The sequence below is a fragment of the Novosphingobium sp. MBES04 genome (genome assembly GCF_000813185.1).
Taxonomy (GTDB): Bacteria; Pseudomonadota; Alphaproteobacteria; order Sphingomonadales; family Sphingomonadaceae; genus Novosphingobium; species Novosphingobium decolorationis.
The window spans coordinates 2,887,998-3,000,845 of record NZ_DF850488.1 but is presented as its reverse complement, the minus strand read 5'-3'; the positions used below and the strand labels follow the sequence as shown (position 1 = coordinate 3,000,845).

91 protein-coding genes, 1 tRNA gene and 10 pseudogenes (1 of these 102 cut by a window edge) are annotated in these 112,848 nt (G+C 67.6%); 47 read left to right on the top strand and 55 right to left on the bottom strand.

The window, feature by feature from the left end; genetic code table 11:
* Both MBENS4_RS24180 and MBENS4_RS24175 read right to left on the bottom strand, forming a co-directional pair.
* Positions 1–106 carry the beginning of a GGDEF domain-containing protein gene (locus MBENS4_RS24180; protein WP_052322274.1) on the bottom strand. Its footprint begins 956 nt before the window's first position, so only the first 106 of its 1,062 coding nucleotides appear in the window; the start codon lies at positions 104–106; the stop codon falls past the left edge of the window.
* The gene (locus MBENS4_RS24175; protein ID WP_052322273.1) at positions 70–813 is read right to left on the bottom strand and encodes a hypothetical protein; all 744 of its coding nucleotides are present in this window, start codon (positions 811–813) and stop codon (positions 70–72) included. Before MBENS4_RS24175 ends, MBENS4_RS24180 begins: the two co-directional genes overlap by 37 nt.
* 312 nt (positions 814–1,125) lie before the next feature.
* On the opposite strand from MBENS4_RS24175, the gene MBENS4_RS13365 reads away from it, so the two are divergent.
* Positions 1,126–1,593, top strand: a complete 468-nt coding sequence (locus MBENS4_RS13365) for a hypothetical protein (protein ID WP_199904419.1) — start codon at positions 1,126–1,128, stop codon at positions 1,591–1,593.
* 122 nt (positions 1,594–1,715) lie between these two features.
* A complete protein-coding gene (locus MBENS4_RS13360) occupies positions 1,716–2,867 on the top strand; it encodes a glycosyltransferase family 4 protein (protein ID WP_039391312.1) in 1,152 nt (383 codons plus the stop codon).
* A gap of 80 nt (positions 2,868–2,947) precedes the next feature.
* Here the strand turns inward: MBENS4_RS13360 and MBENS4_RS13355 are convergent, their stop codons facing one another.
* Entirely contained in the window at positions 2,948–3,316 is a 369-nt protein-coding gene (locus tag MBENS4_RS13355) for a hypothetical protein (protein WP_242404895.1), read from the bottom strand.
* Between the two features lie 163 nt (positions 3,317–3,479).
* Between MBENS4_RS13355 and MBENS4_RS13350 the strand changes: the two genes are divergently transcribed.
* The 4 genes from MBENS4_RS13350 (at position 3,480) to MBENS4_RS13335 (ending at position 6,593) form a co-directional block, all read left to right on the top strand.
* Positions 3,480–4,802, top strand: a complete 1,323-nt coding sequence (locus MBENS4_RS13350; RefSeq protein ID WP_039391310.1) for a replication-associated recombination protein A — start codon at positions 3,480–3,482, stop codon at positions 4,800–4,802.
* Positions 4,763–5,707, top strand: a complete 945-nt coding sequence (locus MBENS4_RS13345) for a hypothetical protein (RefSeq protein WP_242404894.1) — start codon at positions 4,763–4,765, stop codon at positions 5,705–5,707. The genes MBENS4_RS13350 and MBENS4_RS13345 overlap by 40 nt, the downstream gene beginning before the upstream one ends.
* A gap of 77 nt (positions 5,708–5,784) precedes the next feature.
* Positions 5,785–6,429, top strand: a complete 645-nt coding sequence (locus tag MBENS4_RS13340; protein ID WP_039391308.1) for a flavin reductase family protein — start codon at positions 5,785–5,787, stop codon at positions 6,427–6,429.
* Between the two features lie 88 nt (positions 6,430–6,517).
* Positions 6,518–6,593 (top strand) — tRNA-Thr (locus MBENS4_RS13335).
* A 28-nt stretch (positions 6,594–6,621) separates the two neighbouring features.
* Here MBENS4_RS13335 and MBENS4_RS24170 read toward each other — a convergent pair.
* Together MBENS4_RS24170 and MBENS4_RS13325 are read right to left on the bottom strand one after the other, a co-directional pair.
* Positions 6,622–7,716 carry an acyltransferase family protein gene (locus MBENS4_RS24170; protein ID WP_052322271.1) on the bottom strand — a complete coding sequence of 365 codons (1,095 nt, stop codon included), beginning with the start codon at positions 7,714–7,716 and terminating at the stop codon, positions 6,622–6,624.
* Positions 7,717–8,143: 427 nt separating this feature from the next.
* Positions 8,144–8,968, bottom strand: a complete 825-nt coding sequence (locus MBENS4_RS13325) for a hypothetical protein (protein WP_144400911.1) — start codon at positions 8,966–8,968, stop codon at positions 8,144–8,146.
* Positions 8,969–9,326: 358 nt separating this feature from the next.
* Between MBENS4_RS13325 and MBENS4_RS13320 the strand changes: the two genes are divergently transcribed.
* From MBENS4_RS13320 to MBENS4_RS13295, 6 genes and pseudogenes are all read left to right on the top strand, one after another.
* Positions 9,327–9,743, top strand: coding sequence for a hypothetical protein (locus MBENS4_RS13320; RefSeq protein ID WP_039391304.1), 417 nt, complete (start codon positions 9,327–9,329; stop codon positions 9,741–9,743).
* A complete protein-coding gene (locus tag MBENS4_RS13315) occupies positions 9,743–10,480 on the top strand; it encodes a cellulose synthase operon protein YhjQ/BcsQ (protein ID WP_052322270.1) in 738 nt (245 codons plus the stop codon). Before MBENS4_RS13320 ends, MBENS4_RS13315 begins: the two co-directional genes overlap by 1 nt.
* Positions 10,477–14,939 (top strand): annotated as a pseudogene (bcsA, locus tag MBENS4_RS13310) (UDP-forming cellulose synthase catalytic subunit). The gene MBENS4_RS13315 and the pseudogene bcsA overlap by 4 nt, the downstream one beginning before the upstream one ends.
* A complete protein-coding gene (locus MBENS4_RS13305) occupies positions 14,936–18,532 on the top strand; it encodes a cellulose biosynthesis protein BcsC (protein ID WP_039391303.1) in 3,597 nt (1,198 codons plus the stop codon). The pseudogene bcsA and the gene MBENS4_RS13305 overlap by 4 nt, the downstream one beginning before the upstream one ends.
* Before the next feature lies 1 nt (position 18,533).
* The gene (gene bcsD, locus MBENS4_RS13300; protein WP_039391301.1) at positions 18,534–18,995 is read left to right on the top strand and encodes a cellulose biosynthesis protein BcsD; all 462 of its coding nucleotides are present in this window, start codon (positions 18,534–18,536) and stop codon (positions 18,993–18,995) included.
* Positions 18,985–20,046, top strand: coding sequence for a glycosyl hydrolase family 8 (locus MBENS4_RS13295; protein WP_039391299.1), 1,062 nt, complete (start codon positions 18,985–18,987; stop codon positions 20,044–20,046). Before bcsD ends, MBENS4_RS13295 begins: the two co-directional genes overlap by 11 nt.
* A gap of 31 nt (positions 20,047–20,077) precedes the next feature.
* On the opposite strand, the gene MBENS4_RS13290 is transcribed toward MBENS4_RS13295, so the two are convergent.
* From MBENS4_RS13290 to MBENS4_RS13270, 5 genes are all read right to left on the bottom strand, one after another.
* Entirely contained in the window at positions 20,078–21,097 is a 1,020-nt protein-coding gene (locus tag MBENS4_RS13290; RefSeq protein ID WP_199904379.1) for a homoserine dehydrogenase, read from the bottom strand.
* Complete coding sequence (locus MBENS4_RS13285; protein WP_039391297.1) at positions 21,087–21,509, bottom strand: VOC family protein; 423 nt, start codon at positions 21,507–21,509, stop codon at positions 21,087–21,089. The genes MBENS4_RS13290 and MBENS4_RS13285 overlap by 11 nt, the downstream gene beginning before the upstream one ends.
* 208 nt (positions 21,510–21,717) lie before the next feature.
* Positions 21,718–23,184, bottom strand: a complete 1,467-nt coding sequence (locus MBENS4_RS13280) for an efflux transporter outer membrane subunit (protein WP_039391295.1) — start codon at positions 23,182–23,184, stop codon at positions 21,718–21,720.
* Entirely contained in the window at positions 23,184–24,755 is a 1,572-nt protein-coding gene (locus tag MBENS4_RS13275; protein WP_039391293.1) for an MDR family MFS transporter, read from the bottom strand. The genes MBENS4_RS13280 and MBENS4_RS13275 overlap by 1 nt, the downstream gene beginning before the upstream one ends.
* Before the next feature lies 1 nt (position 24,756).
* Positions 24,757–25,968: an HlyD family secretion protein gene (locus tag MBENS4_RS13270; RefSeq protein ID WP_039391291.1), complete on the bottom strand. Its 1,212-nt coding sequence runs from the start codon at positions 25,966–25,968 to the stop codon at positions 24,757–24,759.
* 654 nt (positions 25,969–26,622) lie between these two features.
* Here MBENS4_RS13270 and MBENS4_RS13265 point away from each other — a divergent pair.
* A complete protein-coding gene (locus MBENS4_RS13265; protein WP_039391290.1) occupies positions 26,623–28,233 on the top strand; it encodes an inorganic phosphate transporter in 1,611 nt (536 codons plus the stop codon).
* A gap of 111 nt (positions 28,234–28,344) precedes the next feature.
* Here the strand turns inward: MBENS4_RS13265 and MBENS4_RS13260 are convergent, their stop codons facing one another.
* The 10 genes and pseudogenes from MBENS4_RS13260 to MBENS4_RS13215 all read right to left on the bottom strand — a co-directional run bounded on the left by MBENS4_RS13260 (position 28,345) and on the right by MBENS4_RS13215 (position 42,802).
* Entirely contained in the window at positions 28,345–30,321 is a 1,977-nt protein-coding gene (locus tag MBENS4_RS13260) for an MGH1-like glycoside hydrolase domain-containing protein (protein WP_242404893.1), read from the bottom strand.
* A gap of 179 nt (positions 30,322–30,500) precedes the next feature.
* Positions 30,501–33,365, bottom strand: a complete 2,865-nt coding sequence (locus tag MBENS4_RS13255) for a TonB-dependent receptor (protein WP_039391288.1) — start codon at positions 33,363–33,365, stop codon at positions 30,501–30,503.
* 221 nt (positions 33,366–33,586) lie between these two features.
* Positions 33,587–35,026 (bottom strand): glycoside hydrolase family 43 protein, encoded by a 1,440-nt coding sequence (locus MBENS4_RS13250; protein WP_039391287.1) that lies wholly within the window; start codon positions 35,024–35,026, stop codon positions 33,587–33,589.
* 120 nt (positions 35,027–35,146) lie between these two features.
* Positions 35,147–36,169 carry an arabinan endo-1,5-alpha-L-arabinosidase gene (locus MBENS4_RS13245; RefSeq protein WP_039391284.1) on the bottom strand — a complete coding sequence of 341 codons (1,023 nt, stop codon included), beginning with the start codon at positions 36,167–36,169 and terminating at the stop codon, positions 35,147–35,149.
* Positions 36,170–36,174: 5 nt separating this feature from the next.
* Positions 36,175–36,807 (bottom strand): 2-dehydro-3-deoxy-6-phosphogalactonate aldolase, encoded by a 633-nt coding sequence (locus tag MBENS4_RS13240; RefSeq protein WP_039391282.1) that lies wholly within the window; start codon positions 36,805–36,807, stop codon positions 36,175–36,177.
* Complete coding sequence (locus MBENS4_RS13235; protein WP_039391281.1) at positions 36,804–37,688, bottom strand: 2-dehydro-3-deoxygalactonokinase; 885 nt, start codon at positions 37,686–37,688, stop codon at positions 36,804–36,806. The genes MBENS4_RS13240 and MBENS4_RS13235 overlap by 4 nt, the downstream gene beginning before the upstream one ends.
* Positions 37,685–39,252 (bottom strand): annotated as a pseudogene (locus MBENS4_RS13230) (alpha-N-arabinofuranosidase). The gene MBENS4_RS13235 and the pseudogene MBENS4_RS13230 overlap by 4 nt, the downstream one beginning before the upstream one ends.
* A 26-nt stretch (positions 39,253–39,278) precedes the next feature.
* Positions 39,279–40,205, bottom strand: a complete 927-nt coding sequence (locus MBENS4_RS13225) for a Gfo/Idh/MocA family protein (RefSeq protein WP_039391280.1) — start codon at positions 40,203–40,205, stop codon at positions 39,279–39,281.
* Positions 40,206–40,208: 3 nt separating this feature from the next.
* A complete protein-coding gene (araD1, locus tag MBENS4_RS13220; protein ID WP_039391278.1) occupies positions 40,209–41,204 on the bottom strand; it encodes an AraD1 family protein in 996 nt (331 codons plus the stop codon).
* A gap of 71 nt (positions 41,205–41,275) precedes the next feature.
* Entirely contained in the window at positions 41,276–42,802 is a 1,527-nt protein-coding gene (locus MBENS4_RS13215; protein ID WP_039391273.1) for an aldehyde dehydrogenase (NADP(+)), read from the bottom strand.
* A gap of 131 nt (positions 42,803–42,933) precedes the next feature.
* Between MBENS4_RS13215 and MBENS4_RS13210 the strand changes: the two genes are divergently transcribed.
* A complete protein-coding gene (locus MBENS4_RS13210) occupies positions 42,934–43,713 on the top strand; it encodes a FadR/GntR family transcriptional regulator (protein WP_052322269.1) in 780 nt (259 codons plus the stop codon).
* A 135-nt stretch (positions 43,714–43,848) separates the two neighbouring features.
* Here the strand turns inward: MBENS4_RS13210 and MBENS4_RS13205 are convergent, their stop codons facing one another.
* Complete coding sequence (locus tag MBENS4_RS13205) at positions 43,849–45,183, bottom strand: sugar MFS transporter (protein WP_039391271.1); 1,335 nt, start codon at positions 45,181–45,183, stop codon at positions 43,849–43,851.
* A gap of 182 nt (positions 45,184–45,365) precedes the next feature.
* On the opposite strand from MBENS4_RS13205, the gene MBENS4_RS13200 reads away from it, so the two are divergent.
* Complete coding sequence (locus tag MBENS4_RS13200) at positions 45,366–46,490, top strand: aldose epimerase family protein (RefSeq protein ID WP_039391269.1); 1,125 nt, start codon at positions 45,366–45,368, stop codon at positions 46,488–46,490.
* A gap of 17 nt (positions 46,491–46,507) precedes the next feature.
* Positions 46,508–48,303: pseudogene (locus tag MBENS4_RS13195) on the top strand (IlvD/Edd family dehydratase).
* Between the two features lie 95 nt (positions 48,304–48,398).
* Here MBENS4_RS13195 and MBENS4_RS13190 read toward each other — a convergent pair.
* Complete coding sequence (locus tag MBENS4_RS13190; protein WP_052322268.1) at positions 48,399–48,698, bottom strand: hypothetical protein; 300 nt, start codon at positions 48,696–48,698, stop codon at positions 48,399–48,401.
* A 121-nt stretch (positions 48,699–48,819) separates the two neighbouring features.
* A complete protein-coding gene (locus MBENS4_RS13185) occupies positions 48,820–49,851 on the bottom strand; it encodes a patatin-like phospholipase family protein (RefSeq protein WP_039391267.1) in 1,032 nt (343 codons plus the stop codon).
* Positions 49,852–50,071: 220 nt separating this feature from the next.
* Between MBENS4_RS13185 and MBENS4_RS13180 the strand changes: the two genes are divergently transcribed.
* On the top strand, positions 50,072–51,874 hold the full coding sequence (locus tag MBENS4_RS13180) for a sensor domain-containing diguanylate cyclase (RefSeq protein WP_052322267.1): 1,803 nt from the start codon (positions 50,072–50,074) through the stop codon (positions 51,872–51,874).
* Positions 51,875–51,876: 2 nt separating this feature from the next.
* Here MBENS4_RS13180 and MBENS4_RS13175 read toward each other — a convergent pair whose 3' ends face one another.
* Complete coding sequence (locus tag MBENS4_RS13175) at positions 51,877–52,929, bottom strand: Leu/Phe/Val dehydrogenase (RefSeq protein WP_039391265.1); 1,053 nt, start codon at positions 52,927–52,929, stop codon at positions 51,877–51,879.
* Between the two features lie 125 nt (positions 52,930–53,054).
* Here MBENS4_RS13175 and MBENS4_RS13170 point away from each other — a divergent pair, with 125 nt between their 5' ends.
* Entirely contained in the window at positions 53,055–53,516 is a 462-nt protein-coding gene (locus MBENS4_RS13170) for an Lrp/AsnC family transcriptional regulator (protein WP_039391263.1), read from the top strand.
* 138 nt (positions 53,517–53,654) lie between these two features.
* Here the strand turns inward: MBENS4_RS13170 and MBENS4_RS13165 are convergent, their stop codons facing one another.
* From MBENS4_RS13165 to MBENS4_RS13155, 3 genes are all read right to left on the bottom strand, one after another.
* Entirely contained in the window at positions 53,655–54,872 is a 1,218-nt protein-coding gene (locus tag MBENS4_RS13165; protein WP_239026604.1) for a spinster family MFS transporter, read from the bottom strand.
* 97 nt (positions 54,873–54,969) lie between these two features.
* A complete protein-coding gene (locus MBENS4_RS13160) occupies positions 54,970–55,839 on the bottom strand; it encodes an alpha/beta fold hydrolase (protein WP_039391262.1) in 870 nt (289 codons plus the stop codon).
* A 128-nt stretch (positions 55,840–55,967) separates the two neighbouring features.
* Entirely contained in the window at positions 55,968–58,334 is a 2,367-nt protein-coding gene (locus tag MBENS4_RS13155) for a TonB-dependent receptor (protein WP_039391260.1), read from the bottom strand.
* Between the two features lie 133 nt (positions 58,335–58,467).
* On the opposite strand from MBENS4_RS13155, the gene MBENS4_RS13150 reads away from it, so the two are divergent.
* A complete protein-coding gene (locus MBENS4_RS13150; RefSeq protein WP_039392401.1) occupies positions 58,468–59,127 on the top strand; it encodes a TetR/AcrR family transcriptional regulator in 660 nt (219 codons plus the stop codon).
* 107 nt (positions 59,128–59,234) lie between these two features.
* Positions 59,235–59,876: a L,D-transpeptidase family protein gene (locus tag MBENS4_RS13145; RefSeq protein WP_039391258.1), complete on the top strand. Its 642-nt coding sequence runs from the start codon at positions 59,235–59,237 to the stop codon at positions 59,874–59,876.
* 133 nt (positions 59,877–60,009) lie between these two features.
* On the opposite strand, the gene tilS is transcribed toward MBENS4_RS13145, so the two are convergent.
* From tilS to MBENS4_RS24805, 5 genes are all read right to left on the bottom strand, one after another.
* Positions 60,010–61,005 carry a tRNA lysidine(34) synthetase TilS gene (tilS, locus tag MBENS4_RS13140; protein ID WP_039391256.1) on the bottom strand — a complete coding sequence of 332 codons (996 nt, stop codon included), beginning with the start codon at positions 61,003–61,005 and terminating at the stop codon, positions 60,010–60,012.
* Positions 60,986–61,981, bottom strand: coding sequence for a tetratricopeptide repeat protein (locus MBENS4_RS13135; RefSeq protein WP_052322265.1), 996 nt, complete (start codon positions 61,979–61,981; stop codon positions 60,986–60,988). The genes tilS and MBENS4_RS13135 overlap by 20 nt, the downstream gene beginning before the upstream one ends.
* Positions 61,982–62,117: 136 nt before the next feature.
* Complete coding sequence (locus MBENS4_RS13130; RefSeq protein WP_039391254.1) at positions 62,118–63,242, bottom strand: helix-turn-helix domain-containing protein; 1,125 nt, start codon at positions 63,240–63,242, stop codon at positions 62,118–62,120.
* Positions 63,243–63,466: 224 nt separating this feature from the next.
* Positions 63,467–65,743, bottom strand: coding sequence for a phosphoenolpyruvate--protein phosphotransferase (gene ptsP, locus MBENS4_RS13125; protein ID WP_039391252.1), 2,277 nt, complete (start codon positions 65,741–65,743; stop codon positions 63,467–63,469).
* Positions 65,744–65,901: 158 nt separating this feature from the next.
* Entirely contained in the window at positions 65,902–66,057 is a 156-nt protein-coding gene (locus tag MBENS4_RS24805) for a YdcH family protein (protein ID WP_084592079.1), read from the bottom strand.
* A 222-nt stretch (positions 66,058–66,279) separates the two neighbouring features.
* Here MBENS4_RS24805 and MBENS4_RS13120 point away from each other — a divergent pair, with 222 nt between their 5' ends.
* The 6 genes and pseudogenes from MBENS4_RS13120 (at position 66,280) to MBENS4_RS13095 (ending at position 71,319) form a co-directional block, all read left to right on the top strand.
* On the top strand, positions 66,280–66,477 hold the full coding sequence (locus tag MBENS4_RS13120; protein ID WP_039391250.1) for a YdcH family protein: 198 nt from the start codon (positions 66,280–66,282) through the stop codon (positions 66,475–66,477).
* Between the two features lie 199 nt (positions 66,478–66,676).
* The gene (locus MBENS4_RS13115) at positions 66,677–67,198 is read left to right on the top strand and encodes a DUF1465 family protein (RefSeq protein WP_039391248.1); all 522 of its coding nucleotides are present in this window, start codon (positions 66,677–66,679) and stop codon (positions 67,196–67,198) included.
* Positions 67,199–67,269: 71 nt separating this feature from the next.
* Positions 67,270–68,156, top strand: a pseudogene (locus MBENS4_RS13110) (MBL fold metallo-hydrolase).
* 103 nt (positions 68,157–68,259) lie between these two features.
* On the top strand, positions 68,260–68,976 hold the full coding sequence (locus MBENS4_RS13105; protein WP_039391246.1) for a hypothetical protein: 717 nt from the start codon (positions 68,260–68,262) through the stop codon (positions 68,974–68,976).
* Between the two features lie 174 nt (positions 68,977–69,150).
* Positions 69,151–70,143, top strand: a complete 993-nt coding sequence (gene nadA, locus MBENS4_RS13100) for a quinolinate synthase NadA (protein ID WP_039391245.1) — start codon at positions 69,151–69,153, stop codon at positions 70,141–70,143.
* A gap of 3 nt (positions 70,144–70,146) precedes the next feature.
* Positions 70,147–71,319 carry a nitrilase-related carbon-nitrogen hydrolase gene (locus MBENS4_RS13095; RefSeq protein WP_039391244.1) on the top strand — a complete coding sequence of 391 codons (1,173 nt, stop codon included), beginning with the start codon at positions 70,147–70,149 and terminating at the stop codon, positions 71,317–71,319.
* On the opposite strand, the gene MBENS4_RS13090 is transcribed toward MBENS4_RS13095, so the two are convergent.
* Both MBENS4_RS13090 and MBENS4_RS13085 read right to left on the bottom strand, forming a co-directional pair.
* Positions 71,305–72,183: an MBL fold metallo-hydrolase gene (locus tag MBENS4_RS13090; RefSeq protein WP_039391243.1), complete on the bottom strand. Its 879-nt coding sequence runs from the start codon at positions 72,181–72,183 to the stop codon at positions 71,305–71,307. The two genes, MBENS4_RS13095 and MBENS4_RS13090, sit on opposite strands and share 15 nt — an antisense overlap.
* A 5-nt stretch (positions 72,184–72,188) precedes the next feature.
* Positions 72,189–72,731: a pseudouridine synthase gene (locus MBENS4_RS13085; RefSeq protein ID WP_039391238.1), complete on the bottom strand. Its 543-nt coding sequence runs from the start codon at positions 72,729–72,731 to the stop codon at positions 72,189–72,191.
* Positions 72,732–72,812: 81 nt separating this feature from the next.
* On the opposite strand from MBENS4_RS13085, the gene MBENS4_RS13080 reads away from it, so the two are divergent.
* Positions 72,813–74,096: a DUF2254 domain-containing protein gene (locus tag MBENS4_RS13080; RefSeq protein WP_039391236.1), complete on the top strand. Its 1,284-nt coding sequence runs from the start codon at positions 72,813–72,815 to the stop codon at positions 74,094–74,096.
* Between the two features lie 113 nt (positions 74,097–74,209).
* On the opposite strand, the gene MBENS4_RS13075 is transcribed toward MBENS4_RS13080, so the two are convergent.
* Both MBENS4_RS13075 and MBENS4_RS25830 read right to left on the bottom strand, forming a co-directional pair.
* Positions 74,210–75,214, bottom strand: a complete 1,005-nt coding sequence (locus MBENS4_RS13075; protein WP_039391234.1) for a TerC family protein — start codon at positions 75,212–75,214, stop codon at positions 74,210–74,212.
* A gap of 86 nt (positions 75,215–75,300) precedes the next feature.
* The gene (locus MBENS4_RS25830; protein WP_159108061.1) at positions 75,301–75,474 is read right to left on the bottom strand and encodes a hypothetical protein; all 174 of its coding nucleotides are present in this window, start codon (positions 75,472–75,474) and stop codon (positions 75,301–75,303) included.
* A 350-nt stretch (positions 75,475–75,824) separates the two neighbouring features.
* On the opposite strand from MBENS4_RS25830, the gene MBENS4_RS13070 reads away from it, so the two are divergent.
* The 5 genes from MBENS4_RS13070 to MBENS4_RS13045 all read left to right on the top strand — a co-directional run bounded on the left by MBENS4_RS13070 (position 75,825) and on the right by MBENS4_RS13045 (position 79,233).
* Complete coding sequence (locus tag MBENS4_RS13070) at positions 75,825–76,718, top strand: SPFH domain-containing protein (RefSeq protein ID WP_039391232.1); 894 nt, start codon at positions 75,825–75,827, stop codon at positions 76,716–76,718.
* Positions 76,719–76,740: 22 nt separating this feature from the next.
* Positions 76,741–76,968: a toxin-antitoxin system HicB family antitoxin gene (locus MBENS4_RS13065; RefSeq protein ID WP_039391231.1), complete on the top strand. Its 228-nt coding sequence runs from the start codon at positions 76,741–76,743 to the stop codon at positions 76,966–76,968.
* Positions 76,965–77,282 (top strand): hypothetical protein, encoded by a 318-nt coding sequence (locus tag MBENS4_RS13060; protein ID WP_242404892.1) that lies wholly within the window; start codon positions 76,965–76,967, stop codon positions 77,280–77,282. Before MBENS4_RS13065 ends, MBENS4_RS13060 begins: the two co-directional genes overlap by 4 nt.
* Positions 77,283–77,357: 75 nt before the next feature.
* Positions 77,358–78,308, top strand: coding sequence for a hypothetical protein (locus MBENS4_RS13055; protein WP_039391229.1), 951 nt, complete (start codon positions 77,358–77,360; stop codon positions 78,306–78,308).
* Between the two features lie 619 nt (positions 78,309–78,927).
* The gene (locus MBENS4_RS13045) at positions 78,928–79,233 is read left to right on the top strand and encodes a hypothetical protein (protein ID WP_052322264.1); all 306 of its coding nucleotides are present in this window, start codon (positions 78,928–78,930) and stop codon (positions 79,231–79,233) included.
* Between the two features lie 212 nt (positions 79,234–79,445).
* Here the strand turns inward: MBENS4_RS13045 and ribA are convergent, their stop codons facing one another.
* The 8 genes and pseudogenes from ribA to MBENS4_RS13005 form a co-directional block, all read right to left on the bottom strand.
* Positions 79,446–80,507, bottom strand: coding sequence for a GTP cyclohydrolase II (gene ribA / locus MBENS4_RS13040; RefSeq protein WP_242404891.1), 1,062 nt, complete (start codon positions 80,505–80,507; stop codon positions 79,446–79,448).
* 35 nt (positions 80,508–80,542) lie between these two features.
* A complete protein-coding gene (gene xth, locus MBENS4_RS13035; protein WP_039392394.1) occupies positions 80,543–81,331 on the bottom strand; it encodes an exodeoxyribonuclease III in 789 nt (262 codons plus the stop codon).
* A 465-nt stretch (positions 81,332–81,796) separates the two neighbouring features.
* A complete protein-coding gene (locus MBENS4_RS13030; protein WP_039391225.1) occupies positions 81,797–82,474 on the bottom strand; it encodes a LolA family protein in 678 nt (225 codons plus the stop codon).
* Positions 82,475–82,517: 43 nt separating this feature from the next.
* Positions 82,518–82,685 (bottom strand): 50S ribosomal protein L33, encoded by a 168-nt coding sequence (rpmG, locus tag MBENS4_RS13025; RefSeq protein WP_039391223.1) that lies wholly within the window; start codon positions 82,683–82,685, stop codon positions 82,518–82,520.
* Between the two features lie 144 nt (positions 82,686–82,829).
* Positions 82,830–83,618: a polyphosphate kinase 2 gene (gene ppk2 / locus MBENS4_RS13020; RefSeq protein WP_039392392.1), complete on the bottom strand. Its 789-nt coding sequence runs from the start codon at positions 83,616–83,618 to the stop codon at positions 82,830–82,832.
* A 28-nt stretch (positions 83,619–83,646) separates the two neighbouring features.
* Positions 83,647–84,426, bottom strand: a pseudogene (locus MBENS4_RS24795) (undecaprenyl-diphosphate phosphatase); the annotation flags it as partial.
* Positions 84,427–84,515: 89 nt separating this feature from the next.
* Positions 84,516–86,663 carry a M13 family metallopeptidase gene (locus MBENS4_RS13010; protein WP_039391221.1) on the bottom strand — a complete coding sequence of 716 codons (2,148 nt, stop codon included), beginning with the start codon at positions 86,661–86,663 and terminating at the stop codon, positions 84,516–84,518.
* A 117-nt stretch (positions 86,664–86,780) separates the two neighbouring features.
* The gene (locus MBENS4_RS13005; RefSeq protein WP_084592076.1) at positions 86,781–88,637 is read right to left on the bottom strand and encodes an ABC transporter transmembrane domain-containing protein; all 1,857 of its coding nucleotides are present in this window, start codon (positions 88,635–88,637) and stop codon (positions 86,781–86,783) included.
* A gap of 248 nt (positions 88,638–88,885) precedes the next feature.
* Between MBENS4_RS13005 and MBENS4_RS13000 the strand changes: the two are divergent.
* The 5 genes and pseudogenes from MBENS4_RS13000 (at position 88,886) to MBENS4_RS12980 (ending at position 93,328) form a co-directional block, all read left to right on the top strand.
* Positions 88,886–90,144, top strand: a pseudogene (locus MBENS4_RS13000) (polyhydroxyalkanoate depolymerase).
* 132 nt (positions 90,145–90,276) lie between these two features.
* A complete protein-coding gene (locus tag MBENS4_RS12995) occupies positions 90,277–90,915 on the top strand; it encodes a murein L,D-transpeptidase catalytic domain-containing protein (RefSeq protein ID WP_039391220.1) in 639 nt (212 codons plus the stop codon).
* A 135-nt stretch (positions 90,916–91,050) separates the two neighbouring features.
* Complete coding sequence (locus tag MBENS4_RS12990; protein WP_039391218.1) at positions 91,051–91,665, top strand: TetR/AcrR family transcriptional regulator; 615 nt, start codon at positions 91,051–91,053, stop codon at positions 91,663–91,665.
* Positions 91,666–91,706: 41 nt separating this feature from the next.
* A complete protein-coding gene (locus tag MBENS4_RS12985) occupies positions 91,707–92,729 on the top strand; it encodes an XdhC family protein (RefSeq protein ID WP_039391216.1) in 1,023 nt (340 codons plus the stop codon).
* On the top strand, positions 92,660–93,328 hold the full coding sequence (locus MBENS4_RS12980; protein ID WP_340140837.1) for a nucleotidyltransferase family protein: 669 nt from the start codon (positions 92,660–92,662) through the stop codon (positions 93,326–93,328). Before MBENS4_RS12985 ends, MBENS4_RS12980 begins: the two co-directional genes overlap by 70 nt.
* Positions 93,329–93,331: 3 nt before the next feature.
* On the opposite strand, the pseudogene MBENS4_RS12975 reads toward MBENS4_RS12980, so the two are convergent.
* Positions 93,332–93,900: pseudogene (locus MBENS4_RS12975) on the bottom strand (YqgE/AlgH family protein).
* Between the two features lie 130 nt (positions 93,901–94,030).
* Between MBENS4_RS12975 and MBENS4_RS12970 the strand changes: the two are divergent.
* The 4 genes from MBENS4_RS12970 to MBENS4_RS12955 all read left to right on the top strand — a co-directional run bounded on the left by MBENS4_RS12970 (position 94,031) and on the right by MBENS4_RS12955 (position 97,828).
* A complete protein-coding gene (locus MBENS4_RS12970; protein WP_052322263.1) occupies positions 94,031–96,082 on the top strand; it encodes a TonB-dependent receptor in 2,052 nt (683 codons plus the stop codon).
* A gap of 48 nt (positions 96,083–96,130) precedes the next feature.
* On the top strand, positions 96,131–96,727 hold the full coding sequence (locus MBENS4_RS12965) for a (2Fe-2S)-binding protein (RefSeq protein WP_052322262.1): 597 nt from the start codon (positions 96,131–96,133) through the stop codon (positions 96,725–96,727).
* A gap of 10 nt (positions 96,728–96,737) precedes the next feature.
* On the top strand, positions 96,738–97,082 hold the full coding sequence (arsC, locus tag MBENS4_RS12960) for an arsenate reductase (glutaredoxin) (RefSeq protein WP_039391213.1): 345 nt from the start codon (positions 96,738–96,740) through the stop codon (positions 97,080–97,082).
* 113 nt (positions 97,083–97,195) lie between these two features.
* Positions 97,196–97,828, top strand: coding sequence for a class I SAM-dependent methyltransferase (locus tag MBENS4_RS12955; protein WP_039391211.1), 633 nt, complete (start codon positions 97,196–97,198; stop codon positions 97,826–97,828).
* A gap of 91 nt (positions 97,829–97,919) precedes the next feature.
* On the opposite strand, the gene MBENS4_RS12950 is transcribed toward MBENS4_RS12955, so the two are convergent.
* Both MBENS4_RS12950 and MBENS4_RS12945 read right to left on the bottom strand, forming a co-directional pair.
* Positions 97,920–98,537: a hypothetical protein gene (locus MBENS4_RS12950; RefSeq protein WP_039391209.1), complete on the bottom strand. Its 618-nt coding sequence runs from the start codon at positions 98,535–98,537 to the stop codon at positions 97,920–97,922.
* The gene (locus tag MBENS4_RS12945) at positions 98,498–98,767 is read right to left on the bottom strand and encodes a hypothetical protein (protein WP_039391207.1); all 270 of its coding nucleotides are present in this window, start codon (positions 98,765–98,767) and stop codon (positions 98,498–98,500) included. The genes MBENS4_RS12950 and MBENS4_RS12945 overlap by 40 nt, the downstream gene beginning before the upstream one ends.
* Before the next feature lie 121 nt (positions 98,768–98,888).
* On the opposite strand from MBENS4_RS12945, the pseudogene lipB reads away from it, so the two are divergent.
* Positions 98,889–99,571 (top strand): annotated as a pseudogene (lipB, locus tag MBENS4_RS12940) (lipoyl(octanoyl) transferase LipB).
* Positions 99,568–99,903 (top strand): hypothetical protein, encoded by a 336-nt coding sequence (locus MBENS4_RS24165; protein ID WP_052322261.1) that lies wholly within the window; start codon positions 99,568–99,570, stop codon positions 99,901–99,903. Before lipB ends, MBENS4_RS24165 begins: the two are co-directional and overlap by 4 nt.
* Here MBENS4_RS24165 and MBENS4_RS12930 read toward each other — a convergent pair.
* Positions 99,900–100,838 (bottom strand): HpcH/HpaI aldolase/citrate lyase family protein, encoded by a 939-nt coding sequence (locus MBENS4_RS12930; protein WP_084592153.1) that lies wholly within the window; start codon positions 100,836–100,838, stop codon positions 99,900–99,902. The two genes, MBENS4_RS24165 and MBENS4_RS12930, sit on opposite strands and share 4 nt — an antisense overlap.
* Positions 100,839–101,017: 179 nt before the next feature.
* Positions 101,018–102,183 (bottom strand): annotated as a pseudogene (locus MBENS4_RS12925) (N-acetyltransferase).
* A 176-nt stretch (positions 102,184–102,359) separates the two neighbouring features.
* Here MBENS4_RS12925 and MBENS4_RS12920 point away from each other — a divergent pair.
* Complete coding sequence (locus MBENS4_RS12920) at positions 102,360–103,496, top strand: fatty acid desaturase family protein (RefSeq protein WP_039391205.1); 1,137 nt, start codon at positions 102,360–102,362, stop codon at positions 103,494–103,496.
* A 187-nt stretch (positions 103,497–103,683) separates the two neighbouring features.
* On the opposite strand, the gene lptG is transcribed toward MBENS4_RS12920, so the two are convergent.
* From lptG to MBENS4_RS26690, 4 genes and pseudogenes are all read right to left on the bottom strand, one after another.
* Positions 103,684–104,781, bottom strand: a complete 1,098-nt coding sequence (gene lptG / locus MBENS4_RS12915; RefSeq protein ID WP_039391203.1) for an LPS export ABC transporter permease LptG — start codon at positions 104,779–104,781, stop codon at positions 103,684–103,686.
* A 1-nt stretch (position 104,782) separates the two neighbouring features.
* Positions 104,783–106,020 (bottom strand): annotated as a pseudogene (gene lptF / locus MBENS4_RS12910) (LPS export ABC transporter permease LptF).
* Positions 106,021–106,257: 237 nt separating this feature from the next.
* Complete coding sequence (gene clpS, locus MBENS4_RS12905; protein WP_039391201.1) at positions 106,258–106,644, bottom strand: ATP-dependent Clp protease adapter ClpS; 387 nt, start codon at positions 106,642–106,644, stop codon at positions 106,258–106,260.
* A 133-nt stretch (positions 106,645–106,777) separates the two neighbouring features.
* A complete protein-coding gene (locus tag MBENS4_RS26690) occupies positions 106,778–107,209 on the bottom strand; it encodes a phasin family protein (protein WP_226634106.1) in 432 nt (143 codons plus the stop codon).
* Here MBENS4_RS26690 and MBENS4_RS26685 point away from each other — a divergent pair.
* Positions 107,208–107,753: a hypothetical protein gene (locus tag MBENS4_RS26685; RefSeq protein ID WP_242404890.1), complete on the top strand. Its 546-nt coding sequence runs from the start codon at positions 107,208–107,210 to the stop codon at positions 107,751–107,753. The genes MBENS4_RS26690 and MBENS4_RS26685 overlap by 2 nt on opposite strands.
* 185 nt (positions 107,754–107,938) lie before the next feature.
* Here the strand turns inward: MBENS4_RS26685 and MBENS4_RS12895 are convergent, their stop codons facing one another.
* Positions 107,939–109,816, bottom strand: a complete 1,878-nt coding sequence (locus MBENS4_RS12895) for a PHA/PHB synthase family protein (RefSeq protein ID WP_039391196.1) — start codon at positions 109,814–109,816, stop codon at positions 107,939–107,941.
* Positions 109,817–110,051: 235 nt separating this feature from the next.
* Here MBENS4_RS12895 and MBENS4_RS12890 point away from each other — a divergent pair, with 235 nt between their 5' ends.
* Both MBENS4_RS12890 and MBENS4_RS12885 read left to right on the top strand, forming a co-directional pair.
* Positions 110,052–111,254, top strand: a complete 1,203-nt coding sequence (locus MBENS4_RS12890; RefSeq protein ID WP_039391195.1) for an LL-diaminopimelate aminotransferase — start codon at positions 110,052–110,054, stop codon at positions 111,252–111,254.
* A gap of 128 nt (positions 111,255–111,382) precedes the next feature.
* On the top strand, positions 111,383–112,147 hold the full coding sequence (locus MBENS4_RS12885) for a winged helix-turn-helix domain-containing protein (protein ID WP_084592075.1): 765 nt from the start codon (positions 111,383–111,385) through the stop codon (positions 112,145–112,147).
* Between the two features lie 95 nt (positions 112,148–112,242).
* Here MBENS4_RS12885 and mobA read toward each other — a convergent pair whose 3' ends face one another.
* Entirely contained in the window at positions 112,243–112,764 is a 522-nt protein-coding gene (gene mobA / locus MBENS4_RS12880) for a molybdenum cofactor guanylyltransferase (RefSeq protein WP_039391194.1), read from the bottom strand.
* Positions 112,765–112,848: the final 84 nt, after the last annotated feature.

Genomic DNA, 112,848 nt, shown 5'->3' with positions numbered 1-112,848 from the left:
CTGCCAGGAGCAGTACGGCCCGGCGCAAGCCCCGGGGCAGCTTGCCCTCTTCCAGCGCCGTGACCGCGCTCAGGGTTGCCAGCGCCACGGCGAAACAGGACAGCATGGTGCACACCTGCGCCGCCGGAGCCCCGGCCATTCCCGGCCAGATGAACAGCGCCAGCTGCGACCACAGGCACCCCAGACGAACATCACGCCCGCCCAGCCACTCTGCCACAGCGCGAACTGGCGGTGCGCGGTCAGCGCCAGCGTCAAGTTGTAGATTGCCCCCACCGCGAGCAGGACCAACGCGCCCCCCACTGCAACGGCGAGCGCCGTCGCCTGCCAGTTCAGATCCTCGACATCGACCAGCCGCAGCCGCAGCAGGCGGGCGCTGGCGAGCCGATCGAAACGCACCACGATATCGGCAAGCGGCTGGTCGCGCACCGGCGGCTCGAAGGCGATCTGCCCCCCGGCGCGCCAGTGCCCACCAAAGTCACCCTGCACCACCGACTGGCGCCGGACTTCGCCATCGGCGTAGCGGAAATAGACCTCGAGGCGATCGAAACGCGAGGTTCCCACCATCAGCACCGGGCCGCCCTCTGCGGCATGGTTGGCGCGGTCCCACTGGGCCAGGCCGATGCGGTACCACAGGCTGGAACGCTGGTAACGGCTGCGCTCGGGCGCCCCGTCCGCACAGGTGAAGTGCGGGAAACCCGCTTCCGGCGCCCCGGGATGGGCCAGAGGCGTCACGGCATGGCACGTCGGGGCGAGTACATGTGACGTCGCGGCCGAAGCAGCGACCGGAAGCGCGAAGATGAGAAGGACAAGCAACAGCAGCAGTCCAGAAACATGCGTAGTTCTTTCAAAACGACGCAAAAAAGACATGCTGAGGCGAATCATTGCGCGTCCACTAATGCGATACTTTTACCTACGAAAGTCTTACCTGCACGGTTCTTGAGAGAACGTGGCGCGCAACAGCCCGCCTCACCCCTGCCTCGCCCCACCCCCGCACGCGCTGAATTCAGTCGGCATTCAGTCCCGCCCCGCTAGCCCCAGCGGCATCACGGCCCGCCGAACCCGCCGTATTTGGCCGGCACAGGAAGGGAGCTGAATTTGATGAAATCTGCGTTTCGAAACATTGGCTTGAAGCTGGGAATTGGCGCCGCGGCGGCGGCCGGTGCCCTGCTCGCCGCCACCCCGGCCATGGCCCGCGACCGGTACCGCGACGGCGGCAACGACGCCGCCATTGCCATCGGAGCGGGCGTTCTGGGGCTTGCCGTGGGCGCGGCTCTCGCGGACCGCGACGACCGCTATTACTATGATCGTGACTGGTACCCCTCGCGCCGTTACGTCACCGTTCGCGGACGCCCCGGCTACTATTACTACTACGCCGACCGCCCCAACCGGTATTACCGCGACCGCTACTACAGCCGCTACTACGCGCCTTATTACCGCAGCCATCGCCGTGACTGGCGTGCGCCCCGTCACCATGCCCGCCGCGACTGGCGCCGGGGTGGGCGCGACTGGCGTGGCGGGCGGCACCATTCGCGCCGTCATGGCCGGCACCACGATCGCGGCCGGCACGGCCATCACCGGCGCGGCCGGCGCTGAGCCAGGCAGGCGGCGGGCGCGGTTGCCACGCCTCGAGATGAGAGGGCGGCAACCGCGTACGCGCGCAAAGCGCGCCGCAGCCCCTCGCCAAGTCCGCCTGCGGGCGCTATGGGCCGCCCACCATGGATATTTCCGACCTTCGCATCGCCCTGTTCTCGGGCAACTACAATTACGTTCGTGATGGCGCCAACCAGGCGCTCAACCGCCTCGTCGACTACCTGCTCCGCCAGGGTGCGAAGGTACGTGTCTATGCCCCCGTCGTGGAGGAGCCCGCCTTCCCGGCGACCGGCGACCTTGTCGGCGTGGGCGCCCTGCCGATCCCGGGCCGCGCCGAATACCGCGTGCCGCTCGCCATTGCCGGCAAGGCGCGCCGCGATCTCAAGGCCTTCGCTCCCAACGTAGTGCATGTCTCCTCCCCCGACCCGGTCGGCCACCGGGCCGTGACCTGGGCGCGCAAGCGCGACCTGCCCGTGCTGGCCTCGGTGCACACCCGGTTCGAGACGTACCTGCGCTATTACAACATGGCCTGGGGCGAGCCGGTGATCGAGGCGATCCTGCGCCGCTTCTACCGCCGCTGCGACGCGCTGGTAGCCCCGTCCGAATCGATGGCCCAGCTCCTGCGCGAACAGCGCATGAACTACGACGTCACGATCTGGTCGCGCGGGGTTGATCGCACGACCTTCAATCCCGAACGCCGCGACATGGAATGGCGCCGCAGCCTGGGCATCGCCGACCACGAGGTCGCGATCGGCTTCCTAGGCCGCCTCGTCATGGAAAAGGGGCTCGACGTCTACGCCGACACCCTCGATGACCTGCGCCGCCGGGGCGTCCCCTTCAAGGTCATCGTCATCGGCGAGGGGCCCGCGCGCGAATGGTTCGAAAGCCGCCTGCCGGACGGCGCCTTCGTCGGCTTCCAGCAGGGCGCGGACCTTGGCCGCGCGGTGGCCTCGATGGACGTCCTGTTCAACCCGTCTGTCACCGAGACTTTCGGCAACGTCACGCTCGAGGTCATGGCCTGCGGCCTGCCCGTCGTCGCAGCGGCCGCTACCGGCAGCCAGAGCCTGGTCGCCGACGGAATCTCGGGACGGCTGGTGCCGCCGGGCGCGGTCAGCCAGTTCTCCGAGGCCATCCGCGCCTACATCGAGGACCCGGCCCTGCGCCGCGCCCACGGCCAGGCCGGGGCCCTGCGCGCCAACGATTTCGACTGGGACAAGATCAACCAGGCCGTCGCCGACACCTACCTGCGCCTCATCCGCCAGCGCGCGAGGGGCTAGGGCACGGAGGCCTGGCCTGTATCAGCGCAGCACGCCCGCCCGCAGCATCCGCAGCGAGAAGACCAGCAGGGCAAGTGCGATCAGCCAGATCGCGCCGCTGATCGGACGTCCGCGATGCTGCTCGCGGGTGCCTCGGCATCGCTCCACTGGTAGACACTTGTCACCGCAAGGCCCAGGAGCGAGATCCCGAAGGCCGACGCGGCCAGCCGCGCCCGGCGCAGGAGCAGCAGCGCCCCCGCCAGCCCGCCGCCCACGCCCAGCGCCCAGAACCCCACCAGCCACAGCGGCAAGGTGTCGAGGTAGGCCACATATTCGCGCGGGAACGCGGACAGGTACCCCGCGTTGCGGGTGACCGTCATGAGATAGTCCAAACAGCCAAAGCCGTTCCAGATGACGGCGAGGACCGCCACGGTCCAATACCAGGCCGGAACCCGTGCCTTATTCATCATACGCACCTCGCTCGCGGCCCTGACTTGCGCAGTTGACCAAATTCTGACGCAGCCGCCCCGTCTTGGCAACCCGCGGCGCGCTCACGCACTTTTTCGGGGTAAGGCGCTGTTTCGCCGCGCCGGGACCGATGCAATCGCGCGCGCAACGCGCTAGGGAACCGCCATGGCTGACCTGTTCGGAGATGATCTGCCCCCGCCCGAGAGCGAGGAACCGCTGGCCGAGGACGCCCCGCTGGCCGACCGCCTGCGCCCGCGCACGCTGGACGACGTGGTGGGCCAGGAGCACCTGACCGGGCCCGAAGGCGCGATCGGGCGCATGGTGGCCGCGGGCAAGCTCTCCTCGATGATCCTGTGGGGCCCGCCCGGCACCGGCAAGACCAGCACCTCGCGCCTCTTGGCCAAGGCGGTGGGCATGCGCTTTGCCGCGGTCTCGGCCGTGTTCTCGGGCGTCGCGGACTTGCGCAAGGCCTTTGCCGAAGCGGAAACGGCGGCCAGGGCGGGGCAGCGCACGCTGCTTTTCGTGGACGAAATCCACCGCTTCAACCGCGCCCAGCAGGACGGCTTCCTGCCTTTTGTCGAACGCGGCACGGTCACGCTGGTGGGCGCGACCACCGAAAACCCCAGTTTTGCCCTCAACGCAGCGCTTCTCAGCCGCGCGCAGGTGCTTGTTCTCAACCGCCTCGACGAGATGGCGCTCTCCACGCTGCTCGCCAAGGCCGAAGCGCTGGAAGGCCCGCTCCCCCTCACCGACGAGGCGCGCGCGGCCCTTATTGCCACGGCCGATGGCGACGGGCGCTTCCTGCTCAACCAGGCCGAAACGCTCTACGCCGCGCACATTGAGGAACCGCTGGGCCCGGGCCCGCTCGGCAAGTTCCTGCAGCGGCGCATGGCGGTCTACGACAAGGACCGCGACGGGCACTACAACCTCATCTCGGCCTTTCACAAGTCGGTGCGCGGTTCCGACCCGCAGGCCGCGCTCTACTACATGGCGCGCATGCTGGTGGCGGGCGAGGAGCCGCTCTACATCCTGCGCCGCCTCGCCGCGATCGCGAGCGAGGACATCGGCCTCGCCGATCCGCAGGCGATGGTCCAGGTCATGGCCGCCAAGCAGTCCTTCGAGTTTCTCGGCTCGCCCGAAGGCGAACTCCCGCTCGCCCAGGCGGTGATCTATTGCGCCAGCGCACCCAAGTCGAACGCGGCCTGCCTGGCCAAGGGCATCGCCATGGAGGTCGCGCGCGAGACCGGCTCGATCGCCCCGCCCATGAATATCCTGAACGCCCCCACCAAGATGATGAAGGACATGGGCTACGGCGCGGCCTACCATTACGACCACGACCAGCCCGACGCCTTTTCGGGCGACAACTACTGGCCCGACGGCATGCCCGCGCAGGAGTTCTACAAGCCCAACGAACGCGGCTTCGAGCGCGAACTGAAGAAGCGTCTCGAATGGTGGCAGAAGAAGCGCGTCGAGCGGCGCGGCGGCTGATCGCGGTGGTCCTCGCGCCCCCCGCCTTCGACCATTTCCTGGCCATCGACTGGTCGGGCGCGCGCGGGCGCCATCACAAGGGCATTGCCCTGGGCCTGTGCGGGCAAGGGACAGGCGCGCCCGCGCTGCTCTCCCCGCCCTCCCCGCGCGGCTGGTCGCGCGAGGCGGTGCTGCGCTACCTGCGCGAGGACCTGCCCGCGCGCACGCTGGTCGGCCTCGACCTTGGCATCGCGCTTCCCTTTGCCGATGCAGGCGCCTTCTTCCCCGGCCTTGCGCAAAGCCCGGAGACGGCCCGCGCGTTGTGGGCACGGATTGACCGCATCTGCGAGGGCGAGGAGGACCTGGGCGCCAATGCCTTCGTCGACCACCCCGATTTCGCGCCCTATTTCCGCCGCCATGGCGGCCGCGAGGGCGCGCGCTTCCATCTGCCCGGCAGCGACCACCGCCGCGGTCGCCTGCGCGTCACCGAGGCGGCGCAGGCACGCCTGGGCTGCAAGCCCTACTCCAACTTCAACCTCGTGGGCGCGGCGCAGGTCGGCAAGTCCAGCCTGACGGGCATGCGCCTGCTCCACCGCCTCACCGGAACCCTCCCGGTCTGGCCAATCGACCCGTTGCCTCCCTCGGGCAGTGTCGTCTGCGAAATCTACACCACACTCGCCGCCGTCGAGGCCGGGCGCCGCGCTGGCCGCGCCAAGATCACCGAGCGCGGCGAACTCGATACCGCGCTCGACGCACTGGGATCGCAGCCACGCGGCGAGACCGGCCCGATCGACGACCACAGCGCCGATGCGCTTGTGACCAGCGCCTGGCTGCGCGGAGCCGCGGCGCGGCGGGAACTGTGGCAGCCGCCCGAACTTACCCCTGAACTGGCCTCGCGCGAGGGCTGGACCTTCGGCGCCCTGTAATCCAGACGCACCTGTAGAGACAGCGGATGCGCCAGGCGGGACCACACCGCACCCGCGCCCCAAGGAGAGACGACCCCATGGATTTCGATTTCGCGACGCTGACCCCGCAGGAACGCTACAAGCTGCTCGGCTCCAGCATCACCCCGCGCCCGATCGCCTGGGTCGCCTCGCAATCGGCCGCGGGCGTCGGCAACCTTGCCCCCTTCAGCTTCTTCAACGCGATGGGCGCAAACCCACCGCTGATCGCGCTCGGCCTCATCACCCGCGCCGACGGCCAGCTCAAGGACACCGCGTCCAACATCCTGGAAACCGGAGAATTCGTCGTCCATCTCGTCAGCGAGGCGCTGGCACCGGCCATGAACATCACGTGCATGGACGCGCCCGCCGATGTGGACGAGGCCACGCTGGCGGAGCTGAAGACAGTGCCCTCCAGCGCGGTCGCCGTGCCGCGCCTGGCCGATGCGCCGGTCGCCATGGAATGCCGTCTCTACCAGGCGATCCCGGCGGGCAGCACCACCATCGTCCTTGGCGAAGTGCTCCACTTCCACATCCAGGATGACTACATCGACGCCGAGAAGCTCTACGTCGACACGGTTGGTCTCGACCTTGTCGCGCGCATGCACGGGGGCGGCTGGTACGCACGTCAGAGCGACCTGTTCGACATGCCCCGCCCCGTCTACGAGGACTGGCAGGCGCAGCGCGGGAAAACCTCCCAGGGTTAGGAAATCCGGCTTTTCCCCACCTTGGCGAAAATCCCGCTGGACCAAGTGGCCTTGAGCTTGGTAAGGGCCCCGTCTCTTGAGAGCGTGTGCCGGTTTAGCTCAGCTGGTAGAGCAGTTGATTTGTAATCATCAGGCCGCGGGTTCGACTCCTGCAACCGGCACCACCTTCTCCTTCCCCAGCCATTCCAGCGATCACGCGAACCGGCGGCTGAGCCGCGCGCCATGGCCGTTCAGGATCATCTGGACCGGGCGCTCGAAACCGTAGGTCGAGACCGCAGCCATCAGGACGCTCAGCGCCACGATGGCAAGGCCCAGCGCAAGGTCCGGGACCCGCCCCGAGAGCCAGGGCTCCAGCGTCCACATCACCGGCTTGTGCAGCAGGTAGATGGCGTAGGACACCGCGCCCAGCTGCGTGAACACGGGCCAGGCGAGATACCGGAATGGCCCGAGGCCGCCCAGTGCGGCCAGGAAGACGAGAACCGGCAAGCCGAAGGTGACGGGATCGATGAAGTTGGGCAGCATGGGAAAACCGGCCATGCGCCGCAATTCGGGCAGCGACAGCGGCACCAGCAGCAGAATGATCCAGCCAAGGCCCTGCAAGCCAGGTGCCCGTGTGGCCTTGAGAAAAGCCCGTGCATGGCGGTGCAGCAGATAGCCCGCGATCGTCCCCAGGAAGAAGGCGTGAAACCAGTAGGGAAGGAACTGGTTGCCGCGAACGGAGAGGCGCAGCGCAAGCAAGACAAGGAGTTGCGCGGCAAACCCCGCCGTGATCCAGACCCCGGCCGGAAAGCGCTTCGCCGCCGCCCAGATCAGCACGAAAACGAGATAATACTGCACCTCGACGGGAATGGTCCAAAGGACACTCGTGCCTGTCACGAGAGCCACCGGCCACACCCATTCCCCGCCGGACAGATCGAAGAACCGAATGGGGCCGCCCGCCCCCACGACCAGCGAAAGGGCAATGACGAGGTAGAAGAGCGGGAACACGCGGGCGATCCGATGGGTCGCGTAGCGCAGCACCTGCTCGCGGGTGAAGGCGCGCGGACCATAGAGGAAGGCCATGAGAAAGCCGCTCAGGAGGAAGAAGAGAAGCACGCCCATCTGTCCGGTTCCCTCTCCCAGGACATGGGGAAAGTACCCGGCGTTCGCGCAGTGCGACACCACCACGGCCATCGCCGCGACACCGCGCGCGCCATCAAGCGCGGGAAAATGGCGCGGGAGCTGGTGATCGGAAGCAGGGCTGGCGTCAGCGACCCGCTCCTCAACAAGGGACTGGCCTGCCGTCATCCGCCCTCCCCGACTGGTCACGCCATTCGCGAAACCTTCGCGAACAGGTGCCCTTGCAAAGCAGCGCAGCCCCGTGGCGGCAAGTTCGGCAAAGGGACTACAACCAATAGGCCCGACGTCTCTCGGCCGGGGCGCGGCACCTGTTAGCCAACGCCTTAACCTCTTGCGAAATCAGGCTAGGGGCTACTCCGCGTATTCGGACACGCGCGAAAGCGGGAAAAAGGATAAAAAGGGGTCCGAGGGCCATCGCCCTCGGGCTCCCAAAACTGTCGAGCGCACCTCTCGCACCGAGAAAGGTGAGGCCGCCCATTCAGGGGTCCAAGGGGCAATGGCCCCTTGAAAGGCATTTCACTTCTTACTCAGCCTTGCTGAATTGCACAGACAGGCAGGCGTTTACGATTCGCCTGCCATGTCTCGCACCGGCGCGTCAGCGGCGCAGCAGGCTGCCCAGCCAGGCGAAGAAACGGCCGATTCGCGCCAGAAGCGATTCGCTTTCGGGGGCGGAGACCTCTTCAGCCTGCATGCGCGCGCGCAGGGCATGGCCCGAGGCCGAACGCACCGGAGCCGGCTCGGATTCGACCTGCGGTGCAAAAACGGCTTCGACCTGCGGCGCGAAAACGGGCGCGGGCTCGGCCTCGACAAGTGCCGGGGCCAGCGGGGCGGGAGCAGGCTCGGGCATGGGAGCCGGACGCGCCGCAACCGGCTCGGGGGCAGGAGCGGGCGTCGGGACGGGCGTCGGGGCGGGCTGGGCGCTCGGCGCAGCCTTTCCGAACAGCGAACCGTAAGCGGCTTCGTCCAGGCCCTGCTCGTCCTCATCCTCGCCCTCGTCCTCGAAGGCCGCGTCCTCGAAGGCCGCCGGGAACGGATCGCGACCGAGGACCGAACCCTCGCCGCCCAGCGCACCGAAGCGCGGCGTCGGGCTGGCGGATGCCGGGGCATCCATGAATTCCGAGGGCATCGATTCCGAAGCCATCGGCTCTGCGGGGATCGGAGCCGCAGGCATATAGGCCGCGGGCTCGGGGGCCTGCGGGGCCGGAGCCTCGGGAACAGGGGTGTTCAGGCTGGCCGAATCGACCGCCTCGGCGGGTGTGAGGCCCTGCATGCGGACCGGACGTTCCATGGGAATCGCCTCGCCGAAGTCCTGGACCGCGACCATGTCGAGTTCGCGCAGCGCGTCGCGGCGCTCGCTGTCGTCGAGCATGAGCAACGGCTTCTTGCGCGGCCGCCCGCCGGATCGCTCCGAACGTCCCATCTTCATCAATCCTCCGTAAGAGTACCGATCCGAAGCGACTTCGGACTCGCAATCGTCGGTTTCCTGCGGCCCATCGAGGGGCGGCAGCAAGTCTTCCGGCGTGTAATCATCCACGCCGTCGTCCCAGTCGAACGTTGAAAAGTGCTGGACGTCCATGGTCCTCGTTCACGTAGCTAGCAAGGTGTAGACTCGTCTAGCGCCGAAGGTTTAGGATTTCCTTACAGCCTTAAGGTATTCGTATATAAGTGCCTTCCGAGGGCGGTGAGCCCCCCTCACGGTTGGCACACTTGCGAAAAAGGTTAAGTCATTTGTTAACCATTAAGTGCCAATCCCTAAGAGCACTTACAGGGGGCACCGCATGAGAGTTGACGCTTCAAACCTTCTGAATCGGCTCGGCCGTCAGGACTTCTCGTACAAGGAGTTCGAGGACCGATTCACCGAGCTGGAGCTGTGGCCGATGCTCGAGGCGCTGCTCAAGGACCCACGCCTGCTCGAACTCGACGGCGCGGCGGCCAGCGGCGCAGCTGCCCCTGCCCCGGAAAAGCTGCCGAGCGCGCCGGCCCCGGCAGCCGAGTTCGCCCCCACGCCCCCACGCCCGGCCGTGCCACCGGCTCCCGAGCCCGTGGCCACCGATTCGATCGGCGCCCTGTTCCGCCGCTACGAAGGCCCCAACGCGGCCGCGGCCCCTGCCCCGCCTGCCCCTGCGGGATCGGGCCAGGACGTGCGCGCGATGCTGCGCCACCTGTCCGAGCTGGGTTCGCGAGGAGAAATCTGATGGCCCTCATCGTCTGCCATTCGCCCAAGGGCGGCACCGGCAACACTTTCCTCGCCGCGCACATGGCGCTCGGGCTGGCCGAGGCCGGAGCGGACGTGACCGTGCTCTCCATGGCCGCGCACGACACGCTCCCCTTCCACTTCGCGCTGCCCCCCTCGACCACGCTGTCCGCGCTCCATGCCCCGAGCGAGGATGCGGTGGTGGTCTCGGGGATCGACCTGCGCCATGCGCAGAACGCGCCCAATGACCCCGACTTCATCCCGATGCTCAAGGACCTGGGCTACTTCCAGACCGGCCGCGAGCGCACGCTGATCCTCGATGTGCCCTCGTGCGAGCGCAACCTCGCGCGGCGCCTCGTCAACCACGCCTGCGCCCACCTGTGCGCGCTCGACACCGCGCCCGAGACGCTCGCGCTGCTGCCGCAGATGTTCGACGAGGCGGGCAAGGGTGGCCTGTCGCGCACGTCGTTCGTGATCAACCGGCTCGATGACACCCGCCGCCTCGCGCGCCACAACGCCGCCTTCGTGCGCGAACTGATGGGGCCGCGCCTGATCGGGCGCATCCGGCTGGACGAATCGGTGCCCGAATCGATCGCGATGCTCCAGACTCTGGCGCGCTATGCCCCCTCCAGCGCCGCGCTCGCCGACGTGCGCCGCCTGGTCGACATCGTCCTGCCCGCGCTCGATACCGACATCAGCATCTGGTCCGGCGCAAAGAGCTCGAGCTACGCCGCATGATCAAGGCGCTGACGTCGACGCGCGCGCTGCGCTACCTTGCCCTCATCCCCATCGTCTTCATCGCGGCGGTGGTGATCGCGGTGCCGCTGGACGGGACCGCACAGTGGGTCTGCGCCGGCGTCACGATTGCCGGCGCGGTGGCGCTGCGCCGCTGGAAGAGCCCGCGTGGCGGCCTTGCGCTGGGTCTCCTCGCGATCCTCGTGTCGACCCGCTACATCGTGTGGCGCACCACGCAGACGCTCTCCTTCGGCACGCTTCCCGAATTCGCCTTCGGCGGCGTCCTTTACCTGGCCGAGCTCTACGCCTGGGTCATCCTCATGCTGGGCTTCCTGCAGACCAGCTTCCCGCTCGAGCGCCCGGTGATCGAGCCCGAGGGCGATCCCGAGGACTGGCCGACCGTCGACATCTATATCCCGACCTACAACGAGAGCCTCGAGATCGTGCGCAACACCGTGTTCGCCGCGATGGATCTCGACTACCCGGTCGAGCGCTACCGCGTGTTCATCCTCGACGATGGCAAGCGCGCGGAATTCCGCGCCTTCGCCAAGGAAGCGGGCTGCGGCTACATCACGCGCGACAACAACCTGCACGCCAAGGCGGGCAACCTCAATGCGGCGATGAAGAAGACCGACGGCGAACTGATCGCGATCTTCGACTGCGACCACGTGCCTACCCGCGCCTTCCTCCAGCTGACCATCGGCTGGTTCCAGAAGGACAAGCGCCTCGCCCTGATCCAGACCCCGCACCACATGTACTCGCTCGACCCGGTGCAGCGTAACCTCGCTTCCACGATGGGCGACATGCCCGGCGAGGGCGACCTGTTTTACGGCCCCGTGCAGGGCGGCAACGACCTGTGGAACGCGACCTTCTTCTGCGGCTCCTGCGCGATCATCCGCCGCGAAGCGCTGGAAGAGACCAACGGCTTTGCCGGCGAGACGGTGACCGAGGACGCGCACACCGCGCTCAAGCTCCAGCGTACCGGCTGGAACACCGCCTATATCAGCGCGCGCCTGTCCGCAGGGCTCGCCACCGAGCGCCTTGTCCTCCACGTCGGCCAGCGCATCCGCTGGGCGCGCGGCATGACCCAGATCCTGCGCATCGACTGCCCGCTCTTCGGCAAGGGCCTCACCTGGCAGCAGCGCCTGTGCTACCTCAACGCCATGCTGCACTTCCAGTACCCGATCCCCCGGATCGTGTTCCTGACCAGCCCGCTCGCCTATCTCATGTTCGGCCAGAACATCATCCAGGCCTCGGCCTCGCTGATCTTCGCCTACGCCATGCCCCACCTCTACTGCTCCTCGGTCGCCAACGAGCGCACGCAAGGCTCGGACCGCCGTCCGTTCTGGGGCGAGGTCTACGAGACGATCCTGGCCTTCCACCTCGTCAAGCCCACGGTGATGACTGGTTCCAGCCGCGCAAGGGCAAGTTCAACGTGACCGACAAGGGCTCGCTGCTCGACAAGACCTACTTCGACTGGGCCATCGTCAAGCCGCACCTGATCTGCGTCGGGATCATCGTCGCAGGCATGCTCATGGCCATCAGCAAATGGGCCTTCTTCCCCTACATGTTCAACATCCAAACCGATACGCTGGTGCTGAACCTGGCCTGGGCGATGTTCAGCCTGATCATCCTCATCGCCGCCATCGCGGTCGCGCGCGAGACGCGCCAGGCGCGCCAGGACATCCGCATCCCAGTCAAGCTCCCGGTCAGCGCCTACCTCCAAAGCGGGCACGTGGTACCCGCCACCACCCTCGACATCTCGATGGGCGGCGCGGCGCTGGCCTTGCCCGAAGAATTGCCGGTGAAGGACCGTTCGGTGCGCCACATCACCATGTCGATGGGCAACGAAGTGCTGTGCATCCCCGTCGAGACGATGCGTACCCAGGGCGCGAACACCTATGTGCGCTTTGAAAAACTCGATATCTTGGCCGGTCGCCACCTCGTGCGCGCCGTCATGGGCCGGGCCGACGCCTGGCAGCCTGTTGCTCCCCGCGAATCCGTTACCGGACTTCGCTCACTTGCGGATATCATCTTGGTCGACCTGGTTACCCTAAAGCGCATGCTGCGCCTCAACTTCGCCGAACGCCGCGCGATGCGCCAGGCCGAGGCGGACAACGACAACCCTGCGTCGAGCGCCGCCGACGCGGAAAAGGACAGCGCGAGCAAGGCCGAGACAAAGGGCAAGGAAAAGGGCAAGGCAGCCCGGATCGCCAAGGCCGCCGCCATCACCGGGGCCCTGCTCCTGGGCACGGCGGGCATCTTCTTCGGCGCCAGCCAGAGCCATGCCGCCACGGCCAGCGCGCGCGAGGCCACCCCGGCCGCGCTTGAAGGCGATGGCCTCACCGACCGCCTCACCTTCGAGGACCTGCGCGTCACCACCCCGATCCGCCTGCTGGGCACCCAGGGCGAGATGGGCATTCCCTTCGGCATGCGCCAGGACCGCGTCGTCACCAAGGCCACGCTCGTCCTGCAGATGGCCTGGTCGCCCTCGATGCTCGACGACCTGAGCCAGCTGGTGGTGATGCTGAACGGCGAGGTGGTGGACACGCTGCGCCTCACCCGCGCCAACGCCCAGGGCCGGATCGTGCGCGTCGCGGTCAACCCGGCGCTGTTCCTGCCCGGCGACAACCAGCTCAACCTGCGCCTCATCGGCCACTACGCGCGCGACTGCGAGGACCCGTTCCACTCCGCGCTCTGGGCCAATATCTCGAACACCCGCTCGTGGCTCGATGTCGAATACGCGCGCCTGCCCTACAAGCCCGACCTTGCCCGCCTGCCGCTGCCCTTCTTCGACAAGGGCCAGAACATGCCGCTCGACATGCCCTTCGTCTTTGCCGGCGCGCCCGGCCGCGGCGAACTGGAGGCGGCCGCCGCCTCGGCGTCCTGGCTCGGCTCGCTTGCGAGCTACCGCGGCTTCACCTTCAAGCCGGTCATCGGCGCGCTGCCCAGGGGCAATGCGATCGTCTTCCTCAAGAGCGGCCAGTCGCTCCCCGGACTCGAGATTGCGCCCGCCCAGGGGCCGAGCGCGGCGGTCGTGCGCAACCCGGCCGATGCGGGCGGAACCCTGCTCGTCCTGATGGGCCGCAACAACGGCGAACTGCGCCTTGCCGCCTCCGCCGTGGCCATCGGCAAGGGCGTCTTTGGCGGCGCGCGCATGAGCTTCGAGGGCGTGCGCATCCCGGTCTGGGACCGCTACAGCGCGCTGCGCTGGGTCTCGACCGAGAAGCCGGTCAAGCTGGGTGAGATCATGGAGCCCTACGCGCTCCAGGGCATGGGCATTCGCCCCGGCCCCATCTCGGCCCGCTTCCGCGTGGCGCCCGACCTGTTCTTCTGGCCGCGCCAGGGGGGCCGCCTGAACCTGGGCTACCGCTACCCGGTCGCCAAGTGGATGGACCGCCGTGCCTCGCGCCTCGATGTCTCGCTCAATGGCCAGTATCTGAAGACGCTGGGCCTGGGCGGTGACTGGTGGGATGGCCTCCTGGGCCACGCCAGCGCCAAGAGCCACGATTCCGAGGCCACGCTGACCCTGCCGCGCTACACCATGTTCGGGCAGAACCAGGTCACCTTCGACTACAACATGATCATCGCCGACAAGAAGAAGTGCACCGGCACCCTGCCCGAGAACGTGCACGTCTCGGTCGATCCCAACAGCACGATCGACCTCACCTCGGCCTACCACGCGATCCAGATGCCCGACCTTGCGACCTTTGCCAGCGCGGGCTTCCCCTTCACCGTCAGCCCCGACCTGTCGCAGACGACCGTGATCATGGGCGAGAAGCCGAGCACGGCCGCGATCCGGGCCTTCCTCGAGCTGATGGGCCGCTTCGGGGATTCCACCGGCGTTCCCGCCACCTCCGTCACGGTGGCCACCGACGTCGATGCCGATGCCCTCTCCGCGCAGGACGTGCTGGTCGTGGGCGGCACCGCGCTTGCGGGCCACGAGGAGCTCTTCGAAGGCTCGCCGCTGCGCTTTGCAGGCGGCCGCCTCTCGGTCTCCGAGCGCTCGATGCTGCAGAACGTCGCCGCGCTCTTCGGTGGCACCGAACGCGACGATCCGATGGCCGCCGAACCCGTGATCTACAACGCGCGCGGCTTTTCCGGGATCGTCAGCTTCCGTTCGCCCTTTGCCTCGGACCGCACTGTCGTCGCGCTTCTGGCCGACAGCGGCCCGGCCCTGCCCCAGCTCGTCGAGGGCATGGCCGATGCCAAGATCAACGCCATGATCCAGGGCGACCTCTCGGTCACCGAGGGCGATGGCATGGCCAGCTTCGCGCTGGGCGAGCGGTACTGGAGCGGCTCGCTGCCGTTCTGGATGAAGATCGCCTACTGGATCAGCCAGCGCCCGCTGCTGCTCGGCGTCTTTGCCCTCGCGCTGGCCGTCGTGCTCGCCAGCCCCGCCTATCTCTACTTCCGCCGACAGGCCCAGCGCCGCCTCGGCGCCGAGGACGACAACGCATGATCGAGCCCCGTGTCCCCTTCCCGACGCGCAGTCGCGCCCTGCGCACGGCGGCCCTGGCCGCGCTGCTGGGGGGCTGCGCCGTGGGCTCGGTCCTCCCCGTCGCCGCCCTCGCGCAGGACGATGGGGTTGCCGCGCTGATCGAGCAGGCGAAGTACTGGCGCTCCAAGGGGCGCGAGGACCTTGCCCAGCAGGCCCTGCGCCGCGCGCGCGCCATCGATCCCGACAATCCCGCGATTACCGCCGCCTCCCGCGCCGCGCCCGCACCCGCGCCTGCCCCGCAGGCCGAGAAGCCTTCGCGCCAGAGCCAGTCCCCCGCCCGCACGAGCACGCCAGGCCCCGCGCGCAGCGCCGCACCGGCCCGCCGCGCGGCCCCGGCCCGGCCCAGCGCGGCCGACCGCGCAGGCCGTGCCCGTGTGGCCGGTTTCGAGGCTCTGGAAGCCGAACGCCTCGAAACCGCCGCCACCGAGTTCGAGAAGGCGCTTGCCGTCAATTCCCGCGATCCAGATGCGCTGGGCGGACTTGGCATCGTACGCCTGCGCCAGCAAAGGTTCGCCGAGGCGGCTGACCTGCTTGAACGCGCCTCGCGCGCCGGGAAAGCCAGCCAGTGGGCCGAAGGGCTTGCCTCGGCGCGCTACTTCGCGGGCGTCGCGGACGCGCAGGACCTGCTCGACCGGGGCCAGCTGGGCGCCGCCCAGGCCCGCGCCGAGGAACTGGTGCGGTCAAACTACTCCGAACCGGCCCCCGCGCTGGAGATCCTGGCCCAGGTCTACGAGCAGCAGGGCCGCTACGCCGACGCTGCCGACCTCTACCGCCAGGCCGCCGAGGGCGCCAATGCCGACGAGAACCGCCTGCAGATGCGCGCCGCGCGGGGCCGCGCCCTTGCCGCGGCCGAACGCGGCGATGACACCGGCGCCGTCCAGGAATTCCAGGCCGGGCTCATGGCCGATCCCGAGGACCCGTGGATCCGCTACGAGTTCGCCCAATACATGATCAAGCGCGGGCGCATGCCCGAGGCGGAATCGCTGCTGCGCGCGCTTGTCAGCATCGGCGCGCCCGACGCGCTCTATGCCGCCGCCCTCCTCAACGAGGACCTGGGCCGTCCTGCCGAGGCCGAGCGCCTGCTTTCGATGATCCCCGAGACCCAGCGCACCGCGCCGATGCGCACCTTCGCGATCGGGGTGAAGACCGACGCGGCGATCGCGCGGGCCCGGGCGCTTGCCCAGAACGGCCAGCGCGAGCAGGCGCTGGGCTCGCTGCGCCAGCTGGGCGAGATGCGCGCCATTCCCGTGGGCAAGCAGGCCGCCATCGCCAGCGCCCTGTTCGACCTGGGCGATCAGGCCGGTGCCGCCGAGGTCGCCCAGCGCGCGCTCAACGGCGAAGTGACCGACCTTGGCGAATACGAAGGGCTGATCGGCGTCCTCGTCCAGACCGGCCGCGACGACCTTGCCCAGACCGCCCTCCAGCGCGCCGGGCAGATGGCCGGCTCCTCGCCGCAGGGCCAGCAGGCGTATGGCCGGATGCAGGCGACGCTGATGATCGGGCAGGCCGACCGCGCGCGCCTTGCCGGGAGCTACGCCGAAGCCTTCGACATCCTCCAGAGCGCGTACAGTTCCGCGCCCGACAACGTCGAGATCCTCGCCGGGCTCGCGCGCCTGTACGAGAACGGCAACATGGCGCCGCGCGCCGCGCAGACCTGGCAGCTGTACCTGGCCAAGAAGCCGGGCGACAAGGACGGCCTGATCGGCCTTGCCCAGAGCGCCCAGCGCGCGGGCGACGGCAGGCTCTCCGACGAAGCGGCCGACGCGCTGCTGCGCTCCTACCCGCAGGACTACCAGGTCTACATGGCGCTCGCCGATGTCGAGCGCGTCGCGGGCAACGAGAGGAAGGCGGTGCGCTACCTCAAGCAGGCGCGCGAACTCTACGCCCGCCAGCACAACGCGACCAGCGTCGTGGCGCTGGGCGGCAATCCCTTTGCCGGGATGCAGGGCCAGGCCGGAGCCAACCCGTTCCGCAACCAGGGCCCGGCCATGGCCCAGCCCCAGCCGGTCAACCCCTTCGCGCTGGGCGGCGGCACACGCCTTCCCGCCCCCTCCTACGCCCCGCAGGCCCAGCCGATGGGCGGCTATGGTGCCTCTGCAAGCTATGCCGCGGCGAACGAGAGCTACACGGGCCAAGGGTATGGTGCCCAGGGCTACGCAGCCCAGGCCTCCAGTGCGCCGAGCTACGATGCGGGCCCCGATTATAGCCAGGGCCGCGCCGCCCCCGCCTACGCCAGCCGCAGCGCCTCCGCGCCCGCCGCCTTCGCAGGCAGCGCCACCGCGACGCAGAGCGCGGCCGGATACGGCGCAGGCGCTGCCCCCGCCCCCGCCTACGCCCCTGCAGGAGCCCCGCAGAGGGCAGGGACGAGCATGCCGACCCGCTACGGCGGCGACCCGATGCTCGCCCGGATCCAGTCGGAGATCGCCGAACTGGCGCAGGACACCGGCCCGCGCGGCGAAGTCCAGACCGCCTACCGGCGCCGTTCGGGCGAAACCGGCCTCAGCCAGCTTGACGAGATCAAGGGCTCGGCCGAACTCTCGACCGGCCTTGCGGGCGGGCGCGTCTACGCCAAAGCGGAAGCCAGCGTCATCGACGCAGGCCGTCCCACCGGCTCGGGCCTCGCCCGCTTCGGCGCGAACGGCGTGATCGAGGCGGCCGCGATTGTCGCCGAACAGCCCTCGCCGCTCGTCAATGCGGACAGCCAGCACGCCTCGGGCGTCGCGTTCTCGGCCGGGTACACCAACGACTTCGCGCAGGTCGAAGTGGGTACGACGCCCATCGGCATGGGCGAAACGAAGGTCACCTACCGCGCCGCGGCGACCCCCAAGATCGGGCGCGACGTGCGCGCCAGCGCCTGGGTCGAACGCAAGCCCGTCACCGATTCGGTGGTCTCCTATGCAGGCACCCGCGATCCCGTCACCGGGGTGCGCTGGGGCCAGGTCATGCGCTTTGGCGCAGGCGGCGGGCTGTCCTACGACCGCAACGGCAACGGCGTGTACGGCGAGGGCCGCTACTACCGCTTCACCGGCACCAATGTCGCGAAGAACTCCGGCTTCGAGGCCAACGCGGGCGGATACCTGCGCGCCTACCAGGGCCGCACGGACTCGGTCACGGTCGGCCTCAACGTGAACTACCAGGGCTACGACAAGAGCCAGAACTACTTCACCTTCGGCAATGGCGGCTATTTCAGCCCGCAGAGCTTCATCTCGGTCGGCTTCCCGGTGAACTACGCGATCGAGGACGAACGCTTTGTCGGCCGTGCCTCGTTCACGCCCGGTTTTCAAAGCTACAGCCAGGATCGCAGCTTGCTCTATCCGACCGAACCTCTCCTCCAGGGCCTGCTCGATGGCCTCAAGCTCGAGAACGACGACGTGCGGTCCTATTATGACGGGATCAGCGAGACGGGTTTCGCGTTATCGGCAGAGGGCGAACTTTACTACAAGCTGAGCAACTCCACCCGCATCGGGGGCGAGGCCAGCTACAACACGTTCGGTTCCTACGATGAATTCCGCGGCATGCTCGGCGTGCGCCAAAGCTTCGGGAGTACGAAGTAACATGAACTACCAGGCGTTTCCCTCCCGCAGCCGGTCCAGCGACGACACCGGGCTGGGCGGCCTTGCCCTGCTCGCGATCGCGAGCGCGACCGAGATCTGCGAGGCGGTACCCGAGCTCCAGGCCCGCGGCTTCTTCGCCGCGATCGGCCGGCGCATGGCCGCACTCGAAAGCCTCGATGATCTCTCCGATGCGGCCCTGCTCTCGATGCGCATCAACGATTTCTGGCGCGCGCTGGACTGGGGGGAAGCCAAGCTCGAACTGACCGATGAGGGAATTATCGTCCAGCACACCAATCTTCCGCGCGGCATCGCTCCCGATCCGCGCGGCCACTGGGCCACGATGCTCGCAGGCGTTCTCGAAGGCGCCTACGACAGCTGGTTCCGCACGCTGGGCAGCGGCCCGGCGCTCACCACCACTGCCGAATGGAAAGGGGATACGCTCGAGCTTCGCCATGGTCGATGATTACAGACGTATCGACAGGCGCACCTTCGCGATCGGCCTGATGGCCGCGCTTGCCGCCTGCAACAAGAGCCAGAAGAGCGAGGCCGCCATGCCCGGTATGCACACCGCGCCCCGTCCCACGCTTCCCGCCCCCAGCCCTGTCGCCACCTCGTTCTGGAACGCGTGGCGCACCCACTTCCTCGCGCCCGAGGGCCGCGTCGTGGACACCGGCAATGGCGACATCAGTCACAGCGAAGGCCAGAGCTACGGCCTGCTGCTGGCCTACCAGGCGGGCGAGCGCGACACCTTCACGCGCATCGCCGAATGGACAGAGGCCAACCTCGCGCGCCGCGACATGGCGCTCTACGGCTGGCGCTGGGAGCCCGCGGCGCGCGCGATGACCGACACCAACAACGCGACCGACGGCGACATCGTGATCGCCTGGGCGCTGGCGCTGGCCGGGGAACGCTGGAACGAGCCGCGCTGGACCGAACGCGCCCGTGAGGTCCGCGCCGCCATCCGCAAGCACTGCGTCATCACGCGCTACAACCGCCAGCTGCTGATCCCGGGCCTGCAGGGCTTCGTCGAGGACGCCGGCGTCACGCTCAACCCCAGCTACTTCGTGTGGCCCGCGCTCGACCAGTTCGCGAAAACCGACGGGATGGCGACCTGGGGCCGTGTGATCCGCGACAGCGAGGACCTCCTGCGCCTCTCGCGCTTCGGACGCCACGACCTTCCCTGCGACTGGATCCGGGTGACCGGCACGCGCAGTGTTGCCCCGGCCCCCGACAAGCCGCCGCGCTTCGGCTACGATGCGATCCGCGTCGCGCTGTGGGGCGCGCAGGGCAACCGCACCGATCTCACCGCGCCGGTTGCCAGCTACTGGCGCTCGTGCCTGGCCCAGCACCGCCCGATTCCCGCCTGGATCGACGTGGTGAGCGGCCAGGAAGCGGACTACGCCCTCTCCAACGGCGGCGCGGCAATTGCCGGGCGCCTGCTGGGAACGGCCTATCCCACCCAGCTTTCGAACGACTACTTCGCCGCCTCGCAGCAGATGCTCGCGCAGGTGTGAGGACGCGCGCGCCGGGGCTGTGACCTTCGCGTCAGCCCCGGCCCGCCTGCGCCTCCAGCACCAGCTCGAAGTCCTTGAGCGCGGCGCACGAGGTCGCGAGCGGTTCGGGTCCACCGCCCATTGTCAGGATCTCGCCCATGCAATCGGTCTCGACACGCAGGGCCTTGGTCTTGCCGGGAATATGCGCAAAGGCATGGTCGAGCGGATAGGTCCGCACCGCAACCGAGGCGACCGGCGCATCGCCTGTGCAGTCCAGCCGCCCGACAAGGCGCGGCACCTGCCCCTGCGCCTTCCAGAGCGCGACCCGCTCCGGCGTCACATCGCCAATCCCGGACACCGCGACATCCTCCAACGCCAGCCCGGCGTCGAGCCCGAAATTGGCAAGGATGGTGAGCTTGCAGGCGGTATCCCAACCCTCGATGTCGCGGCTCGGATCGCGCTCGGCAAAGCCGCCCGCCTGCGCCTCGCCCAGGGCCTCGGCAAAGGTGCAGCCACGCGCCATCATCGCGTTGAGAAGGAAGTTGGTGGTCGCGTTGAACACGCCCTCGAGCGCCAGCACTTTCGCCCCGCGCAGCCCCGTCTCGATCAGGTCGATGGTGGGAAGCGCGGCGGCCGTCGCCCCGCTGATGCGCAGCGCCGCGCCGCTCGCGCGCGCCAGCTCGCGCAGCCGTGCGCCCGAATGAACAAGCGCCCCCTTGGAGACCACCACCGCGTCGCGCCCTGCCCCCAACTGCATCGTCAGGTAGCCCAGCGCAGGCCCTCCGGTCGCAAAGTCGGTCGGCCCGGCCTCGATCAGCACATCGGGCGCGATTTCCGCCAGGAACTCGGGCCCCGTCCGCCCGTCCTCCAGCGCGATCCCGGACGCCTCGGCAAAACCCTGCGCGCTCGCGGCCCCCGTACGCGAGCCACACACCGCCACGAGACGCACATCGCAGCCATGGACCTGCGCGTAGCGCACGCGCCGCTCCAACAGCGTCACGGCCACCTGCCGCCCGATATTACCGTAGCCCGCAATCGCGACCGTGACGGGCCGCAGGGCCTCACTTGGCAAAGAGCTGCTCCATGTCGGCAAAAGCCTTGATCTCGATGGCGTTGCCCGCCGGATCGGCGAAGAACATCGTCGCCTGCTCGCCCGGCTCGCCCTTGAAGCGGATGTAGGGCGCGATGATGAAGTCGATCCCCGCAGCCTCCAGCGTATCGGCCAGCGCCTGCCACTTGGCCATGGAGAGGACAATGCCGAAATGGCGCACCGGGACCCCGTGGCCATCGACCGCGTTGGCCTTCACCGCACCCGTTTCCTCAGGCGCCAGATGCGCGACGATCTGGTGGCCGAAGAAGTCGAAGTCGACCCACTCGTCGCTCGAACGCCCCTCGTTGCAGCCCAGCACGCCCAGGTAGAAGGCGCGCGCGGCCTCCAGGTCATCGACCGGAAAGGCGAGGTGGAAAGGATGGGTGACGGCCATGGCAAGCTCCCGCTGGATTGTTGGTTCGGGTCTGGCCTCCCCTGTGCCGCAGGCATCAGGCAGGGGCAAGGAGAAGGAAAGGATTTGCCGAGGGCCATCGCCCTCGGGCTCCCCAAACTGTCGAGCTCACCTTACGCGCGCACCGGCGGCTGAGGAGGGTGAGATCGCCCATTTTGGGGGCCAAGGGGCGATGGCCCCTTGAAAAATCCTACTCGCTCCAGCCCAGCCCCAGCGCCTTGTTCACAGCGATATAGTCGATAGTGAGCTGCGCCTTGGCCTGCGCGACGTTGGAGGCGGCGGTCAGCGCCTGGCGTTCGATATCGAGCTGGTCGATCAGCGAGCTGGTCCCCGCGGCAAAGCGCAGGCGGTTGAGGTGCGCGGCGCGCTCGGCGCTCTGCTGCGAGGCGACCAGCCGGGCCAGCTGGCGCCGGGTCGCACCGAAGCGGGCGAGGCTGTCCTCGGCGTCCTGCAGGCCTTCGAGCACGCTCTGGCGGTACTGCGCCTCGGCCTGGTCGGCCTGCGCACGGGCCTGGCGCACCTGCGCGCCCGTGCGCCCGAAGTCGAGGAGCGGCCAGCTGATCTGCGGCATGAGGAGGGCGGCAAGGTTGCCCGGATCGAGCACGTCGCCCGGCTCCGTCCCGCCGATCCCCAGAATCCCCATGAACGAGATGCCGGGCAGGCGCTGCGCTTCCTTGACCCCGATCTGCGCGGTGCTGGCGGCCAGCGCGCGCTCGGCCGCGCGAATGTCCGGGCGGCGCGCAAGAAGCCCCGCCGGATCGCCCACCGCGACTTCGGCCGGAGGCAGCGGCAGCGCGCCTTCGTCCTCCAGCTCGCCATCGAGCGCGCCGGGTGCCTGTCCGGTCAGGACGGCAAGCGCATTCTTGTAGAGGAGAACCTGTGTATCCAGTGGCACGGTCTGCGCTTCGTTGGCGGCGAGTTCGCCCTGCAGGCGCTCCACTTCCAGATCGGACGCCGTACCCGCGCCCTGCCGCTGGCGGGTGAGTTCGAGCGCACGGCGCTGCTTGGCGACCGCCTCGCGGGTAAGCGCCAGGCGCGCCTGCGCATCGCGCAGGTTGACGTAGGTCTGCGCGACCTGTGCGCTCAGCGACACCTGCGCATCGGCGAGTTCGGCGTAGCGCTGGCCGACCTGCGCGCGCGAGGCCTCGATCCCCCGGCGCCGCGCGCCCCACAGGTCCGGCTCCCACGAGACGTTGGCGCCCACGTTGTAGAAGTCGAGCGAGGAGCTGCCGCCTGAACTTTCGCCCTCCGCGCCGTCCTCACCCTCTCCACTTCCCCCGATGGCCGAGCCCGGCAGGCGCGCGTGGACGTACATCGCATTGGGCGACACGCTGGGCATGAGCCCGGCCTTGCCTTCCGCGAGGCTGCCTTGCGCCTCGGCGATGCGCGCTGCGGCCAGGTCCATCGTGGGGCTGTGTGCGAGCGCGTCGTCGATGAGGCGGGTGAGCAGCGGATCGCTGAGGCTCTCCCACCAGCGGGCGAGCTGCGGCGCGTCGGCGCGCACGCTGTCGTCCGCGCGCACGAAGGCCCCGCCGTTGGTGCCGGGCGCGATCACTTCGGGCGGGCCTGCGTAGTCCGGGCCCATGGTGCAGGCAGTGGCGAGCGAGAGAATGGCGAGCGCGCCGACGGACGCGAGAGGGGTACGGGGGACAAACATCAGTGCATGGCTCCTGCGGAGGCATCCTTGGGCAGTGGCTTGAGCAGGAAGACCAGCGGAAACACCAGCACGGTCACCACGCTCATCGCGAAGAAGATATCGTTGTAGGTCATCGTCAGCGCCTGGCCCTGGATGGTCTGGCCGATGGCGCGAAGCCCGGCCTCGGGGCTGCCGAGCATCCGGCCCATGCTGGAGACGTAGTCCTGCACGGCCGGGTCATTGGCGTGCAGGCTCTCCTCGATCCGGCGCGAATGCAGCCAGACGCGGTTCTGCTGAAGGATCGAGATACCCGCCAGCGCAAAACTGCCGCCGAGGTTCCGCATCGCGTTGAACAGGCCCGAAGCATCGCCCGCGTCCTCAGGGGGAACCGACTGGACGCAGGCCTGGCTCAGGAACAGCATGCCCAGGATCGTGCCGAGCCCGCGCATCAGCTGGGACTCGGTGAAGTCCCCGCCCGTCGACTGGATCGTGAGGCTCGTCTCCAGGTAGGCCGAAAGCCCCATGATGAGCATTCCGAAGCCGACCGCGAGGCGGATGTCGACCTTGCGGATGAGGAAGGGCACGAAGGGCATCATCAGGATCGAGGGGATGCCCGAAAGCAGCACCACCTTGCCCGATTGCAGCGCGTTGTAGTCAGCAATCGCGGCGAGGAACTGCGGGATCGCGTAGGACGTGCCGTAGAGCACGACGCCCAGCGCAATGCCCATCGTCGCGACCGCCCCGAACTGGCGGTCGAGCAGCAGGCTGAGCTTGATCACGGGCCGCCGCGCGGTCGCCTGCCCCCAGAACAGGAAGCCGAAGCCGACCACGGTGACCAGCGCCATGTACCGGATCAGCTCGGAGGCGAACCACTCCTCGCGCGCGCCTTCCTCCAGGAACACGGTGAGCCCGCCAAGGCCGAGCGCGAGCCCGGCGATGCCGAACCAGTCGGCCTCGCGGATGAGGTGGAGGCGCGACTTCTCGGCCGGCAGCCCCACGAAAAGCAGCGTGAGCAGGACCGCCGAAATCGGCACGTTGAGGAAGAAGGCGTAGTGCCAGGAGACACTCTCGGTCAGCCAGCCGCCCACAAGAGGGCCAAGCAGCGGGCCGAGGATCGCGACAATGCCGAAGGCCGCCGTGCCGATCGACTGCTGGTGGCGCGGCAGGCGCTGGGCGATGATCGTCTGCGCGGTCGGGATCAGCGCCCCGCCGGTAAAGCCTTGCCCCACGCGCCCGAAAACCATCATCGAAAGCGAGGTGGAAAGTCCGCAGATCACCGAGAAGATGGTGAAAAGCGTGACCGCGATCAGGAGAAACCTGCGCAGCCCCAGCATCCGCTCCAGCCAGGCCGAAAGCGGGATGATGACGATTTCCGCGACAAGATAGGCCGTGGCGACCCAGGCCCCTTCGGTGCCGGTCGCGCCCAGTTCACCCTGGATCGTGGGAAGCGCCGAATTGACGATCGAGATGTCGAGCGTCGCCATGAGCGCGCCCATCGTGCCGGCCGCCACCGCCAGCCAGGCGCCCAGGTCCGCGTTGCGGCGCGGCTGTGCGCTGCCACCTGCGTTTGCATCGAGAGCCGCGCTCGCCATGTCAGCGCGTCCCGCGGGCCTTCGGCTGCGCGCGGCGGGCGACCTGTTCGTCGCTCGCCTCTTCGATCTGGTCCAGTTCGCCCTCGGCGCTGCGGGTGTCGACCGTGACCGTCACCGAGAGGCCGGGGACGAGCAGCTTGCGCGCGCTGGCGGGCGCCTCGATGGCGATGCGCACGGGCACGCGCTGGACGATCTTGGTGAAGTTGCCGGTCGCGTTCTCGGGCGGGAGCAGCGAGAACTGCGCGCCGGTGCCGGGCGAGACGCTGGCAACGCGCCCATTGATCTCGGTGCCTTCCAGAGCGTCGACCGAGATGCGCGCGGGCTGGCCCGGACGCATGAGGGCGAGCTGCGTTTCCTTGAAGTTGGCCGTCACGTAGAGCTTGTCGAGCGGCACCACCGACATGAGCCGCGTGCCCGCCTGCACGAACTGGCCGGTGCGCACGGTGCGGTCACCGATGCGGCCCGCGATGGGCGCACGGATGAGCGTGGCTTTCAGATCCACGTCGGCGGCATCGAGCTGCGCCTGCGCGCCTTCGCCTTGCGCGCGGGCCTGTGCGACTTGGGTTTCAAGCGTCGCGATGCGGCGCTGCTGCGCGGTGAGCGCGGCTTCGAGCTGGCGCACCTGCTCGGCCGACTGGGTGGCGGCAAGTTTCAGCTGGTCGAGCGTCTCGCGCCGTTCCGCGCCCGAGGCGACGAGCGGGGCGTAGCGGGCGACCTCGCCAGCATCGTGGCGGGCCTTGGCGCGCGCGGCGGCGAGCTGCGCGCGGGCCTGCGCGACGGCGGCCTGCTGCTCGGCAATTCCCGCACGCGCGTTCTCGACCGAAGCCTCGGCCTGCGCGATCTGGGCGCGGGCCTGCGCCGCGCGGGCATCATAGTCGCTCGCATCGATGCGCACGAGCGGCGCGTTTTTCGCCACGTCCTGGTTGTCCTCGACGAGGACCTCGGAGACATAGCCGCTGACCTTGGGAGCGATCGCCACCATGTCGACGTCGATCTGCGCGTCGTTGGTTTCCTGGAAGTACTGCCCGTAGGTTTCGTAGCGCATGAACCAGAGCCCGCCGCCGATCGCGATCAGGATCGCGGCGATGAGGAGGTTGCGCTTGGTCTTGCCGCTCAGGCCCTTGCGGCCCGTGTCCTTGGCCTCATCCCCGGCCCCGGCATCGCTGTTGCCTGCCGCCTGTTCAGATGCGTTCGCGGCGCTTTCACTCACCATTGCCAGTCTCAACTCCGTGTTGCGGGGCGCAGGTACGCCGCGCGTTGCAGGCCCTTCACGAAACCGCCCTCGCGATGGAGGACGCGGCCCACGCAGGTCCCGCGATTATCTTTTGCCTTGCCGCGAAAAGAGGCGCAAAATCGCATCAGAAAGAACAAGAACCGGGAGAGGTTCCCATGGAACGGTACGATCCTGCGATCAGCCAGTGTCCCTTCATGCTGCTGTGCGGCGCAAGTGCCAGTGCCTTGCTGGTGTTTGTCGGCGCCCTCCACGTGCTGGGCTGAACGGTTGCGGCGTGGCCGGACGGCCCGCCCAAGGCGAACGGCAAGTCATCGCCAATCAGTGACTTGCCCGTATCGGCATACGATTGCGTCCCTGTGAAGGCGCAAAGCCCGAACGCGTGCCCCGCCGATATACTTAGCTAGGTTATCTTGCAAGGGGCGTGAACGGATCGGCCGCCCGGCCCCGCTTTGCCGCGCCTGCGAAGTCGGTCCCGGAGCTGTACGAGCCCCGGTTCGCCGCGTTGCGCTCCACTCCGATCCCTCCGAGTCGCGCCCTGTCCAGCGCAGCACGCTCGACACACGACGGTCATTTACCCCGGTTAAGTCCCTATGGTTGAACCCTGTTAACGACCACGGACCACCCGCGCACACGATGGCCACGCTCAATTCCCCCCTGCCCGATCTCACCGCGTCCGGTTCCCGGCCCCGGCTTGCCCTGCCCAACATCGGCTTTGCCCTGCTGCTGGCGCTGAGCGGGGGCGCGTTCCTTGTCTGGGGGGCGGGCTACATCGGTTCGGGCAGCCTGCTGATCTTCGTTCTGGCGACCTTGTTCGGGCTGTTCATGGCCTTCAACATCGGCGGCAACGACGTTGCCAACTCGTTCGGCACCAGCGTGGGCGCGGGCACCCTCACCATCGGGCAGGCGCTGGGGGTTGCCGCGATCTTCGAGGTCAGCGGCGCGGTGATCGCAGGCGGCGATGTCACCGACACGATCCGCAGCGGCATCGTCGATCTCGGCGCCCTTGCGGTCAGCCCGCTCCAGTTCATCCGGGTGATGATGGCCGCGCTCGTCGCCGCCGCGTTCTGGCTGCTGTTCGCCAGCCGCCGGGGCTGGCCGGTCTCGACCACCCATTCGATCATCGGGGGCATCGTCGGCGCCTCGGTGGTGCTGGGCGTGAGCCTGGGGGGCACATCCTCTGCCCTCGCCCTCGTGCAGTGGGACGAGATCGCGCGCATCGCGCTCTCCTGGGTGATCTCGCCGCTGCTGGGCGGGCTGGTTTCCTATGGCCTGTTCCGCCTCATCAAGCACCATGTCCTGTTCTACAACGAACGCGCCGAGGCGCGCGTGCGCGCCATCCGCGCCGAACAGAAGGCGCTGCGCCGCGACCACCGCAGCGCGTTTGAAAGCCTGACCGAACTCCAGCAGGTCAACTACAACACGATGCTGGTGCGCGACATGGACGTGCTGCGCAGCGAGGACTTCCACCCTGAGGAACTGGAGACCGACTACTACCGCAAGTGGTACGCCATCGAGCGCCAGCGCGACGAGGTGGAGACCCACCATGCGCTCCAGCTCTGGGTGCCGCTGGTCGCGGCGCTGGGCGCGGCGGTCATCTCCGCGATGCTGCTCTTCAAGGGCCTCAAGCACATGGAGCTGGGCCTTGCGACGCTGACCAACTACCTCATCATGGCGATGGTCGCCGCCATTGCCTGGGCGACGACCTTCCTCTTCGTGCGCACCTTGCGCCAGGCCCCGCTCGAGCGCGCCACCTTCCTCCTCTTCAGCTGGATGCAGGTCTTCACCGCCTGCGGCTTTGCCTTCAGCCACGGCGCCAACGACATCGCCAACGCGGTCGGGCCCTTTGCCGCGATCCTCGACGTGCTGCGCACCGGCGTCATCACCTCCTCGGCCGCGGTGCCGCCGATGGTGATGATCTCGTTCGGCATCGCGCTTGTCGTGGGGCTGTGGTTCATCGGCAAGGAGGTCATCGCGACCGTGGGCCATGGCCTCACCGCAATGCACCCGGCTTCGGGCTTCTGCGCCGAGCTGGGCGCGGCCTGCGTGGTCATGCTGGCCTCAAGCCTGGGCATCCCGGTTTCCAGCACGCACATCCTGATCGGCGCGGTGCTGGGCATCGGCATCGTCAACCGCCAGACCAACTGGGGCCTGATGAAGCCCATCGCGCTGGCCTGGGTGGTGACGCTGCCCGCCGCCGGGATCATCGCGGCGGCGGCCTTCCTCGTCTCGGGGTACCTCTTCTAGGTCAGCCTTCCGAGAGCGCCTTCAGCTCGGCAATACGGATCGCCTTGCCCTGCGTGGGCGTCATCACCGCGCGCACCTTGGTGAGTTGGCGTGCGGTGAAGGTGAGCGTCGTCACGCCATTGGCGAGCGGCGTTGCCGAACCCAGTTCACGCCAGGCGCCGTCCTGCCAGCCTCGAGTGTGACCTTGCCCGGCGCGCGGATGTCCGCGCCGTTGTCGAAGAAGGCCAGCTTTACCGAGGAAACCGGCTGGGGCGCGCCAAAGTCGACCGCGTACCACTGCGCAGCCGTTCCCGCCGCGGAGGTCCAGCCGTTGGGAAGCTCAGGGTAGAACCAGAGGCGACCGTCGATCCCGTCGTGCAGGTTCTCCGCCTCGGCCCCGCTCGACGCGCTCGCCTTGGGGAAGTCGCCACGCACCAGTTGCACCGCGTGGTTGGTTTCGCGCACGATGGGCGCAAGCGCCTTACGGGCGAGCGGCACCTCGATCCGGCCCAGATCCGCGCGGTGGGCCAGCACCTTGCCATCGGCCGCGACGGTCAGCCCCGCACCCTTGCCATAGTGCGATCCATCCGCGTCCCAGGTCACCGAGATCATATGGCCGTGGTAGGGCACGCGCTCGACATGGAACCAGGGCAAGGCCTCGGGATCGCCCGCCTGGGGCAGCAGCGGGTTCACCTCCAGCACGTCATCGGCGCGCGGGCGGATGCCGACAACCCCGGTCAGGATCAGGTCGTTGTAGCCCGAGTGGAAATAGTGGTGGCTGCGGTCGAGCCCGACGATGGGCTTGCCCGTCGCCGGATCGTAATCCTCCTCCAGATCCAGTTTGTCGCCCTGGAAATGGAGCTGCGTGTACTGGCGCAGGAGGCGCATGTAGGTGCTGCGCGTGACCGGCCCCGTCTCCTCGTAGTGGTCGAGGAGATTGGCCATGCCGGTCAGCACCTGCGTCGTCTGGTAGGGCCAGATCGGACCGTTCCACTGGCACTCACGCGCATCGCCCAGATAGCGGTACTGGCGCATGTAGTATTCGTAGGACTGTTCGACCGTGCGCATCCCGGCCTCACCTGCCAGCATCTGGGGATCGAGCAGGTGCGCCCAGGCCTGCGCGTACTTGGCCTCGTCGGGCACGGCATCGAACATCCAGGGCAGGAAGCCGACAAGCTCGCGCGCGCGGATGAAGTCCCAGTAGGAGACGTGTTCGTTGTGGGTGCGGTAGCGGTCGGTGAAGTGCGCCAGCTGCGGGTTCCACAGGTCCGCCACCATGCGATCCTGCAGCGCCTTCGCCTTGCCTTCGAACTCCTCGGCCAGCGCTGTGTCGCCGGTCATCTCCGCGATGCGCGCAATCGCGCGGGCGTTGGCGATCATGTAGCTGTTGACCGAGGGACGGAACGCATGTCCGCCGCCAAAGCCGTCCTTGCCGCCCGAGGCGTCGATGGAGGAGACGGTGTACTCGGTCGCATCGAGCAGCGGTTCGACCCAGTAGAGCCCCTTGGACCAGTCCATGTGGTCTTCCCAGAGGCCGTAGATATGGCGCATCACCTTGAGGTGGCGGGTCACCGCCGCGCGGTCACCATCGACGAGGTAGCGCCCCCAGGTCGAGTCCGCCATGTGATCGGTGAAGTGGCGGTCGTTGCCGCCCTCGTACATGAAGTCGATGTAGTCGCTGACAAAGCGCCGGTCGTTGAGCCAGCGCCCCTCGGCGATGTGAAAGCCGCTCGCATCGTTGAGGCTGGCGTAGGGCTCACGCTGCCAGCCCACATCGTCGGCGAACTCGGTGGTGATGAAGCCCTTCGCGCCCAGGTCGCGCTGGTGCGCGCGGTAGATCGACCAGCGGTAGTACCAGACCGCGTCGATCTTGGGGTCCGCGCTTTCGAAGAAGGGGATGCGATCCTCGTACCAGGGCGCATCGTTGCCAAAACGCGCGCGGGCGATGGCCCGGGTGTCGAGCGCGGGGACGGCGGAGGGCGCGACGGTGGCTGCCGCCATGATCGGAGCCATCACCGGAGCCGCAGGCGGCGCGGCGCCCGCCAGAAGCGTTGCCGTTCCGGCCAGCAGCGCGCTGGTCCCAAGTGCCCGTGCCGTTCGTGCGATCATGCTCTGTGCCCCGTCGTCTGGAAGGAATGGTCCCTTGAAAAGGAAGAGGCGACCGTCCCCCCGGGGCGTCGGGAGAGGAGAATGTGCCCCGGGAAAACGGTCGCCTCATGCCGATCCCGGCCCCTCTCCCCTTCGCAGAATGGCAAAAGCGAGGGGCAGGTCCGGGATCGCCAAAGTGCTTACTGGAAGGTGAAGCGCGCGCCGATGGCGAAGGTGCGCGGAACCAGGGTAGTGCCCAGGTTCATCGTCTCCGCGCCGCCGGCCGCGCCGTACTTGTAGAAGCTCTGCTGGTTTTCCTTGGTGAGGTTGCGCGCATCGAAGGTCAGCGCGATGTCGTCCGTCACGTTGGCGGTCAGCTGGAAGTCCATGTAGCCCGAGGACTTGTACCACACGCCAATCGGGTTGGCGAAGAGACGCGCCTCGTTGTTGTGCAGGAAGCCCTTGCGCCACACGTACGACAGACGTGCGCCGATGGGACCGCGCTGGTAGGCGAGCGTCGCGTTGTACGAGAGCTTCGAGACGTTGAAGAAGTCCGACTGCGTGTAGCCCACGACTTCGCCCAGCTGGTTGGTCTCGGGGATCGTCTGGTTGGAGTCGAGCACCGTCAGGCTGCCCTGGAAGCCCAGGCCGTCCAGAACGCTGGGCAGGTAGGTCGGGAAGTAGGTCAGGCCCACTTCGACGCCCTTGAGCACGCCGTCCGAAGCGTTGGCCGGGCGGGTGATCGTGAAGTAGTCGGTCGCGCCCGCCTCGATGTCGTTGTTCGGGATGTACTCGTAGCTCGAGATCGGCACGACAAGCCCTGAGATCTCGCGGCGGAAGCCGGTGACCGTGATCGCGCTGTTGGGCTCGAAGTACCACTCGATCGCAACGTCGATGTTCTTCGAATGCGTCGGGTTGAGCGTGGCCGTACCGGCCGAACCGCTGCCGTAGCCCACGTTGGTGAGGTCACCCGTCAGCTGGTAGGTCGGGTTGACGTCGGTGAAGTTGGGACGGCGCAGGGTCTCACCGTAGTTGAAGCGCAGGCGCAGATCGCGGGTGATCTCGTAGCGCGCGGTGAAGCTGGGCAGGAACTTGGCCGACCCGCGCGAAACCGAGCTGCGCGCGAAGTTGTCGAGGCGGTCGTAGAAGTCGTAATCGGTGTCGATGTTGACGTAGCGCACGCCCGCCTGGAGATCGAGCGGGTTGCCGAAGATCGAGATCTGCGCGTCGGCCATCACGTAGCCCGACATCGTGGTTTCCTCGATGCCGAAGGTCTGGCCGAGCGAAAGCTCGTCGCTGGTGGGACGGCCATAGAGCCCGCGCACCATGTCCGCGTTGTCGTAGAGCCAGTTGCCGTCGATGTTGACCCAGCTGCGCGGCAGGTCGCCCTCGCCCTTGAAGAAGCCTGAGTTGGTGAACAGGGCCTCTTCGGGCAGGTCGGTCAGGTTACCACCCAGCGCCACGGCATCGCCGGTGCGGATGTAGCTGGCCGCCTTGCGACGGTCGACGCGAAGGCCCGCAGCGACGCGGCGCAGGAAGCCCTCGTAGAAGCCGTAGTAGCCATCGAGCTTGCCGGTGAGCGCGCTGCCCTTGTCCTTGTTGGCGTTGTCGTACAGCTCGCCCACGGCCCAGGTCGAGGGCTGCGTCAGCAGGCTGTCGTCCGAGAAGTGGTAGGAAGGAATGCCGCCGCCCGCGTTGAAGTCGGCAGTGATCTCGTCGGCCACGCGGCTCGTGCGCATCGCGATGAACGAGCTTTCGAACGTGCTGGTCTGGTAGGCGAGGTCGCTGGTGATCTTGCCATCGCCGTCGCCGACTTCCCACGCTCCGTTGAGGTGGTAGACGTAGCTGTCGGTCTTCGACTTGTTGAGGTCAGCCGAATTGAAGCCGTAGACATCGCCCACGGTGCGCGACTTGACGATGTTGGTGCCATCGTAAAGCTCGACCGCGCCGGGGTTGCCCCACCAGTCGACGAAGCTGAACTGGAGGCTGTTGAAGGTCTCGGAGCGGTAGCCCGTATAGAACATCTCGGCGGTGTAGACCGAGCTGGAGTTGGGCGCCCACTGCAGCGCGGCGTTGAACGCGGGGCGCTCACGCTTGCCGTAGAGGTCCGAGGAGAACACCGCGTCGCGCGACAGGACATAGGGCACGTCCTGGCCGTTGATGTTGAGCGTGGCGCCCGGATCGGTGGAGAGACCGGCGTTGAGGCCCGGCTGCCAGATGTTGCCGTCGGGATTGCCCGCGGTCACGCTGCGGCAGTCGCTGGGCTGAATCCGCTCGTAGGGGACCCAAGCCGCACCACCCGCGCAGGCGCCCGGCGCCGAGCTGACGGTGGGCAGGTTGCTGTCGGTGAGGAAGGGCACGAGCGCGCCCGCGGTCGCGCTTTCGGTGCGGTACTTGGCGCGGATGTAGCTGGCGTTCACAAGGACACCGATGCGCCCGATGCCCGTGTCCCAGCTGTCCGCGACCAGCAGCGCGCCGCTCGGATTGAAGGTGTCGGCGATCTCGTCATAGGTGCCGCGCGCCTGGCCCGACACGGCAAAGCCGCTGAAGTCGAAGGGACGGCGGGTCTTGACGTCGATCTGGCCGGCAAGGCCGGTTTCCAGCTGGTCGGCCGAACGAGTCTTGAAGACGTTGACCTGCTTCACAAGGTTCGCCGGGATGTCCTGGAGCGAGAAGCTCTGGCCCGATGCGGTGAAGACGTTGATGCCGTTCAGCGTGGTGACGGGGTCGTTCAACCCGCGAATGGTGACGGTCTGCGCCTCACCGCTCGCGCGGTCGGTGATCTGGATGCCGGTGACGCGCTGGAGCGCCTCGACGACGTTGTTGTCGGGCAGCTTGCCGACGTCTTCCGACACGATCGAATCGACGATCTGGACGTTGTTCTTGCGCACGTTGAGCGCGCCCAGGATCGAGGCGCGCACGCCCGTGACGATGATTTCCTCGGCGCTGGGGTCGCTGGCTCCATCGGCCTGCGGGGCGGGGGCGGCCTCCTGCGCGTTCGCCACGCCGGCGATGCCCAGGGCCAGAACAGAAGCTGTGCAGAATGCGAATGGCCGGAATGCCATGATCAACCCTCCCAATTTTAAGCGCGCAGCGGTTCCTGCGCCGTGTTCGTGGGGGCCTGATTATTTGTCGGAGTTATTTTGTGCAAGCGAAAAGTGCAAGCCTGCCTTACAATTCAGCAACTCGTAAGGGAGCGTGGCATCTTCGCATCACTGCGCGCCACACTCCCTCACAAAACCGCGCAAATCCGCGACATTATTGTCCGAGTTTTAGAACGAATGTATCAGTCCACGGTCCACAGCGTGCGCGGGTCCGAGAGCGGTGCCAGGGCGACCTTGCCGTCGATTGCGGCAAGCCCCTTTCCGGCCTGCGCCACCGACTCGAAGCGCACCTTGCCTTCCCCCTCCACCTTGCGGCGGAAGCGGTCGGCCCCGTCCTGCGCGCCGCCTTCGGCGCGCGGCGCCAGCGTGCAGGCGCCATCCTCGCTCACGGTGAGACACAACTCGCGCAGCAGGATCGGGGAGAGCTGGACGGTGCCATCCTTGACGGGAAGCGAACGGATCTGGGTCTGGGGCAGCGCGGGAGCCCCGATCACCAGTGCCTCGTCCTCATGCGCCAGGAACGCGCCGTCGGCGGCCTCGCTGATGAAACGTTCGGGCAGCGGGCCATTGCCCACCGGCACGCCGAAATCGGGGACGCCCTTTTCATCGAAATAGACGCGCTGGACGCGGGTGTGGCGGTCCGGGTTGAACAGCGGATCGCCCTCGATCTCCTTGTAGTCGCGGCCATGGTAGACGAGCATCGGCCGCCCCTTCTCGTCGACCGTGAAGTCGTTGTGGCCCGGGCCATAGACCGAGGTCGCGACGCTGGTCTGGAAGACCGGCTCGGGCGACTTGGTCCAGTTCTCGGCGACAAGGAGATCGGCCTCGGCGTCGATGGAGAGCATGCCCAGGCAGTAACGGTCGTCGGTCGCGCTGGCCGAATAGGTCATGTAGAGCTTGCCCGCGTTCTCCAGCACGGCGGCACCCTCGTTGACCTTGAAGCCCCGGATTTCCCAGTCGTAGGTCGGGACCGAAAGGCGGGTTGCCGGGCCCACCGTCAGCGGGCCGGTCATCTTCGCGATATAGAGGTTGGAATTGGTCTCGATGCCCGGCTCGCGCTGGGCCCAGGTGAAGTAGCGTTCCCCGCGGTGGACGAAGACCTTGGAATCAAGGTTGAAGCTGTCCCAGGGCGCCTTGAATTCGCCCTTCACCGACCACTCGCCCGTCATCGGGTCCTCGCCCGCGCATTCGACCGCGTAGGTGCGGATGCGGAAGACGTCCTCACCGCCGCCCGAAGGGCCTGCGGCGAAGTAGACGTACCAGCGCCCGTCGATCTGGTGCATTTCGGGCGCCCAGATGAATCCGGAGAGCGGCCCCTCCTCCTCGTGGCGCCACAGCACGCGCTCTTCGGCATCGGTGAGGCCCGCCAGCGTCTTCGCACGGCGCAGGACGAGACGGTCGTACTCAGGCACCGAGCCGGTCATGTAGTAGTAGCCGTCGGTGTGGAGGAAGATCTGCGCGTCGGCGCGGTTCTTGACCAGCGGGTTGACCGGAACGGCGGGGGTGGCGGCGCCATCGGCGTCTTCGCCGCCGGCAAGGACCGTGCGGCCCGCTTCGCTGCAGGCGATGGGAAGAAGCGCGGCGCCAAGGGCAAAAGTGCGGCGCGAAAGGGAAAACGGCATAAGTCCTCTCCGGTCTCTGGTCGGGCGCGAGGGGCCTCTCTTGCGGAGGCCGGATCGCGGCAAAAGCATCAAAAAACGGCCCCCCGCCCCGCGTGGATGCGGGGGGCCAGTTGGTGGTGTTCAGTACTGCGCCACGGGCCAGCCGTCCGCGTCCCAGGTCAGGGGCGCGATGCGCAGCGTGGGCGCGCCGTTCGCCTCGCGGTCGTAGGCGTGGTAGACGAGATAGGTGGTGCCATCGGTGTCGGTGAAGGCGCCGACGTGGCCGGGGCCGCGGAAGCGCTCCTTCTCTTCCAGGTCCGCGCGCAGCAGGATCGAGCCGCCGCCCTCCATCAGCTTCGAGCCGTCCTTGCCGAGATAGGGCCCCTTCACGTCGCGCGACCGGCCCATCACGGTGTAGTAGGTGGAGTTCACGCCCTTGCAGCAATAGTCGTAGCTGACGAGGAGGTAGTACCAGCCGCCGTGGTTGAGGATGAACGGCGCCTCGACCGGCGCGGGCGCCCCGGCCGGAGCCGGACGGCGCGCGATGGAAACAGGCCGGGTGCCCGCATCGACCTTGCCGGTCGCAGGGTTCACGGCGAAGAGCTTGATACCCGTCCAGAAGCTGCCGAGCGAGAGCCACTGCCCGCCCTTTTCATCGATCACCAGGTTGGGGTCGATGGCGTTGAAATCGTCGGCGTGGGTCGACTGGACGACAAGGCCCTTGTCGCTCCAGCCATAGTCCTTCGAGGCCGGGTCCAGCGTCTTGGCGGTCGCAAGGCCGATCGCCGAACGGTTCGAGCCGAAGGTCGAGACCGAGTAGTATAGGCGGTATTCGCCATTCACGCGCCGGATGTCAGGCGCCCAGATCCCCTCGGTGCCCGGGACCGCCTTCGTCGCCCACTCGGGAAGCTCAGCGAAGACCGAACCGGCCTCCTGCCAATGGACGAGGTCCTTCGAGGTCTTGATGCCGATGTAGCGGCCTATCGTGTTGAAAACGTAGTAGGTGTCGCCCTCGCGGATCAGGACGGGGTCGTGCGTGGGGGCGAGCGCGCCCGTCAGCCGGTCGTTCAGGACCGGAGCGTCGGCCTCCGGCGCCTTGGCCGAAACGCCCATCGCAAGCGCCAGCGCACCTAGGGCCAGAAATCGGGAGAATGTGCGGACCATCGCCCTCACCCCTCGCTCGCGGCCCAGGCGGCGACGAGCGCGCGCGCCTTTTCGCCCACCTGCGCGGGCGTGTCACCGGGCTTGTAAAGGCTGCCGCCCACACCGATGCCGAAGACCCCGGCCTTGCGGTATTCGGCAATGTTGGCCGGGCCCACGCCCCCCACGGCCCAGACGCGCGTGTCGCGGGGCAGCACGTCCAGAATCGCCTTCACGTAGGACGCGCCCAGGACCGAGCCGGGGAAGAGCTTGAGGTCGTGCGCACCTGCGGACACCGCCGCAAACGCCTCGGTCGGGGTGAGGAAGCCGGGCAGGACATCCATGCCCAGTTGCAGCGAATGGGTGATGACCGCGCGGTCGGTGTTGGGGGAGACCATGAAGGTGCCGCCGGCCCCTGCAAGATCCTCGGCCAGCCCGGTGGAGATGACGGTGCCCCCGCCGATGGCCGCGCGGTCTTCGAGCGCGGCGGACAGCGCGGCGATGGAGCCGGCCGGATCGGGCGAGTTGAACGGCACCTCGATCAGGCGCACGCCCGCGTCCACCAGCGCCTCGCCGATGGCGACGACTTCGTGGGTTTCGACCCCGCGCAGGATGGCCACTACCGGGACGGCGCCCTGCGCCAGAACGTCTGCGATCTTCATGCCTTCACTCCTGTGGCGAGCGCGAGGCCCGCCAGTACGGCCGCCTCGCCATCAATCCGCTGCGCCACGGCGGCGGAAAGGGGAAGCGCCTTTTCGTAGAGATCGACGATCTTGCCATCGCCGATGAGAACCACCGAGGCCCCCGCGTTCGCCTCGGCGACGACTTCGCCGCCGATCAGAAGCGCAGAGAGGTAGCCGTGCGACCACGCCTTGGAGCGGCCATCGAGCAGACGCCCCGCGCGCGCCTCGAAGAGAGCGCCGGTCAGCGGTTCGCCCGCGCGTTCGAGGCCGCGCGCGAAGCCATCCTCGAAACGTCCCTCCCCATCCGTGTCCGGGCCGGTCAGTGTCGAGTGGCCGGTGAGGAGCGCGAAAAGCTCGCCGGTGGGATGGGTGCGAAAGCCGGTCAGCACGCCGTCCGTCACTTCGACCCACTTGCAGTGGGTGCCGGGCAGGACGATCAGGTGACGCCCCTCACCCAGTTCGGGCTGGAGCGCGATGGCGCCGAAGATCTGCGTTTCCTCGCCGCGCATCACATCGGGCACCACGCCGCCCATGTGGCCGCACACGCCCGCCAGCACGGTGACGGGAAGTCCGGCCACGGTGGTGCGGGTGGGTCCGGCCAGCCAGTCGTCGCGACGGGCCGGGCACGTGACGTACCCGGCATCGACGAGCGCGCCCTTCGCGCCCGCCATGCCGCACAGCACCACGTCCTCGAGCGGGCCCTGCTCCTGCCACTGCGCCAGGCGCGCGGCAAGGATACCGGCGGGATCGGCGCTCAGCGCGCCGGGACCGTCGAGCCTGTCGGTGACACGCCCGTCCTCGACCCGGTAGAGCCGAAGGTGGGTCGTGCCCCAATCGCCAAGGACGCGCGCGCCGCTCATTGCAGTTCGAGCACCACGACGGACTTCGCCGGAAGGGTGACGGTGAGCGTGCCGCCCTTCACCCGCGCGCCGTTGAACGCGGCGGGCTTCACCGCCTCGGGGTTCTCGAAGGTGTTGTGCGCGTTGATCGCGCCCGCCGTCAGGATACGACCCGAGACCTTGCCCGCCTTCACGCCGTCGAGCGCGATGGTGACGGTGTTCGCCTCCTTCGCATCGGCGTTGGAGAGGCCGACGTGGATCTTGCCGTCCTTGCCCTTGACCGCCGAACCGCTGACGGCAGGAAGCGTGTAGTCCCCCACCTTGTAGGTCGGCGTCTGGATGTCGATCGGCAGCACGGTCGCGTCCTGCCAGGGCTTGTACATCTCAAAGACGTGGTAGGTGGGCGTCAGCACCATCTGGTCGTCTTTGGTGAAGATCATCGCCTGGAGCACGTTCACCATCTGCGCGATGGCGGTCATGCGCACGCGGTCGGCGTGCTTGGCGAAGATGTCGAGGTTGATCGCGGCGATCAGCGCGTCGCGCATGGTGTTCTGCTGGCGCAGGAAGCCGGGGTGCGTGCCCTCGTCCTGGGCATACCACGAACCCCATTCGTCCACGGCCAGGAACAGGCGCTTCTCGGGATCGTACTTGTCCATGATCGCGCTGTGCTTGGTGATCAGCTCATCCATGCGCCAGGCTTCGTGGAGCGCGTCGGCCCAGCCGCTCTCGTCGAAGTCGACGGCGGGTGCGCGCGGCGGCCAGCCCCTGCGGGGTGGACGTAGTAGTGCAGCGAGAGACCATCGAGCATGTTGCCCGCGATCTTCATCATCTGCTCGGTCCAGTTGTAGTCTTCCACATTGGCGCCCGCCGCGACCTTGAGGATCTTCGTGTCCGCAGGCGGCTTGATGAAGGTGGAGTAACGGCGCGTGACATCGGCCGCGTACTCGGGACGCATGTTGCCCCCGCAGCCCCACAGTTCATTGCCAACCCCGAAGTACTTGACCTTCCAGGGCTCCTTGTGGCCGTTTTCCGCGCGCTCTTGCGCCAACGTGCCCGCAGGCGCGGTCATGTATTCGATCCACTCGGCCATTTCGCGCGGCGAGCCGTTGCCCACGTTGCCCGCGACATAGGCCTCTGCGCCGACCTGGCGGGTCAGCTCGAAGAACTCGTGCGTGCCCACGGTGTTGGGCTCGGTCACGCCGCCCCAGTGGGTGTTGACCTTGGTCGGACGGTCCTTCCTCGGACCCACGCCCTCGCGCCAGTGGTACTCGTCGGCAAAGCAGCCGCCCGGCCAGCGGATGACCGGCACCGAGAGATCGCGCAGCGCGCCGACCACGTCGTTGCGAAACCCGTTGGTGTTGGGGATCGCGCTGTCCTCGCCGACCCACAGGCCGCCGTAGATGCCCTCACCCAGATGCTCGGCAAACTGGGTGAAGATGTCCTTGTCGTAGACCGGGCCCGGCGTATCGGCGTGGATCGTCGCGCGCGTCGGGGTCCCGGCGGTGTCGGCCAGGACGCCCGTGCTTGCAAAGACGCTCGCCCCCAGAAGCAGGGTGGCGGCGGTGTGGCGAAATGCCTTCATCATGTCTTCTATCCCCTCCCAGGGCGTTCTTAGTCGTGGAATTCGTCAACCGTCTCGCGCTTGCCGCGCAGGAAGGCGTCGGCGACCAGCCGCATCGGCGCGACATCGACGTCGCTGCGCCCGCCGCGGATGAGGTTGGCAAAGCGCGCGTAGAGCCCGGCGTATTCCAGGTCCTCGTTACGCTCGGTCCCGCTCGGCAGGGTCAGCACCGCGCCGCCGCTGGAGAGCTTGAGCTCGCCCGCGTCGGTCTCGACGGTGATGTCCCAGGACTGCGGGCCGGTCTGGCGCCAGTCGAGGTCCATGTGGATCGGCGCGCCCGCCGTGTCCTGGAAATCGATGTCGGCGGCAATCGGTGCGGCGCGGTTGGCCGGAAGGCTCAGCGTCGCGTCCTTGAGGAACATCGGGCGCGGCAGGATGTGGGTGATGATCGAGAGCGCGTTGATGCCCGGATCGAAGACGCCAAGGCCGCCCGGCTGCCAGATCCAGTCCTGCCCCGGGTGCCACACGCGCACGTCCTCACGCCAGACGATCTTCGCGCTCGTGACGGTGCGCTCGGCAAGCCAGGCGCGCGCAGGCGCAACACCGGCCGCAAAGCGCGAGTGCCACGAAGCAAAGAGCGTGACGCCGACCTTGTCCGCGCGGTCCTTGAGCGCCTCGACTTCGGCGAGCGTGGCGCCCGGCGGCTTTTCGAGGAAGACGTGCATGCCCGCCTTCAGCGCCGTGACGGCAATGTCGTAGCGCACCTGGGGCGGGGTGCAGAGCGCAACCGCGTCGACCGCAGGGCCCTTTTCCAGCAGCTCCTCGATCGAGGCGAACTGGGGGATGCCCTCCATCGGCGGGGAGTGCGGGCTCACGGTCGCGGCAATGTCGAAGTTGCCGTTGCCGCGAATGGCGGGGATGTGCTGGTCCCGGGCAATCTTGCCCAGGCCCACGATGGCAATGCGGATCGGGTCCATGGCTCAGAGCGCCTTGACGGTGACGGCGCGCTCGGCGGCGCGGGCCAGCGGGTTGGCGAGCGGCAGGGTGAAGGGCGCGGCCGCGATCTCGAAGACGTCGCCTTCCTCCGTCTGCACACCGTCGCTGAACGAAAGCGTCGCGGTGCCGTAGAAGTGGATGTGAATGTCGCCCGGGCGGCAGAACAGATCGTACTTGAAGTGGTGGTGCTCCAGGTTCGCAAAGCTGTGCGACATGTTGCCCTCGCCCGAGAGGAAGGGCTTTTCCCAGATCGTCTCGCCGCCGCGCACGATCTTGCTGGTGCCCTCGATCTTCTCGGGAACTTCGCCCAGCAGCAGCTCGGCGCCCAGTGCGGCCTGGCGCAGCTTGGAGTGGGCAAGCCACAGGTAGTTGTGGCGCTCGGTCACGTGGTCGGAGAACTCGTTGGCCAGCGCGATGCCCAGGCGATAGGGCTGGCCGTCATTGCCGATGATGTAGATGCCCGCCAGTTCGGGCTCCTCGCCGCCATCCTTGGCGAAGGAGGGCATGGTGAGCGCCTCACCGGGGCCGACCAGCTGCGAGCCGTCGCCCTTGTAGAACCATTCCGGCTGCTGGCCTTCCTGGCCCTCAGCGGGCTTGCCGCCTTCGAGGCCTTCCAAGAACATGCGCATGGAATCGGTGACGTTCTCGCCCGAAGCCGCGGCCTGGTGCATCTTGTTGCGACCTTCCGCCGAACCCAAGTGGGTGAGGCCCGTGCCGGTCAGCAGCACGTGGGCTTCGTCGGCATGGTCGATCGGCGCGATGAGGCGGCCCGCCGCCTGCTCGGCCGCGATGTCGATGGCATCGCCAATGCCGCAGGCGCGTGCGGTCGCGGCCAGCGAATTGCCTTCCTCGATGGCGCGCAGCGCGAGTTCGCGCACGGAGGCAACGCCGGTCAGGACGTGTGCGGCATCGCCCTCGGCGAGGATGACGGAACGGGTGCCGTCCTCGGCACGGTGCTGCAGCAGGCGAAGAGTAGTCATGTCAGGGGTCTCTCCCAAGGTCCGCAGCGCGCCTTCTTATGAGGTGGGCGCGCTGCGGGGCATGGATTGGATCAGTTGAGGGTGAGCTTGCCGTCGACGAGACGCGGCGCGCCGTCGCTGAAGGCCGCGTCGCGCAGTTCGGGCGCGAGCAGGCTCTGCGGCATGTTCTGGTAGCTCACCGGACGCAGGTAACGGTCGATGGCAAGGCTGCCGACCGAGGTCGTGCGCGCATCGGTGGTCGACGGGAACGGACCGCCATGGACCATCGCGTGGCACACCTCGACGCCCGTGGGCCAGCCGTTGACGAGAATGCGGCCAACCTTGCGCTCCAGCGTGGGCAGGATCTTGGCAGCCGCGCCTTCGTCGGCATCGTCCATGTGGATCGTGGCGGTAAGCTGGCCTTCGAGACCTTCGAGGAGGGTCTTGAGTTCGGCCTCGTCCTTGCAGCGCACGATCACCGAGGAGGAGCCGAAGACTTCCTCGCCCAGCGCCTTGTCAGCGAGGAACTTCTCGGCCGTGGTCTGGAACAGGACCGCGCCGCCCGTGGTGGCCGAACCGGCTTCGCCGCGCGCGACTTCCTCGATGCCCGGTGCACCTGCCAGCTTCTCGACGCCCTTGGCATAGGCGTCCGCGATGCCGGTGGTGAGCATGGTCTGCGGCTTGGCACCGCTGACGCCCGTGGCCGCTGCCTGAACGAAGTCGTCAAGGCCATCGCCCTCGACCGTCACGACGAGGCCGGGGTTGGTGCAGAACTGGCCTGCGCCCATGCACAGCGAACCGACGAAGGCTTCACCCAGCGCAGCGCCGCGCGCCTTGAGCGCTTCGGGCAGGATCACGACCGGGTTGATTGCCGACATCTCGGCGTAGACCGGGATCGGCACTTCGCGGGCCTGCGCCAGCTTGGTGAGGGCAAGACCGCCCGCACGCGAGCCGGTGAAGCCGACCGCCATGATGTTGGGGTCCTGCACGAGCGCGGCGCCCAGATCGTTCGAGGGGCCGACGAGGTGCTGGAAGACGCCTTCGGGCAGGCCCGAATCGGCGACCGCCTTGCTGATCGCCTGGGCAATCAGGCTGCCGGTGATCGGGTGGGCGGGGTGGCCCTTCACGACAACCGGGCACCCGGCGGCGAGCGCCGAGGCGGTGTCACCGCCTGCGGTCGAGAAGGCGAGCGGGAAGTTGGACGCGCCGAACACGGCGACGGGGCCAACCGGGATCATGCGCAGGCGCAGGTCCGGGCGCGGCGGGGCGCGGTCGGGCAGCGCGGGGTCGATGCGCATCTGCAGGAACTGGCCCTTGCGGACAACGTCGGCGAACATGCGCAGCTGGCCGCAGGTACGGCCACGCTCACCTTCCGAACGCGCGCGCGGAAGCCCGCTTTCGGTAAGGTAGGCTTCGAGCAGCGGTTCGCCGAGCGCCATGATCTCGTCGGCGATTCGCTCGAGGAACTTGGCGCGCGATTCGAGGTCAATCGCCCGGTAGGTGTCGAACGCAGCCGCCGCCTTGGCGCAGGCCGCAGCGACATCGGCGGGCGTGTTGACGGCAAAGGCGTCCCCGTGCGGCTCGCCGGTTGCGGCTGCGATGGAACGGAATTCGGTCATAGAAAAGTCTCCCTATTTACTCCGACATATTATGTGCGATCAGGAAACGCAATGTTTGTCATTCCTTCGGCACGGGATGGCGTGTAGGTTGCACGTGGGAGGTGCGAATTTCTGTGACAACTGGGAAAAATATGAAGGTGGACGAAACGTCCAGGAAGACCGATGAAACGCGCGGACCGGGGCGCCGGCTTCATGGCGCGATTGCGCACCGTTTGGGCACCGACATCTTGTCAGGCAAATATGCCCCCGGCGACGTTCTCTCGGGCGAAGTGGCCTTTGCCGAGGAGCTGAAAGTCTCGCGCAGCGCCTACCGCGAGGCAATCCAGGTGCTGACGGCCAAGGGCCTTGTCGCGAGCCGCCCCAAGGCGGGCACGCGCGTCCTGCCGCGCGAACGCTGGAACCTGCTCGACCCCGACGTGCTGGGCTGGGCCTTCGCGGGCGAACCCGACATCGAATTCGTGCGCTCGCTGTTCGAACTACGCGCCATCGTCGAGCCCGCCGCCGCACGCTTTGCGGCAAGGCGCCGCGACAAGGACGATCTCAAGACGATGAAGGACGCGCTGGCCGCGATGCGCCGTCACACGCTGACGACCGACGCCGGGCGCGCGGCCGACCGCGATTTCCACAACGCCATCCTCACCGCCACGCGCAACGACGCGCTGATGGTGCTGAGCGCCTCGATCGGCGCGGCGGTCAACTGGACGACCCAGTTCAAGCAGCGCGCCCGCGCCCTGCCCCGCAACCCGATCCCCGACCACGTGCGCGTCTACGACGCCATCGCGGCGGGCGACGAGGCCGCGGCGGCCGACGCGATGAACGTGCTCGTCGACCTCGCGCTGGAAGACACCCGCAGCGCCATCGAGGACCGCGACGCCCCGCAGGCCCAGCCGGACGCGCTCACCGGGGAATAGAACCCGCCACCTGTACTCGCGCAAAAGGGGGCCGTGGCGCCCCCTTTTCTTTTGCCCGCACCGCATATGAAAAAGCCCCGCGGAACCTGACGAAGGGTCCCGCGGGGCACTTTGCTCACGGAAGGGAGAGCAAATTTAATCGAACAGCGCGTCCGGTTCCGGCTCCGGTTCCGGCTCGGCGTGCGTGGGCTTGGAGCCCCACAGCGCGTAGAACAGGACGTAAAGCTCGCAGGCCGCGGTCAGCAGGAAGGAGGTCTGGAGGTCATAGGCATCGGCAATCCAGCCCTGCACGAAGACCAGCGCGCCGCCTGCGATCGCCATGACCAGGAGGCCGGAGGCTTCCTCGGTGAGCGGGCCCAGACCCTTGATGCCCAGCGTGAAGATGGTCGGGAACATGATCGAGTGGAACAGGCCCACCAGGATCAGCGACCACATCGCGACATGGCCATCGGCAAAGCTCGTCACCAGCATCGTGAGGAAGGCGCCGACCGAGAAGACGGCCAGAACGTGCGCGGCATCGAAGCGGCTCATGATCGCCGAGCCGACGAAGCGGCCCACCATCATCCCGCCCCACAGGAAAGTCAGGTAGTGACCGGCCTGCTCGAGCGACATGTTGCCGATGTCGGGGCGCGAGACGAAGTTGATGAAGAGGTTGCCCACGCCGATCTCGGCGATGAGGTAGATGAAGATCGCCGGGATGCCGAACACCAGGTTGCGGTGCTTGAACAGTTCCGGGTTGATGATGTGCTTGCGCTTTTCCTTCGCGTCATCGCTTTCCGAGACCATCGCGGGAAGCGGGAACCTTGCGATGATGATCGCAAGGACCACCAGCACGCCTGCCACGAGCGCGTAGGGCAGGATGACCGACTGCGCGTCGGCCAGGCGCTCGGCCTGGGTGAGCGCGACCGCGCCCTCCGCCGCCGTGCCGCCCTTGGTGCGACCCAGGATCAGGTAGGCGCCGAACATCGGGGCCAGCATGGTGCCCATCGAGTTGAGCGCCTGCACCAGGTTGAGGCGCGCCGAGGCGGTCTCGGGCTTGCCGCAGACCGCGACATAGGGATTCGCCGCCACCTGCAGCAGGGTGATGCCGCTGGCGATGATGAAGAGCATCACCAGCGTCACGCCGTAGGAGGGGATCATCGCGGCCAGCATCATGCCCACTGCGCCCGCGGCCATGGTCAGCAGGCCAATGACCAGCGACTTCTTGTAGCCGACCCACTCGATCAGCTTGGCCGAGGGAATCGAGGCCACGAAATAGGCAATGAACCAGACCGATTCGATGAGAGTCGTCTGGGTGTAATTGAGTTCGAACACACTGCGCAGGTGCGGCAGCAGCGTGTTGTTGATGACCGTAATGAAGCCCCACATGAAAAACAGGCTGGCCAGCAGAGCCAGCGCGGGGCCGTACCGCACGCCCGCAGGCTGCGATTGCGCCACCGGGGCGCTGGGTGAAGTTCCAACTGAAGGCATGGTGATCCTCTCGTCACATCGGCCGGGTGCCATCGACGCAATCCGGCTTGCGCTCTATCTATTTGTCGGACTATATGCAGCCAGCGGCCACGTCAATGGCCGACGAAAATCACGCGAAAGTCAAAATTCGACTGCAGAATACTACGGGAGCCAGGATTGTGAGGTTATTGAGCAAGGCATTCATGTCGACCGCGGCGATGGCGCTTGCCGCCACGGGCGCGTTGCCTGCCCTCGCCGCCGAGGCGAGCCAGGACACCGCGGGCACGCTGGACGACGGCACCAAGGTGACTTCGGTCACGCTGACCGGCGCGGACGGCGTCTCGGTCACGATCCTCTCCTTCGGCGCGACCTTGTGGAAGTTCATGGCGCCTGACCGTGACGGCGAACTTGCCGACATCACGCTGGGCTACGACGACCTCCAGCTGTTCAAGGACAATCCCAACTTCTGGGGCGCCACGGTTGGCCGCTATGCGAACCGCATCGACCACGGCCGCTTCACGCTCGACGGCACGGCCTACCAGCTCCCCCAGAACGACGGCGAAAACTCGCTGCACGGCGGCGGCAAGGGCTTCGACGTACAGAACTGGAAGGTCGAGAAGATCTCCTCGGGCAAGGTCGCGCGCGCGATCTTCACCCGCACGAGCCCCGACGGCGAGGCCGGCTATCCCGGAACTGTCCAGGCCCGCGTGACGTACACGCTCGATGACCACGGCACGCTCCAGATCGCGTTCGACGCGACCACCGACAAGCCGACCGTGATCAACATGACCAACCACGCCATCTTCAACATGGCGGGCGAAGGTGCGCCGCAAGGCGCGATGGGCAACGTGCTGACGGTGCCCGCCAGCCACTACACCCCGGTCAGCGAGACCCTGATCCCGACCGGCGAACTCGCCGCGGTCGAGGGCACCCCGTTCGATTTCCGCGCGGGCAAGGCGATGGAAGAGGGTCTGCGCGACGGCACCGACCAGCAGATCGTCTACGGCCGCGGGGTTGACCACAACTTCGCGCTCGACAAGGGCCTCACCAAGACCCCCGAGCTTGCTGCACGCCTGTCGGACCCCGAATCGGGCCGCGTCCTCGAAGTGCTGACGACCGAACCGGGCCTCCAGGTTTACTCCGGCAATTTCCTTGACGGCACGTTCCTTGGCAAGCACGGCCACCTTTACCGCATGGGCGACGGCATTGCGCTTGAACCGCAGAAGTTTCCCGATGCGCCCAACCATTCCAACTTCGTCTCGGCCCGCGTCGATCCCGGCACGCCTTACCGGCATGTCATGGTCTATCGCGTTTCGGTCGAGCGTTGAGCAAGGCAAGACCCACCATGACCGATCAGACCAAACCCAAGCTGCGTTCGCGCGCCTGGTTCGACAACCCCGAGAACATCGACATGACCGCGCTCTACCTGGAGCGCTACCTCAACTTCGGCATCAGCTGGAAGAGCTGCGCTCAGGCAAGCCGATCATCGGCATCGCCCAGTCGGGCAGCGACCTGTCGCCCTGCAACCGCCACCACCTGGTGCTGGCCGAGCGCGTGCGTGAAGGCATCCGCGAGGCGGGCGGCATTCCCATGGAATTCCCGGTCCACCCGATCCAGGAAACCGGCAAGCGTCCGGGCGCCGCGCTCGACCGCAACCTCGCCTACCTCGGCCTCGTCGAACTGCTCTACGGCTACCCGCTCGACGGCGTGGTGCTGACGATCGGCTGCGACAAGACCACGCCCGCCGCCCTCATGGCCGCCGCAACGGTCAACATCCCGGCCATCGCCCTGTCGGTCGGCCCGATGCTGAACGGCTGGCACAAGGGCGAGCGCACCGGCTCCGGCACGATCGTGTGGAAGGCCCGCGAGATGCTGGCCGCGGGCAAGATCGACGATGAGGGCTTCATCAAGCTCGTCTCCTCCTCGGCGCCCTCGACCGGCTACTGCAACACCATGGGCACGGCGACGACGATGAACTCGCTGACCGAGGCGCTGGGCATGTCCCTGCCCGGCTCGGCCGCGATCCCCGCGCCCTACCGCGACCGCCAGGAATGCGCATGGCGCACCGGCAAGCGCATCGTCGACATGGTGCACGAGGACCTCAAGCCCTCCGACATCCTGACGCTCGACGCCTTCCACAACGCGATCCGCGTAAACTCGGCCATCGGCGGCTCGACCAACGCGCCGATCCACCTGGCCGCGCTGGCCCGCCACGTCGGCGTCGACCTGCCCCTCACCGACTGGGAGGAGAAGGGCCACAAGATCCCGCTGCTGGTGAACCTGCAGCCCGCTGGCGAGTACCTGGGCGAAGACTACTACCATGCGGGCGGCGTGCCTGCGGTCGTCGCCCAGCTCATGGGCCAGGGCCTCATCAACGAGGACGCGATCACCGCGAACGGCCAGACCATCGGCGACAACTGCCGCGACGCCACGATCGAGGACGACAAGGTCATCAAGACCTTCGACACCCCGCTCAAGAAGGAAGCGGGCTTCATCGTCATGACCGGCAACCTGTTCGACCAGGCGATCATGAAGACCAGCGTGATCTCGGACGAGTTCCGCGCACGCTACCTCTCGAACCCCGACGATCCGGAAGCCTTCGAGGGCCCGGCCGTGGTGTTCGACGGTCCTGAGGACTACCACGCGCGCATCGACGATCCCTCAGTCGGCATCACCACCGACACGCTGCTGTTCATGCGCGGCGCCGGCCCCATCGGCTATCCGGGTGCGGCCGAGGTCGTGAACATGCGTCCGCCCAGCTACCTCATCACCGAAGGCGTGGGCGCGCTCCCCTGCATCGGCGACGGGCGCCAGTCGGGCACCTCGGGCAGCCCCTCGATCCTCAACGCTTCGCCCGAAGCGGCAGCGATGGGCGGCCTTGCCCTCATCCAGACCGGCGACCGCGTGCGCATGGACCTTCGCAAGGGCCGCGTCGACGTGCTCATTTCGGATGAGGAACTGAGCCAGCGCCGTGCCGACCTCGAAGCGCGCGGTGGCTACCCCTACCCCGCCTCGCAGACTCCCTGGCAGGAAATCCAGCGCGGGATCGTGGGCCAGATGAACACCGGCATGATCCTCGAGGGCACCGAGAAGTTCCAGCGCATCCACCAGACCCGTGGTCTGCCGCGCGACAACCACTGATATCCGGGCCTGATCCAGGGCACGAACCGACACGAAAGGGGCGGCCTTCCACACCGGGAAGGCCGCCCCTTTTCGCGTTCACCGCAAGGGTGCGTTCAGGCCGAGATCACCGCGCTGATGCGGTGAAGGAAGGGATGGTGCGGCGTTGCGCCATGCTCCACCCGGGTAAAGCGCCCGTTGTCGATATGCGCCAGCTGCGCCTCGATGGCCGGGACGAGCTCTCCCTCGCGCACGTCGATATGCGCCTTGAAGGTGCCATCGAACTCCAGCAGAACGCTCTTCGCGCGGGGAAAGGCGGCACACAGACGCTCGCGGATCTCGGCGAGTTGCCCCGCGATCGGCTGGTTGCCCGGGCCCGGCTCGGCGCCCTCGGGTCTGGTGCTGCCTGTGTCCATGCCTGTCCTGCCTGCTCCTATCTGGAAGAGGCAAGAATAGCCGATTTCAGGGCTTTGGAAAGTGTGTTGCCCTGTAGCTCCCCTCAGGAATTCACCTGAGGGCCTGTCGCGCCGCTTGCACTCAGGGCGCGTAGCGGGTCGCCAGGTCGGCCGTGCCGCGCCGTCCCAGATCCTCACCATGCGCCGCCAGCCAGCTGTCCGCCGCGTCGCGTCCGGCATCGTGGAGGTGCTCCAGCACCTCGCGCACGGGCATCATCTTGGAGCCCGCGGGCATCGCGCCCAGCGTCGCCTCGTCGTGGATCTCGTGGACCCGCAGGCGCCGCAGGCGCGCCAGCAGGCCCTTGCCGAACGCCAGCGGGCCGACCTCGTTCTGGATCAGCACGAGCCCGCGCATGTCCTTGATAAGGGTCTGGTTGAACGAGAACTCGGTCAGCCGGTTGGAGATTTCCGCCGCGCTTCGCGGGGTGTCCGCGCGCGACATCGGGTTGATCGTGACCAGCAGCATGTCGTCGTTCGGACTGTTCTGAATCAGCGGAAAGATCGGCGGGTTGGCGCTATAGCCCCCGTCCCAGTAGTCCACGCCGTCGATGGTGACCGGCGGAAAGAGCAGCGGCAGGCAGGCCGAGGCCAGCAGCACGTCGCTTGAAAGCTCCTCGTTCTCGAAGATGCGCGCGTTTCCCGTGCGCACGTCGGTGGCCGAGATGAACAGGCGGGGCGCCTCGGGCCGGCGCAGCGCCGCAAAGTCGATATGCTCGGCAAAGACCTCGCGCAGGAGAGCCTGCGTGCGCGCCCCCATGTCGGGCGAACTGGGCAAGGTGACGTTGCCCAGCATCGTGCTCCACATCTGCGAGAGCGCCTCGAAGGTAGCCGGGAAGGCCTCCATCATCGGCAGCAGCGGCCCTGCGCTGCGTCCCGAGCGGTGGATCGCCTCCCAGAAACGCGCAAGCGCCGCCGCCGCGCCCTCACGCCCGCCGGTGACGAGCCCACTGGCAAAGACCGCGGCGTTGGCCGCGCCTGCGCTCGCTCCGCTCAGGGCCGAGATCCAGATGCGCTCCTCGGCCAGCAGGCGGTCGAGCACCCCCCAGGTAAAGGCGCCGTGCGCGCCTCCGCCCTGCAAGGCCAGATCCAATCCAAGCGCCCGCGCTGCGACCATTTCCTAACTCCTTCTTGCGGGCCCGTCGGTTTGGCGGCGAAGCTAACCTGTGCACCGCCCCCCCGGCAATCGAATGCACACGTGCATCCTGGCCAGGACCCTGCCAATTATGGAACTTTCCGGGGCCTTATCGGCTTTCCCCGAGGGGAACGCACGGGACTTTCCAACGCTCCGCAAATCTGTTTAGTGGGAATTAACTGCCCCAATGCGAAACGCCCTTATGCAAAACGGCCAACGTCTTTCGACTCATGTGGGCATCTGGCCTGCCCTGGTCGGCGTTGCCTATTTTGCCTGTGCGGCCATCGCGCTCAAGCTGACCGAAGGCACCGATGGGATCGCGACCGTCTGGCCCGCGAGCGGCATTTCGATTTCCGGACTGCTCCTGTGCCGCAATGCCCAGCGGCCGGCCATGTTCCTCGCCATCGCCCTCGCCAGCTTCGCGGCCAATCTCTATGCCCAGATCCCGGTCGTGGAGATCGCGGCCTTCACCACCGCGAACACGCTGGAAGCGGCCATCGGCTATTTCTGCATCCGGGAAATCAATCGCGAGCGCGAAACGATCTACAGACCCTTGAGCGTCGTGCAGTTCTGCATCGCCGCGCTCCTGACCGGCACGCTCAGCGGTGCCATTGCCTCGGCGCTGACGGGCGCGGGCCTGTCGATCATGTTCGTCTCCTGGGCGACCACGGTGAGCCTGGGCATCATGATCGTGGTGCCCCTCATCCTCAACATCGCCCACGGATATTCCGCGAGCCTGCTGCGCCATCCGCGGCTTCTCCTCACGCCGGTCCTGATCCTCGCGACCGTTGCCATCGTCAGCTATGTGGTGTTCCACCAGAGCACCTTCCCGCTGCTGTTCGTTCCGCTCATGGCGGTCATCATCGCGACCTACCTGATCGGCCCGAACGGCGCGATGACGAGCATCCTCATCATTGCCGTCATCGGCTCGAGCCTGACCCTGACCGATAGCGGGCCGATCCACCTGATGCGCGACCGCAGCCCCTTTGCGGCTACCTTGTTCATGCAGTTCTACCTGCTCGTACTGCTGCTTTCGGCGCTTCCGCTGGCCGCGCTCCTGGGCGCGCGCGACCGGGTCATCACCGAGGTCAGCCGCGCCAACCGCTGGCTGGAGATGTCCGAGCACTTTGCCCATGTCGGCCACTGGCGGCTCGATCTGGCCAAGCAGAAAGTGTTCTGGTCGGACGAGGTGTTTCACATCCACGGGCTGGAGCCGGGTCCCAACCCGCCGCTTGAGGGCGCGATCAACTACTACCATCCCGATGACCGACCCAAGGTGGAGGCCTTCCTCGCCAAGCTGGTGGAAACCCACGAGCCCTTCGATTTCCAGGCCCGCCTGTTCACCGTCCAGGGAGAGGAACGCTACGTGCGCAGCCGCGGCGATGTGGAGCGCAACGCGGCGGGCGATGCGGTGGGCCTGTTCGGGATCTTCCAGGATGTGACCGAGACCACGATTGCCAACCTGCGGCTGGCCGAGGCGCGCGAACTGGCCGAGAAGCAGGCGGACATGGCGATGCTCATGGCCCAGACCGATGCCCTCACCGGCATCGCCAACCGGCGCAGCGCGCTCAGCTTTCTGGAAACCGAGATGCGTCACGCGCTCGAAGACGGCACACCGCTCAGCGTCGCCATCCTCGACATCGACCATTTCAAGAGCATCAACGACCGCTACGGCCATGGCACGGGCGATGCGGTCATCCGCAAGACGGCCGCCCTGTGCAGCGGCGCGGTGCGCTCTTCCGACATGGCCGGACGCATCGGCGGCGAGGAATTCGTGCTGATCCTGCCGGGCGCCGACAGCGCCACCGCGCAGAACGTGGGGGAGCGGGTGCGCGTCTCCATCGAGACCGCGGACTGGGGCGCCGATGGCCCCGACACGGTCACCGCCAGTATCGGGGTCGCCACGCTCAAGGGCACAGAAGGCGCCGAGCAGCTTCTTGCCGAAGCGGACGGCGCCCTCTACCGGGCCAAGCGCGAAGGTCGCAACCTCCTGCGCGCCGCCTGAATTCAGGCGGTTTCGGCGACCTCGGGGCGGCGCATCTTGGCTTCCGCCTCACGGTCCGCGACCGCCGAGCTGGTCAGGCCTTCCGCCTCGGCCATTTCCAGAATCCCGGCCGTGCGCGGCCCGATTGCGAGCACGCGGCCGCGCACCTGGTCTTCGCTTTCGCCCAGGTATTCGGCGGCCACGTTGATGATGCCGCCCGCGTTCACGACGTAGTCGGGCGCGTAGAGGATCGAACGCGCTGCCAGCGCCTGCGCCATCTCGGGGGTGGCAAGCTGGTTGTTGGCCGCTCCGCACACGAGCCCGGCCTTGAGGCCCGCGACGGTTGCATCATCCAGCGCGCCGCCCAGAGCACAGGGCGCGAAGACATCGCAGGCGATCCCGGCAATGGTGTCGATCGAGGCCAGCTGCGCGCCCAGTTCCTCGGCGAGCGCCGACGCACGCGCGCCGTCGATGTCGGCGAGGACGAGCTTCGCGCCCTCTTCGGCGAGCAGGCGCGCGAGGCGACCGCCCACACTGCCCACGCCCTGCACGGCAACGGTCGTTCCCGCCAGCGAGCCGCCGAAGCGCAGCTTTGCCGCTGCCTTCATCGCCTCGAACACGCCCAGCGCCGTCCACGGCGAGGGATCACCGCCCGCAAAGCCGGGACGCGCGGTACGCCCGGCCACGTGCCGGGTGTTGGTGGCGATGGCTTCCATGTCGGCAATCGTCGTGCCCACGTCCTCGGCGGTGACGTAACGCCCGCCAAGGCGCTCGACCGCCTCGCCGAAGGCTTCGAACAGGGCCTTGCGGTCAAAGTCCCCGGCGGGACGGCGGATCACCGACTTGCCGCCCCCCAGCGGCAGTTCGGCCGAGGCATTCTTGTAGCTCATGCCTTCGGCAAGGCGCATCGCGTCGGCGAGCGCCGCCTCGGGGGCATCGTAGGTCCAGAACCGGCAGCCGCCCGCCGCGGGGCCGCGTGCGGTGGAGTGAATGACGATGTAGCCATCGAGACCGGCCTTGGGATCTTCGAGGCGGATGCATTCTTCGGGCACGCTGCGCGTGGCGGCGACAACCATCGTATCACTCCTTTGCTTGGGAGACCGCCTATAGCGTGTGCGCCACGGAAAATCTTTTCTCATTCCGGCCCTGCAGAGCCTCGCAGTGAATGGACCATCCCCCAGAAGGGGCTATATAGGTCAATATGACCGAGCTTGACGCCTATGAGCGAAAAATTCTCCGCGAGCTGCAACGCGACGCCAGCCAGACCACGGCGCAGATCGCCGAGAAGGTGGGCCTCTCCGCTTCGCCCTGCTGGCGGCGCATCGACCGGCTCGAACGCGAGGGCGTGATCGTGCGCCGCGTGGCCATCATCGACCGCGAGAAAGTGGGCCTCAACGCGCACGTCTTCGTCCAGGTCAAGCTCAACGCCCACGGCCGCGCCAACCTCGACGAGTTCGCCGCGCAGATCCGCGACTTTCCCGAGGTGCTCGACTGCTACGTGATGATGGGCTCGATCGACTTCATGATCCGCGTCGTGGCCGAGGACATCAAGGCCTACGAGCGCTTCTTCTTCGGCAAGCTCTCGCAATTGCCCGGCGTGCAGGAAGTGAACTCGATCGTGGCGCTCTCGCAGATCAAGTCGACGACCGAGCTACCGATCTGAAGAAGAAGGAAGATAGTGATTCAAGGGGCCATCGCCCCTTGACCCCAAAACGGGCGACCTCACCTCTCTCACGCCGCGGTGCGCGCGTAAGGTGAGGTCGACCGTTCGGGGAGCCCGAGGGCAATGGCCCTCGGAATCCTACTTTACTTCGTCCACCCACTCCCGGCGCAGAAACGGCCCGGCCAGCGCCATCAGCGTGGCGGCGACAAGGTAGAGTACCAGCGCGAAGAGCATCGACATGCGCAGCGCCTCGCTCCCGTAGACCGGCGTCAGCGCGGTCGAGAGCGCGCCCAGCGCATAGATCCCGCCGCCAAGCCCGATGAGGTTGTTGATCAGGAGGAAGAGCGCCGAAGCCGTCGCGCGTGCGGGTGGATCGACCAGATGCTGGATTGCCGAGGTCACCGGCCCCAGCCAGACGTAGGCCAGCGCCTGGGGCACGAGGAAGAGGAGAAAGGCCAGCGGCACGCTCGAGGTCCAGATCCCGGCGGCAAAGAGCGGCACCGCAACGGTATAGGCCATCGCCGGAACCCAGCCGTAGAACGCCCGGTCGGCCTTGCCCAGCTTGTCGGCCAGGATACCGCCCAGAAGGACGCCCACCGTTCCCCCGATCAGCAGCACCGCACCGATGAACCAGGAGGTGTGGACAAGGTCGAGCGCGAAGCTGCGCTGGAGGAGGCTCGGCAGCCAGAACGCGAGGCCATAGCCCAGCATCGAACTTGAGGCCGCACCGAAGCTCAGCAGCCAGAACGCCTTCTTGCGCGCGAGCACGCGGGCCACCGCGCCCAGGGTTGGTGCAGCCGGGCCCCGGTCCGCCACGGCGGGCTTGGGGCGGTCGCGCACCACGAACTTGAAGGCGGGCGCGATGAGGAGGCCGCACAGGCCCACCACCGCAAAGGCCGCGCGCCAGTCCACCGTCGCCGCGACATAGCCGCCCGCAAGGACGCCTGCCGCCGAACCCAGAGGAATACCCAGCGAGTAGATCGAGAGCGCAAAGGCACGCCGCTCGGACGGGAAGTGGTCGCCGATCACCGCGTAGGACGGCGCAACGCCGCCCGCCTCGCCGATGCCCACGCCAAGCCGGGCCAGAAAGATGTGCCAGAACCCCTGCGCCAGACCGCACATGGCGGTGAACAGGCTCCAGCATACGAGCGAGCCGGTGATCACCCAGGAGCGGCTCGTGCGGTCCGCCAGCGAGGCCAGTGGCACACCCAGCGTCGAATAGAGGATCGCGAAGGCGAGCCCGCCCAACAGGCCCATCTGCGCGTCGGACAGGTCGAGATCCGCCTGGATCGGCGCGGCGAGGATCGCCAGGATCTGCCGGTCCACGAAATTGAAGATGTAGACCAGCAGCAGCATCGCCAGCACCAGGTTGGGCGACGCGGCCTTGCGCTCCCCCGGAGCCGAAGCAGGTGCGGGTGGGGGCGCGGCGCGGGAGGTGTCCAGTGTGGCCATGTCAGCCCATGTGCTCCTTGCAGAAGGCGGTGATCGCGGCGCGCGCGGGCGCCTCGTCGAGGATCGGGGCATGGCCCACGCGCGCAACTTCCACCGCTTCATAGGGCCCGGAATGACGGCTGGCCATCTCGGCAACGGTCGCCGCGCTCAGGAGGTCCGAAATCGCGCCGCGAATGACCAGCACCGGGATCGCATCGAGCGCGTCCCACAAGGGCCACAGATCGGGCGGCACCACGGTCGCATCCTCGCCCGACACGCCCTTCGAGATCTCCGGGTCGTAGGCAAAGGAAACCGTCCCCTCGGGGTTCTCCACGCATGTCCGGCGCGCAAAGGCCATCCAGTCTGCCTGCCCGAAATCGGGAAAGGCCGAGGAATTGATCGCCCGGCAGCGCGCGGCGGCCGCATTCCAGTCCGCCATGGGACCACCCGGCCCGACATAGCCCTGGATGCGGGTCAGGCCCTCGGCCTCGAGAACAGGGCCAATGTCGTTGAAGACCATGGCCCTGGCAAAGCCCGGGCGCATCGCCTGCATGACCAGCGCCATCAGCCCGCCCATCGAGGTGCCGATCACGCCGCAGTCTTCAATGCCCAGTCCGTCGAGCAGCGCGAACATGTCCGCGCAGTAGACGTCGGGCCGGTATTGCGCCGGGTCCGGGTCCCACTGCGAGAGCCCGCGCCCGCGCTGGTCGGGCACGATCAGGCGGTACTCGCCTGCAAGGTAGGCCGCGACCGGCGCGAAGTCGGCGCTGTTGCGGGTGAGCCCGTGCATGAGCAGCAGCACGGGCGCGTCGGGGCGCGCGGCCGGATAGTCGCGCGCGACCAGATCCAGCCGCCCACAGGCGCTGCGATAGCGGTGGAGCGCGTAGTCCATCGTTGGGGTATCCTTTCCTGGCAAAGCCCGTCCCTCGTCCGGTCTGGTCCGGTCCGGCCGCGCGGCATGCCCCCCAGCATCGCCGCCCAGCCGGACCGGTAGGCCCTGCCTCTAGTGCGTGTCTACGTTCAGAATTCCAGCGACGCGGTCACGAAGACCTGCCGCGGGTTGCCATAGAACGCGGTCAGCGTGCCCTCGGTGCCCAGCGTCGGGGTCAGCGGGCTCGCCAGCGCGCCGGTCAGCGGATCGGCGGCCATGAAGGTGTAGCCCGAGGTCTTGTAGCGCTTGTCGGTCAGGTTCTTGCCGTGGACGCCCAGGCTCCAGTTCCCGCCGGGCGCGGTGTAGACGATGCTCGCATCGATGAGCGCGTAGGAGCCCTGGTCCAGGTAGGGGTTGGGCACCTCGAACTGGTAGGTCTTGCTGCGGAACGAGACGGTCGAACTGAACGAGAGGTCGCCATCGCCGACCGGCGTTTCGTAGCCCAGCGTACCGCTGCCGGTCCATTCGGGCGTGTTCTGGATCTTGCGGTAGTCCGAGACGTCGGTCGGAACGCCCGCGATGAGGCCCTCGTACTCGGTGTAGCGCGCATCGATCCAGCCCAGCGATCCCGCGAAGGTCAGGCGGTCACCCATGCCGAGGAAGTCGCGGGCAAGCGTGGCGTTGGTCTCCAGTTCGATACCGTCGATCTTGGCCTTGCCCGCATTGGTGATGACCCCGCAGAAGGTCGGAATGCCGCCCACCGTGCAGCCCGCCGAGCCCGGGATCTGGACGTCGCTGTAGTCCATGTGGAAGGCCGCGAGCGCCACGTAGAGATCACCGCCGAAGAGGTTGCCCTTGTAGCCGATCTCGTAGCTGTTCACCGTTTCGGGATCGAAGCTGAGGTAATCGGCGATCTCGCCGTCGCTGGGAATGCCGCTCGGGTTGCTGGTCGGCGCGTTCACGCCCACGCCGCGCGGGTCGAAGCCGCCGCCCTTGAAGCCCTGGCTGAAGCCGCCGTAGATATTGTGGTCGGGCGTGGGCTTGAACGAGAGCGAGACGCGCGGGGTGAACTTCTTGAAGGTCGCCGAGCCCGAGAAGTTGGTGCTCGCCCCGCCAAAGGGAATGCCCGCGCCGCCAAAGACCGGCGAGCCACCGCCCAGATAGTTCTGGCGCAGGATCGAGGCCGAGCGCTTGTCCCAGGTGTAGCGGCCACCGCCCGACAGGCTGAGCTGGTCGGTGATGTCGAGGGTGAAGTCGGCGAAGGCCGCCCAGGTGTTGGTGTCGACATCGGCCTGGGTGAAGGCGGTGAGGCCATCGAACGCGGTGAACAGGCGCACGTCGAACTGGGTGTCGGCGGTGGCGGTCAGGTAGTAGAAGCCGACCAGCGCCTGAAGCGCGCCGCCGTCATCGTACTGCAGCTGGAATTCCTGGCTCAGCTGTTCGTTGCGGTAGTAGGCCGGGACGTCGAGGTCGACCGCGGGCAGCGCGTCGAAGTCGATCGGCGAGGCGCTGGAATCCTTGCGCCAGGCGCTGATCGACTTGAAGGTCAGCGTGTCCGAGAGGTCCGCCGTCGCGTTCATCGAGAGCCCGTAGGCCTCGACGTACTGACTGGGGTCCATGAGGCCGCCGCGCGTATCGTAGACATCGTCCAGCACCGGCGCGCCGCTGACGAAGCCCGGGGTCAGACGGTGGCCGCCGCGCGCGTTGGAATTGTCCTTGGTGTAGTCGCCTGAGATCTTGATCAGCACCGGCTCGCCGTAGCCGCCGATCTCGAGGCTGGCGCGTCCCGCCCAGATGTCCTTGTTGTAGTTTTCCTCGCCCGTGGTGAGGTTGTCGCCAAAGCCGCCGCGCGAAAGGCGCGCGAACGAACCGCCCACGCGGACAAGGTCGGTCAGCGGCGTCGAGGCCGTCACCACCACGTCGGCCTGGTCGTAGGTGCCCAGCGTCCCGCGCACCTTGATCGAGGGCTCCATCGGCATGTTCCTGGTCACGTACTTGACCGCGCCGCCAATAGTGTTGCGTCCGTAGAGCGTGCCCTGCGGCCCGCGCAGGACCTCGATGCGCTCGACGTCATAGATGTCGAGGACGGCGGCCTGCGGACGGTTGAGGTAGACATCGTTAAGGTAGATGCCCACGCCCTGCTCGAAGCCCGAGACCGGGTCCTGCTGACCGATGCCGCGGATGAAGGCCGACAGCGTGGAGTTGGTCCCGCGCGAGGGTTCGAGCGTCACGTTGGGGGCCGACTGGGCGATCTCGGTGACATCGAGGGCGCCGGTCTTGGCAAGCTGCTCCCCGCTGAAGCTGGTCACCGCGATGGGCACATCGACGAGGCGCTCTTCGCGCCGGCGGGCGGTGACGATGATCGCGCCGCCGGTGGCCTCGGGCGGCGTTTCGGCCTGTGCGGGGGCGGCTTGCGCCTCCTGTGCGGTGGCCGGAGCCGAAAGGACCAGAGCCCCCAACCCAGCGAGAAGCGCCAGCGCACTCGCCTCACGAACGCGGAATCGCGCCTTGTTCATAGCATTCACTCCCAATGAACCAATTCTTGTTGGGCCCTGCTTATTGATACTTGAACCGGGTTTCAACTCCAAAGATTTGCCAAGGCTCGCAAGAGCCGATAGCTGTGGCTTCGTGAGCACAGAAAAGCCCCCCCTGGAGGATCCGAACGGCGCGCCGTCCCCCACCGAAAATGGCGCAAACCCGCCAGCGGACAAGATTCCGCGCACCGAGCGCGGGCGCAAGACGCGGCGCAAACTGCTCGACGCGGCGGCGATAGAATTTGGCGAAAGGGGCTTTCACGAGGCCTCAATCACCTCGATCACGCAGCGCGCCGGAACCGCGCTGGGCAGTTTCTACACCTATTTCGATTCCAAGGACGAGATCTACCGCGCGCTCGTCAGCGACCTCAGCGCGCGCGTGCGCGAAGCCGCGCGCGAGGCCCGGCGCACCGAGCTTCCCGCGCTGGAAGCCGAGCGCGTGGCGCTCACCAACTTCCTCAAGTTCGCGAACGAGCACAAGGAGATCTACCGGATTATCGACGAGTGCGAGTTCGTCGATCCCGCGACCTTCCGCGCGCACTACGAAGGCACCGCGAGCCGCATCACCGAGCGCCTCGCCGACGGAGTGCGCAAGGGCGAGTTGCGCGCCGACGTGGAGGAAGCCCACGCCTGGGCGATCATGGGCATGAACGTGTTCCTGGGGCTGCGCTACGCGGTGTGGACACAGGACCGCAGCCCCGCCGAAGTGGCCGAGATCGCGAACGCCATCCTGCGCGGCGGGATCACCGCGCACGGTGACGACCCGGCGGGGTAAGGCCCCTTTCCCGCTCCGGGACACCCGGCGCCAAGGCACTGGCGCACAGGCGGGCGATCTGCGATCAGGACCGGGTAGACAGCCCCCACACGAAGTGACCCGCCGACGTGAGTTCCCGCCTTCTCCTGCTTTCCGGCCTCGGCGCCATCGTGGTCATCGGCGGCGTGCTGACGCTTGCAGGCCGCTCGGATCCGGCGCCCGAGGCGACGCAAAGCCCGGTGGAGGTTGCCGGGGTCGAACCTGCGCCAGCGCCAGCCGGGCCCCCTGCCCCCGCGCCGGACGAGCCGTTCGTCATCAAGCGCATCCTCCCCATCGAAGGGCCGATCCGCTACGGCGAATGGCACTGGGACGAGGACGGCGTGCCCGATGGCCCGCTGGTCATCACCGTGGACCTCGACGCGCGCGTGCTCTCGGTCTTTCGCGGCGGCTACGAGATCGGGGCGACGGCCGTTCTGCTCGGCAGCCAGGAGAAACCTACCCCTACCGGCGTCTTCCCCATTACCGAGAAGGACATCGACCACGTCTCGAACATCTACACCGGCGCGCCGATGCCCTACATGCAGCGCCTGACGAACGACGGCGTCTCGCTGCATGGCTCGCAGGTGGAAAAGGGCTTTGCCAGCCACGGCTGCGTCGGCATGCCCGATCCCTTCGCGGCCAAGCTGTTCCAGATGACCAAGCTGGGCGACAAGGTCTACATCACGCGCGGCAAGCAGGTGGGCATGGGGGACAGTCTCGTCGAAGGGTAGGAATTGATTCAAGGGGCCATCGCCCCTTGACCCCAAACCGGGCGACCTCACCTTCCTCAGCCACCGCAGCGCGTGTAAGGCGAGCTAGATGGTATGGGGAGCCCGAGGGCAATGGCCCTCGGATATCCCTCTTCTATCTCTTCACCGCCCGGCGCGGCGCCTTGGCAAAGCTCCACCCCCCCGCGTTGGGCCGCACGACAAGATTGCCGATAGAGGCTGGCTCACCCGCGCACAGCGCGTCGAACAGGCGCGCAACGGCGCTTCCGCGCGGTTCCTGTCCGTCGAGTTCGGTGACGATCCGGGCGACCACGCGCAGGGCCACCGCGCGCGGGGCCTGCGGCTTGTAGCGCAGCCCCATCGGCTCCTTCTTGAGGCACGAGCGGTATTCGAGGTCCGCCATCCACGCGAGCGCGGCGTCCGCTTCGGCCAGGTGTGCGGCGCTTTGCGCGACCGCCGAAACGTCGATCCAGTCCGCCTGCGCCAGCGCGTTGCGCAGCCGCACCCGGTCGTAGCGCTCGTTCGCGTTGCTCGGGTCCTGCGCGGCCTCGATCCCGGCCGCCTCGACGATCTGGGCCAGCTCGCTGCGGCGCCAGCCCAGCACCGGGCGCAAAAGCGGAATCTGCGTTTCGGGTACCCGGCCGAGCGCACGCGTTCCGGCAAGTCCGGCCACTCCACTCGCGCGGTTGAGGCGCATCAGCAGCGTCTCGGCCTGGTCGTCGGCGTGGTGGGCCGAGAGGATCGCGGCCAATTCCCGCTCCTCGACCCAGCTCGCCAGCGCGGCGTAGCGCGCGGCGCGGGCCATGGCCTGCACGTTGCCCTCGGCCACGGTGACGGGAAGGATGGCGTGGGGCACGCCCAGCCGCGCGCAAAGCGCCGCGACATCGGCGGCTTCCTGCGCGCTTTCGGGGCGCAGGCCATGCTCGACGGTCGCGGCCTCGACCCGGCCCGGAAAGGCCGCGGCGGCGAGCAGCAGCAGCGCGGTGCTGTCCGGCCCGCCCGAAACCGCAAGGCCCAGGCGCATGCCCTCATCCGCCAGCGCCCAGCCCCACAGCGCGGTCAGATCGGCACGAAACCGATCGACCGCCTCGGGAGCCGGGACCAGCGCGGGATCAGTTGCAGTCGAGCCCATTGCGCGTGGTGGAATAGAGCGAGCCCAGACGTCCGGCCGCTTCGGAGGCGTAAGTCTCGCTGAATTCGGCCAGCGCGATGCAGGCGCGCTTGGTGTCCTTGAGCTGCTTCATCGCGATGCCCAGGTACAGCAGGCTGTCGGCCGCGCGTGCGCCCTGCTTGTCGGCCTGGTAGTTCTGGAGGAACCACTTGGCCGCTTCGGACGGGTTCTTGTCGTCGAGCCAGGCGCGGCCGAGCAGGTTGCGCCCGTAGCTCGCCATGCGGTGGTTGGGGTACTTCTCAAGGTAGATCTTGAGCTGCTGGCGCGCCTCGGGGAAGTAGCCCGCGTCCCACAGGCGGAAGCCGTAAGTGTATTCGTCCTCACCCGCATCGGCGGTCTGCGGCTTCACGATGGCCTGCACGCCCTGCGCGCGGGCGCTGGTGGCGGGTGCTGGCTGGGCCGGAGCAGGCTGGGCGGGCGCAGGCTTTGCAGCCGCAGCCGGGGGCGTCTTGATGACCCCGCCGCTCATCGCCGACAGGTTGTTCTGCGAGGCGCTGACCGGCTCTGCCTGCGGAGCGCTCTGGGGCGCGGGCGCTGCCGGGACCGAAGCCGAGGCGGCGACCTTTTCCTCCAGGAGGGCCAGGCGGTTGCTGTTCTGCTCGACCTGGGAGGTCAGGCGCGCCATCTGCGATTCCACCGCTTCCATGCGGTTCAGAAGATCGCTGACCGGCGTGCTCGTGGCCGTCTGGGGCGCCGGCGATCCGGCGGCGGGCGCGGTGATCTGGGGCTCGAAGAAGGTGCCGCTGCCGCCGGGGAAGACCTTGCGCTGGAGCGCGCTCACTTCCTTCTCGACCTTGCGCAGGCGCGCGTCGGTGCTGTCCTGCGCGGCCACCGAAACCGGGCTCACGCTCGCCACGAGCGCGACGGCCAGTGCGGCCAGGGCCGAGGTGCGCGGCAGGCGGCGGAGCACCTGTGTCTTGGTGGGATACGCAATCATCGCCTAATTCTTCTCCGTCTCTGGGCCCCTGAGGCCCGGCGGCTGCAACCATGGGCGCCCGGCATCGAACAGGGGATGAACCACGGGCGACAGGACCCCTGCTTGCCGCAAGGCACCTGCACCTGTCGAGGCTGGCTTATTCGGAAGTCGTGGATACCGCGGTCGGGTTCGGGCTCGGGCTTGCGTTGCCGGTCGGCAGGATCGAGACCGGGCCGCCGCTCTCCTGCGTGGCCGGCGCGCTCGGGCTCGGGCGGGCCGTGGCCGGGCGCGCGGCAGCCGTGCGGCTGGGCGCCGGGCTCGGGCGCGCCGTGGCCGTGCGGCTCGGCGTCGGGCCCGGACGCGAGCTGGCAGCCGGGCTGGCCGCCGGACTGGTGCGCGCGGTCGGCGTCGAGGTCGCGCGGGGCGCAGGCGTGCTCGCAGCCGTGGGCGTGGACGTTGGGGCGGGCGTGGCGGCCGGACTCGAGGCGGGCGCGGGAGCCGCGCTTCCCAGCAGATCACGCGGCGCGAGCGAAACCCCCGAGACGGTCTCGGGCTTGTCCGAAAGCGCGGGGACCGCGGTGCCGCCCACGGTGATCGCCAGCGCGTCGGGACGCGCGGTGCGCAGCGTGGGCGCGTCGGCATCGGCGGGCACGGTCCAGCTCTCGCCGCGCGCCAGCACCGTTTCCACCAGAGTGGCGCCGGTCCCGTCGGAGACGCGCAGCCAGACCTGGTCGGCATTGGCCGTCAGCACGACCGGGCCGGACGGGACCGCGGCCGAAGGGGATGGCGCGGCGACAGCCTGCGTCGGAGCGGGCGCCGCGCTCGGTTCGTCGCCGGGCAGAAGCGAGGGTAGTTCGCCTTCGGGCGAGAACACGCTGCTCCAGAAATAGAAGACGAGGCCGATCACCAGGACGACCGCGCCGCCCGCCAGCCAGGCGAGGCCGCTGGAGGGCACACGGGCGGGATCGCCGGGCTCGAAACTGGGCTGGGTGACCGGCGCATAGGGCTCGTGCGCGTCAAGCTGGGCGCGAACCTTCTCGGCGATGACCTTTTCATCGAGCCCCATCGCACGGGCATAGGCCCGCGAGAAACCAACGGCATAGGTGCGCGCGGCGAGGTCCTCGAAACGGTCCTCCTCGATCGAGAGAATATGGCGCTCGGCAACTTTGGTGCGCGAGGCGATGTCGGCGCGACTGAGACCGGCCTCTTCGCGGGCCTTGAGCAGGGTCTGGCCCGCAGTGAGGGGCTGCGAGGTCGGTTCGGGTGTTTCCACGTTATCCATTAGGCTCCGAGGGGCACGAGCGGCGATCAGAACACGGTCTGTCTGCGCGCGCTAACCAACCTTTACGACACGACAAAGTCAATCGAAGAGGGCCTCTGGAACCAAAAAGTTTTAACACCTTCCCACCATCGCGCGCCAGGACGTGCAATTTGCACGCCTGCCGTCCGCATTTCCCGCTCTTGCGCAGCGTGCGAGCCATTGCGACGCACAGGGAGCGCCCGGGATCAGTCGGTAAGAAGCCCGCGTGCCGAGGCCCAGGCGTGCATCGTCTCGCGAAGGTTGGCGGGCGGCTCGGCCAGCCAGCCGCGCATCGCGGTCTCGATCTCGCCCAGATCGGTCTTGCCGACAAGGTCCTTGATGCGCCCGACCGAGGCCGGGGTGATCGAAAGGCGATGGATGCCCAGCCCCAGCAGGGCCAGCGCCTCCAGGCGGCGCCCGCCCATCTCGCCGCACACCCCGATATCGACGTTGCTGCCTTCCAGCGAAGTCACCACCCGGCGCAGGAAGCGCAGGATCGCAGGGCTGAGCCAGTCGTAACGCTCGGCCAGCTTGGGGTTCGAACGGTCCGCGGCAAAGAGGAACTGGGTCAGATCGTTGGTGCCGATGGACAGGAACGAGATCTTGGGCGCGAGGATGTCGAGTTGCTCGGCCAGCGCGGGCACCTCCAGCATGACGCCGTAGCGGATCGCCTCGGGCAGCATGCGCTTGGTCTTGCGCAGGTACGCCAGCTGGCCCTCGAACACGGCCTTGGCCTCGTCGAATTCCCAGGGTTCGGCGACGAGCGGGAACATCACGTTTAGCTCGCGCCCTCCGGCCGCTTCGAGCAGCGCGCGCGCCTGGACCTTGAGCAGCCCCTCGCGTTCGAGCGCGACGCGCAGCGCGCGCCAGCCCATCGCCGGGTTCTCCTCCCCCTCGCCGTCATCATGGCGCAGGTAGGGCAGAGTCTTGTCACCGCCGATGTCGACGGTGCGGAAGACCACCGGCTTGGAACCCGCCGCATCGAGGACGTCGCGGTAGAGCCGCGTCTGGCGCTCGCGCGCAGGGAGCGTCGCCGAAACGAGAAACTGGAACTCGGTGCGGAAGAGGCCAATGCCGTCCGCGCCGGTCAGGCTGAGATTGGCGATGTCGTCGCGCAGGCCCGCGTTGATGCGCACCTGGATGCGCGTGCCATCCTTCGTGACCGGCTCGACATCGCGCATCGAGGCGTAGACCGCCTGCTTCTCGCGGTTCTTGGCAAAGCGCGCCTCGAACGCTTCGATCGCGCCCGGCGAAGGACGCACGGTCGCCATGCCCTGCTCGGCATCGAGCAGCAGCGTATCGCCCTCGCGCACATAGCCGCGAAGGCCTCGCACGCGGCCCAGCACCGGAATGCCCATCGCCCGCGCCACGATCACCACGTGGCTGGTGAGCGAGCCTTCTTCCAGGACCACGCCCTTCAAACGCCGCTTGTCGTATTCGAGCAGCTCGGCTGGGCCCAGGTTACGCGCGATCAGGATCGCATCGTTGCGCAGGCCCAGCGAGGCCGCCGTGCCGATCTGGCCCGAAACGATGCGCAGCAAGCGGTTCGCCAGGTCCTCCAGGTCGTGCATGCGGTCGGCGAGGAGCGCGTCGTCGATCTGGCGCATGCGCATGCGGGTGCGCTGCTGCACGCGTTCGATCGCGGCTTCGGCGGTAAGGCCGGAATCGATCGCCTCGTTGATGCGGCGCGTCCAGCCTTCATCGTAGGCGAACATGCGGTAGGTCTCGAGCACTTCCTCGTGCTCGCCGCCCACGCCGAACTCGGCCTGCCCGGCCATGCGGTCGATCTGCTCGCGCATCTTGTCGAAGGCGAGGATCACGCGCTGGCGCTCGGCCTCGGTGTCCTGAGCGACGATGTGCTCGATGGTGACGCGCGGCTGGTGGTAGACCGCCGTGCCCTGCGCCAGCCCCTTGACCAGCGGCAGGCCGCGCAGCTGCTCGGGCGCGTTGTGCGTGGGATCCAGCGAGGCGGCGTAATCGTCGTCGATGAGCCCGGCGTTGGTGATGAGCTCGGAGAGCACCATCGCCACGGTCTGCAGCGCCTCGATCTCCACTTCCTCGTAGCGACGCCGCTCGACATGCTGGACGCCCAGCACGCCCACGGCCCGCTCGCGCCGCACGATGGGCACGCCCGCGAAGGAGTGGAATTTTTCCTCGCCCGTTTCCGGACGATAGGAGAAGTCGGGGTGCGCGGCGGCCTCGGCCAGGTTGAGGGTCTCGATCTTCTCGGCAATCGTGCCGACGAGACCCTCGCCAATGGCCAGGCGCGTCACGTGGACGGCCTCCTGGGCCAGGCCGCGCGTGGCGAAGAGTTCCAGCATGCCCTCACGCAGGAGGTAGATCGAGCAGACCTCAGAATGGAGGCTCTCCCCGATCACTTCGACGACCGTATTGAGCTTGGCCTGCGCGTGTTGGCGCGAGGCCATCACCTCGTGAAGGCCGGTGAGGATGTTTCGTGCTGCGTCGACGGCTCCGCTGGTCATGGCTTGGGGAGTACCCCAAACGCGGGCGTTTGGAAACGCGGTTGGAGCGCGCAAATCGACCCAGCTATGGATAAGGCCTCCGTTTCCGGAGGAGCTTGTCCCAAAACAGGGCTGGAAACCGCCGCGTCACGCGCGGCGCGAGGCCCAGCGCGAAGCGTTCAGCCCCGGCCGATCTCCTCCTTGATCATCAGCTTTCGCTTCTTGAGGGCCTGTATCACCACGGCATCAGGCATCGGGCGGCTCAATTCGTCGTGAAGCCGGCGATCGATACCGGCGTGCTTGAGCTGCAGGGCGCTGACGTGAGAACTTTCCATGAATGGTGTCTCCTCTTTCGTGGATACGCGATCCCTCTTTCCGGTGGCCCGGATTGGCGACTCGGTTCTCAGGGAACGGCGCAATCGAAGGGAACCACATTCACAGCATCTTGCGAAGTCCGGGATTGCTACATATCGGTGAGTTGCGTGAAACCTGCGTCAGGCCGGATTCACCAATCGCACTGCACAAACGGGCCCATTCTAGCGTTCGAGGAATCCGCCGTGACCGAAGAGGAAATGCGTAAACGGCTGGAAATCCTGCGGATCGAGCACCGCGATCTCGACGCCGCGATCGATGCCCTGCGCGCGGCAGGCGGCACCGACCAGCTGCAGATCGCACGCCTGAAAAAGCGCAAGCTGGGCCTAAAGGACCAGATCAGCCACATTGAGGACTACCTGATTCCCGACATCATCGCCTGAGATGCTCCGCAATCCGGCGCGCGACTTTCGGGGCCCTGTGAAAAATCAGGGCAACGTGAAAAATCAGGGCAAATCCGCAATAAAGGTTAAAGCGCGTCAACCTTAAACCGTGCCAGTCAGGGACACATGCCCTGTCCAGCCGGCGTTTGCGTACCTTTCCCATTGCCCCTGATTCGCGCATGCGAAATAGCTGTTGGCCATGACCCACACGCTGGCCATCTGCCCCCGCATCGTGGAGGGCCTCTACCGCGAGGCGCTCGCGCTGTCGGAAGACGTGCGCGGGACTTTCTCCGCGTCCGGGCAGATGTCCGGCCAGCTTGCGCCCCCGGCCCGTCCGCCATCCGGCGCGAGGACACCCTCCACCGACGAGGACCGCATCCGCATCGCCTATTCGCGCGTGGGCCTCGCCACGACGACGCGCATGATGCACGCGATTGCCTGGCTGCTGCAGCACCGCGCCTACTTCATGGGCGAGATCGGGGAGGAGCAGCTCCGCCGCCACGGACGGCTGGCCCAGGACCTGCGCCATGCCCGCGAGGGACGCGCGGATGACGAGACTCTGCTCGATGCCGGGATCACCCGGCTCGTCGCGCGCACCCGCACCTTCTACGCGCGCCTGGAGCGCCTTGACGAGACCTGGAGCCTGTCGCGCGAGGAAGCCGCGGCGGCCAGCGCCATCGAGCGGCTGCGCCAGCGCATCGAGGGCCGCCTCGCCAGCTGAGTGCCCGGCGCGGCTCTTTTCGCCGGCCGACACGCCTCGACATGCGCGCCCCAAGCCCCCATAGCGCCTCCATGCAGAGCGACGCGGAACCCGAGCGGCCTTATGCCCTGGCCGAGACGATTGCCCCCAAGGTACGGCGCGTTCTCGCGCGCAATCCCTCGCCTTTCACCTACACGGGTACCCAGACCTACCTCGTGGGCGATGGCGCCGAGGTTGCCGTGATCGATCCCGGCCCCGCCGAAGAGGAGCACCTCGCCGCGATCCTCGACGCGCTGGGCGAGGCCCGCCTCACAGCGATCGCGTGCACCCACACCCACCGCGACCACTCGCCCGCAGCCGCGCCGCTGAGCGCGCGCACGGGCGCCCCCATCATCGGCTGCGCGCCGCTCACGCTGGAAGACGACGGCCCGCGTGCCGATGCGGCCTTCGACGCCGACTACCGCCCCTCCCGCGTGCTCGCCGACGGCGAGAGCATTTCGGGCGAGGGCTGGACGCTCACCGCGGTTGCGACACCCGGCCACACCTCCAACCACCTGTGCTTTGCGCTGGAGGAAACCGGCGCGCTTTTCACCGGCGATCACGTCATGGGCTGGTCGACCAGGTCGTCTCCCCGCCCGATGGCGACATGAGCGACTACCTCGCCAGCCTCGCGCGGCTCTACGAGCGTACGCAGGACACCATCTACTTTCCCGCGCATGGCCCCGCGATTACCAAGCCCCACCAACTCGTGCGCGGGATGCTCGGCCACCGCCGCAGCCGCGAGCGCCAGATCCTGCGCCAGATCGAAGCGGGCAACACCACCATCCCGGCCATGGTCCCTGCCATGTACAAGGGCGTCGACGAGCGTCTCTGGCCCGCGGCAGGCCGCTCCGTGCTGGCCCACCTCATCGACCTGGAGCGCCGCGACCTGGTCCTGCGCTGCGGCGATGCGTGGCGTTTGCCCGAGGGAATCGCTTGACAGCACCCCTGCGATAATTGCGAAAATGTAAAACAGGATTTCGTAAATCGCACGAGTTGACGTACCCTGCCCCCAGAAAAACCGAAAAACTGGGGGAAGACATATGGCAAGCCTGGCACCTGCCAAAACCAAGGCACTGAGCTTCTGGCAAAAAGTCGCGCTGGGAATCGCGGCGTTCGATCTCTTCGCGTTCCTGCAATTTACCGCGCGCGGATTCGCCGATGTCGGCGCCGCGCCGCTGTGGATCCATCTTCACGCCGCCGCGATGCTCGCCTGGCTCGGCTTCTTCGTTCTCCAGCCCACGCTGATCGCACGCGGCGATGTCGCCCGCCATCGCCAGACCGGGGCCATCGCTCTTGTCCTCGCGCTCGGCGTCGTGGTGCTGGGGGCCTACTCCACCTACATGAGCGTGGCGAGCCGCCACGTACCCGGCTTCTTTGCGCCGTCCTACTTCCTGACGCTCAACACCATCAACATCGCGACTTTCGGCGCCTTGGTGATGGCTGCGGTGGTGGCGCTCGGGCGTGACATCACGGCGCACCCGCGCCTGATCGTGGGGGCCAACGTGATGATCCTGGAGCCCGCGCTGGGGCGTCTCCTGCCCTTCCCGCTGATGCAGCCCTGGGGCGAATTTGCCGTCATGGTGCTGCAGCTGGGCGTCCTGGCGCTGGTCGCACGCCACGATCTGGCCCAGTTCGGGCGGGTCCACCGCGCCACGCTGGTCTCGCTTGGGGCCGTGGCCTTCTCGCACACCCTGGTCGAGATGATGGGCCGCCTCCCCGCCGTCCAGGCGCTGGCCGAGCGCATCGCGCAAGGCTAAGCCCTGACAGGAGCGCGTCCACCTGGCGGCCAGGTCGCCACCCGCCGCGCCCTTGCGCATTTTTCCCTTGGGTCCTTGCACACCCGCCCCTAAGTAGGCCGCAAAAGGGGATCGGACTGGCGCAGGCGCGCCGCGAACCGAGACGCCCGGACAAGGACCGAAGGGAAATCCGCCATGACTGCCATGCCTGATCGTGCCGATCTGAAGGGCCTCGATCTGCGGGCCGAGATCGAGCGTCTGCGCAAGGAGCGCAACGCCGTCATCCTCGCCCACTACTACCAGAAGCCCGAGTTGCAGGACCTGGCCGACTTCGTGGGCGACAGTCTGGAACTCAGCCGCAAGGCCGCCGAGACCGACGCAGACGTCATCGCCTTTTGCGGCGTCAAGTTCATGGCCGAGGTCGCCAAGATCCTCTCGCCCGAGAAGACCGTGATCCTGCCCGACATGGAAGCGGGCTGCAGCCTCGAAGACTCCTGCCCGCCTGAAAAGTTCAAGGCGTTCCGTGAGGCCCATCCGGACCACATCGCGCTCACCTACATCAACTGCTCGACCGAGGTGAAGGCGCTCTCGGACGTGATCGTGACCAGCTCCAGCGCGGAGACGATCCTCCAGCAGATCCCGGCCGACCAGAAGATCATCTTCGGCCCCGACCGGCACCTGGGCGGCTATCTTTCGCGCAAGTTCAACCGCGAGATGCTGCTCTGGCCGGGCGTGTGCATCGTGCATGAGGCCTTCAGCGAGACCGAGCTTCTGAAGCTCAAGGCGCAGCATCCCGGTGCGCCGATCGCCGCACACCCGGAATGCCCGCCGACCATCGTCGACCACGCCGACTACGTGGGCTCGACCAGCGGCATCCTCAACTACGCCAAGGCGATGGAAGGCGACACGCTGATCGTCGCGACCGAGCCGCACATCATCCACCAGATGGAACGCGCGCTGCCGGGCAAGACGTTCATCGGCGCGCCGGGTGCGGACGGCAACTGCAACTGCAACATCTGCCCCTACATGGCGCTCAACACCATGGAAAAGCTCTACATCGCGCTCCGCGATCTGGAACCGAAGATCGAGATCGAGGAAACCCTGCGGCTCGATGCCAAGAAGAGCCTTGATGCCATGCTCGAAATGGCCTCGGGCACGGTCGGCAAGGGCGACCTGGGCACCCGCTGAGACATGCCCGCCCGCCGCACCGTCCTGCGTGAAGGCGCCTTGCTGGGCGCAGGACTGGCGGCGGGCGCCCCCTTCCTTTCCGCCACGTCGCGCGCGGCTGTGCCCAGCGCCATCGCGCCCTACACGGCGGCCTGCGTGCAGACCCGCGTCCTTCCCACCTGGTCCTCCAGCGGCGCACCGCTCCCCGAAGCACTGGCGGCCAATGTCGAGACCCTCGCGGGCGCCATTGCACGCACGGCGGGCGAGAGCGGCGCGAAGCTCCTCGTCTTTTCCGAGTTCTGCCTGCAGATGCCGCTCGTGCGCCTCTCGCCCGAGCAATGGGAAGCGGGCGCGGTCGATCTTGCAGGCCCCGAGATCGCCCGGCTTCGCGCCGCCGCGCAGCGCGCGGGCGCCTACGTCGTCCTCAATCCTGTCGAGGCCATCGCCGCATTTCCGGGACGCTATTTCCTGACCGGACTGCTGCTCTCCCCCTCAGGCGAGATCGCGCTCACCTACCGCAAGCTCTACGACCTCACCAGCAAGACCCGGCCGAGCGACGTGCTGCCGCAATGGCGCGACCTCTATGGAGACGATTCGCTGTTTCCCATAGCCGACACGCCGCTGGGCCGGATCGGGCTGACGGTGGGGACCGACGCCAACTGGCCCGAAATGGTGCGCAGCCTGGCCTTGCGGGGCGCCGAAGTCGTGGCCACCTGCCTCGCCTCACCCAACGCGACGCCCAGTTCCCCGGCCATGCGCGCCGCCAACGCCCCCGATGCCAACGACCCGGCGCTGCCCGTCATGGCCCGGCGCCTGCGCGCCTATGAGAACATGGCCTATATGCTGACCGCGAATCTGGGCCCCGTGGGAGAGGCAGACGGCAATCCTCTCGGGGCCATGCAGCCCAGTGAAATCGTGGACTACCACGGCAACGTGCTGGCTGCCTCGAGCGATGCCGGTGCCCGCGCGATCACGGCCACGCTCGACATCGAGGCCCAGCGCCGCGCGCGCTGCACGCCCGGGCCTGCCAACGCGCTGCTCCAGCTCCAGAGCGGGCTCCACGCCCCCGACTATGCCGCCGCGCGCTTCGATGCGCCGCCCGCGCCGGGAGAGGATCACGCACAGGCGCAGCGCGCGCGCATCCGCGATCTTATCGCGCGCGGCGTTCTGACCGCGCCCGCCTCAGGGCTGCCCTGAGGCCGCTTCCTGTTCCAGCTGCGCGTCGAGCGCCGCCCCGAAATGCGCCGAGAGCGCTTTGCACGGCTCCGGCCCTGTCGCGCCCGCCGCCTGCGCATGGGGCGGATGCGCCGGCAAAACCTGATCGCAGGGCAAGGTCTTCAGACGTGCCAGCCCGTCGCGGAACGCGGCCAGCGCCCCGGCATTCTCGGGCGCGGAATAGCGGTAGGTGCCATCGGTGCGCGAGGTCAGGCTGGCCGCTGCGACAAGCGTGCGGCAGCCATCCGCGTTCGCGCAGCTCTGCCAGGACCAGGTGAGGCTGCCTGGCGTATGACCGGGCGTCGCGTGCGCGGTCAGTTCCAGAGCGCCCAGACGCACCACCTCGCCATCGCTAACCACCGTCACCTCAGGCACCGGAGCATAGGTGAAGAGCTCATCCAGTTGCGGATCGCTGCGGGTCGAATGGCCTGCGCGCAGCACCTCGGCCCCCGCCGCGCTTGCCAGCACCTTCGCGCCGCTGTCGCGGGCCAGTGCGGCAAGGCCGCTGGCGTGATCGTAGTGCGGCTCGGTGCTGAGGATCAGCTTCACGTCGGCAATGGCATAGCCGATCTGTTCAAGGTGCGCCTCGATGACCGGGGCCCACTGGGCAAGCCCGGCATCGATCAGCACCAGCCCGGCTCCGCTGTCGATCAGCGTGACCGCAAGCGTGGGCGAGCCCAGCGACCAGGTCGCCCCATGGACAAGACGCGGCGGCCCGGGCTCCCCGAAAGCTTCGGCATATTGCAGCGCGACGGGGCGGGTGAGCGGGTCGTCCCGGTCCTGGGCGAAAGCCGGGCCTGCGAGGACCAGCCCCAGAGCCGCGGCAAAGGCAACCCTTGCGCGCATCCCCCTCACGCTTCGCGCCATTCGCCGTTGGCGATGCCCTCAAGGCTCCAGTCCCCGATGCGCCAGCGCACCAGCCGCAGCGTCGGGTGGCCGACAGCCGCCGTCATGCGCCGCACCTGCCGGTTGCGCCCCTCGCGGATAGTGAGCTCCAGCCAGCAGTCGGGCACCGACTTGCGAAAGCGCACAGGCGGCGTGCGGTCCCACAACTCGGGCTCCTCGATCCGGCGCACATCGGCCGGGCGGGTCATCCCGTCCTTCAGCATCACGCCCTTGCGCAGCGCGGCGAGCGCGGCCTCGTCGGGCTCGCGCTCGACCTGGACGAGATAGGTCTTCTCGGTCTTGTACTTCGGGTCCGAGATGCGCGACTGCAGCCGCCCATCGTCGGTCAGGAGCAGGAGCCCCTCGCTGTCGCGGTCGAGCCGCCCGGCAGGATAGACACCGGGCACGTCGATATAGTCCGACAGCGTCGCGCGCGGACTGGGCGAGCGGGCATCGGTGAACTGCGAGAGCACGTCGAAGGGCTTGTTGAACAGGATGAGGCGCGCCATCGCGAAAAGGGGTCTCCGACCGGATTGGGGGGGAACAAGCGTGTGCTTTCGTGCACTTTGCCGGTTGGAAGGAAAACGTCAATGATCGCCCGCCTGCATTCGTACTGGTACGCGCTGCGCGCCAGCTACTGGTTCTACCCCGCCCTCTTCGCGCTGTGCGCCGTCCTTCTGGGCACGGTGATGGTGGAAGTGGACCAGACAGACCTCCTCGCCCGCTTCGTCGAGGACGGCTGGCTGCGCCCGATGCACGCCTCGGATGCAAGCGATCTGCTGGGCGTGGCGACCGGCTCGATGCTGGGCGTGGCGGGTACGGTGTTCTCGATCACGATTGCCGCGGTGGCCTATGCCAGCGGCAACTATGGTCCCCGCCTCCTGACCAACTTCATGGAGGACAAGGGCAACCAGCTCAGCCTCGCGACCTTCATCGGCACCTTCGTCTATGGCCTTACCGTCCTGCGCGCGATGCGCGGCGGCGGCGGGGGCGAGGCTTTCGTGCCCCAGATCTCGCTCCTTGTCGCCTTCGCCTTGCTGATCGTGACGACGGCGGTGCTGGTCTATTTCCTCCACCACATTCCCGCCAGCATCCGCATCGACACCGTGCTCGAAGCGATCGGTCGGCGCCTGCTGCGCCAGATCGCCACGCGCTATCCCGAGGAGGGTTCGCGCGACCCGGCCCGGCGCGCGACCCCGCAGGGTGAGGCCATCTGCGCGCAGGAGACCGGCTACGTGCGCGTCATCGAACTCGACACCCTGTGCGAGGTCGCCGCGCGCCACGATCGGTTGGTGAACCTCGCCGTGCGCACCGGCGACTTCGTCTATCCCGGCGTCGTCCTCGCCCATACCGACGCGCGCCGCCTTGAAGGCTCGTTTGCCGGCGAAGTGCGCGCGACAATGGCGCTCGGCGCCTCGCGCACGGCCGAGCAGGACATCGAGTTCTCGATGGACGAACTGGTCGAGATTGCGCTGCGCGCGCTGTCGCCGGGAATCAACGATCCCTTCACCGCGATCACCGCGCTCCACTGGATCGGCGCGGCTACCGCCGATTTCGGACGCCGGGACCTTGCCTTCGAGACCTGGAACACGGGCGATCCGGCCTGCCCCGTCGCGCGCCTCCACAGCGATTTCGCGCACTTCCTCCAGCGCGGGTTTGTCGCCATGCGCAGCGCGGTGGCGACGAGCCGCCTTGCCGCGCTGATGGCGCTGGAGTCCCTCCACACCGCATCGCAGCAGGTGACCTCGGCGCACCGGAGCCGGTTGCTGCTGGACGAGATGGACCGGCTGGCCGAGCAGGCCGCCGAGCACCTCTCCGGCCCCGACATTGCCCTGGTGCGTGAACGGCACGCTCTGTTGCGCAGTGAAGGTTGAACAAGGAAGATGGATTCAAGGGGCCATCGCCCCTTGACCCCGGAATGGGCCGCCTCACCTTTCTCCGCCAGGGCAGCGCGCGCAAGGTGAGGTCAGCCCGAGGGCGATGGCCCTCAGGCCTTCTTCGCCCCCTCCCCGCGCGTCATCACCAGCGACCAGATCACCCCGCCCGCGATGAGGGCCACGGTCACGCCCAGGCTCAGGACCGGCGGGATCTTGGCGCCCGACAGCAGGAAGTCGGAGACGAAGATCTTGCCCCCGATGAAGACCAGCACGAGCGCGAGCGCGTACTGCAGGTAGTGGAAGCGGTGCACCATCGCGGCGAGCGCGAAGTAGAGCGCGCGCAGGCCCAGGATAGCCATGATGTTCGAGGTGTAGACGATGAAGGTGTCGCGCGTGATCGTGAAGATCGCCGGGACCGAATCGACCGCAAAGACAAGGTCGGCCAGGTTGATCACCACCAGCGCCAGGAACAGCGGTGTCGCGGCCCAGACCATGCGGCTCGCGCGCGTACCTTCGGGTGCCTCGGGATTGGCCGGGACCTTCACGAAGAAGTGCTCGGCGTGGTGCTCCTTGGTGACGCGAAGGTGCGTGGAGATCCAGCGCACGGCCGCGTTGTTGCCCACGTCCGGTTCGCTCTCGCCCGTCACCAGCATCTTGAGGCCGGTGAAGATCAGGAACGCGGCAAACAGGTACATCACCCAGTAGGCGCTCTCGATCATCGCCGCGCCGCCTGCAATCATGATCCCGCGCAGCACGATCACCGCGAGGATACCCCACAGGAGCGCGCGGTACTGGTATTTGCGCTCCACGGCAAAGAAGCTGAAGATCATCGAGATGACGAAGACGTTGTCGATCGAGAGCGCCTTCTCGATGAAGTAGCCGGTGTAGTACTCCATGCCCGCCGTGGGGCCCTTCTGGACCCAGATCCAGCCGCCGAAGATCATGGCGATGCCGATGTAGAAGACCGACAGCTTGAGCGATTCGCCGATGCCCATTTCCTTGTCGTCCTTGTGCAGGACGCCAAGATCGAAGGCGGTCAGGGCGATGACGATGGCGATGAACGCGAGCCAGAACCACAGGCTCGTGCCCATCCAGTAGGTCGATAGAAATTCCATGGATCAGGACCTGCTTGATACGGGAAAAAAGGAAGCGCCGGCGCGTCGGAGGGGGACTTACGCGCCGGCGCGGGAACAGGCCGTTGTCAGGCCGTCGCCATGGGGGATGGCAGGCGCTGGAGCCTGTTCCGAAGGGTTTCCTTTGCCTTTAGCAGGAGGGCGATCAGGGCCGGATCGGACGTGCGTCCGGCCTGCAGGCGACGAAGCCGCGAATCCAGTCGCGCCAGCGTCTCGAGCATTGCATACATCTTATCGGTCATCGGTCATTCCCTGTCGAACGCATGTGATAGTTCGATCGGTCGAGACGACGCTTGGTTGCATGGGGCGGTGCAAGTTTGCCCCTGAAACCGCAATTTGGACCCGTGGAATACATGCGCGACCCGGATCGTTGCATCGGTCTTTCCCGATGCGGTCCGACATCACGCGGCGATCAGCGCTCCGCATGGAAGAGGCTCAATCGCTCGCGCCAGAGGGGCCCGGCCCGCTCCATCCATATAAGACCAAAACGCTCTTGTTACAACCGCGCCGTCCCGCGCGTGTCCTCCTGCACCTTGACCTGCGCCGCAAAACGATATTAATATGATATCACTTTAACAGGGAGAGCCTATCGATGTCCGCCACCCTTCAGCCGATGAACGCCAGCCGCGAGCGCCCCGCGTCCGCCTTCAACGGCTACCTCATGCTGGTTGTGCTTCTGGGGCTGGCACTGCTTGCCCTCCTCAGTGTGGGGGCCGGTGTCGGTTCGGGCTCTCCGGTCTTCCTGCTCCTGCTGGTCCCCAGCGCGCTCGCCGCGCTGCTCGTGCTTCCGGGTTTCTACATGATCCAGCCCAACCAGGGCGCGGCCATCGTCCTGTTCGGCAGCTACCGCGGGACCGACCGCACGACGGGCCTGCGCTGGACCTGGCCGTGGATGATGAAGTCCAAGGTCTCGGTGCGCACCAACAACATCGTCTCGGAGAAGCTCAAGGTGAACGACCTGCGCGGCAATCCCATCGAGATCGCCGCGAACGTCGTCTGGCGCGTCTCCGACACCGCCCAGGCGCTCTACGATGTCGACGACTACCACAGCTTCGTCGACGTCCAGATCGAGGCGGCCGTGCGCACCATCGGCTCGCGCTACCCTTACGATGGCGAAGACGAGGACACGACGCTGCGCGGCAGCCACGAGGACGTCAACCGCGAACTGCGCGAGGAACTGAACGAGCGGCTGCGCGTGGCGGGCGTGACGGTCGACGAATGCGGCCTCACCCACCTTGCCTACGCCCCCGAGATCGCGGGTGCCATGCTGCGCCGCCAGCAGGCCGAAGCGGTCATCGCCGCGCGCCGCAAGCTGGTCGAGGGCGCGGTCTCGATGGTCGAGATGGCGCTGGCGCAGCTCTCGGAGAAGCAGGTCGTCGAGCTTGATGACGAACGCCGCGCGGCGATGGTCTCCAACCTCATGGTCGTGCTGTGCGGCGAGCGGGACACCCAGCCCGTCGTCAACGCCGGCTCGCTCTACCAGTAGTAAGGCGCTGCGGCGGCCCGTCATGCCCAGTTCCGCGAAGAAGGCCTTTCCCCTGCGGCTCGATCCCGAGCTTCACGCCGCGCTGGAGCGCGCGGCCGCAGGCGACCTGCGCTCGGTGAATGCCGAGATCGAGGTCCTGCTGCGCGAGGCGCTCGCCCGGCGCGGGGTGAAGGTTCCGGTCAGCCCGCCCTCGCGGCGTGGCCGTCCGCCTGCAACGTCCACGTCAAAGCCCGGGAGTGAGGAGACATGAGCACCCGCAATACGCGCAAGGCCCGCGAGGCCGCCCGCGCCGAACAGGCGAAAGCGCAGGCCGAGGCCCGCGCCTGGTTCGCCCCCAAGCGCTATGGCCTGGGCTCGGGCCTTCCGATCCGCTGGCAGGGCTGGCTGGTCTACGCCCTCTACCTCGCCGCCATCGCGGGCTGCGTGGTTCTTTTCCAGACGGGAACCACCGGCGCACGGGGCAGCGCCATCGGCCTGTTCCTCGCCGTCAGCGCGCTTGTCCTGCCCATCTGCGCCCACCACACGCGGGGCGGCTGGAGCTGGCGCTGGGGCCGCACCGACTAGGGCGGCCTGTACCGAAGCGGGACGGCGGCCTTTCGCGTTTACCCTTTGCGCCCCAACCGGGCGTAAGACCATCTGATGCGCACGACCCGACTCGCCCTTGCGGCCGCCCTGCTGGGAGCCAGCCCGCTCCTCCCCGCCGCCTCCTCCGCACAAGGGCAGGAGACGCCGTACACCGTCGTGGAGAGCCAGCGCAGCTACGCGCGCCTGCAGGAAGCGGTCGACGCCATCGGCGATGGCACGGGCACGATCCGCTTCGCCCCGCGCCGCTACGCCGACTGCGCGGTGCAGACGCAAGGCTCCATCACCTACCAGGCGCAGGTCCCCGGGCAGGCCGTCCTCGATGGCGTGACCTGCGAGGGCAAGGCCGCGCTGGTCCTGCGCGGACGCGCCGCACGCATCGAGGGGCTCGTCTTCGCCAACTTCCGCGTGCCCGAGAAGAACGGCGCAGGCGTCCGCCTCGAACACGGCGACCTCTTGGTCTCGCAAAGCTGGTTCCGCGACAGCGAGCAGGGCATCCTGACGGGCAGCGACCCGGACGGGCGCATCGCCATCGACAAGTCGACCTTCACGCGCCTGGGTACGTGCGAGGGGCCGGGCTGCGCGCACTCGCTCTACATCGGCGACTACGGCACGCTGACCGTCACACGCAGCCGCTTCGAGGCGGGCACGGGCGGGCATTACGTCAAGAGCCGGGCTGCGCGCGTCGCCATCCTCAACTCCAGCTTCGACGACACGCAGGGGCGCGCCACCAATTACATGATCGACCTGCCCGATGGCGCGACCGGCGAGATCGCCGACAACTGGTTCGTGCAGGGCCGCGACAAGGAGAACTACTCCGCCTTCATCGCGCTCGCCGCCGAACACCGGAACCACCCCTCGGCAGGCCTGTCGGTCCACGGCAACAACGCCCGCTTCGCGCCGGGGATCGAGCGGCGCAGCGCCTTTGTCGCCGACTGGACGAAGGAGCCCATCCGCATCGAGGGCAACACGCTGGGCGCAGGGCTCGTCCGGTTCGAGGCGCGCTGAGGTTCGCTACAGGGGCAGAAGGGAAAAGAGATATCCGAGGGCCATCGCCCTCGGGCTCCCCGAACTGACGACCTCGGGGCTCTCGCGCCACGCTGGCTGAGAAAGGTGAGGTCGCCCATGCGCCCCGCCAGCCGAGACCCCACACCTCACCGCAAGCGCGTTGCGTGATAATGTATCCTCGTATACACGGCGAGGCGATGAGCTTTGGTCTCACCTTCCTCCTGCGCATGCGCATTTGGGCGCTTCTGCTGCTGGCCGCGATTGGCCTTCAGGCGGCAGAGCCCATTCGTGCCCCGCTCGAACGCGCCCCGGGTTCGGCCTGGAGTTCGGCGACAAGCGACCTTGCGCTCTCGCCCTCGCGGCGCGGCGAGGACGGCGCGCAGGACACCGCTCCCCAGCCTCCCCAGCCGCTTCCCGAGCGCAGCACCGCAGGCTTGAGCCCGAATGCGCCGGCCGTGCTCGCGGCGCTTTCGCTGGCCCCGCGCGCGCAGGCTCCGCCGCCCCAGCGCCATCCCCGCACGCCCCCCGAACAGCACCGCCCCGCCCCGCGCCTGAACCGACCCCGGCCGGGTGCGCCCTTGCGCGCGCCCTCCCCCCGCTTCGTTTCAGGACACTCTGCATGCTGCCCATCGAGAACGCAGGCGTCGTTGCCGCCGAAGAGCGCGCCCACGTCGCCTATCTGCTGACACGCTATCCCCACGAACTCACGCTGCGCGAGACCGAGGACCTCACCAACTGGTTCGACCGCGTCGCCACCCCGGCCGACGTCCTCGCGCTGGCGCAGGACCCGACCATCGCCCCCCACTACCGCGCGTTCCGCGCCGCCCATTACGGAGTTTCCGGACCGAGAAGAATCGGCCGGCTGCTTGTCGTGCTTGGGACGGTCGCAGCCGTCGCGGGCGCGCTATCCCTCATGGCGCCCTGACGGCGGAAGCCGGGGCGCGTTTCCCCCCAAGCATCCCGCGCGCGCCCCGGCTTCCAAATTTTCCGATGAAGATCATTTCCGAGGGCCATCGCCCTCAGGCTCCCCGAACTGTCGACCTCAAGGCTCTTGCGCCACGCGGGTTGAGAGAGGTGAGGTCGCCCGTTTTGGGGTCAAGGGGCGATGGCCCCTTGAAAAAACCTTCCCTCTTCGGCTTAGAGAATGTGTCCGGTCCGATCCCGCTTGGTATCGAGATAGCGCGCGTTGTGGGGGTTCGCTGGCAGCTTGTGCGCCACGCGCTCCACCACATCGACGCCCACGCCCTTGAGCGCTTCGACCTTGGAAGGGTTGTTCGTCATCAGCCGGATCGCGCCGACCTTGAGCAGGTCCAGCATCCGCGCCGCGACGGGAAAGTCGCGCGCTTCGGTGGGCAGGCCCAGGCGATTGTTGGCATCGACCGTGTCGAGCCCCTGGTCCTGCAGGCGATAGGCGCGCAGCTTGTTGATGAGCCCGATCCCGCGCCCTTCCTGGCGCATGTAGAGAAGGACGCCCCAGCCCCCTTCGTCTGCCTCGGCCGCCATGGACCTGAGGGCCGCCTGGAGCTGCGGCCCGCAGTCGCACTTGAGCGAGCCCAGGATGTCGCCCGTCAGGCATTCCGAATGGAGCCGCACCAGCGGCACGCGCGCCTTGGACGGCGTACCGATCACCAGCGCGACGTGCTCGCGCATGTCATCGGCCGAGCGGAAGGCCACGATCTCGCTGTTCTCGCAGACTTCGACCGGCAGGCGCGCGCGCGAGGCAATGCCCAGGCGCGCGGTGTCCTTCCAGGCGTCGAGGTCGGCGACGGCGAGCGTCTGCGCGGCTCCGGCCTCGATATCCGGCGCAACGAGGAAGGCCGGCAGGATGCCCGCAAGGCGCGCCAGCTCCATCGCCACGCGCGCAGCTGCGCCATCGCCAAAGCCTTCCGAGAGAGGGAGCGCCGCGAAAGGCCCCTTCATCGGGTAGTCGAGATCGAGCGCGGGATCGGCGATCGCGCGCGCGGTCTCCAGCGTGAAGGGCTCCGCCGCGCGGATCAGCACCGGCGCCTCGGGCACCGCCGCCTCGCGCTGGTTCGCAAGTTTCAGCGTCACCGCGCGGGCCGAGGAAATCAGCATGCGCGGCGCGGCCGTACCCGGCGCAAAACCGGTCTCGGCAGGCAGAAGGACCTCGCCCTCTCCCACCTTTGCCCCTACGCGGATCGGCCAGCCATGGCGCAGCGCGTCGATGGCCAGCGCCACCCGGCGCGCCGGGAGGGAAAAGGCCGGCGCCGTGCTCAGAGCGCGAACTCCGTGATCAGCGGCACGTGGTCGCTGGGCTTCTCCCACTTGCGGGTTTCCTCGATGATGTGGTGCGCGCGCGCCTTGGCGGCGAGGTCGGGCGAGGCCCACATGTGGTCGAGACGGCGGCCCTGGTCCTTCTGGCGCCAGTAGCTGCGGTAGGACCACCAGGAGTAGTTGCGCTCGGGCGCGGGGATGAACTGGCGGCCCAGATCCACCCAGCCGTGCGCATCGCGGAACTTGCCCAGCGTCTCGACCTCGATTGGCGTGTGGCTGACGACCTTCAGCAGCGCCTTGTGGTCGTAGACGTCGCTTTCGAGCGGGGCGATATTGAAGTCCCCCACGATCAGCGTGGGGCGGTCAATCTTCGCCGCCCACTCGGTCATGCGCGCGAGGAAGTCGAGCTTCTGGCCGAACTTGGGATTGACCTCGCGGTCGGCAACGTCGCCGCCCGCCGGGATGTAGACGTTCTCGACGATGAGGCCCTTGCCCTCACCCTGCAGCTCGACGCCGACGTGGCGGGCCTCGCCGTTGTCCTGCCAGTCGTAGCGGCTGCACTCCACGAAGGGGACCTTCGAGACGGTGGCGACGCCGTGATAGCCCTTCTGGCCGCAGATCGCGCGGTGGGTATAGCCCAGGCGCTCGAACATCTCGTGCGGGAAGAGATGCTCGGCGACCTTGATCTCCTGAAGGCACAGGACATCGGGCGCCTGCTCGGTCAGGAAGCGCTCGACCTGGTCGATGCGCAGACGGACGGAGTTGATATTCCACGTGGCAATTTTCATGGGAGCCGCTTTAGGCAGCGCGTCGCCGAAAGGCCAGAGGGCGCGCTTCCCCTTTTCGCATGTGGCCGGAGGCCGGAGCGCATCCCCTCCGGGCAAACAAAAACCCTCGAGCCGGGGGCAAGGGCTCGAGGGTCCTGTCAGCGTTCGTCACGCTTGCCGGTCGGTCTCTTGAGAGGCATGGGCAACAGGGGGGAAACCCGCCTCGGACCGTTCCGACACCCCCTATGTAGGACGATTTGGCTGTCTGTTAAGTGAACAGATCGCGCGAAAATGTCGCCGTTTGTCGCAAGAATGTGCACACCCGCGACCAGATGCCGAATCCCGTCGACGAACCGCGCACGCAAGCCCATCCGCGCGATTCCCAGCCACACACGAAAAGAGGGCCCGGAAACGGTCCGAGCCCTCTTTGGGAAATCCCCGGTGCGACTGTGCGAATCGCGCGGCGCTCAGTGTGGCCTGCGGCGTTCAGTGTGTCCTGCGGCGCGGGCGCGGGTCCTTCCAGCGGAACGCGTCCTCGCCCACCGCCACGCCGTAGCGCTGGTTGGAAAGCTGGATCGTGGTGCGCGTATTCTGCGCATCGAGCGCGACCCAGTAGGCCAGTTCAAGACCACCCGGCGCGGACGCCTTGCGGGTGAAGATCAGGGTGATGATCCCGTACTCGGGATGCTCGCTGTCGCGCACTTCGACCGAGATCACGTCCGGATTTCCGGTGTCGCGCACGGTGCCGTATTTGGCGACATCGCGGCTGGGATCGAGCAGCGCGCCGAGCGGGCTGTTCTTGATCGGCCAGCGCTGGACCTGGTTGACCTCGTAGTCGATCATGGTCAGCGCCTTGCCGTCGCCCACGATCAGCATCGGCACGCTCTTCTCGTACTCGAAGCGGATGCGGCCCGGACGCTTGAGCGTCAGCGTGCCCTTCACCTGCCCGCCGTTGCGGTCGCGCTGGATGAAGTCGGCCTTGAGCGTCGTGATCGCGCGCAGCGCCTTCACCGCCTGGTCAAGCTTGGCGGCATTGCTGCTGGCGGGCGCGGCCAGAACCGGAGCGGGCGAAAGCGTGGCACAAACGCCAAGCGCGGCCGCTCCCAAGGCAATGGGGGCCGCCGCGCCGGAAATCATGCGGAAGGTCTTCGTCAGTGTCTTCATGGCAAGGGCTCCTGGGCCCAGCGCCTTGAACCGACGGTGAACCTTACTTGATCTTGGCTTCCTTGAACTCGACGTGCTTGCGCACGACGGGATCGTACTTACGGAAGTTCATCTTCTCGGTCGTGTTCCGGGGGTTCTTCTTCGTGACGTAGAAAAATCCGGTGTCAGCGGTCGAGACCAGACGGATCTTGACGGTTGCGGGCTTCGCCATGGCGGTTTCCTGTAATCTCTCGTTTCAGCCGCCCTGGCAGGCCGGCATCTGCGTTGAAAATGAAGCGGGTGGCTTTGCAGCGCCGCCCTTCAAGGTTGCGCCCCTTGCGTCATGGGTGCCCGAAAGTCAAGGCGGGCAGGCCACTCAAGGCACTTCATAGGGCGGAATCGGCTCGATCAGCCTGAATTCTTCCACGGCGGGCGCCTTTTCGAGCGGCTCGATGACAATTTCGGGGGGATCGACTCGGGTGTCGGGAAGCCGGTCGAGCAGATTGCGAATCAGCGTAAGGCGCCCAAGCTTCTGGTCGTTGAAGTCGACCAGGGTCCAGGGGGCGTGGCGGCTGTGGGTCGCCTCCAGCATCGCGGCGCGCGCCTTGCTGTAGGCCTCGTACTTGGCGCGCGCGGCCAGATCGACGGGCGAGAGCTTCCAGCGCTTGAGCGGGTCCTCCAGCCGTTCGCGCAGTCGCTCCTCCTGCTGCTCCTGGTCGCAGGTCAGCCAGTACTTGAAGAGGAGGATGCCGTCATCGACCAGCATGCGTTCAAACGCGGGGGCCTGGGCGAGGAACTGCTCGACCTGCGCGCTCGTGGCATAGCCCATGACCTTCTCGACGCCCGCGCGGTTGTACCAGGAGCGGTCGAACAGGACGATCTCGCCGGTGCTCGGCAGGTGCTGGACGTAGCGCTGGAAATACCACTCGCCCTGCTCGCGCGCGCTGGGCGGTCCCAGCGCCACGGTGCGACACTGGCGCGGATTGAGATAGGAGGAGACAGCGCGGATCGCCCCGCCCTTGCCCGCCGTATCGCGGCCCTCGAAGAGGACCACGATGCGCGCGCCGGTCGCCTTGGCCCAGCGGGCCATACCGACAAGTTCTTCCTGCAGCGGCGCGAGGGCGGCCTCGTAGTCCTTCTTCTTCAGCCGCCCCGCCACGCTCAGGCGCGGCCCAGCAGGAACAGCGCGAGGCGCCCGCGGCCAGGCGATACCAGGCAAACGGCGAGAAGCCCGAACGGCTGACAAAGGCCATGAACGCCTTGATGACGACCAGCGCGACGACGAAGGAGACGACGAAACCGATCGCGATCTCGCTCCAGCCGACAGGACCGGTGCCCGCCATCAGCTCCTCACGGTGCTTGACGACCGAGAGGAAGGTGGCACCCACCATCGTGGGGACGGCAAGGAAGAAGCTGAATTCGGCGGCCGTGCGGCGCTCGATGCCCATGGCCAGCGCGCCCATGATGGTCGCGCCCGAACGGCTGGTGCCCGGAACCATGGCGAGGCACTGGGCGAAGCCCACGCCCACGCACTTGGACAGCGGCAGTTCGGCCACGCCCGTCAGCGGGCCTGGCTTGGCCACCTTCTCGATGGCAAGGATGGCAATGCCGCCCACGATCAGCGCCCAGGCGACGACACTGGGCGAGCCCAGCAGGCTCTCGATCCAGTCGTTGAGCAGAAGGCCCAGCACCGCCGAGGGCATGAACGCGACGACGACATTGCGCACGAAGCGGATCGAGGTGGGGTTGAGTTCGAGCAGACCCATGCCGACCGCCCAGAAGGTGCGCCAGAAGTGGGCGATGACAGCCAGGATCGCGCCCAGCTGGATGACGACGTTGAACGTCGCCCATATCTCGGAATCGTAGCCGAATATCTGGGTGGCAAGGATGAGATGGCCCGTCGAGGAGACGGGCAGAAACTCGGTGAGTCCCTCGACGATGCCGAGGAGAATAGCTGTCAGTGTAAGGTCCATCGCGGACAAGGTTCATGCAGCACGCAGGGGGCAAGTCAACCCGCTGCGTGCTGCACTGCAATAATATGCCACGAAAAGGCGTTGAAGCGTTACCAGATACGGACGCGTTCTTCGGGCGGCAGGTAGAGGTCATCGCCCGGCTTTACATCGAAGGCCTTGTACCATTCATCGAAGTTACGAACGATGCCGTTGACGCGGTAGTGCGGCGGGGCGTGCGGATCGGTCATCAGCATCTGGCGGGCCTGCGCCTCGCGGGTCTTGCTGCGCCAGACCTGCGCCCAGCCCATGAAGAAGCGCTGGTCGCCGGTGAAGCCGTCGATCACCGGGGCCTCCTTGCCGCCCAGCGCCATCTTGTAGGCCCGGTAGGCGAGGCTGAGACCACCCAGGTCGCCGATGTTCTCGCCCATGGTGAGCTTGCCGTTCACGCAGGTCTCGCCATCATCGAAGGGGCAGAAGCTGTTGTACTGGGCTTCCAGCTTGTCCTGCAATTCCTGGAAGTTGGCCTTGTCCTGCGGGGTCCACCAGTCGCGCATGTTGCCCGTGCCATCGGACTTGGCGCCCTGGTCGTCGAAGCCGTGGCCCATCTCGTGGCCGATCACCGCGCCGATGGCGCCGTAGTTCACCGCCGGATCGGCCGAGAGATTGAAGAAGGGAGGCTGCAGGATCGCGGCCGGGAAGACGATCTCGTTCATCGTCGAGTTGTAGTAGGCGTTGACCGTCTCGGGCAGCATGGCCCACTCGCTGCGGTCGACCGGCTGGCCGATGCGGCCCATCTCGAAGTCGTTTTCCCAGGCCCCGGCGGCCAGGCTGTTGCCGATCGGATCGCTGGCCGAAAACTCCAGCCCCTCATAGGTCTTGAAGGTGTCGGGCGCGCCGATCTTGGGGGTGAAGGCGTCCAGCTTGGCCTGCGCCTCGCGGCGGGTCTCCGGGCCCATCCAGTCAAGCTCCTGGAGGTTCACCGCCATCGCCTTGCGCAAGTTGGCGACGAGGGCCTCCATCTTGGCCTTCTGCTCGGGCGGATAGTGGCGCTCGGCGTAGAGCTTGCCGACGAGTTCGCCCGCCAGCCCCTCGACCGCGCCGACGCCGCGCTTCCAGCGCGGGCGCTGCTCGGGCTGGCCCGACAGCGTGGTGCCGTAGAAGGCGAAGGAGGCCTCATCGATGTCGCTGGGCAGCATCGAGGCGTGGCCGCTGACAAAGCGCGCGGCGAGCCAGGCCTGCCAGGTGGCGACGGGCACCTCGTCGATCAGCCTGGCGACAACCGGCAGACCACCGCCCATCAGCGCCTGCGCCTGCGCGGCGTCCAGCTTGGCCGCGTCCAGTTCCTCGGCCGTGGCCGGGATCTCGCTGGCGATGACGTAGGAGGCCTGGTCGGCGCCCAGCGTGTCGAGGAAGGTCGAGAGCACGCCCGAGGAGCCGAGCGCCTCGTACTGCGCACGGGTCAGCTCGTTGTAGGTAAGGTCATCGTTGCGCGCGGCGACGCGGTCCCAGTCGGCCTCGGCAATGCGCGTCTCGAGCGAGAGCACGGCCTTGGCCGCTGCGCCCGGATCCTGGTAGCCGACCTTGCCAAGCAGGAAGGTCAGGTACTCAAGATAGGCGCTGCGGATCTTCTGCGAGCGCTCGTCGGTCTTGAGGTAGTAGTTGCGGTCGGGCAGGCCCAGCCCCGAGACGTAGCTGTGGAGCGCGTAGATATCGCTCTGCTTGGCGTCCGCCCCCACGTAGATCCCGATAGGCGAGGCATAGCCGGGCGAGGCGAACAGCCTGGCCAGGTCCTGCGGGCTCTTCGCGGCGAAGATGCGCTCCATGTAGGGCTGGATCGGGGCGAGGCCCTTCGCGTTGATCGCATCGACGTCCATGTACGCCTTGTAGGCCGCGGCCACGCGCGCCGCATCGCTGCCCGGAGCCGGGTTGGAGGCGAGCAGCTCGTTCATGATCGCGTGCATGCGCTGCTGGGAAAGTTCGCTCAGTTCCAGGAACGAGCCCCAGCGAGTGCGGTCGGCGGGCAGTTCCACGCTGTCGACCCATACGCCGCTGACGTAGCGGTCGAAATCGTCGCCGGGCTTGGTCGCGGTGTCCATCCACTGGGTCTGGATGCCGAAGTCGCCCCAGTCGTCCGAGGGCGTGAGCGGGGAAGCTTCCTGCGCGCTGGCCTGTTCCGGCGCGGCGAGGACGGGGGAAGCGAAAGCGATGGCGAGGCCGCTCGCCGCGAGAGCGAGGGCACGCCCCTTGAAGTTACGCATGCAATACCTTTGCTTGGAGGTTGGGCATCAGCGTCGATCTCTTACGGATCGATCAAAGCCCGGCAAGATAATTGCAATTTGACGCAACGCCAGCGCACAAGGGCGCCGCCCATGTCGTTAGCCGAGCGCTGTGGCCCGTTCGTCGAACTGGAGCGAGGCGAGGCGTGCATAGAGGCCGCCCGCCTGCGTGAGCGCGGCGTGTGTCCCCTCCTCGACGATTCGCCCGCCATCCATGACCACGATCCGGTCGGCCTCGCGCACGGTCGAAAGGCGGTGCGCGATGACGAGCGTGGTGCGGCTCTGCATCAGCGTGTCGAGCGCGTCCTGCACCAGACGCTCGCTCTCGGCGTCGAGCGCGCTCGTCGCCTCGTCCAGCAGCAGGATCGGCGCGTCGCGCAAGAGCGCGCGGGCAATCGCGATGCGCTGGCGCTGGCCGCCCGACAGGCGCGCCCCGTCCTCGCCCAGGAACGTGTCGAGCCCGTCGGGAAGCATGCCCAGGAAGTCCTCGGCGTTGGCCGCGCGCGCGGCCTCCCAGATCATCGCATCGTCCGCGTCGGGCCGGCCGTAGCGCAGGTTCTCGCGCGCGCTGGCGGCAAACAGCACGCCCTCCTGCGGCACCAGCGCGATGCGCGCGCGCACGTCGCTCGGGTCCGCCGAGGAGAGCGGCACGCCGTCGATCTTCACCACGCCCCCCTGCGGGTCGTAGAACCGCTCGGCGAGCTGGAACAGCGTGGACTTGCCCGCGCCGGAAGGGCCAACGATGGCGACCGTCTCGCCCGGCTCGACGGTCAGGCTGAAGTCGACCAGCGCGGCCATGTCGGGCCGGGTGGGATAGCGGAAGGTGACCTTCTCGAAGGCGATCTTGCCGCGCGGCGGCACGGGCAGCGCCTGCGGGCGCGCGGGCGGCGCGATCTCGGGCTCCTCGGAGAGCAGTTCGGCCAGACGGCTGGCCGCGCCCGCCCCGCGCACAAGATCGCCATAGACCTCGGTCAGCGAGCCGAACGCACCCGCCACGATACCCGCCGTGACGACGAAGGCGGCAATCGTGCCGCCCGTGATCGTGCCTTCGGCAACGCCGATGGCGCCGCGCCACATGATGATCGTGATCGAGCCGAAGATGAGGAACATCATCACCGCGGTCATCACCGCACGGATCAGGATGCGCTTGCGGCCGGTATCAAAGGTGCGCTCCACCGCGGCGCTGAAGCGCCCGCCCTCGCGCTCCTGCTGGTTGAAGGCCTGGACCACGCGCAAGGCACCGAGCACCTCGGCGGTCATCGCGCCGATATCGGCAACCCGGTCCTGGCTCTTGCGCGCGACGACGCGCAGACGCCGCCCGAAGACGGTGATCGGCACGATCACCACGGGGATCGCGACCAGAAGCCCCGCCGTGAGACTGGGCGCCAGCGCGAAGAGGAAGATCACGCCCCCCGTCGCCATGATCGCGTTGCGCAGCGCGACCGAGACGGTGGTGCCCACCACCTGCTCGATGATCGCGGTGTCCGCGGTCATGCGCGAGGCGATTTCCTTGGGGCTGTTCTCCTCGAAGAAGCCGGGCGCAAGCGCAAGCAGGTGGCGCTGGACGCGCAGGCGGATGTCGGCCACCACGCGCTCGCCCAGCCAGGACACCGAGTAGAAACGGATCGAGGTCGCGATGGCCAGGACCACCACCACGCCCAGCAGCATCAGGAACCAGGTGCGGATCACGTCGTGATCGGCCCCTTGCGCAAAGCCCTGGTCGATCACGCGGCGAAAGCCATAGGGAATCGCCAGCGTCGACATCGCCGAGACGACGAGCGCGGTGCCCGCCACGGCCATCCGGCCCGGATACTTGAAGAGTTCGCGCCAGACCATCGCGAGCGGGCGCAGCGAGCGCCGCGGGCGTGTGGGCGCCGCATCCTCACGGGACGCGGAGGTATCCTCCGGGGACGCAGGGGTCGCGATGCTCTCGGCCGGGCCGTCTGGGGCTTGCATGATCCAGCGCCTTACAAGGTCAAGGGGGCAAGGGAAAGGGCAAGACACGCGCCCCGACTTTCATTGCCTGTTCACCGTCACCTGCCAATATCCGGAAGGATACGAAGCGCTTAGCCGCAATTGCGGGGTCTTATCGCCTTTTCACCTTGGACTATTCGGTAATGCCGCATTGCACGGCCACGCTTTAGAGACCAGATAGCGCCTAGAAATGGCATGCCGCCTCCCCCCGGGCGGCCAGGAGATACCACTTGCTTTACAACGCCTACGAATTGCAGCGCACCATGCTCAGCGGCGCGGCGGCCTGGGCTTCGGTCGGCGCCGAGCTCCTGACGAATCCTTCCCTCCCCATGGGTTACATGGGCTTGGGCCCCTACATGGCCTCGGCCCTCGACGTCTTCGCGCACGCCGCCGCGCCGCGCGGCAAGCCCGCCTTCGACATCGAATCGGTCGAGGTGGATGGAACGCTCCACGCCGTTACCGAATCGATTGTCCTGCACCGTCCCTTCGGCAACCTGCTGCGCTTCGAGCGCGCCGGGCTTCCCAAGGACGCGCCGCGCCTCCTCGTCGCCGCCCCCATGAGCGGCCACTACGCGACGCTCCTGCGCGGCACGGTCGCGCGGATGCTGGAAAGCTGCGTGGTCTACATCACCGACTGGGCCGACGCGAAGATGGTGCCCGAAAGCGAAGGCCGCTTCGATCTCGACGACTATATCGACTACCTGATCGGGTTCCTCGAATTCATCGGCCCCAACACGCACATGCTCGCCGTGTGCCAGCCCTCGGTGCCCGCCTTTGCGGCCGCGGCCGTCATGGGCAAGCACAAGAACCCGTGCCGCCCGGCCACGCTGACCATGATGGGCGGGCCGATCGACACCCGCGAGGCGCCCACCAGCGTCAACGACGTGGCGATGAACCAGCCGCTGTCCTGGTTCAAGCACAACGTCATTGCCACCGTGCCGCTGTCCTATCCGGGCGCGGGCCGCGAGGTCTATCCCGGCTTCCTGCAGCTCGCCGGCTTCATGGCGATGAACCTGGGCAACCACATGATGAGCCACTACGGCATGTTCAAGCACCTCGTCGAAGGGACGGGGAAAGCGCGGGCGCGACCAAGGCCTTCTACGATGAATACCGCTCGGTCTGCGACATGACCGCAGACTTCTACCTGCAGACGGTCGAGCACGTCTTCCAGAAGCACTCGCTGCCCAAGGGCGAGTTCGTCCACCGCGGCGAGGTGATTGATCCGGGCGCGATCCGCGACACCGCGCTTCTTGCCGTCGAGGGCGAGAAGGACGACATCTCGGGGATTGGCCAGACCCGCGCGGCGCTGCACCTTGCGCCCAACCTGCCCGAGGCGAAGAAGCGCTACTACCTCGCCGAGAAGGTCGGCCACTACGGCATCTTCAACGGTTCGAAGTGGCGCGGGCGCATTGCCCCCGTGCTTGAGGACTGGATGCGCACGCACCCCACGGTCGAGCCCGCCAGCAAGGCGAGCAAGGCCAAGGCCTGACCGACAGGCCCCTCGCGTATCGGCACGGATCGGCACAAGGAGCCGGGGGAGGCGACAGGACGCCTTCCCGGCTCGCCGATCCGCACGCCTCCCCGCTGGCGCACGCGCGCCCGGCGTGGTATTTTGTCCATTATGAACCCACTGCTTGGCCGACGACATTTCCTCCACGGCAGCCTCGGCGCCGGACTTGCCCTGACCCTTCCGGGCCGGGCGCTCGCCGCAACTGCGCCCGCGACGGCTGCGTCCACCACCCCCTATGAGCGCCGCGTGCTCGCATCCGCACACGCGCAGGCCGCGCGCGTCGGCGATGCGGTGTGGCGCAAGGACATCGTGGGCATGGCCGATTTCGCCCTGCCCTCGTGGAAGCCGCGCCTGCACTTCGCCAACCTGGAGAACGGCACGGTCCGCTCGTTCCTGCTCGCCCACGGGCGCGGCTCGGACCCGGAACACAGCGGCTGGCTGCAATCCTTCTCGAACGCGCCGGGATCGCTGGCCACCTCGCGCGGGGCCTTCCTCACCTGCGAATGGTACAAGGGCAAGTACGGCACCTCGATCCGCCTCGTTGGCCTCGATGACGACAACTCCGCCGCGCTCGAACGCCTGATCGTGGTCCACCCGGCCTGGTACGCCGATGCCGCGATGCTCGACAAGTACGGCAAGCTGGGGCGCAGCGAGGGCTGCTTCGCGATGGGCGATGCCGATTTCAAGCAGGCGCTCTGGCACCTCTCGGGCGGGCGCCTGCTCTACGCGGACCGCATCGGCGAGGGGTAACCCGGGTCGGCGCGTTAAGGACTGGAAGGCCCCAAAATGCGGATATTCGGGCTGAAAGTTCGCTTGGCGACCATTCCTGCAATTAACCGGCGCGTTTGTTAGACACCTATCCGGTATAGTGATACGCGCCCGGGCATGGAGAAAAACCTCACGGCCCTCAAGCAGGAGGCACCCACCGACGCGCGTCAGGTCCGATCGCGCAAGGCGCTCAACGCGGCCTTGCTCGACCTGCTGGCCCAGCGCACCTTCGACGAGCTCACCATTCGCGAGATCACCGCGCGGGCGGGCACCGGCTACGCGACGTTTTTCCGGCATTTCAGCACCAAGGAAGCGTTGCTCTCCGACCTCGTCGTCGATCCCATCGACGAGCTGCTCACCCGCACGCTCGCCCTGCTCGACAGCCCCCGGACCCGCGAGGCACCGAGCGTGCGCGAACTGTGCGCCTGGGTCGCGGGCGACCGCGCGTTCTGGGCCCCGCTCCTCACCGGAGGCGCGGCCGGGCTCGTGCGTTCGGAGTTCCTGCGCCAGGCCCGGGAACGCGCCGCAGCCGGCCATGGACTCCATCGTGAAGACACCTGGCTTCCCGCCGACCTCGCGCTGATCCATGGGGTCAGCTCGGTTATCGGCGTGCTCACCTGGTGGCTGCGCCAGGGCGAGGACGGCAGCCTCGAGCAGGTTGCCATGATCCTCGAGCGCATGGTAATTGCCCCGATCACGCAGGACGCAGCTGTCGAGGCAGCGCTGTCCTGAGAACGGAACACCACCGGACAGACCACGGGCGCCACGCAAGCATGACACAAACCGAGATCGCGGCGCCCTTCGCCGAGATTGCCGACGCCGACTGGCCGACCTTCGGCTGGAGCGACGATATTCGCCCCGCGCTCGCGCGCGCGCTCGAGGCCGGACAACCTGCTGCCCTCGCCACGCTCTACAAGGTCGAAGGCAGCGCCCCGCGCGGCCCCGGCTCGCAGATGCTCTTCACCGCCCAGGACACCGACGCGGCGCGCATCGCCGCCAGCGGCTACTTCTCGGGCGACTGCATCGAGGGCGATGTCGCGAGCCACGCCACCGCCGTCCTGGCCGATGGCGAGCCGCGCCGCCTCCACTACGGCACCGGCAGCCCCTGGATCGACATTCGCCTGCGCTGCGGCGGCGCGCTCTTCATCCTGGTCGAGCGCATCGCGCCCGACTGCCCGGCCGCCCACGCGCTCCTCGACCACGCCCGCGCCCGCACCTCGTGCCGCTGGATCAGCGATGGCACCACGCGCCGGGTCGAAGCCGGACGCGGCCCGCTCCTGGACCTGGAAGACGCCGAGGCGGTGCGCCTGGCCCGCCGCTTTGACCCGCCGCGCCGCCTGATCGTCTCGGGCGGGGATCCCGGCGCGCTCGCTGCAGCACAGCTGGCCGCGCTCAGCCAGTTCGAGACCGTCCTCGTGCGGCCCGATGGCCCGGCCAGCCCGCCGCCCTTCCCGGTCTCGCAGTACCGCCGCGAGGACCCGGCCCGCGCGCTGGAGCAGCTCGGCCTCGACCGCTGGACCGCCTATCTGGGGGCCACCCACGAAGATCACCACGATCTGGGCGGCTGCCTCGCTGCCCTTCGCGGCAACGCAGGCTACGTTGCGATGATCGGGGCGCGTTCGCGCGCGCCTGCCCGCCTCGCCGCGCTGGAAGCAGCCGGCGCGAGCCCGGACGAGCTGGAGCGCCTGCGCCTCTCGCCGGGCATGACCGGCCTGGGCAAAGCGCCCTGGGAAGTCGCCACCGGGATCATCGCCGAGATCATGCAGGCGCTCAACCCGGCCGGAGAGCGCGCCTGAGCGCGGCCACCATCCCGCCCGCCCGCGCCGCGCTCGTCCTGGCGGCAGGCTCGGCACGGCGGTTCGGCTCGGACAAGCTCTCCGCGACCTTCGAGGGCGAGCCGCTGGTCCACCATGCCCTGCGCACAGCCTGCGCCGCGCCGGTAGACACGGTCCTCGTCGTCGCGCGTCCCGACCTCGACCTTTCGCGCTGGCAGGCGCCCGAGGGGGCCCCGCCCGTCACGATCCTGCGCGTGGAGAGCCAGGCGCTATCGACCACGCTCAAGGCCGGCGTCGCGGCCTTGGGCGATGTGGACGCGCTCTTCGTGTTCCTGGGCGACATGCCGCGCGTCCCGCCCGGCGAGGCCGCGCATCTGGCCCGGATCCTCGCGGACAACTTCGCCGCCTTGCCGCGCCATGGGGGCAAGCCCGGCCATCCGGTCCTGCTCTCGGCCCGCGCGCTGGCTGACGTTCCCACGCTGACAGGCGATGCCGGTGCCGGGCAGATCCTGCGCGGACGATCCGACGTCGTCTTTCACGAAACCGACGATCCCGCCGTCCGGCTCGACATCGACCGCCCGGAGGACCTCACGCGCCTCAAGGGCGGGGCCCAGGACTGACCCTCAGGCGTTGCCGGTCTGGCTGGCGAGAAGCCCCGGATCGATACCCTCGTGCTTCCAGGCGCCCGTCCAGCGCGCCTCGGGCGCGGTGTCGAAGAGCACCTCGCGGCTGCCTTGCGCGGCGTACCAGCGTGGTGGCGCATTTCCTCTTCCAGCTGCCCCGGCGCCCAGCCCGCATAGCCCAGCGCCATGACCCACTGGCTGGGCCCACGCCCCTGCGCAATCGCGCGCAGGATGTCCATCGAGGCCGAGAGCGCGCACAAGGGGCCTTCCTGGGTGTGCACCTCGATCGAGTCCCCGCCGCCCCAGTCGAGCGAATGCAGCACGAAGCCGCGCCCCGGCTCCACCGGCCCGCCGTTCAGCACCGCGCAGTCGGGCGCCATCGCGGTGTCGAGCCCCAGATCGTCGAGAATGGCGTGGAAGGTCACGCCCTCGCGCACCTCGCCCACGTTGATGCCCAGCGCGCCGTGTTCGTCGTGCACGCACAGCACGTTCACCGAGCGCTCGAAACGCGGATCGAACATGCCCGGCATGGCCAGGAGCATGCGGCCGGCAAGATACTGTCCTTCCATCACCCTTTCGGACTCTACCCGTCTGTCCGCGCGCGACAAGGTGCAAGTCCTCCTTTTCGCCCGCGCGGCGCGAATAAAGTCGCCCCAAGGGGTTGTTCGCGCCACATCGGCAATTAAGCCTGCCCGGGTCATGAAAAATACAATCGCACAAAGCCTGTTCGGCACCACCGCCCTCGTTTTCGGCCTCGTTGCAAGCAGCAGCGCGCTGGCCGCGGACGCCGAGGCCCCCACGGCGATGGAGAGCGCCGAGACCGGGCCCATCATCGTCACCGGCCACGGCCTTGCCGACAGCCCGGCGACCGTCGCCTACGATGTCGAGACCATCGCGCGCGACGAACTCGTGTCGAGCGCCTCGGGCCGGATCGAGGATGTCCTCGCCTCGGTCGCAGGCTTCCAGCAGTTCCGCCGCTCGGACAGCCGCTCCTCGAACCCGTCCGCACAAGGGGCGACGCTGCGCGCGCTGGGCGGCAACGCGTCGAGCCGCGCGCTGGTCCTCCTCGACGGCGTGCCCGTCTCCAACCCCTTCTTCGGTTACGTGCCCTTCACCGCGCTTGCGCCCGAGCGCCTGTCCTCGGTGCGCGTGACGCGCGGCGGCGGCGCGGGCGCCTTTGGCAGCGGCGCGATCTCGGGCACGATCGAGCTGATGAGCGCAGGCCCTGAGACGCTTGGCGCCTTTTCGGGCACCGCGCTTGTCAACGACAGAGGCGGCACGCAAGGTTCGGTGAGCACCGCCCAGACGCTGGGCAAGGGCTTCCTCGTCGCGGGCGTGCAGTGGGACCGGGGCCAGGGCTTCTGGACAACGCCCAAGGACCAGCGCGTGGACGCCTCTGCACGCGCGGCCTACGAGAGCCTTTCGGGCTCGCTGCGCGCGGTGGCCCCGCTGGGCGAGACGCTGGAGGTCCAGGCCTCGGCCCTTGTCTATGATGACCAGCGCACGCTGCGCTTCGAGGACGCCGACAGCTCGGCCTCGGGCCAGCAGGCAAGCCTTCGCCTCGTGGGCCGGGGCGAATGGCAGTTCGACGTGCTGGGCTATGTCCAGGCGCAGGACTTTTCCAACCGGGTGATCAGTTCCACCCGCTTCGTGCGCGCGCTCGAACAGATCAAGACGCCCACGCTCGCAACCGGCGGCAAGTTCGAACTGCGCCCGCCCCTGGGCTCGGACCACGTGCTGCGGCTGGGCGCGGATATCCGCCTTGTCGGCGGCCATCTGGCCGAAGCGCCCTACAGCACCATGACCGGCCTGCCGACCGCCTTTCGCCGCGCGGGCGGCGACCAGTCGGACCTCGGGCTCTTCCTGGAGGACGACTGGACGCTGGGCAACCTCGTCCTCACCGCGGGCGCGCGCGCGGACCGGTGGACCATCCGCAACGGCTTCTACCGTGAACTGGATAGCCAGGGTTTGCTCAGCCAGGACACCCGCCACCCTGACCGTTCGGGCTGGGACGGAAGTTTCCGGGGCGGCGCGCTGTGGACGGTGAGCCCGGCGATCCGCCTGCGCGCGGCGGCCTACACCAGCCTGCGCCTGCCCACATTGAACGAACTCTACCGCCCCTTCGTGGTCTTCCCGGTGACGACCAACGCCAACGCCGATCTCGCCCCTGAGAAGCTGCGCGGCTACGAGGCGGGTGTGGAGCTGACCCCGGCTGAGGGCCTGCGCCTTGCCCTCACCGCCTTCGACAACAAGGTGAAGAACGCGATCGCCAACGTCACACTCGATGCCACGACGCGCCAGCGCCAGAACGTCGATGCCATCCGCGCGCGCGGGATAGAGGCCACCGCGGCGCTCACCGTGGGCACCGTCAGCTTCGACGGCTCGCTCGCCTGGACCGATGCCAAGGTCGAGGCCCAGGGCATCCAGGCCGCGCTTGACGGGATGCGCCCCTCGCAGGTGCCGCGCCTCGCCGCGAGCGCGACGCTGGGCTGGAGGCCGCGCGCGGGCTGGCACCTGGCCGCCACACTGCGCCACGTCGGCAAGCAGTACGAGGACGACCAGGAGACCGATGCCCTTCCCGCCGCGACCACGCTCGACGCCTTCGCGCAGGTTCCGCTGGCAGGTCCGCTCGCGCTGATCCTGCGCGGCGAGAACCTGTTTGACGAGACCATCGTCACGCGCAACCAGTCGGGCTCGATGGACCTGGGCACCCCGCGCACCCTCTGGGCGGGCTTTCGCGTGGAGATTTGATGTCCCGGCACTGGTACTTGCCCTGAGAGGTCCCTAAATACACCGGCCATGTCCCGCCTGACCGTCAATGAGCGTCCCGTCGAATTCGACATGGACCCGCAGACCCCGCTGCTGTGGGCGCTGCGCGATGCCGCGAACCTGACCGGCACCAAGTACGGCTGCGGCAATGGCGACTGCGGCGCCTGCACCGTCCTTGTCGACGGGGCGGCGCTGCGCGCCTGCCTCATCACCCTGGCCGAGTGCGAAGGGCGCTTCGTCACCACCATCGAGGGCCTTGCGCGCGACCGCGCGCACCCGGTGCAGCAGGCGCTGGTGGCCGAACAGGCGATCCAGTGCGGCTTCTGCACGCCGGGCATCGTCATGGCCGCCGCCGCGCTTCTCAAGGGCAATGCCAACCCGAGCGAGGCCGAGATCGCGGCCGCCATTCCGAACCTGTGCCGCTGCGGGGTGACGCCGCGCCTCGTGCGCGCGATTTCGCGCGCCGCGCGCGTCCTTCGCCGCGAGGAGACGATCAGCGCCGCGCCCGCGCCGGGTATCCCCACAGATGCGGCGGCACGCAGCGTGCCCGCGCTGACGCCCGGCGAGGCGCCCCAGACCAATTCCCATCCCGCGGCCCGCGCCACAGCGGACCGCCCAGCCACCTGAGGAGAGATCCATGAAGGCCACCATCTGGCACAACCCCAAGTGCGGCACCTCGCGCAAGACGCTTGCCATCCTGGAAGAGACGCCCGGCGTAGAGGTTGAGGTCGTCGAGTACCTCAAGACCCCGCCGAGCCCCGAGAAGCTCGCCCAGCTCTACAAGGACGCCGGGATCACCCCGCAGGCGGGTCTGCGCACGCGCGGCACCGATGCCATCGAGCGCGGGCTGCCCGAGGCTTCGGACGCCGATGTGCTCGCCGCGATGGCCGCCGACCCGATCCTCATCGAGCGCCCGCTGGTCGAGACCGACAAGGGCGTGCGCCTGTGCCGTCCGCAGGAAAAGGTCTCTGAAATCCTGTAAGATCGAAGCGGTTATAAACCCGCTTCACCCCGCCCTGCCTTGCAATGCGACGGCTAATCTGCCACCGCAAGGCACATCCATGACACAGACGAACCACGAGGTTACGCGCCAGCATGTCCAGCACTGAGCTTGCCCGGGAGGCCCTGCCCCAAAGGATCAAGCGTAAAGTCAAGAACGCCCTAGGCCCCTGGGGCGTCTTCCTCGAAGGGTTCATCCGCCATCCGGTCATGGTCGGCTCGATCGTCCCCTCCTCGCGGTTCGTGATCCGCAAGATGCTGGCACCTGTCGATTGGGACAACTGCAAGCTCTTCGTCGAATACGGCCCGGGCGTGGGCACCTTCTGCCAGCCCGTGCTCGACCGCCTGCCGCGCGACGGCATGCTGCTGGTGATCGACACCAACCCGGACTTCATCGAGTACCTGCGCCGCACGATCACCGACAGCCGCTTTGTCGCGGTGCTCGGCTCGGCTGCGGACGTGGAAGACATCGTCAAGGCCCATGGCCACGAGAAGGCCGACTACGTGCTTTCGGGCCTGCCCTTCTCGACGCTCCCCGATGGCGTGGGCCCCGCGATCGCGGCGGCCACCCACCGCGTGATCCGCAAGGGCGGCGCGTTCCTGGTCTACCAGTTCACGCCGCGCGCGCGCGACTTCATGGCCCGCCACTTCAAGCGCATCGACAGCGGCCTTGAAGTGATCAACGTGCCGCCTTGCTGCATGTACTGGGGCTGGAAGGACGAGGACTGAGCCTCCCCGTCCCGCAAAGGCACCTCATACGAAAAGGCCCGCCCGACCATCCGGTCCGGCGGGCCTTTTCGTATGGAGGCCACGGGAAGTCTCAGTCGAAGAGGCTGGCCTGCCCGTCGGGCGTGGCGCGCGAAAGCTGGGCGTGCACACGCACCAGCACCGCGACCAGCAGCACGTTGCTGACCGCCCCGATCAGCCCGGCGACAACGCCAGCCAGGAAGTTCGTCACCGCGCCCGCCCCGAAGACGAGCGAGAGCGGGGTGATGAGGAGCAGCGAGACCATGAAGCTGATCGCCAGGTATCCCAGCATCAGCAGCGCGTAGAAGCCCAGGAGACGCGGCGTGTGCCCGCCCGTCAGCTCCCACGAACGGCGCATGGCCGCGACCGGGTTCGAAAGCCCCTCGCGCACGATCACGGGGACCAGCAGCGAGAGGCGCACCGCCGACCAGATCGACACGCCGAAAAGGCCGATCAGCATGACCACGCCGCCCAGCGAAGCCCCGGCCGTGCCCGCCACCAGCGAGCCGAGCGCGACCAGGAGGCCCAGCACGAAGGAAACCAGCGTGATCCCCACGATATACAGTAGCGTCGCCCCGATCAGCGTGGGCACCGCGCGCAAGGCCACCGAGATCGCCTCGCCCACACTCGGCCGTCCGCCCACGCCCAGGATCACCGCGACTGCGAGATAGCCCACGAACTGGACCAGCATGCCCCCGATCCCGAGGCCAGGATCGTGCCCAGGTTCGCCGAAATCAGTGCTTCCAGCCCCTCGCTGTCCTGCGCCAGCTCCATCATCTGCTGCTGGATGTCGGCCAGGAACACGCTGGAAAGCAGCGCGGGCAGCAGGAAGAAGACGCCCGCGAGCGCCATCAGCACGTCGCGGTTGGCGCGGACCCTGGCCACGGCCTCGTTCCAGGCCAGGTTGCTGTCGAACTGCATTGCCATCTCCTTCTCGCCCGCCGCGTGTTCGCGCCGGGGTCATCTCGCAATCGCGGTCTTAGGGATAGTTGCCTTGTGAATCCACTTGATATGAACGCACGGAAGGGCCACGCAGCGAGGCATGAACACCATCCAGACTCTGCCCGGGGACATCGAACTGCGCATCAGCGGTGAACCTGTCCCCTACCGTGAGGCGCTGGCCGAGATGACCGAGCGCAACGCCGCGATTGCTGCGGGCGAAGCGCGCGAACTGATCTGGTTTCTCGAACACCCGCCCGTCTACACCGCCGGCACCAGCGCGGCTGTCTCCGACCTGCTCGACCCCCGCTTCGAAGTCGTCGAGGCCGGGCGCGGCGGGCGCTACACCTACCATGCCCGGGCCAGCGCGTGGTCTATGTCCTGCTCGATCTGCGCAAGCGCGCGCGCGATGCGCGCGGCTTTGTCCACGCGCTCGAAGGCTGGGTGATCGACACCCTCACCGACTTCGGCGTCGAGGGCTTCCGCAGCGAGGGTCGCATCGGCATCTGGACCAGCGACATCGACGGGCGCGAGGCCAAGATCGGCGCCATCGGCGTGCGCATCCGCAAGTGGGTGACGATGCACGGCTTTGCGGTCAACATTCACCCCGACCTCACCCATTTCACCGGCATCGTGCCCTGCGGGATCGAGGAATTCGGCGTGACCAGCCTCAAGCGGCTGAACAAGGACGCGGAATTCGACGTGTGGGACAAGGCCCTGCTCGCACGGGCCGACGCCTTTCTGGGCGCGCTCGAAACCCGCTGCCCCAAGGAGACCCCGGCATGATCTGCATTTCGATGCGCCGCGCCGCCGCGCTGGGGCTTGCCCTGCCGCTCCTCGCCGGGCTGGCCGCCTGCAAGGACGATGCGCGCGAGGCTCCTTCTGCCGAGGCCGCGCAGGGTGCCGAGCTCCTGCCGCGCTCGGTCGACGATGCCATGCCCCTCTACGACCAGCGCCGCTCCCAGGCCCCGCTCGCCGAGCCGGAACTGGCCGAACCGAACCAGGGCTCGGCATCGGCTGCGCCGACGCAGGATGGCGAGGACACCGCCGGGGACACCACCGAGGACGGGGCTTCCGCAGCGCAGGAGCCCTCCGCACCGGAAGAGGACGCCGCTTAAGCGGGGCGCAGGATCGGCTGGCGGCGCAGGTCTTCCCCGCCCCGGCCATCGCGCTCGAACATCGCAATCGTGCGCCGCGCCAGCGCCAGGTGCGAACGGTCGATCATCCGTCCGCGCAAGGGCAGCGAACCGACATGCGGGTTGCCCTCGAAGGCGGCAACGACATCGCGCGCCTCGACCAGTTCCTCCACCGAGGGGGTGAAAGCGGCGTTGATCGTGGCAATCTGCGCCGGGTGGATCGCGAACATGCCCGAGAAGCCGTCCGCGCGCGCGCCTTGCGCCGCGATGTTGGTACCGGCCTCGTTGTCGAAATCGTCAAATGGCGCGTCGATGGCCATGACATCGCCGGCATGGGCGCTCAGCAGCGCCTGCACGCGCACGAAGCGGGCGGTATCACTCCAGGCGCCCTGGAGCGTGCGCACCGCCTGGCCGCCCATGGCTGCGCTCAGGCCCGCCGCATTCCAGGTGAGGCCGACGACACGCTGATGGGCCGACGAGGCGTATTCGGCAATCCGCAGCGCCGCGCCCGGCGTCTCGCCGACAACCGGCATGATCCGCGTGGAATTGGCGGCGACCCCCAGCGCCTGCTCGAACTCGTAGACTTCGCTGGCCAGTTGGCGCACCGTTTCCGGGCCTGTGGCCTTGGGCAGGATCACCCCGTCGGGCGCAAAGGGCATCACCGCGGCCAGATCCTCGCGCACATGGCCCGATTCCATGCTGTTGAGCCGCACCCAGCGACCCATCCGCTGCTGTTCGATGACGTGCTGGCGATGCGCCGAGAGCCAGCCTGCGGCAAGGTCGCGCGCGCGCGCCTTCTCGCTCACCGGTACGGTGTCCTCGAGGTCGATCACGACGATGTCCGCGCCCGTGCCGATCGCCGTGCCGAGACGTTCTTCGCTGTTGCCCGGAACGAGGAGCCAGGACCTCGATTTCATGCCCATTGGTATCTTTGCCGCCATGCCCCAAGCGCGCCCCTTACGCGCTTCGGGCCGCAGTCTAGCCTCGCACAGTTAACACTTCCTGCAGTCGAGCCTCTGCCGCGCGACGAAGGGCACCGGCAGGGAGGCGGCGAGAGCCCTCGCCCTCGCCATCGCCCTCCCCGAACGCGCTGCGATCAGAGCGCCTTTTCGTAGATCACGTATTCGCGGTTGATCTGGCTGTCGATGGCGTCGGCGATGGCAACCATGCCCTGGTTGTCATCGAGGATCCAGCCGATCTCGGCGCGCTTCGCCCCGAACTTGGCGGTGGCCGAGCGGCGGATGAACTCGATCATCATGAAAGCGAGCTGGCTGGCAAGGCGCGAGGACTGCAGCTTCTTGCGCACGCCCATCAGCGGCACGCGCATGTCGGCCGGGTTCGGGCGGCGCAGCCACAGGAGCAGCTTGATGAGGCCGAGCACGCCCGGCTTGCCCTTGCCCCCGTTCACCTGCTTCTGGATGCCGTTGAGGTCCGGCAGGGTCATCATGAAGGCCACCGGCTCGCCCTCGTACTCGGCGATGCGGATAAGCTCGGGATGGACCAGCGGCTTCAATGCCTTGCCGGTGTGCGCGATCTCTTCTGCGGTGAAGGGCACGAAGCCCCAGTTGTCCGACCAGGCATCGTTGAGGATGTCGCAGATGATCCCGGCGTCGCGGTCGAAGTGCTTGAGATCGGCGTTGCGAATCGTGATCTTGGCGTTCTTCTCGCCCGAGGCGACGATGCGCTGGACGAGCCGCGGGAACTCCTTGGTCACGTCCAGGTCATAGGTGTAGAGCGTCTTCGCGCGGGTATAGCCCTCGCCCTCGATCCAGCCTGGTAAGCCGCGTTGTGGTGGCCCATCATCACCATTGGCGAATGGTCGTGCCCCTTGACCAGGAGGCCCGGCTCTTCCCAGACCGAGAGGTTCATCGGCGCCAGCACGCGGGTCATGCCCTCGCGGCGCAGCCAGCCCTCGGCGGTGTCGATCAGCGCCTTGGCGACCTCGGCATCCTCGGCCTCGATCGCGCCCCAGTTGCCCGTGCCCGGTCCCATGCCCTGCTCGACCGGCTGTTTCAGCGCCAGTTCATCGATCTGCGCCGATATGCGGCCCACGACGCGGCCTTCACGGCGCGCCAGGAACAGCTGGTGGCGGGCATGCTCGAAAAACGGGTTCTTGCCGGGCGTGAACTTGGCGATCTCCTCCGAGCGCAGGTTCGCGACCCAGTTTTGATCTGACGCATTGAGTCGATAACTGCAATCGACAAAGGCAGCCCGGTCGGCCTTGCTCGAAACCGGAGTGATGACTAGTTCGGCTTTGGCCACGATCCTGCCTTTGTTTGCGTGTAGGAAATGGGAATGAATTGAGGCGAACTGCGACCGGAACCGGTCTCTTGTCAAGCGGCGTACACGGTGAGGCTGTGCACGCCAAAGACGAAAGGCGCCCGTTTCCGCCCCCGGATCGCCCCGACCTCGCGAAGGTCACAAGTGGAATTGATGAAATGAGTGCCCAGAAAGCCCTTGAAGTGAACCCGCAGCCTTGTGAAGGCGCCGCCGCCGCGCCCGCACAGGCGCGCGTGCGTGCCGTCGCGCCGGGAACGACCGGGAGCTGGCATGCCCAGATCCCCGAGGACCGCGCGATGCTGCGCGCCGCCGCCCAGCTGACCCGCGACATCGCCCGGGCCCGCCCCGAGATCTACTGGCCCGACATGCTCGGCTCGGCCGCGCTGGGCTACGCCGCGCTGGCGGGCGCGATCCTGGTGGAGAGCACGCCTCTGGCCGTGGCGCTGGGCCTGTTCGCCGCGATCGCGCTCTACCGCGCGCTCCTCTTCATCCACGAGATCACCCACATGCACCGCGATGCCCTGCCGGGTTTCCGCTTCGGCTGGAACCTGCTCGTGGGCATCCCGATGCTGATCCCCTCGTTCATGTACGAGGGCGTCCACGCGCAGCACCATTCGCGCAAGCGCTACGGCACCATCGCCGATCCCGAGTACCTGCCGCTCGCGCTGATGAAGCCCTGGAGCCTGCCGGTCTTTGCCCTGACCGCGATCCTGCTGCCGCCGGCCCTGCTCATCCGCTCGGCCATCCTCGTGCCGCTCGGCGTCATCATCCCGCCGCTGCGCACGCTGGTGTGGGAGCGCGCCTCCGCGCTGGCCATCAACCCCCGCTACCGCCGCGAGAAGCCCAAGGGCGACTTTGCGCGCATGGTCTTCTGGCAGGAGCTGGGCTGCTCTCTCTGGGCCATCGCCGTCCTTGCCGCCAGCTACAGCTACGGCTGGCGCCCGCTCATCATCGCCCTTTCGGTGGTCTCGCTGACCGCCTTCCTCAACCAGGTCCGCACGCTTGTCGCGCACCTGTGGGAGAACGAGGGCGAGGAGATGACCCTGACCGCGCAGTATCTCGATTCGGTGAACGTGCCCCCGCCGGGCTTCCTCTCGCCGCTCTGGGCGCCCGTCGGCCTGCGCTTCCACGCGCTGCACCACCTGCTGCCCTCGATGCCCTACCACTCGCTGACCGAGTGCCACCGGCGCCTGAGCGCCCACCTGGGCCTGGAATCGACCTACGAGAAGGCGAGCTACCCCGGCCTCCTGCCGCTGCTCGGGCGGCTCGTGCGCGGGACGATGTCGCGGCGCTGAGATACGAAAAAGCCGGCGCTGCGCCGGCTTTTTTTTGTGGCCTTGAAGACTGGCATGATCCGAGGGCCATCGCCCTCGGGCTCCCCGAACTGTCGACCTCACCGCTTTCAGCCACGTTGGCGCGCGTAAGGTGAGGTCGCCCATTTTGGGGTCCAAGGGGCGATGGCCCCTTTATCTTGTACTGCTTCTATTCCTCGGTCCGCACCAGCACCGCCTCCCCGATGAGGGCGAAGAGCACGAACGGCGCCCAGGCCGCGACCAGCGGGGGGTAGCCGCCGAAGTTGCCCATCGCGAGCGCGGCGTTGTCGAGCACGAAGTAGGCAAAGCCCAGCGCCATTCCCGCGATCGAGCGGATCAGGAGCTGGCCCGAACGGGCAAGTCCAAAGCCCGCGACAGCGCCCAGCAGCGGCATCAGGATCGAGGACATGGGCCCGGAAATCTTGTGCCACCAGGCCGCCTCGAGCGAGCTTGTCCGGCGCCCGGCGACGCGCAGCGCCTCGATCGAGGTGCTGAGGGTGAAGATGTCCTGCGAATTGGCATCGACCTTGGACAGCGTGACCTTGCCCGGCGTCACGTCCTTGGCGACGACAACCGCAGGGACCTGCGTGGTCGTGGTGGTCGCCACCTCGAAGACGGTCGCGTTCGTCATCTTCCAGCCCGGATTGGCGTAAGTCGCCCGGTCCGCGCGCACCTGCTGCACGATCATGTCGTTCTCATCGCGCGCGTAGAAGGTGACGCCATTGAGGATCAGCCCGGCACCCTCGCCCGTCATCGTGCGCGCGGTCATCAGGTTCTGCCCATCGGCAAGATAGATGTTGCTGCGCACGCCCGAATCCTCGGGCACGGGCCCGTAGTCGACCGAACTCCAGGCATCGAGCGTCGCCGTCGCGCGGGTCACCACGCGCTCGTTGAAGACGAAGCTTATGCCCGCAATCACCGTCGCGCTCATCAGGAGCGGCGCCAGGACCTGGTGCGCCGAGAGCCCGGCCGCCTTCATCGAGATGACCTCGCTGTTCTGGTTGAGCGTGGCCAGCGTGATGATCGTCGCCAGCAGCACCGAATAGGGCAGGAAGCGCGCGATCAGCTGCGGCACGCGCAACGAGACGTAATAGAGAAGCTGCGATTCGCCGTTGCTGGGATAAGCCAGGATGTCGCCGCTCTCCCCCAGGAGGTCGAGCACCTGGAGCACCAGGACCAGCATCACCAGCATGGCCGCGATACGGGTCACGAAGAGGCGTGCAAGATAGAGCGTCAGCGTGCGCGAGGGGAAGAATTCCAACTGCATCTCAATTCTGGTCCTGCGGCTCGGGCAGAACCGGGCCGTGGCTGCGACGACGGCGGCGCAGGAGCGACTTCAGACGCTTGGTAAGCACCTCGAAGCCCTTCTCCAGCCAGCCGATGGCCTGGCCGCCGGGCACGTAGGCCACGCGGTAATACATCCAGAGGATCAGCGCGGCGAGCACGAGGAACGGCCCCCAAAGGCCGATCACGGGATCGATCCGGCCCAGCGCGGCCACATCGCTCGCGTACTGGTTGACCTTGTGATAGGCGACGATGATCACGATCGAGACGAACAGACCGAGCGAGGAGGTCGAACGCTTGGGCGGGATCGCAAGCGCCACGGCCAGCAGCGGCAGCAGCAGCATCATCACCACCTCGACCATGCGGTAATTGAAGTTGGCCTGGCTGGAGGCGCGTTCCTCGGCGGTCTGCGGACTGTCCTTGTTCCAGCCCAGCTGCATCAGTTCGGGCAGCAGGTACTCGCGGCTCTGGCCGCCGCGCTGGCGGAAGTTCTCGATCGCGGGCAGGTCGATCGGCAGGTCGTGCCGGGTAAAGGACAGGACACGCGGCGCATCGCCGGGCATGTCCTGAATGATCTGGCCGTTCTCGAGGCGCAGGATGATCGTGTCGGGCGAACCCTGGAGCGCCATGAAGCGGCCCTCGCGCGCCGAGATCGAGAGCACCTGCCCCTTGGAGTTGGCAACGCGCGCGAAGATGCCCATGAGGCGGCGCCCCTCATCCTCGCTGGCATCGATGCGCAGGGCAATGCGGTCCTCCAGCGTGGTGAACTCGCCCACCTTGATCGAGGCGCCGAGCGCGCCCGACTGCAGCTCGTAGTTGAGCTCTTCGTAGTAGTAGCGCGAGAGCGGCTGGAGGTAGCCGACGATGGCGAAGTTCACCCCCACCAGCACCAGCGTGATCATGTAGGGCACGCGCAGCATGCGCGTGTAGCTGAGGCCCACCGCGCGCATCACGTCGAGTTCGCTCGACGTCCAAGCTTGCGGAAGGCGAGCAGGATGCCGAGCATGAGGCCGAGCGGGATCGCCAGGCTCGCGTACTCGGGCAGCATGTTGACGAGAAGCTTGAAGACAACGCCGACCGGCCCGCCTTCGGTTGCCACGAAGTCGAACAGGCGCAGCATCTTGTCGAGCACCAGCAGCGAGGCGGCGAGCACGAAGATGCCCAGCATCGGCATGAGCACGAGGCGCAGGATATAGCGGTCTATGGCGTTCAGAAATTTCACGTAGTCGTCATCACAGCGCCGGGTTCGCCATGGGCCTTAACGGCTCGTTCGCCTCGGGAAAAGCGAATTGTCGAGCCCGCCGCGCGCGCCGCGATGCGTTCGAGGCAATTGGGATGTACACGGGAGGCATGTCGGGAACCCCGAAAGGGAATGGACATGTCCAACGAACGTGCGCCACGCGCGTTCCCTGTCCGGACGCGCGAGGCCGAACCGTCCGGGGCCTGCACCCGTGGCCGCTCAGGCCTTTTCCAGGGTGCACTGGAGCGGATGCTGGTTCTGCCGGGCGAAATCCATCACCTGGTTCACCTTGGTTTCCGCGATCTCATAGGGGAATATCCCGCAGACGCCGACGCCCTTCTGGTGGACATGAAGCATCACGCGGGTCGCCTGCTCGAGGTCCATGTGGAAGAAGCGCTTGAGGACCATCACGACGAACTCCATCGGCGTGTAGTCGTCATTCAGCATCAGGACCTTGAACTGGCTGGGCTTCTTGGGCTTGGCGCGGGTCTTGGTGGCGATGCCGACCTGATCGTCGTCACCTGTACCGGGTCCGTCCTCCCCCGCTCCGGTGGCGACAAGAGGGGATACGCGGCGCAACAGGGAATCGTCGAAGGGGTAAGCCATAGAGCCTGAATATCGCAAAGGGAGCCTCTTTCTACAAGACGCTCCCTTGGCTGGGTCTGAGTATATGCGTCACGGCGAGAGGGGGACGCGGCCAAAACCCCATCCCCATCAAACCGTTAGCGAAAAGGGGTGATCAGGCCGAAGTGGCCTTGCGCGCCTTTTCCATGGCCATGCTGACGCGGCCCGAGAGCGGGGCGAAGGCATCGCTCATCAGCTTGAGCATGGCTTCGCTGTTCTTCGAGCTGGTCGCCACGGCGGTGTCGAAGTTCTTGCGGACCATGTCGCCCTGGAGCTTGAAGAAGTCGGTCGGCGACTTGGCGGCGGCGAGTTCCTTGATGTCACCCGACATGGTCTCGAACGCCGAGCGTCCTTCGGTGACCATTTCCGAACCGAAGCTCTGCATGCCCTCGGCAAAGATCTTGCCCGATTCCATCATTGCTTCGACGTTACCCTTGGTGAAATCGGATGCTTCGCCCATCATCGACGTACCCTTCTCAAAGGCTTCCTTGGCCTTGCTCTGGGCCTGTGCCATCGCGTCCTGGAAGCTGGTGAAGTTAGCGCTCATGTCCATTGTCGTATCCTCGAGCATGAAGTTGTTGAGTAGCCCGGCAAACGCGGGAGCAGTGGATGAAGGAGCGGTCTTGGGCGCCGCCTTGGGTTTCGCCACCTTCGGGCTTGCCCCGGCCTTCGCCGGCTTCTCTTCAGCCTTGGTGACAGTCGGTTTCGGCGCGCTGGGAGCGGCCGGTTTCTTGGGTGCGGGCGCGCTTGCCTTGGGAGCAGCTGCGGCCTTCGCCGGAGTTTTCGTCGCCGCGGCCTTTTTGGGGGCCGCCTTCCTGGCCACCGGCTTCTTCGCCGCGGGAGCCTTGGGGGCCGGAGCCTTCGGAGCGGGAGCCTTTGCCGCGACCTTGGGGGCCGGAGCGGGTTTTGCCGCGGGTTCCGGCGCCGCTACGGGAGCCGGTGCCGCCTTGATTTCGTCCGCCTTGGCCGAAGCATCGGCCTTGGGCGCATCTTCGCTTTTCGGAACTTCGTTTTCAGCCATCCCGCGAATCCAGCCTCTCGTGCAGTGTCACGTCCGGAAGATACTCAAAGCATTCGAAAAGCTGCCTTGAAGAGCGCGCCCGAACATCCTTTGTTGCAGTGCACAATACGCTTCAAGCCCCCTGCCGTCAAGGTCGACTGCCTCCAGTTCGCATGCAATCCATCGCATTGCAGCATGAATTGACGAAGGTGTCAGAAAGTTAACCTGCGACCCGCGCTCCTGGTTCCTTCACCCGGTGAACTGGCAGGCGCGGGCTCAGCGTGTCATCACGTAGCGGCCGGGTGCATCCTCGAGCACCGTATCCCCGCGCCCGCCCGGTCGGCGCTTGCCGCGTGCGGGAACTTCGCCTGGTGTACGAGCCTGCAGCCACGCGGCCCAGTGCGGCCACCAGCTGCCCTTCGTCTCCGTGGCCCCGGCGATGAAGTCGGAGAGGTCCTGCACGTCGCCCGCGTTGGTCCAGTACTGGTACTTGTTGGCCGAGGGCGGATTGACCACGCCCGCGATATGGCCCGAGCCGGCCAGCAGGAAGGTCCAGTCCCCGGCCAGGTAGCGCGTCAGCTTCCACACGCTCTCGGGCGGGGCGATGTGATCCTCGCGGCCCGCCTGGATGTAGCAGGGCGTGACGATGCGGTGGAGGTCGATCGGCTCCCCCAGCGCCTTGAGCGAATCCGGTACGACCAGCCGGTTGTCGCGGTAGAGATCGCGCAGGTAATGCTGGTGCCAGCGTGCCGGCAGGTTGGTCACATCCCCGTTCCAGTGGAGCAGATCGAAGGCGGGATGCTCCTCGCCCTTGAGGTAGTTCTTCTCAACGTAGTTCCAGATGAGGTCGTTGCCGCGCAGCAGGTTGAAGGTCGCGGCCAGGTAGCGCCCGTCGAGATAGCCCTCGGGCGAGAGCAGCGCGAGGTTGTCGATCTGCTGGCTGTCGACGAAGTTCTTGAGGTCGCCCGCCTCCTCGAAATCGACCTGCGCTGTAAAGAAGGTCGCGCTCGCCACCTTGTCCGCCTCGCCGCGCCGTGCCAGCAGCGCCAGCGTCGCGGCGAGCGTGGTCCCGGCCACGCAGTAGCCGATGGTGTGGACGGACGGCACCTTGAGGCGCGCACGCACCAACTCGATCGCCTCGATCTGCGCGGCGATGTAATCGTCCCAGACCACGTCGGCCATGGTCTCGTCGGCCGACTTCCAGGACACCATGAAGACGGTGATGCCCTGTTCCACCGCCCAGCGCACGAAGCTCTTCTTCGCGTTGAGATCGAGGATGTAGAAGCGGTTGATCCACGGCGGGAAGATGACGAGCGGGGTCTCCATAACCGCGTCGGTCGTCGGCGTGTACTGGATCAGCTGGAACAGCGGCGTCTCGTGGACCACCTTGCCCGGCGTCACCGCGATATTCTCGCCCAGCGTGAAGAAGCCGGTGTTGGAATGGGTCAGCTGGCCCTTGCGCAGGTCCTCGACGAAGTTCTGGAAGCCGCGCACCAGGCTCTCGCCCCCGGTGCGGCTGGCCTCGGTCATGGCGACCGGGTTGGTCAGCGGAAAATTGGCCGGGCTCAGCGCATCGACGAGCGCGCGCGTCGCGAACAGGAGCTGCGCCTTGCGCGCAGGCTCCATGCCTTCGGTCGCCTCGGCAAGGCCGATGAGCTCCTGCCGGAACATGAGGTAAAGCTGGTGGATGAGCGCGAAGAAGGGGGTGGAGCGCCACTCCTCGGCCCCGAAGCGCGCGTCGCTCAGCGGCAGCTCGGGCGCATCGCCAGCGCCCGCCTCGCTGGCGACGTGGGCGTGCTCGCCGATGCCGTAGCGCGCGAGCACGGCCTGCGCGAGTTCGAGCCCCTGCGTCCACAGACGCTGCTGCACCTCGGGCCGCGACAGGGGCAGGAGGCGCATGACCGATTCGAGCGTGCCGATCCACTTGAGCGGATCGCTGAAGTGCCCGGCATTGCTCTTGCCGCCGCCCTGGAACTGCTCGACCTGGTAGTCGGTCCAGATGGACTGCATACGCTCGGCGATCTGGGTCCAGTGCACCACGCTTTCGGCCTGCGCGCTGCCCTCCTGGGGCGCCAGGAGCCCGAACAGCTCGGTCATCCCCTTGGTCTGGTTCTGCAGGATCTCGCTCAGAAATTCAGTGGCGTCGTGCGCCATGCGGCCAGCTCCTTCCCCGTCTCTCGCGCTGCGCCCCTCGGGCACTGGGTCGCCCCTGTCTGCGGCATCGCAGCGGACCTGTCGAGGGGCTTTGCACGGGCGCTGCGGCAAACCGCCCCTGCGGCGCGCGCAACAAAATTTGCGCAAGAGACCCATTTGCGTAGGCTTCGTTATCCACTAGAGGGGCGCATAGGCATTCCCGCCGCCCACAGACACGGATTTTAGAAGATAGGTCATGGAAGACGAGTTCTACCGCATCAAGCGCCTGCCGCCCTACGTTATCGCCGAAGTCAACGCGATGCGTCACGCGGCCCGGCGAGCGGGACAGGACATCATTGACCTGGGCATGGGCAACCCCGACCTGCCGCCCCCGCAGCACGTCATCGACAAGCTGTGCGAAGTGGCGCGCAAGCCCGACGCGCACGGCTATTCGCAGTCCAAGGGCATTCCCGGCCTGCGCCGCGCCCAGGCCAACTACTATGGCAACCGCTTCGGCGTCGACGTCGATCCCGAGACCGAAGTCGTCGTCACGATGGGCTCCAAGGAGGGTCTCGCCAGCCTCGCCACCGCGATCACCGCGCCGGGCGACGTGGTCCTGGCCCCCAACCCCAGCTACCCGATCCACACCTTCGGCTTCATCATCGCGGGCGCGACGATCCGCTCGGTGCCGACCACGCCCGACGAGCACTACTGGGAGCAGCTCGACCGCGCGATGGCCTTCACCGTGCCGCGTCCCTCGATCCTGGTGGTGAACTACCCCTCGAACCCGACCGCCGAGACGGTGGACCTCGCCTTCTACGAGCGCCTCGTCGCCTGGGCCAAGGAGAACAAGGTCTGGATCCTGTCCGACCTTGCCTATTCCGAGCTCTACTACGACGGCAACCCGACCCGCTCGATCCTCGAGGTGCCCGGCGCCAAGGACGTCGCGGTGGAATTCACCTCGATGTCGAAGACCTATTCGATGGCGGGCTGGCGCATGGGCTTTGCGGTGGGCAATCCCAAGCTGATCGCGGCGATGAGCCGCGTGAAGTCCTACCTCGACTACGGCGCCTTCACCCCGATCCAGGCGGCCGCCTGCGCCGCGCTCAACGGCCCGCAGGACATCGTCGAGAAGAACCGCCAGCTCTACCAGAAGCGCCGCGACGTGATGGTCGAGGCCTTCGGCCGCGCCGGATGGGAGATCCCCAGCCCCAAGGCCTCGATGTTCGCCTGGGCCCCGCTGCCCCCTGCACTCAAGGACATGGGCAGCCTGGAATTCTCCAAGCAGCTCCTGACCGAGGCCGAAGTCGCCGTGGCGCCGGGCGTCGGCTATGGCGAGGACGGCGAAGGATTCGTGCGCATCGCCATGGTTGAGAACGAGCAGCGCCTGCGCCAGGCCGCGCGCAACATCAAGCGCTTCCTGAACAGCAAAGGCGTCAACAGCGGCGCAACTTCCTAGAAACGTGTACTTTCCAACTTCTACGTAGTCATACCTGTAATATTTTTGCAGTTGTTGCTCCCCCCCATCCGACCCACTGTGCCCTTGGAAAGAAACCGCAGTGAGACTTTGCGATTGGGGGGAAACACATGGCGCAGGCCCATAGTACGAAGGTTAACAGTAGAACATTCCGCTGGCTGGGCGCGAAGCCGCTTCCGGCCAGCCACGATCTGCGGATACGGGGCTGGCACCTCGTAACGAGCGAAGGTTCGAATGAACCCGATCAGGGCACCCTCAGCCTCATGGATCTCGCGTCTTACGAGACCATGTGCGAGAGCGACGCGGACGCCGCGTTGAGCTGGGCCTGCAAAAAATCGATCATGGTGATCGATGTCGTTTCGAGCCGGGCGCGCGCCGACCTGCTCCACGTCGGCATCGGCGATGCCATTCCGGCAGATGTCTGCCTCGAGGAACTCGACGCGCGCGGGCGCGTGCTCATGGAAGCGATCAAGAGCCTTCCGCGCGTGCGTCGCCTTGACCGCCTTCGCCTCGATCTGCTCGCGCGCGAGGGCTACCACGAAGACACGCCGCTCAATCTCAATCCGCGGGAATTTGCCCTGATCTGGCGGCTGGCGGAGAACATTGACCGGCCGGTCAGCAAGCAATCGCTGATCCACGATGTGTGGCGCATGGGATTTGTGCCGGAGACCAACAGCATCGCGGTGCATATGTCGCGCCTGCGCCGCAAGCTCGCGCATGTCGGCATCCGCGACCTGATCGAGACGATCCCGGGCGGCGGCTATTCGCTGCGCAACCCGCACACGCAGGGCCCCTCTCGCAACGAGAGCCGGAGCGTAGGCACGTACTCCAGGCCACATCCCATGGCGCAGGAAAGCCAGAGCCTGGCGAACTGACACCAGACCGTGATGCCGCTGTCCATGGGCTCCCCCCGGCCCCCTGGACGGCACATCAGCTACCTCGCACCCAATCCATCAGACAGAGCCTGCGCTCAGCGGCGCAAGAGCGCGGCCAGGTCCTCCGGCGTATTGACGTTGACCAACGGCCCCTCGCACGCAACCCCGCGCGCGCCGATGCTCTCGGCCAGGCGGCGCATCGAGTGACGCCCCTCTCCCATCAGGATCGCGTCTGCCGCCGCGAACGCCGCGACGGGCCAGTGCCCGATGACCGGTTGGTCCAGAAGGAAAGCCGGCGCTGGCGAAAGCCGGGCCAGCAGGTCCTGGGGCAGAAGCGGACAATCCACCGGCGCACTGAGGACGGAGGCAAACGCCTGCTCACGCCCATGCCGCAAGGCTCCGGCAAGGCCCGCCAGAGGCCCCATTCCGGGACGCGGCCAATCGGGAAGCACCGGCACGGGCGCGTCCTGTCGGCCCACGACAACGACCTCGTCGCACCACGCCTGCAACTGCGCGACCGCTCTTTCCAGCAAGCTTTCGCCCGCAAAGCGCGCGAGCGCCTTGTCCGTGCCGAAACGGCGCGACTGGCCACCTGCCAGCACCACACCCAGGATCATGCTTGCGCTCCTTGCCGCCTCCGCACGTCATGTGCCCCGCCACGATGGCGCAGCAGCCCCCGTCCCTGCAAGCCTCCCACTTCC

What these genes read in the sequence shown, in the direction of transcription:
- MBENS4_RS13360 (WP_039391312.1), top strand. Translation starts at nt 1,716, where the DNA reads ATGGATATTTCCGACCTTCGCATCGCCCTGTTCTCGGGCAACTACAAT.
- MBENS4_RS13355 (WP_242404895.1), bottom strand. Translation starts at nt 3,316, where the DNA reads ATGATGAATAAGGCACGGGTTCCGGCCTGGTATTGGACCGTGGCGGTC.
- MBENS4_RS13350 (WP_039391310.1), top strand. Translation starts at nt 3,480, where the DNA reads ATGGCTGACCTGTTCGGAGATGATCTGCCCCCGCCCGAGAGCGAGGAA.
- MBENS4_RS13345 (WP_242404894.1), top strand. Translation starts at nt 4,763, where the DNA reads ATGGTGGCAGAAGAAGCGCGTCGAGCGGCGCGGCGGCTGATCGCGGTG.
- MBENS4_RS13340 (WP_039391308.1), top strand. Translation starts at nt 5,785, where the DNA reads ATGGATTTCGATTTCGCGACGCTGACCCCGCAGGAACGCTACAAGCTG.
- MBENS4_RS24170 (WP_052322271.1), bottom strand. Translation starts at nt 7,716, where the DNA reads ATGACGGCAGGCCAGTCCCTTGTTGAGGAGCGGGTCGCTGACGCCAGC.
- MBENS4_RS13325 (WP_144400911.1), bottom strand. Translation starts at nt 8,968, where the DNA reads ATGGGACGTTCGGAGCGATCCGGCGGGCGGCCGCGCAAGAAGCCGTTG.
- MBENS4_RS13320 (WP_039391304.1), top strand. Translation starts at nt 9,327, where the DNA reads ATGAGAGTTGACGCTTCAAACCTTCTGAATCGGCTCGGCCGTCAGGAC.
- MBENS4_RS13315 (WP_052322270.1), top strand. Translation starts at nt 9,743, where the DNA reads ATGGCCCTCATCGTCTGCCATTCGCCCAAGGGCGGCACCGGCAACACT.
- MBENS4_RS13305 (WP_039391303.1), top strand. Translation starts at nt 14,936, where the DNA reads ATGATCGAGCCCCGTGTCCCCTTCCCGACGCGCAGTCGCGCCCTGCGC.
- bcsD (WP_039391301.1), top strand. Translation starts at nt 18,534, where the DNA reads ATGAACTACCAGGCGTTTCCCTCCCGCAGCCGGTCCAGCGACGACACC.
- MBENS4_RS13295 (WP_039391299.1), top strand. Translation starts at nt 18,985, where the DNA reads ATGGTCGATGATTACAGACGTATCGACAGGCGCACCTTCGCGATCGGC.
- MBENS4_RS13285 (WP_039391297.1), bottom strand. Translation starts at nt 21,509, where the DNA reads ATGGCCGTCACCCATCCTTTCCACCTCGCCTTTCCGGTCGATGACCTG.
- MBENS4_RS13280 (WP_039391295.1), bottom strand. Translation starts at nt 23,184, where the DNA reads ATGTTTGTCCCCCGTACCCCTCTCGCGTCCGTCGGCGCGCTCGCCATT.
- MBENS4_RS13275 (WP_039391293.1), bottom strand. Translation starts at nt 24,755, where the DNA reads ATGGCGAGCGCGGCTCTCGATGCAAACGCAGGTGGCAGCGCACAGCCG.
- MBENS4_RS13270 (WP_039391291.1), bottom strand. Translation starts at nt 25,968, where the DNA reads ATGGTGAGTGAAAGCGCCGCGAACGCATCTGAACAGGCGGCAGGCAAC.
- MBENS4_RS13265 (WP_039391290.1), top strand. Translation starts at nt 26,623, where the DNA reads ATGGCCACGCTCAATTCCCCCCTGCCCGATCTCACCGCGTCCGGTTCC.
- MBENS4_RS13260 (WP_242404893.1), bottom strand. Translation starts at nt 30,321, where the DNA reads ATGATCGCACGAACGGCACGGGCACTTGGGACCAGCGCGCTGCTGGCC.
- MBENS4_RS13255 (WP_039391288.1), bottom strand. Translation starts at nt 33,365, where the DNA reads ATGGCATTCCGGCCATTCGCATTCTGCACAGCTTCTGTTCTGGCCCTG.
- MBENS4_RS13250 (WP_039391287.1), bottom strand. Translation starts at nt 35,026, where the DNA reads ATGCCGTTTTCCCTTTCGCGCCGCACTTTTGCCCTTGGCGCCGCGCTT.
- MBENS4_RS13245 (WP_039391284.1), bottom strand. Translation starts at nt 36,169, where the DNA reads ATGGTCCGCACATTCTCCCGATTTCTGGCCCTAGGTGCGCTGGCGCTT.
- MBENS4_RS13240 (WP_039391282.1), bottom strand. Translation starts at nt 36,807, where the DNA reads ATGAAGATCGCAGACGTTCTGGCGCAGGGCGCCGTCCCGGTAGTGGCC.
- MBENS4_RS13235 (WP_039391281.1), bottom strand. Translation starts at nt 37,688, where the DNA reads ATGAGCGGCGCGCGCGTCCTTGGCGATTGGGGCACGACCCACCTTCGG.
- MBENS4_RS13225 (WP_039391280.1), bottom strand. Translation starts at nt 40,205, where the DNA reads ATGGACCCGATCCGCATTGCCATCGTGGGCCTGGGCAAGATTGCCCGG.
- araD1 (WP_039391278.1), bottom strand. Translation starts at nt 41,204, where the DNA reads ATGACTACTCTTCGCCTGCTGCAGCACCGTGCCGAGGACGGCACCCGT.
- MBENS4_RS13215 (WP_039391273.1), bottom strand. Translation starts at nt 42,802, where the DNA reads ATGACCGAATTCCGTTCCATCGCAGCCGCAACCGGCGAGCCGCACGGG.
- MBENS4_RS13210 (WP_052322269.1), top strand. Translation starts at nt 42,934, where the DNA reads ATGAAGGTGGACGAAACGTCCAGGAAGACCGATGAAACGCGCGGACCG.
- MBENS4_RS13205 (WP_039391271.1), bottom strand. Translation starts at nt 45,183, where the DNA reads ATGCCTTCAGTTGGAACTTCACCCAGCGCCCCGGTGGCGCAATCGCAG.
- MBENS4_RS13200 (WP_039391269.1), top strand. Translation starts at nt 45,366, where the DNA reads ATGTCGACCGCGGCGATGGCGCTTGCCGCCACGGGCGCGTTGCCTGCC.
- MBENS4_RS13190 (WP_052322268.1), bottom strand. Translation starts at nt 48,698, where the DNA reads ATGGACACAGGCAGCACCAGACCCGAGGGCGCCGAGCCGGGCCCGGGC.
- MBENS4_RS13185 (WP_039391267.1), bottom strand. Translation starts at nt 49,851, where the DNA reads ATGGTCGCAGCGCGGGCGCTTGGATTGGATCTGGCCTTGCAGGGCGGA.
- MBENS4_RS13180 (WP_052322267.1), top strand. Translation starts at nt 50,072, where the DNA reads ATGCAAAACGGCCAACGTCTTTCGACTCATGTGGGCATCTGGCCTGCC.
- MBENS4_RS13175 (WP_039391265.1), bottom strand. Translation starts at nt 52,929, where the DNA reads ATGGTTGTCGCCGCCACGCGCAGCGTGCCCGAAGAATGCATCCGCCTC.
- MBENS4_RS13170 (WP_039391263.1), top strand. Translation starts at nt 53,055, where the DNA reads ATGACCGAGCTTGACGCCTATGAGCGAAAAATTCTCCGCGAGCTGCAA.
- MBENS4_RS13165 (WP_239026604.1), bottom strand. Translation starts at nt 54,872, where the DNA reads ATGCTGCTGCTGGTCTACATCTTCAATTTCGTGGACCGGCAGATCCTG.
- MBENS4_RS13160 (WP_039391262.1), bottom strand. Translation starts at nt 55,839, where the DNA reads ATGGACTACGCGCTCCACCGCTATCGCAGCGCCTGTGGGCGGCTGGAT.
- MBENS4_RS13155 (WP_039391260.1), bottom strand. Translation starts at nt 58,334, where the DNA reads ATGAACAAGGCGCGATTCCGCGTTCGTGAGGCGAGTGCGCTGGCGCTT.
- tilS (WP_039391256.1), bottom strand. Translation starts at nt 61,005, where the DNA reads ATGGGCTCGACTGCAACTGATCCCGCGCTGGTCCCGGCTCCCGAGGCG.
- MBENS4_RS13135 (WP_052322265.1), bottom strand. Translation starts at nt 61,981, where the DNA reads ATGATTGCGTATCCCACCAAGACACAGGTGCTCCGCCGCCTGCCGCGC.
- MBENS4_RS13130 (WP_039391254.1), bottom strand. Translation starts at nt 63,242, where the DNA reads ATGGATAACGTGGAAACACCCGAACCGACCTCGCAGCCCCTCACTGCG.
- ptsP (WP_039391252.1), bottom strand. Translation starts at nt 65,743, where the DNA reads ATGACCAGCGGAGCCGTCGACGCAGCACGAAACATCCTCACCGGCCTT.
- MBENS4_RS24805 (WP_084592079.1), bottom strand. Translation starts at nt 66,057, where the DNA reads ATGGAAAGTTCTCACGTCAGCGCCCTGCAGCTCAAGCACGCCGGTATC.
- MBENS4_RS13115 (WP_039391248.1), top strand. Translation starts at nt 66,677, where the DNA reads ATGACCCACACGCTGGCCATCTGCCCCCGCATCGTGGAGGGCCTCTAC.
- MBENS4_RS13105 (WP_039391246.1), top strand. Translation starts at nt 68,260, where the DNA reads ATGGCAAGCCTGGCACCTGCCAAAACCAAGGCACTGAGCTTCTGGCAA.
- nadA (WP_039391245.1), top strand. Translation starts at nt 69,151, where the DNA reads ATGACTGCCATGCCTGATCGTGCCGATCTGAAGGGCCTCGATCTGCGG.
- MBENS4_RS13095 (WP_039391244.1), top strand. Translation starts at nt 70,147, where the DNA reads ATGCCCGCCCGCCGCACCGTCCTGCGTGAAGGCGCCTTGCTGGGCGCA.
- MBENS4_RS13090 (WP_039391243.1), bottom strand. Translation starts at nt 72,183, where the DNA reads ATGCGCGCAAGGGTTGCCTTTGCCGCGGCTCTGGGGCTGGTCCTCGCA.
- MBENS4_RS13085 (WP_039391238.1), bottom strand. Translation starts at nt 72,731, where the DNA reads ATGGCGCGCCTCATCCTGTTCAACAAGCCCTTCGACGTGCTCTCGCAG.
- MBENS4_RS13080 (WP_039391236.1), top strand. Translation starts at nt 72,813, where the DNA reads ATGATCGCCCGCCTGCATTCGTACTGGTACGCGCTGCGCGCCAGCTAC.
- MBENS4_RS13075 (WP_039391234.1), bottom strand. Translation starts at nt 75,214, where the DNA reads ATGGAATTTCTATCGACCTACTGGATGGGCACGAGCCTGTGGTTCTGG.
- MBENS4_RS25830 (WP_159108061.1), bottom strand. Translation starts at nt 75,474, where the DNA reads ATGACCGATAAGATGTATGCAATGCTCGAGACGCTGGCGCGACTGGAT.
- MBENS4_RS13070 (WP_039391232.1), top strand. Translation starts at nt 75,825, where the DNA reads ATGTCCGCCACCCTTCAGCCGATGAACGCCAGCCGCGAGCGCCCCGCG.
- MBENS4_RS13065 (WP_039391231.1), top strand. Translation starts at nt 76,741, where the DNA reads ATGCCCAGTTCCGCGAAGAAGGCCTTTCCCCTGCGGCTCGATCCCGAG.
- MBENS4_RS13060 (WP_242404892.1), top strand. Translation starts at nt 76,965, where the DNA reads ATGAGCACCCGCAATACGCGCAAGGCCCGCGAGGCCGCCCGCGCCGAA.
- MBENS4_RS13055 (WP_039391229.1), top strand. Translation starts at nt 77,358, where the DNA reads ATGCGCACGACCCGACTCGCCCTTGCGGCCGCCCTGCTGGGAGCCAGC.
- MBENS4_RS13045 (WP_052322264.1), top strand. Translation starts at nt 78,928, where the DNA reads ATGCTGCCCATCGAGAACGCAGGCGTCGTTGCCGCCGAAGAGCGCGCC.
- xth (WP_039392394.1), bottom strand. Translation starts at nt 81,331, where the DNA reads ATGAAAATTGCCACGTGGAATATCAACTCCGTCCGTCTGCGCATCGAC.
- MBENS4_RS13030 (WP_039391225.1), bottom strand. Translation starts at nt 82,474, where the DNA reads ATGAAGACACTGACGAAGACCTTCCGCATGATTTCCGGCGCGGCGGCC.
- rpmG (WP_039391223.1), bottom strand. Translation starts at nt 82,685, where the DNA reads ATGGCGAAGCCCGCAACCGTCAAGATCCGTCTGGTCTCGACCGCTGAC.
- MBENS4_RS13010 (WP_039391221.1), bottom strand. Translation starts at nt 86,663, where the DNA reads ATGCGTAACTTCAAGGGGCGTGCCCTCGCTCTCGCGGCGAGCGGCCTC.
- MBENS4_RS13005 (WP_084592076.1), bottom strand. Translation starts at nt 88,637, where the DNA reads ATGCAAGCCCCAGACGGCCCGGCCGAGAGCATCGCGACCCCTGCGTCC.
- MBENS4_RS12995 (WP_039391220.1), top strand. Translation starts at nt 90,277, where the DNA reads ATGAACCCACTGCTTGGCCGACGACATTTCCTCCACGGCAGCCTCGGC.
- MBENS4_RS12990 (WP_039391218.1), top strand. Translation starts at nt 91,051, where the DNA reads ATGGAGAAAAACCTCACGGCCCTCAAGCAGGAGGCACCCACCGACGCG.
- MBENS4_RS12985 (WP_039391216.1), top strand. Translation starts at nt 91,707, where the DNA reads ATGACACAAACCGAGATCGCGGCGCCCTTCGCCGAGATTGCCGACGCC.
- MBENS4_RS12970 (WP_052322263.1), top strand. Translation starts at nt 94,031, where the DNA reads ATGAAAAATACAATCGCACAAAGCCTGTTCGGCACCACCGCCCTCGTT.
- MBENS4_RS12965 (WP_052322262.1), top strand. Translation starts at nt 96,131, where the DNA reads ATGTCCCGCCTGACCGTCAATGAGCGTCCCGTCGAATTCGACATGGAC.
- arsC (WP_039391213.1), top strand. Translation starts at nt 96,738, where the DNA reads ATGAAGGCCACCATCTGGCACAACCCCAAGTGCGGCACCTCGCGCAAG.
- MBENS4_RS12955 (WP_039391211.1), top strand. Translation starts at nt 97,196, where the DNA reads ATGTCCAGCACTGAGCTTGCCCGGGAGGCCCTGCCCCAAAGGATCAAG.
- MBENS4_RS12950 (WP_039391209.1), bottom strand. Translation starts at nt 98,537, where the DNA reads ATGCTGGTCCAGTTCGTGGGCTATCTCGCAGTCGCGGTGATCCTGGGC.
- MBENS4_RS12945 (WP_039391207.1), bottom strand. Translation starts at nt 98,767, where the DNA reads ATGCAGTTCGACAGCAACCTGGCCTGGAACGAGGCCGTGGCCAGGGTC.
- MBENS4_RS24165 (WP_052322261.1), top strand. Translation starts at nt 99,568, where the DNA reads ATGATCTGCATTTCGATGCGCCGCGCCGCCGCGCTGGGGCTTGCCCTG.
- MBENS4_RS12930 (WP_084592153.1), bottom strand. Translation starts at nt 100,838, where the DNA reads ATGAAATCGAGGTCCTGGCTCCTCGTTCCGGGCAACAGCGAAGAACGT.
- MBENS4_RS12920 (WP_039391205.1), top strand. Translation starts at nt 102,360, where the DNA reads ATGAGTGCCCAGAAAGCCCTTGAAGTGAACCCGCAGCCTTGTGAAGGC.
- lptG (WP_039391203.1), bottom strand. Translation starts at nt 104,781, where the DNA reads ATGCAGTTGGAATTCTTCCCCTCGCGCACGCTGACGCTCTATCTTGCA.
- clpS (WP_039391201.1), bottom strand. Translation starts at nt 106,644, where the DNA reads ATGGCTTACCCCTTCGACGATTCCCTGTTGCGCCGCGTATCCCCTCTT.
- MBENS4_RS26685 (WP_242404890.1), top strand. Translation starts at nt 107,208, where the DNA reads ATGTCCATTGTCGTATCCTCGAGCATGAAGTTGTTGAGTAGCCCGGCA.
- MBENS4_RS26690 (WP_226634106.1), bottom strand. Translation starts at nt 107,209, where the DNA reads ATGAGCGCTAACTTCACCAGCTTCCAGGACGCGATGGCACAGGCCCAG.
- MBENS4_RS12895 (WP_039391196.1), bottom strand. Translation starts at nt 109,816, where the DNA reads ATGGCGCACGACGCCACTGAATTTCTGAGCGAGATCCTGCAGAACCAG.
- MBENS4_RS12890 (WP_039391195.1), top strand. Translation starts at nt 110,052, where the DNA reads ATGGAAGACGAGTTCTACCGCATCAAGCGCCTGCCGCCCTACGTTATC.
- MBENS4_RS12885 (WP_084592075.1), top strand. Translation starts at nt 111,383, where the DNA reads ATGGCGCAGGCCCATAGTACGAAGGTTAACAGTAGAACATTCCGCTGG.
- mobA (WP_039391194.1), bottom strand. Translation starts at nt 112,764, where the DNA reads ATGATCCTGGGTGTGGTGCTGGCAGGTGGCCAGTCGCGCCGTTTCGGC.